Origin of the sequence: Micrococcus sp. H39-S4, from assembly GCF_027158145.1 — a bacterium.
Classification (GTDB): Bacteria; Actinomycetota; Actinomycetes; order Actinomycetales; family Micrococcaceae; genus Micrococcus; species Micrococcus luteus.
Genome location: NZ_JAPVLT010000002.1, coordinates 1 through 111,675 on the forward strand (window position 1 = coordinate 1; position 111,675 = coordinate 111,675).

General features: G+C 72.7%; 115 protein-coding genes, 4 tRNA genes and 2 pseudogenes (1 of these 121 only partly in view). 32 read left to right on the forward strand and 89 right to left on the reverse strand.

The window, feature by feature from the left end; genetic code table 11:
* Positions 1-225 precede the first annotated feature (225 nt).
* The 48 genes and pseudogenes from O3T09_RS01945 to O3T09_RS02180 form a co-directional block, all read right to left on the reverse strand.
* A pseudogene (locus tag O3T09_RS01945) lies at positions 226-781 on the reverse strand (polyphosphate kinase 2 family protein); the annotation flags it as partial.
* A gap of 200 nt (positions 782-981) precedes the next feature.
* The gene (gene rpsI, locus O3T09_RS01950) at positions 982-1,470 is read right to left on the reverse strand and encodes a 30S ribosomal protein S9 (protein WP_036317791.1); all 489 of its coding nucleotides are present in this window, start codon (positions 1,468-1,470) and stop codon (positions 982-984) included.
* Positions 1,471-1,511: 41 nt separating this feature from the next.
* Positions 1,512-1,955 carry a 50S ribosomal protein L13 gene (gene rplM, locus O3T09_RS01955; protein ID WP_002857519.1) on the reverse strand — a complete coding sequence of 148 codons (444 nt, stop codon included), beginning with the start codon at positions 1,953-1,955 and terminating at the stop codon, positions 1,512-1,514.
* A 277-nt stretch (positions 1,956-2,232) separates the two neighbouring features.
* A complete protein-coding gene (gene truA, locus O3T09_RS01960) occupies positions 2,233-3,126 on the reverse strand; it encodes a tRNA pseudouridine(38-40) synthase TruA (RefSeq protein ID WP_095353619.1) in 894 nt (297 codons plus the stop codon).
* A 113-nt stretch (positions 3,127-3,239) separates the two neighbouring features.
* Positions 3,240-3,968, reverse strand: a complete 729-nt coding sequence (rplQ, locus tag O3T09_RS01965) for a 50S ribosomal protein L17, sunset domain variant (RefSeq protein ID WP_041103274.1) — start codon at positions 3,966-3,968, stop codon at positions 3,240-3,242.
* A gap of 75 nt (positions 3,969-4,043) precedes the next feature.
* Positions 4,044-5,042: a DNA-directed RNA polymerase subunit alpha gene (locus tag O3T09_RS01970; protein WP_036317801.1), complete on the reverse strand. Its 999-nt coding sequence runs from the start codon at positions 5,040-5,042 to the stop codon at positions 4,044-4,046.
* 131 nt (positions 5,043-5,173) lie between these two features.
* On the reverse strand, positions 5,174-5,578 hold the full coding sequence (rpsK, locus tag O3T09_RS01975) for a 30S ribosomal protein S11 (RefSeq protein WP_002857513.1): 405 nt from the start codon (positions 5,576-5,578) through the stop codon (positions 5,174-5,176).
* Between the two features lie 83 nt (positions 5,579-5,661).
* On the reverse strand, positions 5,662-6,030 hold the full coding sequence (rpsM, locus tag O3T09_RS01980) for a 30S ribosomal protein S13 (protein WP_017487821.1): 369 nt from the start codon (positions 6,028-6,030) through the stop codon (positions 5,662-5,664).
* A gap of 274 nt (positions 6,031-6,304) precedes the next feature.
* Positions 6,305-6,418, reverse strand: a complete 114-nt coding sequence (gene rpmJ / locus O3T09_RS01985) for a 50S ribosomal protein L36 (protein WP_002857509.1) — start codon at positions 6,416-6,418, stop codon at positions 6,305-6,307.
* A gap of 35 nt (positions 6,419-6,453) precedes the next feature.
* Entirely contained in the window at positions 6,454-6,675 is a 222-nt protein-coding gene (gene infA / locus O3T09_RS01990; RefSeq protein ID WP_010080397.1) for a translation initiation factor IF-1, read from the reverse strand.
* Between the two features lie 204 nt (positions 6,676-6,879).
* Positions 6,880-7,722, reverse strand: coding sequence for a type I methionyl aminopeptidase (gene map / locus O3T09_RS01995; protein WP_036317782.1), 843 nt, complete (start codon positions 7,720-7,722; stop codon positions 6,880-6,882).
* A 4-nt stretch (positions 7,723-7,726) separates the two neighbouring features.
* On the reverse strand, positions 7,727-8,344 hold the full coding sequence (locus O3T09_RS02000) for an adenylate kinase (protein WP_036317780.1): 618 nt from the start codon (positions 8,342-8,344) through the stop codon (positions 7,727-7,729).
* Between the two features lie 51 nt (positions 8,345-8,395).
* Entirely contained in the window at positions 8,396-9,703 is a 1,308-nt protein-coding gene (secY, locus tag O3T09_RS02005; protein ID WP_036317778.1) for a preprotein translocase subunit SecY, read from the reverse strand.
* A 165-nt stretch (positions 9,704-9,868) separates the two neighbouring features.
* Positions 9,869-10,321, reverse strand: coding sequence for a 50S ribosomal protein L15 (gene rplO, locus O3T09_RS02010; protein WP_036317776.1), 453 nt, complete (start codon positions 10,319-10,321; stop codon positions 9,869-9,871).
* A complete protein-coding gene (gene rpmD, locus O3T09_RS02015; protein WP_002857502.1) occupies positions 10,314-10,538 on the reverse strand; it encodes a 50S ribosomal protein L30 in 225 nt (74 codons plus the stop codon). The genes rplO and rpmD overlap by 8 nt, the downstream gene beginning before the upstream one ends.
* Positions 10,539-10,541: 3 nt before the next feature.
* Positions 10,542-11,291, reverse strand: coding sequence for a 30S ribosomal protein S5 (gene rpsE, locus O3T09_RS02020; protein ID WP_002857500.1), 750 nt, complete (start codon positions 11,289-11,291; stop codon positions 10,542-10,544).
* A complete protein-coding gene (gene rplR / locus O3T09_RS02025; RefSeq protein WP_002857498.1) occupies positions 11,288-11,662 on the reverse strand; it encodes a 50S ribosomal protein L18 in 375 nt (124 codons plus the stop codon). The genes rpsE and rplR overlap by 4 nt, the downstream gene beginning before the upstream one ends.
* The gene (gene rplF, locus O3T09_RS02030; protein WP_036317775.1) at positions 11,662-12,195 is read right to left on the reverse strand and encodes a 50S ribosomal protein L6; all 534 of its coding nucleotides are present in this window, start codon (positions 12,193-12,195) and stop codon (positions 11,662-11,664) included. Before rplF ends, rplR begins: the two co-directional genes overlap by 1 nt.
* A 30-nt stretch (positions 12,196-12,225) precedes the next feature.
* Complete coding sequence (gene rpsH / locus O3T09_RS02035) at positions 12,226-12,624, reverse strand: 30S ribosomal protein S8 (protein WP_002857494.1); 399 nt, start codon at positions 12,622-12,624, stop codon at positions 12,226-12,228.
* 73 nt (positions 12,625-12,697) lie between these two features.
* A complete protein-coding gene (gene rplE, locus O3T09_RS02040; RefSeq protein ID WP_036317773.1) occupies positions 12,698-13,273 on the reverse strand; it encodes a 50S ribosomal protein L5 in 576 nt (191 codons plus the stop codon).
* Positions 13,273-13,614 carry a 50S ribosomal protein L24 gene (gene rplX / locus O3T09_RS02045; protein WP_036317770.1) on the reverse strand — a complete coding sequence of 114 codons (342 nt, stop codon included), beginning with the start codon at positions 13,612-13,614 and terminating at the stop codon, positions 13,273-13,275. The genes rplE and rplX overlap by 1 nt, the downstream gene beginning before the upstream one ends.
* 4 nt (positions 13,615-13,618) lie before the next feature.
* Positions 13,619-13,987: a 50S ribosomal protein L14 gene (gene rplN / locus O3T09_RS02050; protein WP_002857487.1), complete on the reverse strand. Its 369-nt coding sequence runs from the start codon at positions 13,985-13,987 to the stop codon at positions 13,619-13,621.
* A 342-nt stretch (positions 13,988-14,329) separates the two neighbouring features.
* Positions 14,330-14,611, reverse strand: a complete 282-nt coding sequence (gene rpsQ, locus O3T09_RS02055) for a 30S ribosomal protein S17 (RefSeq protein ID WP_036317768.1) — start codon at positions 14,609-14,611, stop codon at positions 14,330-14,332.
* A complete protein-coding gene (rpmC, locus tag O3T09_RS02060) occupies positions 14,608-14,877 on the reverse strand; it encodes a 50S ribosomal protein L29 (RefSeq protein ID WP_036317766.1) in 270 nt (89 codons plus the stop codon). Before rpmC ends, rpsQ begins: the two co-directional genes overlap by 4 nt.
* A gap of 4 nt (positions 14,878-14,881) precedes the next feature.
* Complete coding sequence (gene rplP / locus O3T09_RS02065; protein ID WP_036317764.1) at positions 14,882-15,298, reverse strand: 50S ribosomal protein L16; 417 nt, start codon at positions 15,296-15,298, stop codon at positions 14,882-14,884.
* A complete protein-coding gene (rpsC, locus tag O3T09_RS02070) occupies positions 15,298-16,116 on the reverse strand; it encodes a 30S ribosomal protein S3 (RefSeq protein ID WP_002857479.1) in 819 nt (272 codons plus the stop codon). The genes rplP and rpsC overlap by 1 nt, the downstream gene beginning before the upstream one ends.
* 2 nt (positions 16,117-16,118) lie before the next feature.
* On the reverse strand, positions 16,119-16,484 hold the full coding sequence (gene rplV / locus O3T09_RS02075) for a 50S ribosomal protein L22 (RefSeq protein WP_017487837.1): 366 nt from the start codon (positions 16,482-16,484) through the stop codon (positions 16,119-16,121).
* 51 nt (positions 16,485-16,535) lie between these two features.
* Complete coding sequence (rpsS, locus tag O3T09_RS02080) at positions 16,536-16,817, reverse strand: 30S ribosomal protein S19 (RefSeq protein WP_002857475.1); 282 nt, start codon at positions 16,815-16,817, stop codon at positions 16,536-16,538.
* 15 nt (positions 16,818-16,832) lie between these two features.
* Positions 16,833-17,672 (reverse strand): 50S ribosomal protein L2, encoded by an 840-nt coding sequence (rplB, locus tag O3T09_RS02085; protein ID WP_010080386.1) that lies wholly within the window; start codon positions 17,670-17,672, stop codon positions 16,833-16,835.
* Between the two features lie 37 nt (positions 17,673-17,709).
* Positions 17,710-18,015: a 50S ribosomal protein L23 gene (gene rplW, locus O3T09_RS02090; protein WP_002857471.1), complete on the reverse strand. Its 306-nt coding sequence runs from the start codon at positions 18,013-18,015 to the stop codon at positions 17,710-17,712.
* Positions 18,012-18,647, reverse strand: coding sequence for a 50S ribosomal protein L4 (rplD, locus tag O3T09_RS02095; protein WP_036381542.1), 636 nt, complete (start codon positions 18,645-18,647; stop codon positions 18,012-18,014). The genes rplW and rplD overlap by 4 nt, the downstream gene beginning before the upstream one ends.
* A gap of 4 nt (positions 18,648-18,651) precedes the next feature.
* Positions 18,652-19,302, reverse strand: a complete 651-nt coding sequence (gene rplC, locus O3T09_RS02100) for a 50S ribosomal protein L3 (RefSeq protein ID WP_036317759.1) — start codon at positions 19,300-19,302, stop codon at positions 18,652-18,654.
* 20 nt (positions 19,303-19,322) lie between these two features.
* Complete coding sequence (gene rpsJ / locus O3T09_RS02105) at positions 19,323-19,631, reverse strand: 30S ribosomal protein S10 (RefSeq protein ID WP_002857463.1); 309 nt, start codon at positions 19,629-19,631, stop codon at positions 19,323-19,325.
* A gap of 326 nt (positions 19,632-19,957) precedes the next feature.
* Entirely contained in the window at positions 19,958-20,425 is a 468-nt protein-coding gene (locus tag O3T09_RS02110) for a DUF3817 domain-containing protein (protein WP_036317755.1), read from the reverse strand.
* Entirely contained in the window at positions 20,422-20,562 is a 141-nt protein-coding gene (locus O3T09_RS02115) for a hypothetical protein (RefSeq protein ID WP_162833779.1), read from the reverse strand. Before O3T09_RS02115 ends, O3T09_RS02110 begins: the two co-directional genes overlap by 4 nt.
* 128 nt (positions 20,563-20,690) lie before the next feature.
* A complete protein-coding gene (tuf, locus tag O3T09_RS02120; protein WP_036317754.1) occupies positions 20,691-21,881 on the reverse strand; it encodes an elongation factor Tu in 1,191 nt (396 codons plus the stop codon).
* A 281-nt stretch (positions 21,882-22,162) separates the two neighbouring features.
* On the reverse strand, positions 22,163-24,277 hold the full coding sequence (fusA, locus tag O3T09_RS02125) for an elongation factor G (protein WP_036317752.1): 2,115 nt from the start codon (positions 24,275-24,277) through the stop codon (positions 22,163-22,165).
* A 118-nt stretch (positions 24,278-24,395) separates the two neighbouring features.
* On the reverse strand, positions 24,396-24,866 hold the full coding sequence (gene rpsG, locus O3T09_RS02130; RefSeq protein ID WP_010080379.1) for a 30S ribosomal protein S7: 471 nt from the start codon (positions 24,864-24,866) through the stop codon (positions 24,396-24,398).
* Positions 24,866-25,240: a 30S ribosomal protein S12 gene (rpsL, locus tag O3T09_RS02135; protein WP_002854787.1), complete on the reverse strand. Its 375-nt coding sequence runs from the start codon at positions 25,238-25,240 to the stop codon at positions 24,866-24,868. The genes rpsG and rpsL overlap by 1 nt, the downstream gene beginning before the upstream one ends.
* Positions 25,241-25,550: 310 nt before the next feature.
* Complete coding sequence (locus tag O3T09_RS02140) at positions 25,551-29,447, reverse strand: DNA-directed RNA polymerase subunit beta' (RefSeq protein ID WP_144786271.1); 3,897 nt, start codon at positions 29,445-29,447, stop codon at positions 25,551-25,553.
* An 83-nt stretch (positions 29,448-29,530) separates the two neighbouring features.
* The gene (gene rpoB, locus O3T09_RS02145) at positions 29,531-33,037 is read right to left on the reverse strand and encodes a DNA-directed RNA polymerase subunit beta (protein WP_036317750.1); all 3,507 of its coding nucleotides are present in this window, start codon (positions 33,035-33,037) and stop codon (positions 29,531-29,533) included.
* Positions 33,038-33,322: 285 nt separating this feature from the next.
* Complete coding sequence (rplL, locus tag O3T09_RS02150) at positions 33,323-33,712, reverse strand: 50S ribosomal protein L7/L12 (protein ID WP_036317747.1); 390 nt, start codon at positions 33,710-33,712, stop codon at positions 33,323-33,325.
* A 69-nt stretch (positions 33,713-33,781) separates the two neighbouring features.
* Positions 33,782-34,303: a 50S ribosomal protein L10 gene (gene rplJ, locus O3T09_RS02155; protein ID WP_070708780.1), complete on the reverse strand. Its 522-nt coding sequence runs from the start codon at positions 34,301-34,303 to the stop codon at positions 33,782-33,784.
* Between the two features lie 344 nt (positions 34,304-34,647).
* Positions 34,648-35,355 carry a 50S ribosomal protein L1 gene (gene rplA / locus O3T09_RS02160; protein ID WP_036317746.1) on the reverse strand — a complete coding sequence of 236 codons (708 nt, stop codon included), beginning with the start codon at positions 35,353-35,355 and terminating at the stop codon, positions 34,648-34,650.
* Between the two features lie 77 nt (positions 35,356-35,432).
* On the reverse strand, positions 35,433-35,864 hold the full coding sequence (gene rplK / locus O3T09_RS02165; RefSeq protein WP_010080374.1) for a 50S ribosomal protein L11: 432 nt from the start codon (positions 35,862-35,864) through the stop codon (positions 35,433-35,435).
* Positions 35,865-35,996: 132 nt separating this feature from the next.
* Positions 35,997-36,881 carry a transcription termination/antitermination protein NusG gene (nusG, locus tag O3T09_RS02170; RefSeq protein WP_036317744.1) on the reverse strand — a complete coding sequence of 295 codons (885 nt, stop codon included), beginning with the start codon at positions 36,879-36,881 and terminating at the stop codon, positions 35,997-35,999.
* Positions 36,882-36,985: 104 nt separating this feature from the next.
* A complete protein-coding gene (gene secE, locus O3T09_RS02175) occupies positions 36,986-37,237 on the reverse strand; it encodes a preprotein translocase subunit SecE (protein WP_036317743.1) in 252 nt (83 codons plus the stop codon).
* An 80-nt stretch (positions 37,238-37,317) separates the two neighbouring features.
* Positions 37,318-37,390, reverse strand: a tRNA-Trp gene (locus O3T09_RS02180).
* Between the two features lie 173 nt (positions 37,391-37,563).
* Here O3T09_RS02180 and O3T09_RS02185 point away from each other — a divergent pair.
* A complete protein-coding gene (locus O3T09_RS02185; RefSeq protein WP_070709277.1) occupies positions 37,564-38,772 on the forward strand; it encodes a pyridoxal phosphate-dependent aminotransferase in 1,209 nt (402 codons plus the stop codon).
* A gap of 47 nt (positions 38,773-38,819) precedes the next feature.
* Here the strand turns inward: O3T09_RS02185 and O3T09_RS02190 are convergent, their stop codons facing one another.
* On the reverse strand, positions 38,820-39,518 hold the full coding sequence (locus O3T09_RS02190; RefSeq protein ID WP_269295308.1) for a LuxR C-terminal-related transcriptional regulator: 699 nt from the start codon (positions 39,516-39,518) through the stop codon (positions 38,820-38,822).
* A complete protein-coding gene (locus O3T09_RS02195) occupies positions 39,515-40,774 on the reverse strand; it encodes an ATP-binding protein (RefSeq protein WP_102708515.1) in 1,260 nt (419 codons plus the stop codon). Before O3T09_RS02195 ends, O3T09_RS02190 begins: the two co-directional genes overlap by 4 nt.
* 96 nt (positions 40,775-40,870) lie before the next feature.
* Between O3T09_RS02195 and O3T09_RS02200 the strand changes: the two genes are divergently transcribed.
* From O3T09_RS02200 to O3T09_RS02210, 3 genes are all read left to right on the forward strand, one after another.
* Positions 40,871-41,935 carry a PspC domain-containing protein gene (locus O3T09_RS02200; protein ID WP_102708516.1) on the forward strand — a complete coding sequence of 355 codons (1,065 nt, stop codon included), beginning with the start codon at positions 40,871-40,873 and terminating at the stop codon, positions 41,933-41,935.
* An 89-nt stretch (positions 41,936-42,024) separates the two neighbouring features.
* Positions 42,025-43,056, forward strand: a complete 1,032-nt coding sequence (locus tag O3T09_RS02205) for a 6-phosphofructokinase (protein ID WP_036317733.1) — start codon at positions 42,025-42,027, stop codon at positions 43,054-43,056.
* Positions 43,053-43,805 (forward strand): hypothetical protein, encoded by a 753-nt coding sequence (locus O3T09_RS02210; protein ID WP_102708517.1) that lies wholly within the window; start codon positions 43,053-43,055, stop codon positions 43,803-43,805. Before O3T09_RS02205 ends, O3T09_RS02210 begins: the two co-directional genes overlap by 4 nt.
* Before the next feature lie 13 nt (positions 43,806-43,818).
* Here the strand turns inward: O3T09_RS02210 and ygfZ are convergent, their stop codons facing one another.
* The 3 genes from ygfZ to O3T09_RS02225 all read right to left on the reverse strand — a co-directional run bounded on the left by ygfZ (position 43,819) and on the right by O3T09_RS02225 (position 46,674).
* Positions 43,819-45,015 carry a CAF17-like 4Fe-4S cluster assembly/insertion protein YgfZ gene (gene ygfZ, locus O3T09_RS02215; RefSeq protein ID WP_269295309.1) on the reverse strand — a complete coding sequence of 399 codons (1,197 nt, stop codon included), beginning with the start codon at positions 45,013-45,015 and terminating at the stop codon, positions 43,819-43,821.
* A complete protein-coding gene (locus tag O3T09_RS02220; RefSeq protein WP_269295310.1) occupies positions 45,012-45,680 on the reverse strand; it encodes an FABP family protein in 669 nt (222 codons plus the stop codon). The genes ygfZ and O3T09_RS02220 overlap by 4 nt, the downstream gene beginning before the upstream one ends.
* A 187-nt stretch (positions 45,681-45,867) precedes the next feature.
* Entirely contained in the window at positions 45,868-46,674 is an 807-nt protein-coding gene (locus O3T09_RS02225; RefSeq protein WP_228070389.1) for a hypothetical protein, read from the reverse strand.
* Positions 46,675-46,775: 101 nt separating this feature from the next.
* Between O3T09_RS02225 and mshD the strand changes: the two genes are divergently transcribed.
* The 7 genes from mshD (at position 46,776) to asd (ending at position 52,221) form a co-directional block, all read left to right on the forward strand.
* Positions 46,776-47,729 (forward strand): mycothiol synthase, encoded by a 954-nt coding sequence (gene mshD, locus O3T09_RS02230; protein WP_135019256.1) that lies wholly within the window; start codon positions 46,776-46,778, stop codon positions 47,727-47,729.
* A 138-nt stretch (positions 47,730-47,867) separates the two neighbouring features.
* Positions 47,868-48,878 carry an NUDIX hydrolase gene (locus O3T09_RS02235; RefSeq protein ID WP_113913807.1) on the forward strand — a complete coding sequence of 337 codons (1,011 nt, stop codon included), beginning with the start codon at positions 47,868-47,870 and terminating at the stop codon, positions 48,876-48,878.
* 75 nt (positions 48,879-48,953) lie between these two features.
* The gene (locus O3T09_RS02240) at positions 48,954-49,310 is read left to right on the forward strand and encodes a GNAT family N-acetyltransferase (RefSeq protein WP_041103569.1); all 357 of its coding nucleotides are present in this window, start codon (positions 48,954-48,956) and stop codon (positions 49,308-49,310) included.
* 82 nt (positions 49,311-49,392) lie between these two features.
* Positions 49,393-50,223, forward strand: coding sequence for a thymidylate synthase (locus tag O3T09_RS02245; RefSeq protein ID WP_036317717.1), 831 nt, complete (start codon positions 49,393-49,395; stop codon positions 50,221-50,223).
* A gap of 22 nt (positions 50,224-50,245) precedes the next feature.
* The gene (locus O3T09_RS02250; protein WP_044659551.1) at positions 50,246-50,806 is read left to right on the forward strand and encodes a dihydrofolate reductase; all 561 of its coding nucleotides are present in this window, start codon (positions 50,246-50,248) and stop codon (positions 50,804-50,806) included.
* 1 nt (position 50,807) lies between these two features.
* The gene (locus tag O3T09_RS02255) at positions 50,808-51,038 is read left to right on the forward strand and encodes an NF038396 family protein (RefSeq protein ID WP_070708542.1); all 231 of its coding nucleotides are present in this window, start codon (positions 50,808-50,810) and stop codon (positions 51,036-51,038) included.
* A 10-nt stretch (positions 51,039-51,048) separates the two neighbouring features.
* Positions 51,049-52,221, forward strand: a complete 1,173-nt coding sequence (asd, locus tag O3T09_RS02260) for an aspartate-semialdehyde dehydrogenase (protein WP_049146263.1) — start codon at positions 51,049-51,051, stop codon at positions 52,219-52,221.
* Between the two features lie 186 nt (positions 52,222-52,407).
* Here asd and O3T09_RS02265 read toward each other — a convergent pair whose 3' ends face one another.
* The 7 genes from O3T09_RS02265 to O3T09_RS02295 form a co-directional block, all read right to left on the reverse strand.
* Entirely contained in the window at positions 52,408-53,607 is a 1,200-nt protein-coding gene (locus O3T09_RS02265; RefSeq protein WP_069941243.1) for a UDP-N-acetylmuramate dehydrogenase, read from the reverse strand.
* Positions 53,604-54,095: a MaoC/PaaZ C-terminal domain-containing protein gene (locus O3T09_RS02270; protein ID WP_069941244.1), complete on the reverse strand. Its 492-nt coding sequence runs from the start codon at positions 54,093-54,095 to the stop codon at positions 53,604-53,606. The genes O3T09_RS02265 and O3T09_RS02270 overlap by 4 nt, the downstream gene beginning before the upstream one ends.
* A complete protein-coding gene (locus tag O3T09_RS02275) occupies positions 54,095-54,544 on the reverse strand; it encodes an FAS1-like dehydratase domain-containing protein (RefSeq protein ID WP_069941245.1) in 450 nt (149 codons plus the stop codon). Before O3T09_RS02275 ends, O3T09_RS02270 begins: the two co-directional genes overlap by 1 nt.
* Before the next feature lie 40 nt (positions 54,545-54,584).
* Positions 54,585-54,878, reverse strand: coding sequence for a hypothetical protein (locus O3T09_RS02280; protein ID WP_069941246.1), 294 nt, complete (start codon positions 54,876-54,878; stop codon positions 54,585-54,587).
* A gap of 89 nt (positions 54,879-54,967) precedes the next feature.
* Positions 54,968-55,041, reverse strand: a tRNA-Met gene (locus O3T09_RS02285).
* Between the two features lie 60 nt (positions 55,042-55,101).
* Positions 55,102-55,173, reverse strand: a tRNA-Thr gene (locus O3T09_RS02290).
* A gap of 87 nt (positions 55,174-55,260) precedes the next feature.
* The gene (locus O3T09_RS02295) at positions 55,261-57,435 is read right to left on the reverse strand and encodes a DEAD/DEAH box helicase (protein WP_041103578.1); all 2,175 of its coding nucleotides are present in this window, start codon (positions 57,433-57,435) and stop codon (positions 55,261-55,263) included.
* 309 nt (positions 57,436-57,744) lie between these two features.
* On the opposite strand from O3T09_RS02295, the gene O3T09_RS02300 reads away from it, so the two are divergent.
* Complete coding sequence (locus O3T09_RS02300) at positions 57,745-58,374, forward strand: hypothetical protein (protein ID WP_041103579.1); 630 nt, start codon at positions 57,745-57,747, stop codon at positions 58,372-58,374.
* 40 nt (positions 58,375-58,414) lie between these two features.
* Here O3T09_RS02300 and O3T09_RS02305 read toward each other — a convergent pair whose 3' ends face one another.
* From O3T09_RS02305 to O3T09_RS02315, 3 genes are all read right to left on the reverse strand, one after another.
* Entirely contained in the window at positions 58,415-59,623 is a 1,209-nt protein-coding gene (locus tag O3T09_RS02305) for an amidohydrolase (RefSeq protein ID WP_070709897.1), read from the reverse strand.
* 66 nt (positions 59,624-59,689) lie between these two features.
* Complete coding sequence (locus tag O3T09_RS02310) at positions 59,690-60,949, reverse strand: cystathionine gamma-synthase (protein ID WP_083325348.1); 1,260 nt, start codon at positions 60,947-60,949, stop codon at positions 59,690-59,692.
* Between the two features lie 61 nt (positions 60,950-61,010).
* A complete protein-coding gene (locus tag O3T09_RS02315; RefSeq protein ID WP_036317690.1) occupies positions 61,011-62,576 on the reverse strand; it encodes a pyridoxal-phosphate dependent enzyme in 1,566 nt (521 codons plus the stop codon).
* Positions 62,577-62,738: 162 nt separating this feature from the next.
* Here O3T09_RS02315 and O3T09_RS02320 point away from each other — a divergent pair, with 162 nt between their 5' ends.
* Together O3T09_RS02320 and O3T09_RS02325 are read left to right on the forward strand one after the other, a co-directional pair.
* A complete protein-coding gene (locus O3T09_RS02320; RefSeq protein ID WP_102708520.1) occupies positions 62,739-63,767 on the forward strand; it encodes a DNA-3-methyladenine glycosylase family protein in 1,029 nt (342 codons plus the stop codon).
* 205 nt (positions 63,768-63,972) lie between these two features.
* A complete protein-coding gene (locus tag O3T09_RS02325) occupies positions 63,973-64,437 on the forward strand; it encodes a hypothetical protein (RefSeq protein ID WP_041103583.1) in 465 nt (154 codons plus the stop codon).
* Positions 64,438-64,452: 15 nt separating this feature from the next.
* Here the strand turns inward: O3T09_RS02325 and O3T09_RS02330 are convergent, their stop codons facing one another.
* Positions 64,453-66,213, reverse strand: a complete 1,761-nt coding sequence (locus O3T09_RS02330; protein WP_069941249.1) for an AMP-binding protein — start codon at positions 66,211-66,213, stop codon at positions 64,453-64,455.
* Between the two features lie 220 nt (positions 66,214-66,433).
* Positions 66,434-66,515, reverse strand: a tRNA-Tyr gene (locus O3T09_RS02335).
* Positions 66,516-66,724: 209 nt separating this feature from the next.
* Here O3T09_RS02335 and O3T09_RS02340 point away from each other — a divergent pair.
* Positions 66,725-67,213 (forward strand): YajQ family cyclic di-GMP-binding protein, encoded by a 489-nt coding sequence (locus O3T09_RS02340; RefSeq protein ID WP_036317682.1) that lies wholly within the window; start codon positions 66,725-66,727, stop codon positions 67,211-67,213.
* Positions 67,214-67,253: 40 nt separating this feature from the next.
* Complete coding sequence (locus tag O3T09_RS02345; protein WP_036317679.1) at positions 67,254-67,757, forward strand: hypothetical protein; 504 nt, start codon at positions 67,254-67,256, stop codon at positions 67,755-67,757.
* A 187-nt stretch (positions 67,758-67,944) separates the two neighbouring features.
* Here the strand turns inward: O3T09_RS02345 and O3T09_RS02350 are convergent, their stop codons facing one another.
* Both O3T09_RS02350 and O3T09_RS02355 read right to left on the reverse strand, forming a co-directional pair.
* A complete protein-coding gene (locus tag O3T09_RS02350) occupies positions 67,945-69,240 on the reverse strand; it encodes an MFS transporter (protein ID WP_070709429.1) in 1,296 nt (431 codons plus the stop codon).
* Positions 69,241-69,281: 41 nt separating this feature from the next.
* Positions 69,282-70,700, reverse strand: a complete 1,419-nt coding sequence (locus O3T09_RS02355) for an FAD-dependent oxidoreductase (protein ID WP_036317798.1) — start codon at positions 70,698-70,700, stop codon at positions 69,282-69,284.
* Between the two features lie 142 nt (positions 70,701-70,842).
* Here O3T09_RS02355 and rarD point away from each other — a divergent pair, with 142 nt between their 5' ends.
* The 3 genes from rarD to O3T09_RS02370 are packed head-to-tail and all read left to right on the forward strand — an operon-like array spanning position 70,843 to position 72,860.
* Positions 70,843-71,862: an EamA family transporter RarD gene (rarD, locus tag O3T09_RS02360; RefSeq protein ID WP_044659539.1), complete on the forward strand. Its 1,020-nt coding sequence runs from the start codon at positions 70,843-70,845 to the stop codon at positions 71,860-71,862.
* Between the two features lie 9 nt (positions 71,863-71,871).
* Positions 71,872-72,366, forward strand: a complete 495-nt coding sequence (locus tag O3T09_RS02365) for a hypothetical protein (protein ID WP_063189755.1) — start codon at positions 71,872-71,874, stop codon at positions 72,364-72,366.
* On the forward strand, positions 72,363-72,860 hold the full coding sequence (locus tag O3T09_RS02370; RefSeq protein ID WP_070709449.1) for an HIT family protein: 498 nt from the start codon (positions 72,363-72,365) through the stop codon (positions 72,858-72,860). The genes O3T09_RS02365 and O3T09_RS02370 overlap by 4 nt, the downstream gene beginning before the upstream one ends.
* Before the next feature lie 43 nt (positions 72,861-72,903).
* On the opposite strand, the gene O3T09_RS02375 is transcribed toward O3T09_RS02370, so the two are convergent.
* From O3T09_RS02375 to O3T09_RS02400, 6 genes are all read right to left on the reverse strand, one after another.
* A complete protein-coding gene (locus O3T09_RS02375) occupies positions 72,904-73,968 on the reverse strand; it encodes a polyprenyl synthetase family protein (protein ID WP_063189759.1) in 1,065 nt (354 codons plus the stop codon).
* On the reverse strand, positions 73,965-75,365 hold the full coding sequence (locus tag O3T09_RS02380) for a geranylgeranyl reductase family protein (RefSeq protein WP_082836653.1): 1,401 nt from the start codon (positions 75,363-75,365) through the stop codon (positions 73,965-73,967). Before O3T09_RS02380 ends, O3T09_RS02375 begins: the two co-directional genes overlap by 4 nt.
* Complete coding sequence (gene menD / locus O3T09_RS02385; protein ID WP_041104939.1) at positions 75,362-77,299, reverse strand: 2-succinyl-5-enolpyruvyl-6-hydroxy-3-cyclohexene-1-carboxylic-acid synthase; 1,938 nt, start codon at positions 77,297-77,299, stop codon at positions 75,362-75,364. Before menD ends, O3T09_RS02380 begins: the two co-directional genes overlap by 4 nt.
* A gap of 116 nt (positions 77,300-77,415) precedes the next feature.
* On the reverse strand, positions 77,416-79,560 hold the full coding sequence (locus tag O3T09_RS02390; RefSeq protein ID WP_269295312.1) for a PhoX family protein: 2,145 nt from the start codon (positions 79,558-79,560) through the stop codon (positions 77,416-77,418).
* Between the two features lie 227 nt (positions 79,561-79,787).
* A complete protein-coding gene (locus tag O3T09_RS02395) occupies positions 79,788-80,861 on the reverse strand; it encodes an o-succinylbenzoate synthase (protein WP_036318002.1) in 1,074 nt (357 codons plus the stop codon).
* 79 nt (positions 80,862-80,940) lie between these two features.
* On the reverse strand, positions 80,941-81,627 hold the full coding sequence (locus tag O3T09_RS02400) for a hypothetical protein (protein WP_098094529.1): 687 nt from the start codon (positions 81,625-81,627) through the stop codon (positions 80,941-80,943).
* 110 nt (positions 81,628-81,737) lie between these two features.
* Between O3T09_RS02400 and O3T09_RS02405 the strand changes: the two genes are divergently transcribed.
* Positions 81,738-82,598, forward strand: a complete 861-nt coding sequence (locus O3T09_RS02405; protein ID WP_098094526.1) for a phosphatase PAP2 family protein — start codon at positions 81,738-81,740, stop codon at positions 82,596-82,598.
* A 126-nt stretch (positions 82,599-82,724) separates the two neighbouring features.
* Here the strand turns inward: O3T09_RS02405 and O3T09_RS02410 are convergent, their stop codons facing one another.
* Genes O3T09_RS02410 through O3T09_RS02420 form a run of 3 tightly spaced genes read right to left on the reverse strand, consistent with a single transcriptional unit; the run spans position 82,725 to position 86,496 of the window.
* Positions 82,725-84,215 carry a dihydrolipoamide acetyltransferase family protein gene (locus O3T09_RS02410; protein ID WP_269295313.1) on the reverse strand — a complete coding sequence of 497 codons (1,491 nt, stop codon included), beginning with the start codon at positions 84,213-84,215 and terminating at the stop codon, positions 82,725-82,727.
* Entirely contained in the window at positions 84,212-85,291 is a 1,080-nt protein-coding gene (locus O3T09_RS02415; RefSeq protein ID WP_269295314.1) for an alpha-ketoacid dehydrogenase subunit beta, read from the reverse strand. Before O3T09_RS02415 ends, O3T09_RS02410 begins: the two co-directional genes overlap by 4 nt.
* Positions 85,292-85,293: 2 nt before the next feature.
* The gene (locus tag O3T09_RS02420; RefSeq protein ID WP_144861952.1) at positions 85,294-86,496 is read right to left on the reverse strand and encodes a thiamine pyrophosphate-dependent enzyme; all 1,203 of its coding nucleotides are present in this window, start codon (positions 86,494-86,496) and stop codon (positions 85,294-85,296) included.
* A gap of 189 nt (positions 86,497-86,685) precedes the next feature.
* Between O3T09_RS02420 and O3T09_RS02425 the strand changes: the two genes are divergently transcribed.
* Complete coding sequence (locus O3T09_RS02425; RefSeq protein WP_060974097.1) at positions 86,686-87,159, forward strand: Lrp/AsnC family transcriptional regulator; 474 nt, start codon at positions 86,686-86,688, stop codon at positions 87,157-87,159.
* Positions 87,160-87,485: 326 nt separating this feature from the next.
* Here O3T09_RS02425 and O3T09_RS02430 read toward each other — a convergent pair.
* Positions 87,486-88,478 (reverse strand): annotated as a pseudogene (locus tag O3T09_RS02430) (MFS transporter); the annotation flags it as partial.
* Positions 88,479-88,543: 65 nt separating this feature from the next.
* Here O3T09_RS02430 and O3T09_RS02435 point away from each other — a divergent pair.
* From O3T09_RS02435 to O3T09_RS02465, 7 genes are all read left to right on the forward strand, one after another.
* A complete protein-coding gene (locus O3T09_RS02435; RefSeq protein ID WP_049147937.1) occupies positions 88,544-90,034 on the forward strand; it encodes an NCS2 family permease in 1,491 nt (496 codons plus the stop codon).
* A 102-nt stretch (positions 90,035-90,136) separates the two neighbouring features.
* Positions 90,137-92,383 carry a S9 family peptidase gene (locus O3T09_RS02440; RefSeq protein WP_123244330.1) on the forward strand — a complete coding sequence of 749 codons (2,247 nt, stop codon included), beginning with the start codon at positions 90,137-90,139 and terminating at the stop codon, positions 92,381-92,383.
* A gap of 255 nt (positions 92,384-92,638) precedes the next feature.
* On the forward strand, positions 92,639-93,259 hold the full coding sequence (locus O3T09_RS02445; protein ID WP_134377259.1) for a hypothetical protein: 621 nt from the start codon (positions 92,639-92,641) through the stop codon (positions 93,257-93,259).
* A 409-nt stretch (positions 93,260-93,668) separates the two neighbouring features.
* Positions 93,669-94,646 (forward strand): 1,4-dihydroxy-2-naphthoyl-CoA synthase, encoded by a 978-nt coding sequence (locus O3T09_RS02450; protein ID WP_049159047.1) that lies wholly within the window; start codon positions 93,669-93,671, stop codon positions 94,644-94,646.
* Positions 94,647-94,677: 31 nt separating this feature from the next.
* Positions 94,678-96,243, forward strand: coding sequence for an aspartate:alanine exchanger family transporter (locus O3T09_RS02455; RefSeq protein WP_060973683.1), 1,566 nt, complete (start codon positions 94,678-94,680; stop codon positions 96,241-96,243).
* Between the two features lie 66 nt (positions 96,244-96,309).
* On the forward strand, positions 96,310-97,491 hold the full coding sequence (locus O3T09_RS02460) for an AMP-binding protein (RefSeq protein WP_020627261.1): 1,182 nt from the start codon (positions 96,310-96,312) through the stop codon (positions 97,489-97,491).
* A gap of 127 nt (positions 97,492-97,618) precedes the next feature.
* Positions 97,619-98,491, forward strand: coding sequence for a 1,4-dihydroxy-2-naphthoate polyprenyltransferase (locus O3T09_RS02465; protein WP_020627262.1), 873 nt, complete (start codon positions 97,619-97,621; stop codon positions 98,489-98,491).
* Positions 98,492-98,551: 60 nt separating this feature from the next.
* Here O3T09_RS02465 and O3T09_RS02470 read toward each other — a convergent pair whose 3' ends face one another.
* Positions 98,552-98,827, reverse strand: a complete 276-nt coding sequence (locus tag O3T09_RS02470; RefSeq protein ID WP_010080315.1) for a DUF4229 domain-containing protein — start codon at positions 98,825-98,827, stop codon at positions 98,552-98,554.
* Positions 98,828-98,892: 65 nt separating this feature from the next.
* Here O3T09_RS02470 and O3T09_RS02475 point away from each other — a divergent pair, with 65 nt between their 5' ends.
* Positions 98,893-99,297, forward strand: a complete 405-nt coding sequence (locus tag O3T09_RS02475; protein ID WP_020627263.1) for a PLDc N-terminal domain-containing protein — start codon at positions 98,893-98,895, stop codon at positions 99,295-99,297.
* A gap of 15 nt (positions 99,298-99,312) precedes the next feature.
* Here the strand turns inward: O3T09_RS02475 and ccsB are convergent, their stop codons facing one another.
* The 5 genes from ccsB to O3T09_RS02500 all read right to left on the reverse strand — a co-directional run bounded on the left by ccsB (position 99,313) and on the right by O3T09_RS02500 (position 104,327).
* On the reverse strand, positions 99,313-100,413 hold the full coding sequence (gene ccsB, locus O3T09_RS02480; protein WP_060973988.1) for a c-type cytochrome biogenesis protein CcsB: 1,101 nt from the start codon (positions 100,411-100,413) through the stop codon (positions 99,313-99,315).
* Between the two features lie 2 nt (positions 100,414-100,415).
* Positions 100,416-102,113 carry a cytochrome c biogenesis protein ResB gene (resB, locus tag O3T09_RS02485; protein ID WP_269295315.1) on the reverse strand — a complete coding sequence of 566 codons (1,698 nt, stop codon included), beginning with the start codon at positions 102,111-102,113 and terminating at the stop codon, positions 100,416-100,418.
* Positions 102,110-102,865: a cytochrome c biogenesis CcdA family protein gene (locus O3T09_RS02490; protein WP_041104065.1), complete on the reverse strand. Its 756-nt coding sequence runs from the start codon at positions 102,863-102,865 to the stop codon at positions 102,110-102,112. The genes resB and O3T09_RS02490 overlap by 4 nt, the downstream gene beginning before the upstream one ends.
* Positions 102,866-102,880: 15 nt before the next feature.
* Positions 102,881-103,498 (reverse strand): TlpA family protein disulfide reductase, encoded by a 618-nt coding sequence (locus O3T09_RS02495; protein ID WP_036317264.1) that lies wholly within the window; start codon positions 103,496-103,498, stop codon positions 102,881-102,883.
* A gap of 154 nt (positions 103,499-103,652) precedes the next feature.
* On the reverse strand, positions 103,653-104,327 hold the full coding sequence (locus tag O3T09_RS02500; RefSeq protein ID WP_041104030.1) for a histidine phosphatase family protein: 675 nt from the start codon (positions 104,325-104,327) through the stop codon (positions 103,653-103,655).
* Between the two features lie 125 nt (positions 104,328-104,452).
* Here O3T09_RS02500 and O3T09_RS02505 point away from each other — a divergent pair, with 125 nt between their 5' ends.
* Positions 104,453-105,178, forward strand: coding sequence for a hypothetical protein (locus tag O3T09_RS02505; protein ID WP_070709878.1), 726 nt, complete (start codon positions 104,453-104,455; stop codon positions 105,176-105,178).
* A 6-nt stretch (positions 105,179-105,184) separates the two neighbouring features.
* On the opposite strand, the gene O3T09_RS02510 is transcribed toward O3T09_RS02505, so the two are convergent.
* From O3T09_RS02510 to O3T09_RS02520, 3 genes are all read right to left on the reverse strand, one after another.
* On the reverse strand, positions 105,185-105,454 hold the full coding sequence (locus O3T09_RS02510) for a glutaredoxin family protein (protein ID WP_070709880.1): 270 nt from the start codon (positions 105,452-105,454) through the stop codon (positions 105,185-105,187).
* A gap of 95 nt (positions 105,455-105,549) precedes the next feature.
* The gene (locus O3T09_RS02515) at positions 105,550-105,648 is read right to left on the reverse strand and encodes a 30S ribosomal protein bS22 (protein ID WP_005504750.1); all 99 of its coding nucleotides are present in this window, start codon (positions 105,646-105,648) and stop codon (positions 105,550-105,552) included.
* Positions 105,649-105,811: 163 nt separating this feature from the next.
* Entirely contained in the window at positions 105,812-107,065 is a 1,254-nt protein-coding gene (locus tag O3T09_RS02520) for an acetoin utilization protein AcuC (RefSeq protein WP_269295316.1), read from the reverse strand.
* A gap of 137 nt (positions 107,066-107,202) precedes the next feature.
* Between O3T09_RS02520 and O3T09_RS02525 the strand changes: the two genes are divergently transcribed.
* Both O3T09_RS02525 and O3T09_RS02530 read left to right on the forward strand, forming a co-directional pair.
* A complete protein-coding gene (locus tag O3T09_RS02525) occupies positions 107,203-108,678 on the forward strand; it encodes a TrkH family potassium uptake protein (RefSeq protein ID WP_145950855.1) in 1,476 nt (491 codons plus the stop codon).
* Complete coding sequence (locus O3T09_RS02530; RefSeq protein WP_145950854.1) at positions 108,671-109,348, forward strand: potassium channel family protein; 678 nt, start codon at positions 108,671-108,673, stop codon at positions 109,346-109,348. Before O3T09_RS02525 ends, O3T09_RS02530 begins: the two co-directional genes overlap by 8 nt.
* A gap of 15 nt (positions 109,349-109,363) precedes the next feature.
* On the opposite strand, the gene proC is transcribed toward O3T09_RS02530, so the two are convergent.
* The 3 genes in view from proC to O3T09_RS02545 are tightly spaced (at most 2 nt apart) and all read right to left on the reverse strand, a layout consistent with a single transcriptional unit that may run on beyond the window.
* Positions 109,364-110,194 carry a pyrroline-5-carboxylate reductase gene (gene proC, locus O3T09_RS02535; protein ID WP_145950853.1) on the reverse strand — a complete coding sequence of 277 codons (831 nt, stop codon included), beginning with the start codon at positions 110,192-110,194 and terminating at the stop codon, positions 109,364-109,366.
* Positions 110,191-111,075, reverse strand: a complete 885-nt coding sequence (locus tag O3T09_RS02540; RefSeq protein ID WP_049147923.1) for a sugar phosphate isomerase/epimerase family protein — start codon at positions 111,073-111,075, stop codon at positions 110,191-110,193. Before O3T09_RS02540 ends, proC begins: the two co-directional genes overlap by 4 nt.
* Before the next feature lie 2 nt (positions 111,076-111,077).
* Positions 111,078-111,675: the 3' portion of a Ppx/GppA phosphatase family protein gene (locus O3T09_RS02545; protein WP_036341216.1), read on the reverse strand. 425 nt of this gene lie beyond the right edge of the window; 598 of the gene's 1,023 nt are visible here — the last part of the coding sequence; the start codon falls outside the window, past its right edge; the stop codon is at positions 111,078-111,080.

Consider the following 111,675-nt stretch of genomic DNA (forward strand, 5'->3'; position numbering starts at 1 on the left):
GGCATCCTTCATTCAGGGCCTCTTCCTCGCTGGATTCGATTCGACACCGATATCCAACCCGGGGAGGAGGCCCCCGCCGGCTCACGACGCGGCGGGCAACGAGCAACGCGGGCAAACCAGATGGCCAGCACCGGGCAGTTCCCGTGGCCATCACTGGGCAGTCCTCATGGCCGTCAGCGGGTCATTCCCTGGCCACCTATGGGCAGCTTTTCATGGCCGCTTACACTCACGCTGGGACACGGAGAACCAGAACTTGATGATGTGCACGCCGGAGTTGACGAGCATGCGCTCCAGCTCAGGGGTCTCGCGCATGAACTCGAGGTGCTGGATGTAGCACTGGAAGTACCACTGCGAGGCCTCCTCCTCCGTGGGCTTCGCCAGGGCCACGGTCCGGGCGCCGCGGGGGTTGAGGTGCTCGTTGAAGCGCTTGATGGCGCCGCCCTTGTCGGCGGCGTCGCGGCCCTCGAAGATGATCAGGACCTTCTGGCCGGTCTCCTTGACCCAGAGCTGCATCTTCAGCAGCTCGATCTGCAGCTCGCGCTTGCGTCGTTCGTAGCTCTTGCGGCTGAGCTTGGTCTTGTACGGGTAGCCCTCACGCCAGGCCTGCGGGTCCGGGGTGGGGGGTCTTCTTCTCCCCGCCGAGCTTGCGGCCCAGCTCCCGGATCTCGTCCACCTCGGCGGCGTAGTCACGGGTCACGGCGAAGGGGGCCTGCGCGGCGTGCTCCGTGCCGTGCTCGCCACGGGTGCGGGGGTCGGGCGTGGGACTCGTGTTCTCGGCCACGGCGGCTCCCGAGGGTGTCTCCGATCGGACCGCGCACCGGACGGGCGAGCGGCCCGTCATGGCGTCGTCGCCATGCGCCTTCATATTACCCCTGGGTCAGGTGCCGCCGGCCCACGGAGACGGCGGACGCCCCGCCCCGCTCGTGAGGAGCGGGACGGGGCGTCGGCGGGGGCACGGTGGGGACACCGTGCGGCGCAGGATCAGCGCTTCGAGAACTGCGAGGCCTTGCGGGCCTTCTTGAGGCCGGCCTTCTTGCGCTCGATGACGCGGGCGTCGCGGGTCAGGAAGCCGGCCTTCTTGAGCGCCGGGCGGTTGTGCTCGCGGTCGATCTCGTTGAGGGCGCGGGAGATGCCCAGGCGCAGCGCACCGGCCTGGCCGGAGGGGCCGCCGCCGTGGATGCGGGCGATCACGTCGTAGGCGCCGGTCAGCTCCAGCAGCGTGAAGGGGTCGGAGACCTCCTGCTGGTGCAGCTTGTTCGGAAAGTAGTTCTCCAGGGCGCGACCGTTGATGGTCCACTGGCCGGAGCCGGGGACGAGGCGCACGCGGGCCACGGCCTCCTTGCGGCGGCCGACGGCGGAGCCGGGCACGGTCAGGGCCGGGCGCTCGGAGGCGACGGGGGCCTCGGCGGCGGCGGTGGACTCAGAGGTGTAGCTCGTCAGCTCCACGTCGTCGTTCTCGTTGATGCTCATGGTTCTCCTCAGGGAAGGTCTGCGTCAGTGGCCCGCCGGGGTCACTGGGCGACCTGGCCGATCTCGAAGGTCTGGGGCTGCTGGGCGGTGTGCGGGTGCTCGGCGCCCTTGTACACCTTCAGCTTGGAGAGCTGCTGGGCGGCCAGCGAGTTCTTCGGGAGCATGCCCTTGACGGCCTTCTCCACGGCGCGGACCGGGTTGGTCTCGAGCAGCTCGGCGTAGGACTGCGACTTCAGGCCGCCCGGGTAGCCCGAGTGGCGGTAGGCGCGCTTCTTCTCGAGCTTGGCGCCGGTGAGGGCGACCTTCTCGGCGTTCACGATGATGACGTAGTCGCCCATGTCCATGTGGGGGGCGAACGTCGGCTTGTGCTTGCCGCGCAGGAGGGTGGCGGTGTGGGAGGCCAGGCGGCCGAGGACGACGTCGGTGGCATCGATGATGTGCCACTGACGGTCGGCGTCGCCAGGCTTGGGAGAGTACGTACGCACGTTGTCTGCCTTCAGGGTCGGTGGTGGTCCACAGCACCTGCCCGCCGGGTCGTGATTCCGGCGCGCTCGCGCTGTCAGTTCTCCGTGCGCGCCGGTCCCCCAGGTGAGGGCTGGAAGGCGTCCGGGCCCGATGCCCCGGGGGTGCGGCGCGAGCTGAAGGCCATGCAACTGAGCCACTCGCGGCACGACGCATCCGGGTGCGGGCATGCGCAACGTCCACCCATCCTACCGAACGCGGGCCCCGGAGCCAAAAGCCGCCGCCGCGGGCGACCCCGGCTCACAGGGTCCGCTTCGCCCGGGTGCCCTCGGCGCGCCGGCGCAGCTCCTCCGCCTCGTCGGGATAGCCGACGGCGAGCAGCGTCAGCCCCCCGGGCGGGGCGAGGCGCACCTCGGAGTCGCGGGCCGGCCTCGCCACCCGGTGCGCGAGCCAGCCGGGCTCGCGGGCCCCCTCCCCCACCTGCAGCAGCGCCCCGACGATCGCCCGGACCATGTTGTGGCAGAACGCGTCGGCCCGGATCCGGACGCGCACGACGCCGTCCTCATCGCGTCGCACCTCCAGGTGCTGGACCTCGCGGATGGTCGTGGCGCCCGCGCGGGGCCGGCAGAAGGACAGGAAGTCGTGCAGTCCGAGGACGGCGTCGGCCTCCAGCGCCATGAGGCGATCGTCCAGGGCGGCGCCGTGCCAGTGGGTGAAGCCCCGCGTGCGCGGATCACGCGCGGCGGGTGCGTCGTCGATCCGGTACTCGTACTCGCGCCACAGCGCGCTGAACCGCGCGTCGAAGCCCGCGGGGGCCCGCCGCGCCCCGTGCACGACGACGGCCCCGCCCCACCCGGAGAGCACCCCGCCGAGGCGGCGGGTGAGGGAGGTGGCCGGCTCCAGGCCGGGCCGGCCGCGGGTCAGGCCCGCCCACTCCGTCTCGGTCAGGTCGAGGTGGACGACCTGGCCGCGCGCGTGCACCCCCGCGTCGGTGCGGCCGGCGACCACCGTGCGCACGGGCCGGCGCAGGATCCGCTCGAGCCCGTCCTCCAGCGCACCCTGGACCGAGTCGAGACCGGGCTGGCGGGCCCAGCCGTGGAAGGTGCCGCCGTCGTAGGCCAGGTCCAGGCGGACTCGCACGGATGCGGGATCCCCGGGTGCCGGCGGGACGTCCGGGCGGTGCTGCTCGCTCATGCTGCTCCTCTCAGCGGGGCGGGGCCGGGGACGGCGAAGGGCCGCCCACCGGGTGGTGGATGGCCCTCGCCGGGGCGTCGTCACGGGGACGGACGCGGACTCCCGCGATGGCGTCAGGCCATCTTCTGGGCGGCCTCGCCACCGGCGGGCTCGAAGCCCGCGGCCTTGGCCTCCTCGACGGTGGAGAACCAGACCTCGGCGGTGGTCTGGTCGTACCAGCGCGAGCCGGGGACGTGGTACTTCTTCGAGCTGGCGTTGCCCTTGATGGTGGCCTCGGCCGGAGCCGAGCCGTCCTCGTTGGTGGGCACGGCGCCGTCGATCTCGGCGGCGGCCTCCTGCGACTCGGCCACGGTGACCTCCTCGGTGGCGGCCGGGTCGACGGCCTCCACCGGGGTGGACTCGGCCGGCGCGGCCGGCGCGGACGCGGCGGCCTGCTCGGCCTCACGCACCACGGCCTGCTTGCCGGAGATCGGGTCCATGATCAGCTCGATCACGGCCATGGGCGCGTTGTCGCCCTGGCGGTTGCCGATCTTGGTGATGCGGGTGTAGCCGCCGTTGCGCTCGGCCATCGCCGGGCCGATCACGGTGAACAGCTCGTGCACGACCGCCTTGTTGGTGCGGTTCTTGGCGGCGATGAGACCCTGCACCTTGCGGCGGGCCGGCAGATCGCCCTTCTTGGCGAAGGTGATCAGGCGCTCGGCGTACGGGCGCAGGCGCTTGGCGCGGGTGAGCGTCGTGGTGATCGACTTGTGCTCGAACAGCTGGGCGGACATGTTCGCCAGCATGATGCGCTCGTGGGCCGGGCTGCCGCCCAGACGCGGACCCTTGGTGGGGGTAGGCATGGTGTTTCTCCTCGGGTGGGACCCTTCAGCCGGCTGCGGCGTCGGGTCGAAGATGTCAGGTGGTGCGGAATCGGCTCAGAAGTCCGAGAACGGGTCGTCGTCCATCTGGCGCGCGTGCGCCTGCGGGTCGTAGCCGGCCGGCGAGTCCTTGAGGGACAGGCCCAGCTCCTGGAGCTTCTCCTTGACCTCGTCGATGGACTTCGCGCCGAAGTTGCGGATGTCCATCAGGTCGGCCTCGGAACGGCCCACGAGCTCGCCCACGGTGTGGATGCCCTCGCGCTTGAGGCAGTTGTACGAGCGCACGGTGAGCTCGAGCTCCTCGATCGGCTGGGCCAGGTCGGCGGAGCCCTCGACGACCTCGGGCTCGTCGCCCAGGTCGATGCCCTCGGCCTCGACGTTGAGCGAGCGGGCCAGGCCGAACAGCTCGACCAGGGTGGAGCCGGCAGAGGCCACCGCGTCACGCGGCAGCATGTTCTCCTTGGTCTCCACGTCCAGGATCAGACGGTCGAAGTCGGTGCGCTGCTCCACACGGGTGGCCTCGACCTTGAAGGTCACCTTGAGGACCGGGGAGTAGATGGAGTCGACCGGGATGCGGCCGATCTCCGCGTCCGCGGACTTGTTCTGGGCGGCGGTCACGTAGCCGCGACCGCGCTCGATGGTCAGCTCCATGTCGAACTTGCCCTTCGCGTTCAGGGTCGCGATGTGCAGGTCCGAGTTGTGGATCTCGACGCCGGCCGGCGCGGTGATGTCCGCGGCGGTGACGACGCCGGCCCCCTGCTTGCGCAGGTAGGCCACCACGGGCTCGTCGTTCTCCGAGGAGACGGAGAGCTTCTTGATGTTGAGGATGATCTCGGTGACATCCTCCTTGACTCCGTTGACGGTGCTGAACTCGTGCAGCACGCCGTCCACGCGGATGCTGGTCACGGCAGCACCGGGGATCGACGAGAGCAGAGTGCGGCGCAGGGAGTTGCCGAGGGTGTAGCCGAAGCCGGGCTCCAGGGGCTCGATGACGAACCGGGAACGACGGTCGGAGACGACCTCTTCGGTCAGCGTGGGGCGCTGTGCAATGAGCACGGACATTTCCTTTCGGCGAGCGTCCGCCATATGACGCACGCGGTGGGTGGAAACGAGGACGGGGTGGGGGCAGGTCCGCAGACCTGTCCGCGTCCGCCCCGGGCGGGGCGGACGCGGACACAGCGCTCAGGTCAGACGCGGCGGCGCTTCGCCGGGCGAGCGCCGTTGTGGGCCATGGGGGTGACGTCCTGGATGGACCCCACCTCGAGGCCGGCGGCCTGCAGGGAGCGGATGGCGGTCTCGCGGCCCGAGCCCGGACCCTTCACGAAGACGTCCACCTTCTTCATGCCGTGCTCCTGCGCACGCTTGGCGGCCTGCTCGGCGGCCATCTGCGCGGCGTACGGGGTCGACTTGCGCGACCCCTTGAAGCCGACCTCGCCGGACGAGGCCCAGGAGATGACGGCACCCGTGGTGTCCGTGATGGACACGATGGTGTTGTTGAACGTGCTCTTGATGTGGGCCTGGCCCACGGTGATGTTCTTGTTGGCCTTGCGACGCGGCTTGCGGGCAGCCGATGCGCGAGTCTTGGGGGGCATGTGATTCTCCTCCGGGAAAGCTGCTGGTGCTGATGCTGCGGGCGGGGCGTCCGGACGTGGACGCGGTCACCGCCGGTGCAGGATCACTTCTTCTTGCCGGCGACCGTCTTCTTGGGGCCCTTGCGGGTACGGGCGTTGGTCTTCGTGCGCTGGCCGCGCACCGGCAGGCCGCGGCGGTGGCGCAGGCCCTCGTAGGAGCCGATCTCCACCTTGCGACGGATGTCGGCGGCCACCTCGCGGCGGAGGTCGCCCTCCACCTTGTAGCTGCCCTCGATGTGGTCGCGCAGCTGCACCAGCTGCTCGTCGGAGAGGTCCTTCACGCGGATGTTCGGGTCGATGCCCGTGGCGGCGAGGGTCTCCTCAGCGCGGGTCTTGCCCACACCGTAGATGTACGTGAGTGCGATGATCACGCGCTTCTCGCGCGGAATGTCAACGCCTGCAAGACGAGCCATGTGGCCGTCCTCCTGTTCTTCTGCAGCAGGGGTCTGCACCAGGGACGTCCCGCACGACGCGGCACTGGGCCTCGCGGACCCGTCGTCGCGGCGCCGGGGAAGATCCGGCGTGCTCCGCGGCGGGCGTCCGCCGTCGTCGGTCTCCGGCCCCTGCGGCCGGAGGTGGGGGCCCTCCCCTCACGGGGTGGACCGCTGTCCCTGCTGTTCGGCCCGATGGCCGGTGGGTGGTGTGGTCAACGCGACGGCGTCGCTCCCCGGGCTCCCGGGGAGGCGATCAGCCCTGGCGCTGCTTGTGGCGCGGGTTCGAGCAGATCACCAGCACGCGGCCCTTACGGCGCACGACCTGGCACTTGTCACAAATCCGCTTCACGCTCGGCTGAACCTTCACGGCTCTTCCTCCTGCGCTCGCTTGGACGGGGGTTCTTACTTGTATCGGTACACGATCCGACCCCGGTTGAGGTCGTACGGGCTAAGCTCCACCACGACGCGATCCTCGGGGAGGATGCGGATGTAGTGCTGACGCATCTTTCCGGAGATCGTGGCGAGCACGACGTGCTCGTTCTGCAGACGGACCCGGAACATCGCGTTCGGCAATGCCTCCGACACCGTGCCCTCGACCTCGATGACACCTTCCTTCTTAGCCATGTCCTCCACAATCGTCATGCCCCGGGCACGGCCGCGGAGGGCCGGGTGACGGGGCGGGAACGGGTCTGCTCGCCGGCGCACACGAGTGCGCGCACACGAACAACGTTCGATGATACCGCATTCTCGGTCTGAGAACCAGCACAGACGACGACGGCCGCCCGGTCCGCCGGACGGGCGGGACGGACGGCCGACAGCTCGGGCCGCTCACTCCCCCGGCGGGACCGGGACCACGCCGAACCGGGCGAGCTCGGAGGCGCCGCCGTCGGGCGCGGTGAGCACCCACACACCGCCGTCGTGCCGGCAGACCGAGTGCTCCCACTGGCTGGCGCGGGCGCCGTCGAGGGTCACCACGGTCCAGTCGTCCGCGAGCACCTTCGTGTCGATGGAGCCACGCACCAGCATCGGCTCGATGGCGAGCGCCAGACCGGGGCGGATCTTGGGGCCCCGGTGGCCGGTGCGGTAGTTGAACACGTCCGGGGGCAGGTGCATGGCCGAGCCGATGCCGTGCCCCACGTACTCCTCGAGGATGCCGAGCTCCTCGCCCGGCTGCGCCGAGACGAAGTCGTCGATGGCGTCCCCGATGTCCCCGACATGGGTGGCGGACGCGAAGGCCGCGATGCCGACCCAGAGCGCCTCCCGCGTGATCGCCGAGAGGCGCTCGTCGGCCGGGTCCGCGGTGCCGGCCGCGGAGGAGCCCAGGATCACCGTGCGGGCCGAGTCGGCGTGCCAGCCGTCCACGATCGCGCCCCCGTCGACCTTCAGCACGTCGCCGGTCTGCAGGACCCGGTCCCCGGGGATGCCGTGCACGACCTCGTCGTTGACCGAGGTGCAGATCGAGGCCGGGAAGTCGTAGTAGCCCAGGAAGTTGGAGGTCGCACCGCGCTCGGCCAGGACGCCCGCGAACACGGCGTCCAGCTCCGCGGTGGTGACGCCCGGCGCGGCCGCGGTCAGCGTGGCGTCCAGGGCCTCGGACAGGACCACCCCCGCGCGCTGCATGGCCTGCAGCTGGGGGGCGGTCTTGAGCTCGAGCGAGCGGCGGCCGATCACGGGGTCAGGACTCCGCGCCCGGCTGGATCACGGGCAGGGAGCCCGTGGCTGCGCGCACGGAGTACACGGCCTGCAGCAGGCGCTCGGTGACGTCGTCGATCTGCCCGGTGCCGTCCACGCGGGCGACGATGCCGCGCTCCACGTACTCCTGGATGACGGACTCGGTCTCGCGGTGGTACAGGTCCAGGCGGTGCTCGATGACCTCCTGGGTGTCGTCCGCGCGGCCCTCGATCTCGGCACGCTTGAGCAGACGCTCCACGAGCTCCTCGTCGGGCACCTCCAGCTCGACGACGGCGGACAGCGACTGGCCGGACTCGGCGAGCATGGCGTCCAGCGCCTCGACCTGGCCCTTCGTGCGCGGGTAGCCGTCCAGCAGGAAGCCGTGCTCCGCGTCGGCCTGGGCGATGCGGTCCGCGACCATGCGGTTCGTGACCTCATCGGGGACGAAGTCGCCGTTGTCGATGTACTTCTTGGCCTCGACGCCGAGCGGCGTCATCGACTTCACGTTGTGGCGGAAGATGTCACCGGTGGAGATCGGGACGATCCCCAGCTTGTCGGCGATCCGGGCGGCCTGGGTGCCCTTGCCGGAACCGGGAGGGCCCATGAGCAGCATGCGGGTCATCGTGTGTTCCTCACTGTCGATACGGACGGCGTTGCGGGATCGGGTCGGGGCTCAGCGCAGCAGGCCCTCGTAGTGGCGCTGCTCCATCTGTGCGCTGACCTGCTTCACGGTCTGGAGGCCGACGCCCACCATGATGAGGATGGACGTGCCGCCGAGCGGGAAGTTCTGGCTGGTGCCGATCACCGCGAAGGCGATCAGCGGGATCATGGCCACGATACCCAGGTAGAGGGCGCCCACGAGCGTGATGCGGCTGATGACGTACTGCAGGTAACGCTCGGTGGGCCGGCCGGCGCGGACGCCGGGGATGAAGCCGCCGTAGCGCTTCATGTTGTCCGAGATCTCCACCGGGTTGAACGTGATGGACACGTAGAAGTACGTGAAGCCGATGATGAGCAGGAAGTACAGGGCCATGTACACCGGGTGGTCGCCGGGGCCGAAGTACCGGCTCAGCCACGTGATCCACGGGGCCGGCGCACTGCCGTCCTGCGGCGTGTTGAACTGGATGAGGATGCTCGGGAGCATCAGCACGGAGGAGGCGAAGATGACCGGGATGACGTTGGCCATGTTCACCTTGACCGGGATGTAGGTGCTCGACCCGCCCACGGTCCGCGAGCCGATCTGCCGCTTGGCGTACTGGACCGGGATCCGGCGCTGCGACTCCTCCACGAAGACGATGGCCAGCATGGTGAGCAGGCCGATCCCCATGACGATCGCGAACACGCGCCAGCCCTGCGTCTGGACCACCTGGCCGAGGCCGGCCGGAAAGCCCGCCGCGATGGAGGTGAAGATCAGCAGGGACATGCCGTTGCCCACGCCGTTCTCGGTGATCCGCTCGCCGAACCACATGACGATGAGACAGCCGGTGGTCAGGGCGATGACCACGAGCAGCACCGTGAGGATGGAGCCGTCGCGCAGCAGCGGCAGGCTGCATCCGAGCAGGGCCCCGGTGCGGGCCAGCGAGGCCATCGTGGTCGCCTGCAGCAGGGCGAGGGCGAGGGTCAGGTAGCGGGTGTACTGCGTCAGCGTCGCCTGGCCCTGCGGGCCCTCCTGGTGGAGCTGCTCGAAGCGCGGGATCACCACGCGCAGCAGCTGCACGATGATCGACGCCGTGATGTAGGGCATGATGCCGAGCGCGAAGACGGACACCTGCAGGAGCGCCCCGCCCGAGAACATGTTCACGAAGGAGTACAGGCCGCCCTGGGCGTTGCCCGCCGCGAGACACTGCTGCACCGCCGGGTAGTCCACCCCGGGGGCCGGCACGAAGGCGCCCATCCGGTAGACGGCGATGAGCGCGAGCGTGAAGGCGATCTTCCGCAACAGGTCAGGCGTCCGGACGATCCGGGCGATGGCCTTGAGCACGAGTCCTCCTGCGGTGGTCCTGTGGGGCGCGCGCCGGCCGCGGGGCGGGGCACGAGACGGCGGCCACACCGGGGCGGCCGCTGTGCGAGTCTACACGGATGGACCGAGGGCCCTGGTCCGGAGCGGCTGCTCCGGGCCAGGGCCCTCGGTGGATGGGTCGGCGTGTCAGAGGGTCTCGGTGGACCCGCCGGCGGCCTGGATCTTCTCCACGGCGGACGAGGAGAAGGCGTTCGCCTTCACCTGCACGGCCGAGGTGATCTCCCCCGTGCCCAGCACCTTGACGGGCTGACCGCGACGGACGAGGCCCTTGGACACGAGCGCGTCCACGGTGACCTCACCGCCCTCGGGGAAGTGCGCGGAGAGCTTGTCCAGGTTCACGACCTGGTACTCCGTGCGGAACGGGTTCTTGAAGCCGCGGAGCTTCGGCAGACGCATCTGCAGGGGCAGCTGGCCGCCCTCGAAGCCCGCACGGACCTGGTAACGGGCTTTGGTGCCCTTGGTGCCGCGACCGGCGGTCTTGCCCTTCGACGCCTCACCGCGACCCACACGGGTCTTGGCGGTCTTGGCACCGGGGGCCGGACGCAGGTCGTGGACCTTGATGGCGTCGTTGTCAGCCATTGTTGACCTCCTCCACGGACACCAGGTGCGGCACGGTGTTGACCATGCCGACCGTCACCGCGTCGGCCTTGCGGGTGACCTGGTGGCCGATCCGCTTCAGGCCCAGCGAGCGCAGGGTGTCCCGATGGTTCTGCTTGGAGCCCGTGACGCCGCGGGTCTGGGTGATGACCAGGGTGGCGTCCGAGGGCTGGATGTTCTTGCGGGTGGGCTCAAACACGGCTCACGCACCTGCCTTCGCGCTCTTCTGGGCGCGATCGTTCTCCATGGTGCGCAGCATCGCATGGGGGGCGATCTCGTCCAGGGCCTTGCCGCGGCGGGCGGCGACGGCCTGGGGCTCTTCCAGCTTCTTGAGGGCGTCCACGGTGCCGCGCACGATGTTGATCGCGTTCACGGAGCCCATGGACTTGGACAGCACGTCGTGGATGCCGGCGCACTCGAGCACGGCGCGCACCGGACCGCCGGCGATCACGCCGGTACCCGGGGAGGCCGGGCGGAGCAGCACGACGCCGGCGGCGTCCTCACCCTGCACCAGGTGCGGGATGGTGGAGCCGACGCGGGGGACGCGGAAGAAGGACTTCTTGGCCTCCTCCACGGCCTTCTGGATCGCGGCGGGGACCTCCTTCGCCTTGCCGTAGCCGACGCCGACGGTGCCGTCGCCGTCACCCACCACCACGAGGGCGGTGAAGGAGAAGCGGCGGCCGCCCTTGACGACCTTGGAGACGCGGTTGATGCCCACGACGCGCTCGAGGAACTGGTCCTTCTCGTCGTCCTGGGCGCCACGACGGTTGCGGTCGTCGCGACGGCCGCCACGACGATCGCCGTCACGGCCACCGCGGCCGCCGTCGCGACCGCCGCGGCCACCGGTGGCGCGCTCGGTGGTCTGGCTCGCCGAGCCCGACCCGGTCTCGGAGACGGTGGTCTCGGTGCTCTCGGTCACCTGAGTGTCCTTCTGGTTGATGTTCTCGGTCACAGCTGCAGCCCACCCTCTCGCGCACCGTCGGCCACGGCCGCGACGCGCCCGTGGTACTTGTTGCCGCCGCGGTCGAAGACCACGGCCTCGATGCCGGCCGCCTTGGCACGCTCGGCGACGAGCTCGCCCACGCGCTTGGCCTTGGCCGTCTTGTCGCCCTCGAGCGCACGCACGTCGGCCTCCATGGTGGAGGCGTACGCGAGCGTGCGGCTCTGCGTGTCGTCCACGACCTGCACGAACATGTGCCGTGCAGAGCGGTTGACGACGAGGCGGGGACGGACGGTGGTGCCGGAGATCCGCTTGCGCACCCGGAGGTGGCGGCGGGTGCGGGCGTTGAACTTGCCCTTGCCCTTCACCTTCAGAGTAGACATCACTTACCTGCCTTTCCGGCCTTGCGGCGGATCTGCTCGCCCGCGTAGCGCACGCCCTTGCCCTTGTACGGGTCGGGGCGGCGCAGCTTGCGGATGTTGGCGGCGGTCTCGCCGACCTGCTGCTTGTCGATACCGGCGACGGTGACCTTGTTGCCCTCCACCGTGAAGGTGATGCCCTGGGGCGCCTTCACCGGGACGGGGTGGGAGTAGCCCAGGGCGAACTCGAGGTCCTGGCCCTTGGCCTGCACGCGGTAGCCGGTGCCGACGACCTCGAGCTGCTTGGAGAAGCCGTTGGTCACGCCCTCGACCATGTTGCTGATGAGGGTGCGGGTCAGACCGTGCAGGGAACGGGACTCACGCTCGTCGTCGGGGCGGGCCACGGTGACCTGCCCCTCCTCGAGGGTGACCGTGATGGGCGTGGGCAGCGAGTGCTCGAGCTGGCCCTTGGGGCCCTTCACGGAGACGCGGTCGCCGTCGATGGTCACATCGACGCCGGCGGGGATGGTGATCGGGAGACGTCCGATTCGAGACATGTCAGTTCAGCCTTTCTTCCGTCTTGCCCGTCACCAGACGTAGGCGAGGACTTCTCCGCCCACGCCCTTCTTGGCGGCCTGCTGGTTCGTGAGGAGACCAGAGGAGGTGGACAGGATGGCGATGCCGAGGCCGCCCAGCACGTGGGGCAGGTTCGTGGACTTCGCGTACACGCGCAGGCCCGGCTTGGAGATGCGGCGCAGGCCGGCGATCGCACGCTCACGCTGCGGGCCGAACTTCAGGTCGATGGTCAGCTTCTTGCCGACCTCGGCCTCCTCCTCGCGCCAGTCCTGGATGTAGCCCTCGGCCTTGAGGATCTCGGCGACGCGAGTCTTCAGCTTCGAGGACGGCATGGACACGGTGTCGTGGTAGGCCGAGTTTGCGTTGCGCAGACGGGTCAGCATGTCTGCGACGGGATCGGTCATGGTCATGTGGGCTTCACGCCCTTTCTCGCCGTGGTTTCCGCCACCGGTTCACCGGTGGAGGACCTGTGGCGTGGAGGTCTTACTGGTCGGTCTTGAACGGGAAGCCCAGCGCCTTGAGCAGCGCGCGGCCCTCGTCGTCGTTCTTGGCGGTCGTCACCACGGTGATGTCCATGCCGCGCACGCGGTCGATCTTGTCCTGATCGATCTCGTGGAACACGGTCTGCTCGGACAGGCCGAAGGTGTAGTTGCCGTTGCCGTCGAACTGGCGGTCGGACAGGCCGCGGAAGTCACGGATGCGCGGCAGCGCGAGCGTGACCAGGCGGTCCAGGAACTCCCACATGCGGTCGCCACGGAGCGTGGCGTGCGTGCCGATGGGCATGCCCTCACGCAGCTTGAACTGCGCGATGGACTTGCGGGCCTTGGTGATCATCGGCTTCTGGCCGGTGATGGCGGTGAGGTCGGCGACCGCGCCGTCGATGATCTTGGAGTCCTTGGCGGCCTCGCCGACGCCCATGTTGACGACGACCTTCACGAGACCCGGCACCTGCATGACGTTCCCGTACTGGAACTGCTCCTGCAGGGCGCCGCGGATCTCGTCGCGGTACTTGGTCTTCAGACGCGGGGTGACCTTCTCGGTCTGCTGCACCTCGGTCATCACAGCTCCTTCCCCGAGGCCTTGGCGAAGCGGACCTTCACGGTCTTGCTCACGCCGTCCTTCTCGACGGTCTCGAAGCGGTAGCCCACACGGGTCGGCTTCTTGGTCTCCGGGTCCACCACGGCCACGTTCGAGATGTGGATCGGGGCCTCGACGACCTGCAGGCCGCCCTCGGTGGAACCGTTGTTGTCCTGGCCGGCGCGCAGGTGCTTGGTCACGCGGTTCACGCCCTCGACGAGCACGCGCTCATCCGCCGGGAACACGCGCAGGACCTTGCCCTGCTTGCCCTTGTCCTTGCCACTGATGACCTGGACGAGGTCGTCCTTCTTGATCTTGGCCATGAGGTCAGATCACCTCCGGGGCGAGCGACACGATCTTCATGAACTTCTTGTCACGCAGCTCGCGACCCACGGGGCCGAAGATGCGCGTGCCACGGGGCTCGCCGTCGGTCTTCAGGATGACCGCCGCGTTCTCGTCGAACTTGATGTACGAGCCGTCGGGACGGCGGGACTGCTTGCGGGTGCGGACCACCACGGCCTTGACGACGTCGCCCTTCTTGACGTTGCCGCCGGGGATGGCGTCCTTCACGGTGGCGACGATGGTGTCGCCGATGCCTGCGTAGCGGCGTCCGGAACCGCCGAGAACACGGATGGTCAGGATTTCCTTCGCACCGGTGTTGTCGGCGACCTTGAGCCGCGACTCCTGCTGGATCACTTGTCTCTCCTAGCGTCGCGCCGGTTCTCCCCCACGATGGGCGAGCCTTGCGGAACGGTTGAACGGGCATCCCGGGACGCTTACCCCTCCCCCGAGGCGGGCCGCCCGCCGTCGTCCCCCGGCGACGCGTGTTCAGACAGCGTCGGGGAGGTCGAGAGCGGAGGGGCGCGCAGGGCAGGGCCGAGGCGGATCCGGGATCGGCGTGCGCGGCCCTCGGCACACAGGATGGATGGTCCTGCCAACGAGAGGGCGCACGAATATCAGAGTCTAACGCACAAGGCCGCCCCGTGCCAGTGCACGGGGCGGCCCTCTGCGTCGCCGGCCCTCAGGGGGCCGGGTCGATCACTTGGCGCGCTCGACGATCTCCACCAGACGCCACCGCTTGGAGGCGGACAGCGGGCGGGTCTCGGCGAGGCGGACGCGGTCGCCCACGCCGGCGGTGTTGTCCTCGTCGTGCGCCTTCACGCGCTTCGAGGTCTTCAGCACCTTGCCGTAGAGCGAGTGCTTCTTGCGGTCCTCGACCTCGACGACGATGGTCTTGTCCATCTTGTCGGAGACGACGATGCCACGGAGGGCCTTGCGGTAGCCGCGCTCCTCGGAGACGGCCGGGGTCTGCTCGGTCACTTGGCAGCCTCCTCGTTCTTCTCGGCCTGCGCCTCGGCGGCGACATCGCCGCGGATGCCCAGCTCGCGCTCGCGCAGGATCGTGTAGATGCGCGCGATGTCACGCTTGACGGCCTTCAGCCGGCTGGCGTTGTCCAGCTGACCGGTGGCGGCCTGGAAGCGCAGGTTGAACAGCTCCTCCTTGGAGGACTTCAGGGCCTCCAGCAGGCGGGCGTTGTCCATCCCGTCCAGGGACTCGACGTTCAGATCCTTGGTGCCGATCGCCATGGGATCACTCACCACCCTCTCGACGGATGATACGGGCCTTCAGCGGCAGCTTGTGGATGGCCAGGCGGAGCGCCTCGCGGGCGACGTCCTCCGTGACACCCGACAGCTCGAAGAGCACGCGTCCGGGCTTGACGTTGGCGACCCACCACTCCGGCGAGCCCTTGCCGGAGCCCATGCGGGTCTCGGCGGGCTTCTTGGTGAGCGGACGGTCCGGGTAGATGTTGATCCAGACCTTGCCGCCACGCTTGATGTAGCGGGTCATGGCGATACGGGCGGCCTCGATCTGACGGTTGGTCACATAGGCCGGCGTGAGCGCCTGGATGCCCCACTCGCCGAACGTCACGGTGGTGCCGCCCTTGGCGGCGCCGGAACGCTTGGGGTGGTGCTGCTTGCGGTGCTTGACGCGACGGGGGATCAGCATCAGGCGTTGCCTCCTTCAGCGGGAGCGGCGGCCGGGGTCTCGGCGCCGGCGCCGGCGTTCTCCTGGCGGGGAGCACGCTCGGCGCGATCGTTGCGACGACGACGCTCACCGCCGCCACGGCGCTCGCCGCCACGGCCACGGCCGGAGGGCTGCGCGGCCTCCTTGGCCGCGAGCTCCTTGGCGGTCAGGTCGCCCTTGTAGATCCAGACCTTCACGCCGATGCGGCCGAAGGTGGTCTTGGCCTCGAACTTGCCGAAGTCGATGTTCGCGCGGAGGGTGTGCAGCGGCACGCGACCCTCGCGGTAGAACTCCGAGCGGCTCATCTCGGCGCCGCCGAGGCGGCCGGAGCACTGGATGCGGATGCCCTGCGCGCCGGCGCGCATGGCGGACTGGATCGCCTTCTTCATCGCGCGGCGGAACGCCACGCGCGAGGCGAGCTGCTCGGCCACACCCTGCGCCACCAGCTGGGCATCGGTCTCGGGGTTCTTGACCTCGAGGATGTTCAGCTGGATCTGCTTGCCGGTGAGCTTCTCGAGCTCACCGCGGATGCGGTCGGCCTCGGCGCCGCGGCGGCCGATCACGATGCCCGGACGCGCGGTGTGGATGTCCACGCGCACGCGGTCACGGGTGCGCTCGATCTCCACCTTGGAGATGCCGGCGCGCTCCATGCCGGTGGTCATCAGCTCGCGGATCTTGACGTCCTCCTTGAGGAAGTCAGCGTAGCGCTGGCCCTCCTTGTGGGAGTCCGCGAACCAGTGCGAGACGTGGTCGGTGGTGATGCCGAGGCGGAACCCGTTGGGGTTGATCTTTTGGCCCATTGTCAGTTCCCACCCTTCTCGTCCTTGGACGCGACGACCACGGTCACGTGGCTCGTGCGCTTGTTGATGCGGTACGCGCGGCCCTGAGCACGGGGCTGGAACCGCTTCATGGTCGGGCCCTCGTCCACGAAGGCCTCGGTGATGTAGAGGGCGTCCTCGTCGAAGGCCTGGCCCTCGCGGTCCGCCTTGACGCGGGCGTTCGCCACCGCGGAGGCCACCAGCTTGTACACCGGCTCCGAAGCGCCCTGCTGGGCGAACTTCAGGATGGCCAGTGCTTCGGTGGCCTGCTTGCCACGGACCAGGTCGACGACGCGCCGGGCCTTCATCGGCGTCACGCGCAGGTGGCGCGCAATTGCCTTGGCTTCCATTGCTTCTCTCTTTCGATTCTCGAGAAGGTCAAGCGTGCTGTGCCCTCAGGCTCAGCGGCGCTTGCCCTTCTTGTCGTCCTTCACGTGGCCGCGGTAGGTCCGGGTCGGGGCGAACTCGCCCAGCTTGTGACCCACCATGGACTCGGTGACGAACACCGGGACGTGCTTGCGTCCGTCGTGGACCGCGATGGTGTGACCCAGCATGTCCGGGATGATCATCGACCGGCGGGACCAGGTCTTGATGACGTTCTTGCTGCCCTTCTCGTTCTCGGCCAGAACCTTCAGGTAGAGGTGCTGATCGACGAAGGGGCCCTTCTTCAGGCTGCGAGGCATGTCTTCCCTGCTCCCTTATCGCTTGTTCTTGCCGGTACGACGGCGACGCACGATGAGCTTGTCGCTTTCCTTGTTCGGACGACGCGTGCGGCCCTCGGGCTTGCCGTTCCGGTTGACGGGGTGACGACCGCCGGAGGTCTTGCCCTCGCCACCGCCGTGCGGGTGGTCGACCGGGTTCATGACGACGCCGCGGACGGTCGGGCGGACGCCCTTCCAGCGCATGCGGCCGGCCTTGCCCCAGTTGATGTTCGACTGCTCGGCGTTGCCGACCTCGCCGATCGTGGCGCGGCAGCGCACGTCGACGTTGCGGATCTCACCGGAGGGCAGGCGCAGCTGGGCGTACTTGCCCTCGCGGGCGACCAGCTGCACGGACGCGCCGGCGGAGCGGGCCATCTTGGCGCCGCCGCCGGGGCGCAGCTCCACCGCGTGGATGGTGGTGCCCACGGGGATGTTGCGCATCGGCAGGTTGTTGCCGGGCTTGATGTCGGCGTTCGGGCCGGCCTCGACCACGTCGCCCTGCTTCAGCTTGGCCGGGGCCAGGATGTAGCGCTTGGCGCCGTCCGCGTAGTGCAGCAGCGCGATGCGGGCGGTGCGGTTCGGGTCGTACTCGATGTGCGCGACGGTGGCGGGCACGCCGTCCTTGTCGTGGCGACGGAAGTCGACCAGGCGGTACTGGCGCTTGTGGCCGCCGCCCTTGTGACGGGTGGTGATGCGACCGGTGTTGTTGCGGCCGCCGGTCTTGTGCAGCGGACGGAGAAGGGACTTCTCCGGCGTGGACCGGGTGATCTCTGCGAAGTCGGCCACGGACGAGCCACGCAGGCCCGGGGTGGTCGGCTTGTACTTACGGATAGCCATGTGTCAGTTCCTCGATTAAGTGGTCTCCGCACGCCGATCAGGCGAGCGGACCTCCGAAGATGTCGATGGTCCCGTCCTTGAGCGTGACGATGGCACGCTTGGTGGACTTGCGCTGGCCCCACCCGAAGCGGGTGCGACGGCGCTTGCCGGAACGGTTCAGGGTGTTGACCGAGGCCACGTCGACGTTGAAGATGCGCTCCACCGCCTGCTTGATCTCGGACTTGTTGGAGCGCGGGTCGACCAGGAAGGTGTACTTGCCCTCGTCGATCAGACCGTAGCTCTTCTCCGACACGACGGGAGCGATGATCACGTCGCGGGGATCCTTGTTGATGGAGCCGCTCACTGGGCATCCTCCTTCTTGGCGCCGGAAGCCTGGGCCACGTACGCCTCGTAGGCCGCCTGGGTGAACACGACGTCGTCGGAGACGAGCACGTCGTAGGTGTTCAGCTGGTCGGCGTACAGGGTGTGGACCGCGGGCAGGTTGCGGGCGGACAGGGCGGCGACGTCGTCGGCCCGGTCGATCACCAGCAGCACGTTCTTGCGGCCGGTGTTCAGGGACGCGAGGCCCGCCTTGGCGGCCTTGGTGGACGGGGTGGTCCCGGACACGAGGGCCTCGATGACGTGGACGCGGCCGTTGCGGGCGCGGTCCGACAGGGCACCGCGCAGGGCGGCGGCCTTCATCTTCTTGGGGGTGCGCTGCGAGTAGTCACGCGGGGTCGGGCCGTGGACGATGCCGCCGCCGGTCATGTGCGGGGCGCGGATGGAGCCCTGACGGGCGCGGCCGGTGCCCTTCTGCTTGAACGGCTTGCGACCGGCGCCGGACACCTCGCCGCGGCGCTTCGTCTTGTGCGTGCCCTGGCGGGCGGCGGCGAGCTGGGCGACGACGACCTGGTGCATGAGCGGCACGTTGGACTGCACGTCGAAGAGCTCGGCGGGCAGATCGACCTGGACGGTCTTCACGGAGTTCTCAGCCATGGTCTCAGGCTCCCTTCACGGCGCTGCGGACGAGCACGACCTGGCCCTTGGAGCCGGGCACCGCGCCCTTGATCAGCAGGAGGTTGTTCTCCACGTCGATGCCGTGGAGGGTCAGGTTCATGGTGGTCTGGCGCACGGCGCCCATGCGACCGGGCATGCGCTGGCCCTTGAACACGCGGCCGGGGGTGGACGCGCCGCCCACGGAGCCGGGCTTGCGGTGGTTCTTGTGCTGGCCGTGCGAGGCGCCCACACCGGCGAAGCCGTGGCGCTTCATGGCGCCGGCGAAGCCCTTGCCCTTGGTGGTGCCCACGACGTCGACCTTCTGGCCGGCCTCGAAGACCTCCACGGTCACGTCCTGGCCGAGGGAGTACTCGGCGGCGTCGGCGGTGCGCAGCTCGACGAGGTGGCGACGCGGGGTCACGCCGGCCTTCTCGAAGTGACCGGCCAGGGGCTTGGTCACGCGGCGGGGATCGATCTGGCCGTAGGCGATCTGCACGGCGGTGTAGCCGTCGGTCTCCTCGGAGCGCAGCTGGGTGACGACGTTCGGGTCTGCCTTGACCACGGTCACAGGGATGAGCTTGTTGTCCTCATCCCAGACCTGGGTCATGCCGAGCTTCGTGCCCAGCAGGCCCTTGATGTTCTGGGTGTTGGTCATAGTCTCTCAGCACCTCCCTCTCAGAGCTTGATCTCGATGTTGACGTCCGCGGGCAGGTCCAGTCGCATGAGCGAGTCGACGGCCTTCGGGGTCGGGTCGATGATGTCGATGAGCCGCTTGTGGGTGCGCATCTCGAAATGCTCGCGGCTGTCCTTGTACTTGTGGGGAGAACGGATAACGCAGTACACGTTCTTCTCCGTCGGCAGCGGCACGGGGCCGACCACCGTCGCGCCTGCGCGCGTGACCGTGTCAACGATCTTGCGGGCCGAGACGTCGATGACCTCGTGGTCGTACGACTTCAGCCGGATGCGGATCTTCTGTCCCGCCATGGCGTCACGCCTCTCTCGTCGGGTGTGCTGTTCCTGTCCCTGTGCGGCGGATCGTGCCCGCCTTCTTGTCCTCCACCCGCGCGGGGCGAATCCGGTCGGACCGGGTTCCTCGCCGCCGCCGGACTCCGGTCCACGCGGTCGGGCGTGTCGCATTCCTGGGAGGGCACGCGCCTGTGGCGGGTCGGAGTGGTGACGTCACATCTGGGCCGAGCTGCCGCCGCGAGACACACGACGACAGCGCAATGGCGCTTGAGCAACCGAATCAGTATAGACAGAACCGGGCCCGGTCCGCCAATCGGCGGGCCGGGCCCGACGGCCCCCCGGGCTCAGCGGCCCCACTCGGTGGGCGGGCCGGCGTTGAGCAGCAGGGTGAAGACGACGGCGACCACGGCGACCGCCAGGAGCGCGCTGACCACCGGATGGCGCAGCACCACGACGAGAAGCCGTTCGAGGGGCCCCCGCTCCCCCGGCGCGCGGTCCACGACCTGCCACCGCGACGCCGGCTCGCCGCGCCGCCGCTGGGCCCGCTCGAACGGGACCGTCATGAACGGGACGATCGTCGAACCGAGGCCGAGGAGTCCGCGGGCCACGGGCCACCGCCCGTCGATCCACACGGCGACCGTCACCACGAGGTAGCAGAGGAACACGAAGCCGTGGACGCCGCCGGCGATCGGCACCACCCGCTCCGTGACTCCGCCGTACTTGAGGCCCATGGCGATCAGCAGACCGGCCCAGGTGAACATCTCGGCCATCGCCGTGACGGCGAAGAGGCGGCGCGGGCCGGGCAGGCTCATCGCTCCAGCTCCCCGCCGCGGTTCGCGCGCCGGATGCGCCGGGCACGGTCGATCTCGGGACGGAAGGTCCGCAGCGCCCAGCGCACGGCCACGACGGCCACGGCGAGCACCACGATGAGGATGAGCAGTTCAGGCATGCTCCCCAGCCTAGCCGCCGCCGCCGCGCCGTCGTCGGACACGGCGACGCCCCCGCCTCCGGGGGACCCGGAGACGGGGGCGTCGCGCGTCAGCGGCTCAACGGAGCCACGAGACGGGATGCGTCAGATCACTTGGTGATCTTGGTGACGCGGCCGGAGCCCACGGTGCGGCCACCCTCGCGGATGGCAAAGCCGAGGCCCTCCTCCATGGCGATCGGCTGGATGAGCTCGACCGACATCTCGGTGGTGTCGCCGGGCATGACCATCTCGGTGCCCTCGGGCAGCGTGATGACGCCGGTGACGTCGGTGGTGCGGAAGTAGAACTGCGGGCGGTAGTTCGAGTAGAACGGGTTGTGACGGCCACCCTCGTCCTTGGACAGGATGTAGACGTTCGCCTCGAAGTTGGTGTGCGGGGTGATGGAGCCCGGCTCCACCACAACCTGGCCGCGCTCCACGTCGTCGCGCTTCAGGCCGCGCAGCAGCAGACCGCAGTTCTCGCCGGCCCAGGCCTCGTCGAGCTGCTTGTGGAACATCTCGATGCCGGTGACGGTGGTCTTCTGCACGTCGCGGATGCCGACGATCTCGACCTCGGAGTTGATCTTCAGGGTGCCGCGCTCGGCGCGACCGGTCACCACGGTGCCACGACCGGTGATGGTGAAGACGTCCTCGATCGGCATCAGGAACGGCTTGTCCTTGTCGCGGACCGGGTCCGGGATGAACTCGTCCACGGCCTCCATGAGGTCCTCGACGGACTTGACCCACTGGGGGTCGCCCTCGAGGGCCTTCAGACCGGAGGTGCGGATGACCGGGGCCTCGTCGCCGTCGAAGTCCTGGGAGGACAGCAGCTCGCGGACCTCCATCTCGACGAGCTCGAGGAGCTCCTCGTCCTCGACCATGTCCGACTTGTTCAGGGCCACGAGCAGGGCCGGCACGCCGACCTGGCGGGCCAGGAGCACGTGCTCACGGGTCTGGGCCATCGGGCCGTCGGTGGCGGCGACCACGAGGATCGCGCCGTCCATCTGAGCGGCGCCGGTGATCATGTTCTTGATGTAGTCGGCGTGACCGGGGGCGTCCACGTGGGCGTAGTGACGCTTCTCGGTCTGGTACTCCACGTGGGAGATGTTGATGGTGATGCCGCGCTGACGCTCCTCGGGGGCGGAGTCGATCGTCGCGAAGTCACGGGCCTCGTTCAGGTCCGGGTACTTGTCGTACAGGACCTTCGAGATGGCGGCGGTCAGCGTGGTCTTGCCGTGGTCAACGTGGCCGATGGTGCCGATGTTGACGTGCGGCTTCGTCCGCTCGAACTTTGCCTTTGCCACTAGTTCCTCCTAAGAACTGGTTCATCGTCAAGAAGACTGCTCAGCCGCCTGCGACGTGCTGACAACTTGACTGAGTCTACTCGGATGGTGCGGGGTTGGGGAAATCCCGGCCTCACGAGGGCCAGTCCGGTTCCAGGCCGTCGGGACCGCCGGAAGCGGACCGGACCTGACCCGTCCTGATCGCGGACCGCCGCGCCGGGAAGGGCGGTCCGGTCGCCCCGGGCCGGCCGCGGCTGCGGCGGCCGACCCGGGGCAGGTCGTTCAGAGCAGGTGACCTGCGGTCACTCGCCCTGGGACTTCTGGATGATCTCGTCCGCCACGGCCTTGGGGACCTCGGCGTAGGAGTGGAAGGTCATCGAGTACACCGCGCGGCCCTGCGTCTTGGAGCGCAGGTCGCCGATGTAGCCGAACATCTCCGACAGCGGCACGAGGGCGTTGACCACCTTCACGCCGGTGGCGTCCTCCATGGACTGGATCTGGCCGCGGCGGGAGTTCAGGTCGCCGATGACGTCGCCCATGAACTCCTCGGGGGTGCGGACCTCCACGGCCATCAGCGGCTCGAGGATGATCGGGTTGGCCTTGCGGACACCCTCCTTGAAGGCCTGGGAGCCGGCGATCTTGAACGCCATCTCCGAGGAGTCGACGTCGTGGTACGCGCCGTCGAGCAGGGTGGCCTTCACGCCGACCATCGGGTAGCCGGCCAGCACGCCGAACTGCATGGCGTCCTGGATGCCCGCGTCCACCGAGGGGATGTACTCGCGGGGCACGCGACCGCCGGTGACGGCGTTCTCGAACTCGTAGACCTCGCCCTCGGCGGTGTCCAGGGGCTCGAAGGACAGCTGCACCTTGGCGAACTGGCCGGAGCCGCCGGTCTGCTTCTTGTGCGTGTAGTCGACCTTGTCGACCTTGCGCTTGATGGTCTCGCGGTACGCGACCTGGGGCTTGCCCACGTTGGCCTCGACCTTGAACTCGCGCTTCATACGGTCCACGAACACGTCCAGGTGGAGCTCGCCCATGCCGCCGATCTCGGTCTGGCCGGTCTCCTCGTTGAGGTTCACGCGGAACGTGGGGTCCTCGGCGACGAGCTTCTGGATGGCGGTGGAGAGCTTCTCCTGGTCACCCTTGGTCTTCGGCTCGATGGCCACGGAGATCACGGGCTCCGGGAAGGTGATCGACTCGAGGATGATCGGGTTCGCGGGATCGCACAGGGTGTCGCCCGTGGTGGTGTCCTTGAGGCCGATCACGGCGTAGATGTGGCCGGCGACCACCTCGTCCACCGGGTTCTCCTTGTTGGCGTGCATCTGGAACAGCTTGCCGATGCGCTCCTTCTTGCCCTTGGTGGCGTTGAGGATCTGCGCACCGGACTCCAGGCGGCCGGAGTACACGCGGATGAAGGTCAGCGTGCCGAAGAAGGGGTGCGTGGCGATCTTGAAGGCGAGCGCCGAGAACGGGGCCTCCTTCGACGCCTCGCGCTCCAGCACCTCCTCCTCGTCGTTCACGGCGTGGCCCTTGACGGAGCCGGCGTCCAGCGGGTTCGGCAGGTAGGCGACCACGGCGTCCAGCATCGGCTGCACGCCACGGTTCTTGAACGCGGAGCCGCAGAACACCGGGTAGGCCTCGGCGTTCACGGTCAGCTGGCGCACGCCGGCCTGGATCTCCTCGACGGTGAGCTCCTCGCCCTCGAGGTACTTCTCCATGAGCTCCTCGGAGGTCTCGGCGACGGCCTCGACGAGCTCGTTGCGGTACTCCTCGGCCTTCTCCTGGAGCTCGGCGGGGATCTCGCGAGTCTCATAGGAGGCGCCCATGGTGACGTCGCCCTTGGCGTCGCCCGGCCACACGAAGGCCTTCATGGAGAGCAGGTCGACGACGCCCACGAAGTCGTTCTCGGCGCCGATCGGCAGCTGCATCACGAGCGGACGCGCGCCGAGGCGCTTCACGATGGTGTCGACGGTGAAGTAGAAGTCCGCACCCAGCTTGTCCATCTTGTTGACGAAGCAGATGCGCGGGACGTTGTACTTGTCCGCCTGGCGCCACACGGTCTCCGACTGGGGCTCCACGCCCTCCTTGCCGTCGAACACGGCGACGGCGCCGTCGAGCACGCGCAGCGAGCGCTCCACCTCGACCGTGAAGTCCACGTGGCCGGGGGTGTCGATGATGTTGATCTGGTGGTCGTTCCAGAAGCAGGTCACCGCGGCGGAGGTGATGGTGATGCCGCGCTCCTTCTCCTGCTCCATCCAGTCCGTCGTCGCGCCGCCGTCGTGGGTCTCGCCCAGCTTGTGGTTGACACCCGTGTAGAACAGGATGCGCTCGGTGGTGGTGGTCTTGCCGGCATCGATGTGGGCCATGATGCCGATGTTGCGGACCTTGTGCAGGTCGGTCAGCACGTCCTGTGCCACGGTGTCTCCCTTGGTCGGGTGGAATGGGGGGGCTCGTGAGGTGGATGCGGTGGGTGGCCCGTCCGAGAGGACGCACCTGCGGCCCGAGGCGCGGATCGCGCGCCCCGGGCCACACGGATCACCAGCGGTAGTGGGCGAAGGCCTTGTTGGCCTCGGCCATCTTGTGGGTGTCCTCGCGACGCTTCACGGCGCCGCCCAGGCCGTTCGAGGCGTCCAGGATCTCGTTCATCAGGCGCTCGGTCATGGTCTTCTCACGGCGGGCCTTGGAGAAGCCGACCAGCCAGCGCAGGGCCAGGGCCGTGGAGCGGCCCGGCTTGACCTCGACGGGCACCTGGTAGGTGGCGCCGCCGACGCGGCGGGAGCGCACCTCGAGGGCCGGCTTGATGTTGTCCATGGCCTTCTTGAGGGTGGCCACGGGATCGGCGCCGTTCTTGGCACGGGCGCCCTCGAGCGCGCCGTACACGATGCGCTCGGCGGTGGACTTCTTGCCGTCGACGAGCACCTTGTTGATCAGCTGCGTGACCAGCGGGGAGCCGTAGACGGGATCGACGACGAGGGGGCGCTTCGGCGCAGGACCCTTACGAGGCATTACTTCTTCTCCTTCTTGGCGCCGTAGCGGGAGCGGGCCTGGCCGCGGTTCTTCACGCCCTGGGTGTCGAGGGCGCCGCGCACGATCTTGTAGCGCACGCCGGGCAGGTCCTTCACACGACCGCCGCGGACGAGCACGATCGAGTGCTCCTGCAGGTTGTGGCCCTCGCCGGGGATGTAGGCGGTGACCTCGATGCCGCCGTTCAGGCGCACACGGGCGACCTTGCGCAGCGCCGAGTTCGGCTTCTTGGGCGTGGTGGTGTACACACGGGTGCACACGCCACGACGCATGGGGTTCCCCTGCAGGGCAGGGGCCTTCGTATTGACGACCTTGGGTGAGCGGCCCTTGCGGACCAGCTGCTGAATCGTAGGCACTCTTCAGCCTTCCTGTGTTTCGGTGATCGCTGACGTGATCGACCGGCGCCCGGGGCGCCGGCTGCTCGTTCCTCTGCTCTGCCTCTCCCTGTGGGGGCTCGCAACGAGCAGACGTCCGCAGGCGTGCAAAAGTGTGGCATCTGCCGCGCAATGACCCCGCGACCCGGACAGCGTCCAATTTGCCACACGAAAAACAATCCTTGACAGCATAGCACGCCCCGGCGCCGTCGACGAGCCGGCCCCGCACGCCAAGGGGCCCGCCGCTCCCCCGCGTGAGCGGCGGAACGGCGGGCCCCCTGGGGGACGGGGATCAGGCGCGGAAGTCGCCCCCGCGGTCGTAGTCGTCCAACGAGACGGCGTGGAAGTCGTTCTCGCCGAGCGACTGGTCCAGGCCCGGGTAGTCGAAGTCCGCGAAGCCGGCCGGCGAGGCGAACAGGTTGGCCTTCGCCTCCTCCGTCGGCTCCACGACGGTCTTCGTGTAGCGGTCCAGGCCCGTGCCGGCCGGGATCAGCTTGCCGATGATCACGTTCTCCTTCAGGCCCAGCAGCGGGTCGGACTTGCCCTCCATGGCCGCCTGCGTCAGGACGCGGGTCGTCTCCTGGAAGGACGCGGCCGACAGCCACGAGTCCGTGGCCAGCGAGGCCTTCGTGATGCCCATCAGCTCGTCGCGGCCGGAGGCCGGCTGGCGGCCCTCAGCGACGGCGGCGCGGTTGGCGGCCACGAAGCGCGCCCGGTCCGTGAGCTCGCCCGGCAGCAGGTCGGTGTCACCGGACTCGATGACGGTGATGCGACGCAGCATCTGCCGGACGATGACCTCCACGTGCTTGTCGTGGATGCCCACGCCCTGGGACTGGTACACGTTCTGCACCTCGTCCACGAGGAACCGCTGCGCGGCCCGCGGGCCGAGCACGCGCAGAACCTGCTTCGGGTCCACGGCGCCGGCCACGAGCTGCGTGCCCACCGGCACGTGCTCGCCGTCGGCCACGAGGATGCGCGCACGGCGCAGCACCGGGTAGGCGATCTCCTCGGAGCCGTCGTCCGGCGTGAGCAGCAGGCGCACGGACGCCTCGGTGTCCTCGATGGTCACGCGGCCGGCGACCTCGGAGATCGGGGCCACGCCCTTCGGGGTGCGGGCCTCGAAGAGCTCCTGGATGCGGGGCAGACCCTGCGTGATGTCGTCGGCCGAGGCCACACCGCCGGTGTGGAACGTGCGCATGGTGAGCTGGGTGCCCGGCTCACCGATCGACTGGGCCGCGATGATGCCGACGGCCTCGCCGATGTCCACCAGCTGGCCGGTGGCCATGGAGCGGCCGTAGCACTTCGCGCAGGTGCCCACGGCGGACTCACAGGTCAGGACCGAGCGGACCTTGATCTCCGTGATGCCGGCGGCCACCAGCTCGCCGATCAGCACGTCGCCCACGTCCGCACCGGCCGAGGCCAGCACCGTGCCGTCCTCGCCCGTGACGTCCTGGGCCAGCGTGCGGGCGAAGGCCGAGTTCTCGACCTGCTCGTGGGCCACCAGCTCGCCGTCGGCGTTCGGCGCGGCGATCGTCACGGACAGGCCGCGCTCGGTGCCGCAGTCGTCCTCGCGGACGATGACGTCCTGGGACACATCGACGAGACGACGGGTCAGGTAGCCCGAGTTCGCGGTCTTCAGCGCGGTGTCCGCGAGGCCCTTGCGGGCGCCGTGGGTGGCGGAGAAGTACTCGAGCACGGACAGGCCCTCGCGGTACGAGGACTTGATCGGACGCGGGATGATCTCACCCTTCGGGTTGGCCACGAGGCCGCGGATGCCCGCGATCTGGCGCACCTGGAGCCAGTTGCCTCGCGCACCGGAGGACACCATGCGGTTGATGGTGTTGAGCTCCGGCAGGCCGTCCTTCATGGCCGCGGCGACCTCGTCGGTGGCCTTGTTCCAGATGTCGATCAGCTCGGAGCGACGCTCGTCGTCCGCGATCAGGCCCTTGTCGTACTGCTGCTGCACGCGCTGGGCCTGCTCCTCGTAGCCCTCCATGATGGCGGCCTTGTCGAAGTCGGAGGTGATGTCCGAGATCGCCACGGTCACACCCGACCAGGTGCCCCAGTGGAAGCCGGCGTCCTTGAGGTTGTCCAGCGTCTGCGCGGTGACGACCATCGGGTAGCGCTCGGCCAGGTCGTTGACCAGCTGGCCGAGGGTGCCCTTGGTCGCCTGCTTGTCCAGCCACGGGTAGTCGTCCGGCAGCAGCTCGTTGAACAGCACCTTGCCCAGGGTGGTCTCGATGAGGGCGATCTCGCCCTCGGACCAGCCCTCGGGTGCCGGCACGGCCGCCGACGGCACGAAGCCCTCGACGCCGATCCGCGCGGGCGCGTTCAGGTGCAGGTCGCCGCCGTCGAACGCCATGATGGCCTCGCCGACGGTCGCGTACAGGTTGCCCGCGCCGACCTCGTCCGGACGCACCGTGGTGAGGTGGTTCAGGCCGATGATCATGTCCTGGGCCGGCACGGCGACCGCGCGGCCGTCCGAGGGCTTCAGGATGTTGTGGCTCGAGAGCATGAGCAGGCGCGCCTCGGCCTGGGCCTCCGGCGACAGGGGCAGGTGGACCGCCATCTGGTCGCCGTCGAAGTCCGCGTTGAACGCGGAGCAGACCAGCGGGTGCAGCTGCAGGGCCTTGCCCTCCACGAGCTGCGGCTCGAAGGCCTGGATGCCCAGACGGTGCAGGGTGGGGGCGCGGTTCAGCAGGACCGGGTGCTCGGTGATGACCTCCTCGAGCACGTCCCAGACCTGCGGACGGAAGCGCTCCACCATGCGCTTGGCGGACTTGATGTTCTGCGCGTGGTTCAGGTCCACGAGACGCTTCATCACGAACGGCTTGAACAGCTCCAGCGCCATCTGCTTGGGCAGGCCGCACTGGTGCAGCTTGAGCTGGGGACCCACCACGATGACCGAGCGGCCCGAGTAGTCCACGCGCTTGCCGAGCAGGTTCTGACGGAACCGGCCCTGCTTGCCCTTGAGCATGTCGGAGAGCGACTTGAGCGGGCGGTTGCCCGGGCCGGTCACCGGCCGGCCGCGGCGGCCGTTGTCGAACAGCGAGTCCACGGCCTCCTGCAGCATGCGCTTCTCGTTGTTGACGATGATCTCGGGCGCGCCGAGGTCGAGCAGCCGCTTCAGGCGGTTGTTGCGGTTGATCACGCGACGGTACAGGTCGTTGAGGTCGGAGGTCGCGAAGCGGCCGCCGTCCAGCTGCACCATCGGACGCAGCTCCGGCGGGATCACCGGGACGGCGTCCAGGACCATGCCCTCGGGCGAGTTGTCCGTGGTCAGGAACGCGTTGACGACCTTCAGGCGCTTCAGGGCGCGGGTCTTGCGCTGGCCCTTGCCCGTCTTGATGGTCTCGCGCAGCATCTCGGACTCGGCCTCGAGGTCGAAGGTCTGCAGGCGACGCTGGATCGCCTCCGCGCCCATCGAGCCCTCGAAGTACTGGCCGTACTTGTCCCGCATGGCGCGGTACAGGCCCTCGTCGCCCTCGAGGTCGGCGACCTTGAGGTTCTTGAAGCGGTCCCAGACCTGCTCCTTGCGGTCCAGCTCCGCGTCCGCGCGCTTGCGGATCTGCGCCATGGTCTTGTCCGCGGCGTCGCGGGCCTTCTTCTTCTCGGCGGCCTTGGCGCCCTCGGACTCCAGCTTGGCCAGGTCCTTCTCGAGGTCGGCGGCCACCGCGGCGATGTCGGAGTCGCGCTGGTCGGCCAGGACACGGGTCTCCTGGTCGTACTCGGCCTGGAGGTTGGCCAGGTCACGGTGCCGGGCCTCCTCGTCCACCGAGGTGATCATGTAGGCCGCGAAGTAGATGACCTTCTCGAGGTCCTTCGGCGCCAGGTCCAGCAGGTAGCCCAGGCGCGAGGGCACGCCCTTGAAGTACCAGATGTGGGTGACCGGCGCGGCCAGCTCGATGTGGCCCATGCGGTCGCGGCGCACCTTCGAGCGGGTCACCTCGACGCCGCAGCGCTCGCAGATGATGCCCTTGAAGCGCACGCGCTTGTACTTGCCGCACGCGCACTCCCAGTCACGGGTGGGGCCGAAGATCTTCTCGCAGAAGAGTCCGTCCTTCTCCGGCTTCAGGGTGCGGTAGTTGATGGTCTCCGGCTTCTTGACCTCGCCGTAGGACCAGCGGCGGATGTCCTCCGCCGTGGCCAGGCCGATGCGCATCAGGCCGAAAGAGTTGTCAGTGGACATGCTGTTCACGCTCATGCTCCGGTGAACTCCCTTGGTTCAGTGGTTCTCAGGTGACGTCTTGTGGATGCGGGATCGGGCCCGGCTCAGACTTCCTCCACCGAGCTGGGCTCGGCGTGGGAGAGGTCGATGCCCAGCTCCTCGGCGGCGCGGTAGACCTCGTCCTCCGCGTCGCGCATCTCGATGGCCTGGCCGTCGGCGGAGAGGACCTCCACGTTCAGGCAGAGGGACTGCATCTCCTTGATGAGCACCTTGAAGGACTCGGGAACACCCGGCTCCGGGATGTTCTCGCCCTTGACGATGGCCTCGTAGACCTTCACGCGGCCGTGGATGTCGTCCGACTTGATGGTCAGCAGCTCCTGGAGGGTGAACGCCGCGCCGTACGCCTCGAGCGCCCACACCTCCATCTCGCCGAAGCGCTGGCCGCCGAACTGGGCCTTACCGCCCAGCGGCTGCTGCGTGATCATCGAGTACGGGCCCGTGGAACGGGCGTGGATCTTGTCGTCCACCAGGTGGTGCAACTTGAGCATGTACATGTAGCCCACGGACACCGGGTCCGGGAACGGCTCGCCGGTGCGGCCGTCGAACAGCTGCGCCTTGCCGCTGTCGCTCATGAGACGGTCGCCGTCGCGGGTCACGTTCACGTGGCCGAGCAGGCCCGTGATCTCGTACGCCTCGGCGCCGTCGAACACCGGGGTGGCCACGTTGACCGGACCGGACTGCCGCGGGAAGTTCGGCAGGTCCTTGATCCACTCCGGCTCGCCCTGGATGTCCCAGCCGCGCGAGGCGGCCCAGCCCAGGTGCAGCTCCATGACCTGGCCGAGGTTCATGCGGCCGGGGACGCCGAGCGGGTTCAGCACGATGTCCACCGGGGTGCCGTCCGCCAGGAACGGCATGTCCTCGAGCGGCAGGATCTTCGAGATGACGCCCTTGTTGCCGTGGCGGCCGGCCATCTTGTCGCCGTCGGTGATCTTGCGCTTCTGCGCCACGTAGACGCGCACCAGCTGGTTCACGCCCGGGGGCAGGTCGTCGTCCTCGTCGCGGTCGAAGATGCGCACGCCGATGACGGTGCCGGACTCGCCGTGCGGCACCTTCAGGGACGTGTCGCGGACCTCGCGGGACTTCTCGCCGAAGATCGCGCGCAGCAGGCGCTCCTCCGGGGTCAGCTCGGTCTCGCCCTTCGGGGTCACGCGGCCGACCAGGATGTCACCGGCCTCCACCTCGGCGCCGATGTGGATGATGCCGCGCTCGTCGAGCTGCGACAGCACCTCCTCGGACACGTTGGGGATGTCGCGCGTGATCTCCTCGGCGCCCAGCTTGGTGTCGCGGGCGTCGACCTCGTGCTCCTCGATGTGGATCGAGGTGAGGACGTCCTCCGAGACCATGCGCTGGGACAGGATGATCGCGTCCTCGTAGTTCAGGCCCTCCCAGGGCATGAACGCGACGAGGAGGTTCTTGCCGAGCGCGAGCTCGCCGTTGTCCGTGGCGGGACCGTCGGCGATGATGCTCAGCGGCTCCACCCGCTCGCCCTCGGACACGCGCACGCGCTGGTTGTAGGCGTTGCCCTGGTTCGAGCGGGCGAACTTCATGATCGGGTAGTGCGTGGTGGTGCCGTCGTCGTTCATGACGGTCACCAGGTCCGCGGCCACCTCGGTCACGACGCCGCCCTGGGTGGCCGTCACGGAGTCGCCCGCGTCCACGGCCACGTACTTCTCCATGCCGGTGCCCACGTAGGGGGCCTCGGAGCGGAGCAGCGGCACGGCCTGACGCTGCATGTTCGCGCCCATGAGCGCGCGGTTGGCGTCGTCGTGCTCGAGGAACGGGATCAGGGCGGTGGCCGCCGACACCATCTGGCGCGGGGACACGTCCATGTAGTCGATCTCGTCCACGGTCGAGAGCACGGGCTCGCCGTCGCCGCCGCGCTGGCGGCAGAGCACGAACTCCTCCTCGAACCGGCCGTCCTCATCCACCGGGGCGTTCGCCTGGGCGATCTGGAAGGCCAGCTCGTCGTCGGCGGTCAGGTAGTCCACGGTGTCCGTGACCCGGCCGTCGACCACGCGGCGGTACGGGGTCTCGATGAAGCCGAAGGAGTTGATCCGGCCGAAGGTCGCCAGCGAGCCGATGAGGCCGATGTTCGGGCCTTCCGGGGTCTCGATGGGGCACATGCGGCCGTAGTGCGACGGGTGGACGTCACGGACCTCCATGCCGGCACGGTCGCGGGACAGGCCGCCCGGGCCGAGCGCGGACAGGCGACGCTTGTGCGTCAGGCCGGCCAGCGGGTTGTTCTGGTCCATGAACTGGGACAGCTGCGAGGTGCCGAAGAACTCCTTGATCGCCGCCACCACGGGGCGGATGTTGATCAGGGTCTGCGGGGTGATCGCCTCGACGTCCTGGGTGGTCATGCGCTCGCGCACGACGCGCTCCATGCGGGACAGGCCGGTGCGGATCTGGTTCTCGATCAGCTCGCCCACCGCACGGATGCGACGGTTGCCGAAGTGGTCGATGTCGTCGATCTCCACGCGCACATCCACCGGCTCGCCGTCGCGCGTGCCCTTGATGACGGTCTCGCCGGCGTGCAGCGCGGCGATGAAGTGCACCATCTGGACGATGTCGTCCTCGGTGAGCACAGACGCGTTGGGGTCGCCGAGGTGCACGTCCACGCCGAGCTTGCGGTTGAGCTTGTAGCGGCCCACCTTGGCGAGGTCGTAGCGCTTCGGGGTGAAGTACAGGTTGTTCAGCAGCGTCTGCGCGGCGTCGACGGCGGCCGGCTCGCCCGGGCGCAGCTTGCGGTAGATGTCGAGCAGGGCCTCGTCCTGGTCCGCGGTGCCGTCCTTCTCGAGGGTGGCGCGGATGGAGTCGTAGTGGCCGAACTCCTCCAGGATGCGGGACTCGGTCCAGCCCATGGCCTTGAGCAGCACCGTCACGGGCTGCTTGCGCTTGCGGTCGAGGCGGACGCCGACCTGGTCACGCTTGTCCACCTCGAGCTCGAACCAGGCGCCGCGCGAGGGGATGATCTTCGCGGAGAAGATCTCCTTGTCCGAGGTCTTGTCCGGGGTGCGCTCGAAGTAGGCGCCCGGGGAGCGGACCAGCTGGGAGACGACGACGCGCTCGGTGCCGTTGATGATGAACGTGCCGTTGCGGGTCATCAGCGGGAAGTCGCCCATGAAGACGGTCTGCTGCTTGATCTCGCCGGTCGTGTTGTTCATGAACTCGGCCTTGACGTACAGCGGGGCGGAGAAGGTCGCGTCGCGATCCTTGCACTCCTCCTCCGTCATCTTGGCGTCGGCGAACTCCGGCTCGGCGAAGGACAGGGACATGGTGCCCTGGAAGTCCTCGATCGGGGAGATCTCCTCGAAGATGTCCGTCAGTCCCGAGGTGACGGGCACGGAGTGGTCGTCGGCGGCCAGGGCGGCGTCCACGCGCGCAGCCCACCGCTCATTGCCGATCAGGCGGTCGAACGACTCGGTCTGCAGCGCCAGCAGGTCCGGCACGTCCAGCGGCTCGGAGATCTTGGCGAAGGAGACGCGTCCGGCGGAGGCGCCGGATCGCGGGGAGACGGTAGCGGTTTCGTTGGAGGTGCTCGAGGCGACCACGTAGGATCCTTCCACAGGCCTTCTGGGTTCCGTTCGCTCCCCTGCCGCGAGACGGCGGCGCCGGCCCACCGCTATATGAAGGCCGTGCGGAACCGTGCGGGCCACGGCGGGACGCGGGGTCCTGCGGGCGGCACGGAACAGGGGAGATGCAAAGATCCATCCTATCCCCGCCCGTCTCCCCTGTCCAGCCGCGGGTGCGTGACCTGGGACGCCACGAGGCCCCCGGTCCGCAGTGCGGATCCGGGGGCCTCGTGAGGAAGCGTGATGCGGCTCAGGCCGCGATCATCACTTGAGGGTGACGGTGGCGCCGGCGCCCTCGAGCTGCTCCTTGGCCTTCTCGGCGGTCTCCTTGTTGACGCCCTCGAGGATGGGCTTGGGAGCGCCGTCCACCAGGTCCTTGGCCTCCTTCAGGCCGAGGGAGGTGAGGGCGCGCACCTCCTTGATGACGCCGATCTTCTTGTCGCCGGCGGCCTCGAGGACGACGTCGAACTCGTCCTTCTCCTCGGCGGCGGCGGCCTCGGCACCACCGGCGGCACCGCCGGCGGCGGCCACGGCCACGGGGGCGGCGGCGGTGACGTCGAACTTCTCCTCGAACGCCTTGATGAACTCGGACAGCTCGATGAGGGTCAGCTCCTCGAACGCGGCGAGCAGCTCTTCGGTGGTCAGCTTGGCCATGATGGCTCCTTTACGGGTACGTCTTGACTACGTGTGAAGTGGTGGGCCGTGCAGCCCGGGGCGGACTGCTCAGGCAGCCTCGCCCTGCGCGGCGCGCAGCGCCTCGACCGTGCGGACGGTCTTGGACAGCGGCGCCTGGAACAGGGCGGCAGCCTTGGACATGCTGCCCTTCATCGCGCCGGCGAACTTGGCCAGCAGCACCTCGCGGGACTCGAGGTCCGCGAGCTTCTTGATGCCGGCCTCGTCCAGGGGCTGGCCATCCATGTAGCCGCCCTTGAGCACGAGCTCCTCGTGATCCTTGGCAAAGTCACGCAGGGCCTTCGCGACGTTGACCGGGTCTCCGGTCACGAACGCGATCGCGGTGGGCCCGGACAGGTGAGCCTCGAGGCCCTCCAGACCGGCGTCCTTGGCCGCGATCTCGGCCAGCGTGTTCTTCGCCACGGCGTAGGTCGCGTCCTGACGGATGGAGTCACGCAGCTGCTTGAGCTCCGTCACCGTCAGGCCACGGTATTCCGTCAGAACAGCGGCGCTGGACTCACGGAACAGGTCCGTGAGCTCAGCCACCGCCGACTCCTTCGCGGACGTCGCCATGGCACTCCTCTCGATGATGCGTGGGAACCGCCACCCCGAGACGAGAAAACGCCCCGTGCAGATGCACGGGGCGCAGCAGGAGCATCGACGCGGCCGGACCCGGAGGGTCGACGTGCGGATGCGAGCGTGGCTCACGTTCACCTGCGCGGGCCGTCTCCGTCAGGGAGATCCTTCGGTGGGCTCTGCCCGGAGGCAGGGCACCACGACCGGCGGTCTTCGGTAGGCACCAGCGTACACGTCCGGGGCGGGCCCGCAAAATCGACCCGGGACGACGCCGGCCGGTCGTCCCCGCTGCGGGGACGACCGGCCGACGTCGTGGGCCCCGATCACCGGGGCCGCGTGGCTCAGAGCTCGGAGGAGTCCACCGAGGTCACGTTCGGGTCCATGGGCACGCCCGGGCCGAAGGTGGTGGCCACGGTGGCCTTGGAGATGTAGCGGCCCTTGGAGGAGGACGGCTTCAGACGCAGGACCTCCTCGAGGGCTGCGGCGTAGTTCTCCACCAGGGCCTTGGCCTCGAAGGAGGTCTTGCCGATGATGAAGTGCAGGTTGGAGTGCTTGTCGACGCGGAAGTCGATCTTGCCGCCCTTGATGTCGGCCACGGCCTTGGCCACGTCCGGGGTCACGGTGCCGGTCTTGGGGTTCGGCATCAGGTTGCGGGGGCCGAGCACCTTGCCCAGACGGCCGACCTTGCCCATGAGCTCCGGGGAGGCCACGGCGGCGTCGAAGTCCACCCAGCCCTCGGAGATCCGGGCGATCAGGTCGTCGTCGCCCACGACGTCCGCGCCGGCGGCGCGGGCGGCCTCGGCGCGGTCACCGGTGGCGAACACGACGACGCGGGCGGTCTTGCCGGTGCCGTGGGGCAGGCTCACGGAGCCGCGGACCATCTGGTCGGCCTTGCGGGGGTCGACCGAGAGGCGGAGGGCCACCTCCACGGTGGCGTCGGTCTTGGAGGGGTTGGTCTCCTTGGCGAGGCGGATCGCCTCCACCGGCGAGTACAGATCCTCGCCGATCGCGGCCTTGGCCGCCTTGTATGCCTTGCTGCGCTGTGCCATCTGCGTTCTTCTCCTTGTGCAGTCGTGGTCTGCGGACCGCGCTCGGCCCTGCCACTGGAAGGGGGTGGGGGTGGGCGTCAGCCCTCGACGGTGATGCCCATCGAGCGGGCGGTGCCCGCGATGATCTTGGCGGCGGCCTGCACGTCGTTGGCGTTCAGGTCCTCCATCTTGGTCTGGGCGATCTCCTCGCACTGGGCCTGGGTCAGCGTGCCGACCTTGGCCGTGTGCGGGGTGGCGGAGCCCTTGGCGACGCCGGCGGCCTTCTTGATGAGCTCGGCGGCCGGCGGGGTCTTGGTCACGAAGGTGAACGAGCGGTCCTCGTACACGGTGATCTCGACCGGGACCACGTTGCCGCGCTGCGACTCGGTGGCGGCGTTGTACGCCTTGCAGAACTCCATGATGTTCACGCCGTGCTGGCCCAGGGCGGGGCCGATGGGCGGGGCCGGGTTGGCGGCGCCGGCCTGGATCTGAAGCTTGATCAGACCGGTGACCTTCTTCTTGGGAGCCATGAGTGGATCCTTCTCTCACTGGGGGACCCTCGGCGCAGGAGCGCACCGGGGGCGGTGGCCGCCGTGGCGCGGCGGCCGGTGCCGCGTCCGGGCCGGCAGGCGGCCGGCCCGGTGCGGAAGCGTCGGGTGTCCTCAGATGGCCTTGGTCACCTGGTTGAAGGACAGCGTCACGGGGGTCTCGCGCTCGAAGATCGAGACGAGCACCACGAGCTGCTGGGCCTCCGGCTTGATCTCGGAGATCGTGGCCGGGAGGGTCTCGAACGGGCCGTCGTTGACGGTGACCGACTCGCCGACCTCGAAGTCCACGTGGATCGCGGGGGCGGCGGGCGCACCGGACTCGGCCGCGGCGGGGACGGCCAGACCGGCCTTCTCGGCGGCGCGGGCGGCCTCCTGGATCACGGACGGGGCGAGCATGTCGTACACCTCGTCCAGGCTGAGCGGCTGCGGGTGGTGGGCGTCGTTGCCCACGAAGCCCGTGACGCCCGGGGTGTGCCGCACGACGCCCCACGAGGCGTCGTCGAGGTCCATGCGGACGAGCACGTAGCCCGGGATGCGCACGCGCGAGACGATCTTGCGCGTGGTGTTCTTGATCTCCACGACCTCCTCCATGGGGACCTCGATCTCGTAGATCGAGTCCTCCATGTCCTGGGTCAGGATGCGGGCCTCGAGGTTCGTCTTCACGCGCTTCTCGTAGCCGGCGTAGGTGTGGACGACGTACCAGTCGCCGGGCTGGCGGCGCAGGCGGGTGCGCAGCTCCTCGGCGGGGTCCACGGCGGGCTCGTCGTCGGACTGCTCCTCGACGGGGGTCGGTGCGTCCTCGCCCTCGGCGACGGCCAGGTCGGCCTCCTGCACGGTGGCCTCGGCGGTCTCGTCACCGCTGCCGGCGACCTCGTCCAGGGCGTCCTCGACGGGCGTGCCGGCGTCCTGCGCGGTCTCGGCGGTCTCCTCGGCCACGGCGTCCTCCGACATCGGGACGGACTCCTCGGCGGGCTGACGATCCAGTTCCTGCTCGGACACGGTTCCTGCTTTCTGCTGACGGACGGCGGGCCCTGCCGTCGGGGAGGGCCCTCACGGGCGTGCGGGGGACGCGTCCTGCGACGTCGGGACCGTCCGCGCCGGGCTCAGAGGCCGCCGGCGCCGAACAGGAGACCCGCCACGGTGCCGAACACCCAGTCCAGCCCCATGACCAGCAGGATCATGAACGCCACGAAGGCGAGCACCACTCCGGTCGTGCGCAGCAGCTCCTCGCTCGTGGGGGTGACGACCTTGCGGAGCTCGTCCACCACCTGGCGCAGGAACAGCGCGATCCGCGCGAACAGCCCGCGACGCTGCCTGCTCGGCGTGGGGGCGGGCCCCCCGCCGTTCGCCGCCATCTCAGTCACGTGGCCTCACTCGTCGGATCGCCGAATCGCTTTCTACACGTCCGATGCCGAGCACGAGGCCCGGCATCGAGCAGGGCAGACAGGACTCGAACCTGCAACCTGCGGTTTTGGAGACCGCTGCGCTACCAATTGCGCCACTACCCTTCGGACCGACGGAGCCGGCCGAACCCTCGCGGGATCGACCGTGATCGCGGTACCGGAGATCCAGGATACGCCATCGGGCGGCGGGAGTCGAACGGGCCCCGGGCAGTCAGTACCCTGGCAGGACGGAGCCCCGCTCCGCCCCGCCCTCCCCGTCGAGCTCGAAGAAGGTCCCCATGGCCGCGCCCGCCCGCCGCGTCTCCGCCCGTCTGTCCGCCATCGCGCCCTCCGCCACCCTCGCCGTCGACGCCCGCGCCAAGGAGCTCAAGGCCGCCGGGCGCCCGGTGATCGGCTTCGGCGCCGGCGAGCCCGACTTCCCCACCCCGGACTACATCGTGGAGGCCGCCGTCGCCGCGGCCCGGGACCCGAAGAACCACCGCTACTCCCCCGCCGCCGGCCTGCCCGAGCTGCGCGAGGCGATCGCGGCCAAGACGCTGCGCGACTCCGGCGTGTCCCTCGAGGCCGCCCAGGTGCTCGTGACCAACGGCGGGAAGCAGGCCGTGTACAACGCCTTCGCCGCCCTGCTGGACCCGCAGGACGAGGTGCTCGTCCCCGCCCCCTACTGGACCACCTACCCGGAGGCGATCCGCCTGGCCGGCGGCGTGCCGGTCGAGGTGTTCGCCGGCCCCGAGCAGGGCTACAAGGTCACCGTGGACCAGCTCGACGAGGCCGTCACGGACCGCACCAAGGTGCTCCTGTTCGTCTCCCCCTCCAACCCCACCGGCGCCGTGTACTCCCCCGAGGAGACGGCGGCGATCGGCCGGTGGGCACGGGAGCGGGGGCTGTGGGTGGTCACCGACGAGATCTACGAGCACCTGACCTACGACGGCATGCCGTTCACCTCGATCGTCCGCGCCGTGCCCGAGCTGGCGGAGCAGTCCGTGATCCTCAACGGCGTCGCCAAGACCTACGCCATGACGGGCTGGCGCGTCGGGTGGATGGCCGGCCCGCTGGACGTGGTCAAGGCCGCCACGAACCTGCAGTCCCACGCCACCTCGAACGTGGCCAACGTGTCGCAGCGGGCCGCGCTGGCCGCCATCGCCGGCCCGTTGGACGCCGTGGCGGAGATGAAGACGGCGTTCGACCGCCGGCGCCGGGCCATGGTCGAAGCCATGGACGCCGTGCCGGGCTTCCACTGCCCCACCCCGCAGGGCGCGTTCTACGCGTACGTGGACGTGCGGGAGGCGCTCGCGAAGACCTACCGCGGCGGCGTCACCCCCGCGACGTCGGCCGAGCTGGCCGCCTTCATCCTCGACGAGGCGGAGGTCGCCGTGGTCCCGGGCGAGGCGTTCGGCCCGTCCGGCTATCTGCGACTGTCCTACGCGCTGGGCGATGCGGACCTCGCCGAGGGCGTCGAGCGCATCCGCGCCCTGCTCAGCGCCTGAGCCGCACACCCCACCCCTGAGCCCCGCGACGCCGCGTGCCGCGGGGCTCAGGCGTATCCGCGGCGCGCGGCCCAGCGGGTCAGCTCGTGGCGGTTGGAGAGCTGGAGCTTGCGCAGCACGGAGGACACGTGGGTCTCGACCGTGCGGTCCGAGATGAACAGCTCCGCCCCGGCCTCCCGGTAGGTGTAGCCGCGGGCGATCAGCCGCATGACCTCCCGCTCCCGTGCCGAGAGCCGGTCGAGGTCCTCGTCGGGGGCCGCAGCCCCGCTCGTCGCCGCGGCGGGGACGAGCGGGGGCGCGGGCGCCGTGCCGCGGAAGGCGTCGAGGACGAACCCGGCCAGCCGGGACGAGAACACCGCGTCGCCGTCGGCCACGCGGACCGCCGCGTCCGCCACCTCCGCGCCGGAGGCCGTCTTGGTGATGTAGCCGCGGGCCCCCGCACGGATCACGGCGACGACGTCCTCGGCCGCGTCCGAGACGGACAGGGCCAGGAACCGCTGCGCGGGTCGGCGCGCGAGGACACGCTCGGCCACCTCCGCTCCCCCGCCGCCGGCCCCGCCGGGCAGGTGCACGTCCAGCAGCACCACATCCGGCGCCAGGTCCAGCACGGCGCGGACGGCCTCGTCCACGTCCCCGGCCTCGCCGAGAATGGCCAGTCGGTCCGGGTCCAGGTCGGCGCGCAGGCCGGAGCGGAAGATCGCGTGGTCGTCCACGATGACGGCCGTGCGCGGGGCGGGGTCGGTCATGGGTGCTCCTGTCCGGTGCGCGCTCGCGCACCCTCGGGCTCGGCCAGCGTCAGGTGGACCTCGGTGCCGCCCGGGCCGGACCGGATGCGGGCGGTCCCGCCGGCACGGCCCATGCGGCCGAGGATCGACTCCCGCACGCCGAGCCGGTCGGCCGGGACCGTGGGCAGGTCGAAGCCGGGGCCGCGGTCCCGGACGAACACCTCCGCGACGGTGCGGCCGCGGTCGTCCTCACCGGCCTCCGCGAAGACCTGCGCGTCGCCGGCGTGCCGGGCCGCGTTCTGCATGGCCTCGCGTGCCGCGGCCGCGAGCGGCTCGAGCCACGCCCCCGCGGCCCGCCCCACGGCCACGACCTCCACCCGGGCCCCGTGGGCGTCCTCGACGGCGGCGGCGTGCTGGTCGAGCGCCTCCGCCAGGGAGTGCGGGCCGCCGCGGGAGTCCAGGGCGAGGAACTGACGCAGCTCACGCTCCTGGGCGCGGGCCACCCGGGCCACCACGTCCGCGTCCTGGGCGCGCCGCTGGATGAGGGCGAGGGACTGCAGCACCGAGTCGTGCAGGTGCGCCGCGATCTCGGCGCGCTGGGCCTGCACCGCGAACGCGGTCCGCTCCGCGTCGCGTCGGCGCAGCCAGGCCAGGGCGTAGGGCATGGCCACCAGCGCCGCGCCGGCGAGCATCGCGACGGCGGCCAGCAGAGCCCGCCACAGCTCGCCCGAGCTCACGGCGCCCAGGACGATGGCCAGCACCGCCAGCAGCACGAGGGCCGTGCCGAGCACGAGGCGGACCAGTCGTCCGCTCCGCCCGGCCCGGGGCCCGCCCGCCAGGTCGAGCTGCATCCAGGCCAGGCCGAGGCCGATCACGAGGACGGCCACCGGGCCCACGAGCGCCCAGTCGACGGTGAGGCCGAGGCCGTCCGCGACGGTCAGCACGCCCACGCCGAGCACCACGGCGGCCAGCAGCACCGGCCAGCCGCCCTCGCGCACCCGCTCGAGCACCTCGGGGGCGCGACCACGCAGGGTGGGGGCGTCGGCGGCGGGGGCGCCGTCCGGACCCTCCTCCGGCATGAGCAGCCAGAGCCACACGTACAGGGCCAGGCCCGCGCCGCCCAGCAGGCTCAGCAGCGCCAGGGCCGCGCGGACGCGGCCGGCGGGCATCCCGAGGTGCCGGGCGAGCCCCGCGGCGACGCCGGACACCGGACGGTCGGCCCCGTGCCGCATCAACGGCGGACGCGGGGCCGGCGCGGGCGCGGACGGGGTGGGCATGCCCCCATCCTGCCGTGTCGGACGGGGCGGCACATCCGGGGAGGATTCCGGGAGTTCCCGGATGGGCGGGGGCCGCAGGCGGACGAGGATGGAGACATGACGAGCACACACGACCCGTTCACCGGCCCCGGCCCCCACGTCGCCCCCGACGGAGCCGCCTCGGGCGAGACCGGCCCCGACGGACTGGACGCCCTGCCGGGCTGGCTGCGCCGCGCCGTCCTGAGCTGGGGCGTGCGCCGCTCGCCGGCCTCGTGGGTCGGCGGGGTGCTCGGCGGGGTGGCCGAGCGCTACCGCATCGACCCGCTGCTCGCCCGCGGCGTGTTCGTCGCCGTGTGCATGGTCTCCGCGGGCCTGGGCCTGCTGGCCTACGCGGCCGCCTGGGCCGTGCTCCCCGACGCCGACGGACGCGTGCAGTTCGGCCGCCTGCGCCGCAGGGAGTGGCAGGACGCCACCGTGGCCATCGGCGTGATCGGGGCGATCGGCGCCCTCAACCTGCTGCTCGGCGCCGGGTTCACCCTCATCGCCCCGGCCGTGGGCGGCCCCGGCTCCCTCCTGGGCCTGGGCGCGCTGGCCGTGCTCGTCTGGTGGCTCGTGACCCGCTGGGACGGCCGGGCGCAGGCCCGCGTGGCCCCGGGCCGGGCCCCCGACGCCGACCAGCCCAGCCACGCCGTGCCGCGCCCGGCCTGGTACGTCGGCGGAGGTCCGCGCGAGCGGGCGGCCGAGGTCACCGACCCGCACGGCTTCCACCCCGAATGGATCGACCCCGCGACCGGCACCTGGCGCGACCACGTCCACTCCCGCGAGCGGCGAGCCGCGGCGCGCCTGGCCGAGGAGGCCCCCCGGGCAGCCACCGCCCCGACCGGCTCGGGGTCCGCAGCCACGGCCGCGAAGCCGCGCCTCGGGCCGATCGCGCAGGCCGCCACCTACGCCGGGGCCGTCCTCGCCGCGCTCGCCGCCCTCGGGATCAGCCTGCTGCTCGGTGTCGGTCCGACCCCCACGCTGCTGGCGGTGCCGATGCTCGTGGCCGCGCTCGCGGTGATCGCCCCCGTCCTGCTGGGCGCTCTGCTCAGCGGCCGTCGTCCCGGCACCCTCGGCCCGGCGAGCGGCATCCTCGTGGGTGCGACGGCCCTCCAGGTCGCCGTCCTCGTGGCCCTCGGCTGACCCGCCGCCCGTCGCCCGTCCCCTGACGCGACGCGGCGGGCACGCCTAGGGTGGTGCCGACCCCCACGAGAACGCCCGAGAGGACCCCCATGCGCGTCGGAATGCTCACCTCCGGAGGCGACTGCCCCGGCCTCAACGCCGTCATCCGCTCCGCCGTCCTGCACGGCATCAAGTCGTACGACATGGAGATGGTGGGCATCCGCAACGGGTGGTCCGGCCTGATCGAGAAGGACGTCGAGGACCTGCCCCGCTCCCGCGTGCGCGGCCTGGCCCGCACCGGCGGCACCATCCTCGGCACCTCCCGCACGCACCCCTACAACGCGGAGGGCGGCGGCCCGGAGAACATGCTCCGCAACCTGCGCGAGCTGGACATCGACGCCGTCATCGCGATCGGCGGCGAGGGCACCCTGGCCGGCGCGAACCGCCTGGCCGCGGACGGGCTGCCGATCGTGGGCGTGCCCAAGACGATCGACAACGACCTGCAGGGCACCGACTACACGTTCGGCTTCGACACGGCCGTGCAGATCGCCACGGACGCCATGGACCGGCTGCGCACCACGGGCGAGTCCCACCACCGCTGCATGGTCGCCGAGGTCATGGGCCGCCACGTCGGCTGGATCGCCCTGCACTCGGGCATGGCCGCCGGCGCCCACGCGATCCTCATCCCCGAGGTCCGCACCCCGATGTCCCAGGTCGCCGAGTGGGTGCAGCAGGTCCACGACCGCGGTCGCTCCCCGCTGGTCGTGGTGGCGGAGGGCTTCGTCCCCGAGGGCCACGACGATCCGCTGGCCGAGGCCGGGGTCGAGGCGTCCGGCCGGCCGCGTCTGGGCGGCATCGGCGAGTGGGTGACCCGCGAGATCGAGGAGATGACGGGCATCGAGACGCGCAGCACCATCCTGGGCCACATCCAGCGCGGCGGCGCCCCCACCGCCACGGACCGCGTGCTCTCCACGCGCTTCGGCATGGGCGCCGTCGACCTCGTCGCCCAGCGCCGCTGGGGACAGATGGTGGCGGCCAACGGCACGGAGATCATCTCCATCCCCATGAGCGCCGCCCTCAAGGGCCTCAAGAAGGTGCCGGTCTCGCGCTACGACGAGGCGAAGATCCTGTTCGGCCGGTGAGACCCGACCACCCCGCCGTCGGCGTGCTGGCCCTCGGGCTGGCGCGTCGGCTCGGCCTGCCCGACACCGCGCTCCTGCCCGGCGACGCCCCGGCGGCGGGCGCCGAGCCGCGCCGCATCGAGGTGGCCCGGCAGGGCGTCGCCGAGGCGGAGGTGCTGGCCCTGCCCTGGGCCACCGTCGTGGCGGGGCCGGCGTGGTTCACGCGTGCCTGCCGCGGCGTGCCCGCCGAGGCGCTGGGCGTGGAGTCGGCCCTGCTGCGGACGGCGGTGCGCGCCGCCGCCGGGGAGGCCGTGCGCTCCCGCGGCGAGTTCACGCTCTACGCCGCCGAGGAACCGCCGCCGGTCGACCCCTCGCGCACCGTCAACGTGTCCGACGACCCCGCCCACGTCCACGCCGTGGTCGCGCAGGCCCCCGCAGACGACGTGGCCGAGGCGGGTGTCCCCTCCTGGGAGTCCTCGGTCGCGCTCGTTCCCGACGACGGCGCGGGACGGGCGATCGAAGCCGCGGTGGCGGCGGCGGGGCATCGCGTGACGGGCGGCGTGCTGGCCTCGCTGGGCACCCTCACCCCACCGCGGCTGCGCGGTCGTGGGCTCGGCCGCTACGCGGTGGCCGTGGCGATGGACCGGGCGGCGCTGGAGGGGCTGCTGCCGTTCGCCGAGGTGCCGGCGGGCCACACGGCCGCGCACCACGTGGCGATCGCCGTCGGGCTGGAGGCGGCGGGCACGCGGACCGTCCTCGCGCTGGACTGAGCCGGCGAGTCGGTCAGCGCAGGCGGCCCACGCCGCGCGGTCGGCCGACGACCTGCCCGGCGTCCGGGGACACGAGCGGCTCCTGGCTCGCGGCGATCCAGCCGCCCTCGGCGGCACCGTCCTCGCCGGGAGCGTCCTCGCGGACCAGCAGCTCGGCGTCCACGGGCACCGTGCGCTTGAGCAGCGCCAGGGCGACGGCGCCCGCCTCATGGTGCTGGGCCGCGGCGGTGACCGTCCCCACCGGACGGGCGGCGGCGCGGGCCTCGGGCGTGTCCTCGGCCGGCCGGAGGATCACGGGGGCACCGTGCTCGGGGAGCGCGTGGACGGAGCCGTCCAGGAGCAGGCGGGTGAGGCGGCGGGGCGGGCGGCCCAGGTTGTGCACGCGCGCCACGGTCTCCTGACCGCGGTAGCAGCCCTTCTCGAGGTGCACGGCGGTGCGCAGCAGGTCCAGCTCGTGCGGGATCGCGCGGTCGTCCACGTCGAGGGCCCGGCGGGGGCGGCCGGCCTCGATGCGCAGCGCCTCGGCCGCCGTCGTGCCCGCCAGGGACCAGCCCGCGAGCACGCCCGTGCCGAGCGCGCGGACGGTGGCCTCGAGGTCGGCCCGGGTGACGAGGTACTCGCGCCAGGACCAGTCCGCACCCGGGTGGGTCGCCGGATCCGGATCGGCCGTGTAGGCCCAGCCGCCCGCCCCGACGCGCGGCCACGGGTCCAGCCACACGGTGCGGTCCTCCCAGCCGGGCACGGGCGCGGTGGCGCCCACGACGGCGACCGCCCCGGTGTGGTCCCGCAGCGTGACGTCGTGGGAGAAGCGCATCGAGGTGAGCCACGCGGCGAGGCCCGGGCCGTCCTCGCGGTCCGTGACGAGCCAGGCCGCGGCGCCGTCCTCGAGCAGGTGGGCGGCGTGCTCGATCCGCCCCTGCACGTCGAGGAAGAGGATCTCGGTGCTCGTGCCGGGGGGCAGCGTCTCGACGTGCTGCGTGCCGAGCGTGTGCAGCCAGCTCAGCCGGTCCGGGCCGGACACGGAGAGCACGGCCCGGTGGGAGAGGTCCACCAGGGCGCGGCCCCGGGCGAGGGCGCGCTGCTCGGGCAGGGGGCGACCGTAGTGCGCGGCGACGCCGGCGTCCGGGCCGAGGCCCTCGACGACGCCGCCGGCCGGCCCCTGCGGCTCGGCCACGGCCAGGTCCAACAGCGGGCTGCGGGAGGCTGTCACGACTGCTCCCCGCGAGCCCCGCGAGGACGCTCGGCCCCCGGGGCGAGCCGACCCTCGGCCGCGCTCGGCATGCGGTCCAGGATGGCGGAGGCGTGCGCCTCGAGCTCGGCGCCCGCGGCGTCCGCGACGTCCCAGCGCCAGAACAGCTGCCCGTTCACGAGACCGGCCATGCGGGTGGCCCGGTGGTACGGGCCGGCGGCGGAGCCACTCAGGACCGCGTCCGTGGCCAGCTGCAGCTGCGGGCCCTTGATGCGGCCGTAGTACAGCTCGGACAGCGAGCCCGGATGCGTGATGGTGGCGGTCAGGCCGAAGCCCTCGTCGCCGGCGCGCAGCCGCTCGACGTCCTCGGCGGAGCGGAACGCGGGGACGATGTCCGCCGGGCGCATGCCGGGGCCGACGTCGCCGTCGCGCCGCGCCCGGTCCACCTGCCAGAAGCCGGACTCCACGGTCAGCGAACGCAGCAGCGTGCCGTCCGCCTCGCACAGCCACGACTCCGCGCGGTACTCGACGAACGGCAGACCATGCTCGGTGAAGTCCACCCGCTGGTAGAAGATCTCGGTGCCGGCGGAGCCGTCGCCGAGGCGGCCCTGGCCCTCCCAGCTGCCGATGAGCCAGGACAGGGGCGCGAGCTCGGGGGTGAGGTCGTACGGGAGTTCAGTCGCCATGGCAGATCACGGCGCGGCCCGACAGCGGGCCGCGCGTCCTCAGCGCTGGCCCTTGAAGAGGCCGCTGATGACGACCGCGGCGACGGCGGCCATGCCCAGGCCGGCCAGGACCACGAGGGCCAGGAAGAAGATCTCGAGCGCAAGAAGGGTATCCATGCGGGACATCCTACCGAGCGGGCCCGACCTGTCAGGCCAGGAAGCCCACCATGACGTGCGCCACGACGCCGGCCGCGCCCACGGGCGCCAACGCGAGGGCATAGCCCGCCCGGCGCGGGCGCAGGGTGGTGCCCACCGGCCGGTCCTCGGGCCGGGGTCGCGACGACGGCGCCGTGGCGGCGGTCAGGGACACGAGCACGGCCACCGCGAGCGCCGCGGCCGTGACGGCCGGCCGGTCCCGGGTGCCCACGCCGGCCAGCGCCGAGACGGGCCACGCGAGCACCGTGCCGAGGGGGATGACGACGAGCGCCAGGACCCCCGGCCGGCCCTGCATCCACGGGGTGAGGCCGACGAGGCAGACCGCGGCCACCGTGACCGCCAGCGTGATGACCAGCCCGGCGACCGCGGGGGTGTCGGTCCAACGTGAGACGGCCACCCAGCACGCCGTCACGACGGCCATGAACGCCCCGCCCATCGTGGCGACGGTGGACTCGAGGCGCAGCGGCCGGCCGGTCCCGCGCACCAGCTGGACGACGAACGAGGCCATGGTGCTCCAGGCGACGACGACGGCGAGCGGCTCGAAGAGCGTCCAGGCCCCGCTGCGCCCGTCCTCGAGCGGCGGCCACAGCAGCATGAGCAGCACCGCGACGGCCCCGGCGACGGCCAGGGTGACGCTGAGCGAGAGGCGCGCGGGCGCCCCCATCTGCCGCGGCCAGCCCCAGGCGATGACCAGGATCACGACGGCGGCGGCGAGGGCGGCGGGGACCGGGCCCAGCAGCGCGGCACCGCCCAGGACGAGGGCGGCGACGGCCGCACTCAGGGCCATGGACAAGCGCATCACCTGCCCCATCCTGCCAGGTGCGCACCGGCTCGGCCCTGGGCGGGCGACGGCGGGGCGCACCTCGCGGGCCACCGTCCTCCTTCCGTAGGGTGGCCGGCATGGCCGAACACCCCACCCCCACGACCTCCGACGCTGACGGCATGCCGCGCGTCGTCACCCCGCGCCCGGAGGAGGCGAGCGCCGTCCTGGACCTGGCCGACCGCGCCGGGGCGGCGGACGGTCATCCCCCGCTGTCGGACCAGACGCGCGTGCTGCTCGCCCGCGGCGGGCAGCTCTGGTGGGGGGCCACCCGGGGCCCGGACGGCGCGATCGACGGGGCGGCCGTGCTCGTGCCCGAGGGCGCGGCGGCGGTGCTCGAGCTCGTCGTCGACCCGGCCGCACGCCGCACCGGCCGGGGGTCGGCCCTGGCCGAGGCCGCGGCCGCCGCGGTCCGGGACCTGGCGCGGGAGGAGACCACGAGCGTCTGGGCCCACGGCATGCTCCCGGGGGCGGTCCGGCTCGCCCGGCGGCACGGCCTCGAGCCCGTCCGCGAGCTGCGCCGGATGCGCCTGTCGCACGCGGCGCTCGCGGCCCTGCCGGAGGTGCGGCTCGCCGACGGGGTGGCCCTGCGCGGCTTCGTCCCCGGCCAGGACGAGCAGGCCTGGCTGGACGTGAACGCCGCCGCCTTCGCGGACCACCCCGAACAGGGCAGCCTGACCCGCGCCGACCTCGACGACCGCATGGCGGAGGACTGGTTCGACGCCGACGGCCTCCTGCTCGCCGCCCGCGAGGCGGACGGGCGGCTGCTCGGCTTCCACTGGACGAAGGTGGAGCCGGATGCCGGAGCCGACGGCCCGCGCGTCGGGGAGGTGTACGCCGTGGGCGTCTCCCCCGACGCCCAGGGCCTCGGCCTCGGTCGGGCCCTGACGCTGGCGGGGCTGCACCGGATGGCGGAACAGGGAGTCGACGTCGTGGACCTGTACGTGGACGCGGACAACACGGCCGCCGTCGCGCTCTACGCGTCCCTCGGCTTCGAGCTGTTCGCCGCCGACGCCCAGTACCGCCGCCCCTGAGACCCTCGGGCGGGGGCCGGCCGGGCACATCCCGGCGGCCTCGTATCCTGGTGAGGCCGGCCCCCGTGGGGTCGGCCACGCCCCGTGCCCTGCCCCAGCAGTCGTCGCGGCCGCCGCACCCCGAGAGGAACCCGCCCCATGCCCTCGTCCCACGCCGACCGCGTCGCCCGCTGGTCCACGGAGGACCGCGCCTCGGAAGGCCCCCGCGCCGAGGTGCTGGCCGCCGGCATGCTGCCGTGGCGCCGCGTGCCCGGCGGCCTCGAGGTGATGGTGATCCACCGGCCCCGCTACGACGACTGGTCGTGGCCCAAGGGCAAGCTCGATCCGGGTGAGACGCTGCCGGAGTGCGCGGTCCGCGAGCTGCGCGAGGAGGTCGGCCTGGAGCTGCGGCCGGGCATCCCGCTGTGCGTGACCGCGTACGAGGTGCCCGGCAAGCGGGGCGTACGTCAGAGCAAGGAGGTCTGGTACTGGGCCGCCGAGGTCGACGGCCAGCGCGCCCTCCCCGACGGCGACGAGGTGGACGAGGTCCGCTGGGTCGGGCCGGACGAGGCCCGGCGGCTGCTGACGAACGACTCGGATCACGAACCGCTCGACCTGCTGCTGCGTGCCGCCTCCCGGGGGCGCCTGCGGACCGTGCCGCTGCTGGTGCTGCGCCACGCCAAGGCCAAGCCCCGCTCCTCGTGGTCCCGCGCCGAGCAGGAGCGCCCGCTGGCGGCGACGGGCCGGCGGCAGGCGCTCGCCGTCGAGGGCCTCGTGTCGGCCTGGCGGCCGGAGCGGCTGGTCTCCTCCCCGTGGCGCCGCTGCGTGGAGACGCTGGCCCCGCTCGTGAAGTCCAGCCGGCTGCCGCTGAAGACCAAGGGCGCGTTCACGGAGACCACGGCCCGGGAGAAGCCCAAGAAGACCCGCAAGGTGATGGCCGAGCTCATGGGCCGCTCCCGGCCGCTGGTCGTGTGCACGCACCGGCCGGTGCTGCCGACCCTGTTCGAGGTGGTCGAGGACGCGGCCGCCGGCCAGGCGGACCGCGTGCTGCGGGCCCTGCCGACCGAGGATCCGTGGCTGCGGCCCGGCGCTGTGCTGGTGGCGCACCGCGCGCTCGACCTCGACGGCGACGTGGTGGCCGTCGAGGTCTACGACCCCTGGGACGACTGAGCCGCCCGCGCCGGCCTCGGCCCGCACGACCGGGCCACCGTTGAGCGGGCCCGCCCCCGGCCCTAGGCTCGGGTCATGGAGAACACCGCCGCCCAGAGCCAGCCCGAGAAGATCGTCCACGAGCGCCTCACGGTGACCCGGGACCCGGACCGTCAGCGCTTCGAGCTGCGCCAGGACGGGACCTTCATCGGGTTCCTCGGCTACGACCAGGAGACCGTGCGCGGCGCGGACGGCGAGGACACCGTGGTCCTGCGCCTGCAGCACACCATCATCGACGAGCAGTTTGGCCGCCGCGGTTATGCCCGCGCCCTCGTGACCATGGTCCTGGACCGGCTGCGCGCGGAGGGTGACCGGATCGTGCCCGAGTGCTCCTACGTGGAGGACTACCTGCGCCGCTACCCCGAGTACCAGGACATGGTCTTCCACGGCTGACCGGGGGCGGGGCCCTGCCCTGCCGGTACCCGCCTCCGCCGGGCCGTCGACGACGCTCAGCGCGTCCGCTCGGATCGCTAGAGTGGACCGGGTGAGCATCCCCACCCCCTACGAGGACCTCCTCGCCGACGTGATGGCCCACGGGGCCGTCAAGACGGACCGGACCGGCACGGGCACGCGCAGCGTGTTCGGCCGCCAGCTGCGCTTCGACCTGGCCGAGTCCTTCCCGCTGATCACGACCAAGCGCGTGCACTTCAAGTCGGTCGCGCTCGAGCTGCTGTGGTTCCTGCGCGGGGACTCGAACGTGCGGTGGCTCCAGGAGCGCGGCGTGCGGATCTGGAACGAGTGGGCGGACGAGGACGGCGAGCTCGGCCCCGTCTACGGCGTGCAGTGGCGCTCGTGGCCCACCCCGGACGGGGGCCACATCGACCAGATCGCCAAGGTCGTGGAGCAGATCCGGACGAACCCCGACTCGCGCCGGCACATCGTCACCGCGTGGAACCCCGCCGAGGTGGACGAGATGGCGTTGCCGCCGTGCCACGCGCTGTTCCAGTTCTACGTCTCCCCCGGTCAGGACGGCGCCCCCGGGCGGCTCTCATGCCAGCTCTACCAGCGCTCGGCGGACCTGTTCCTCGGCGTGCCGTTCAACATCGCCTCGTACGCGCTGCTCACGGTGATGGTCGCGCAGCAGACCGGGTTGACGCCCGGCGAGTTCGTGTGGACCGGCGGGGACGTGCACATCTACGCGAACCACGAGGAGCAGGTGCGCGAGCAGCTCTCCCGCGAGCCGTACCCGTACCCGCGGCTGCGGCTGCGGCGCACCCCCGCGTCGATCTTCGACTACGACTACGACGACTTCGAGGTCCTCGACTACCGTCACCACCCCACCATCACGGCGCCGATCGCCGTCTGAGCCGAGGATGCGCAGCGACCCCATGAGCCGGGCCACCCGTCCCACCGAGCCCGTGATCGCCATGATCTGGGCCCAGACCCCCGAGCGCGTCATCGGCCGCGACGGCACCATGCCGTGGCACGTCCCCGAGGACCTCGCCCACTTCCGGGCCCACACGCACGGCCACCCCGTGATCATGGGCCGGCGCACGTGGGAGTCGTTCCCGGCGCGCTTCCGCCCGCTGCCCGGGCGCACGAACATCGTGGTCTCCCGCACCCTGACGGCCACCGAGGAGGCCGGCGCGGAGCTGCGGGCCGCGGGCGCCGTCGTCGTGCCTGACTTCGGGGCGGCCCTGGCCGCCGCGGCCGAGGCCGACGGCTGTGACACCGTGTGGGTGATCGGCGGGGCGACGCTCTACGAGCAGGCCCTCGACGTGGCCTCGCGCGCCGAGGTGACCGTGATCGACGCCGACGTCGACGGCGACACGCACGCCCCGCTGCTCGACGCCCGCTGGCGGCGCACCGCCGTCGAGCCCGCCCCCGACGCGTGGCTGGACTCCGCCTCCGGCCCGCGCCACCGCTTCGAACGATGGGAACGCGACTGACATGGCCCCGACCGACTCCGACCAGCGTCTGCTCTCCCCGCAGGCGGTCTCGTTCCTCGCGCTCGTCGTCCTGCCCGTGCTGGCGTTCGTGTGCGCCGTGTTCGGGCTGATCCTCGTGCTGCAGGGCAAGACCATCGCCGGGCTGGTGTTCCTGCTCGTGCTGACCCAGGTGTTCGCCGTGGGCGGTCTCATCGCGTGGAACAAGCGGAAGCGCGCGCAGCAGGGCCGCTAGCCTGGAGGGCATGACTTCCGCTGCCCCCGCATCTGTGAACGCCCCCGACGCGGCCGCCGTGCCCACCGTGGGCCTGGTCGGCTGGCGCGGCATGGTGGGGTCCGTCCTCCTGCAGCGCATGGCCGAGGAGGGCGACTTCGCCCGTATCCATCCCGTCTTCTTCTCCACGTCCAACGCCGGCGGTCCCGCGCCCGTGCTCGAGGGCATGGCCGGTGACCCGGGCGTGCTCCAGGACGCGTACGACGTGGACGCGCTCAAGGCCCTGCCCGTGATCCTCACCGCGCAGGGCGGGGACTACACGCAGGCCGTGTACCCGAAGCTGCGCGCCGCCGGCTGGGACGGCATCTGGATCGACGCCGCCTCCACCCTGCGCATGGCGGACACCTCCGTGATCGCACTGGATCCCGTGAACCGCGGCGTGATCGACGCCGCCCTGGCGAACGGGACGAAGGACTTCATCGGCGGCAACTGCACCGTCTCCTGCATGCTCATGGGCCTCGGTGGCCTGTTCAAGGCGGGCCTGGTCGAGTGGGGCACCGCCATGACCTACCAGGCGGCCTCCGGCGGCGGTGCCCGGCACATGCGCGAGCTGCTCACCCAGTACGCCGAGCTGGGCGGCGCGGTGCGGGCCGAGCTGGCCGATCCGGCGTCGGCGATCCTCGAGATCGACCGCAAGGTGATCGAGCTGCAGCGCGACGGCCTGGACTCGACGCAGTTCGGCGTGCCGCTGGGCGGCTCGCTGATCCCCTGGATCGACTCCGACCTGGGCGACGGCGTCTCCCGCGAGGAGCGCAAGGCCTACGACGAGACCAACAAGGTGCTCGGACTGACCGGGGCGGACCGGATCCCGTTCGACTCGCTGTGCGTGCGGATCGGCGCGATGCGCTCCCACTCGCAGGCCCTCACCCTCAAGCTCACCCGGGACGTGCCGCTGGACGAGGTCGAGCAGATCATCGCCGCGGACAACGAGTGGGTGCAGGTGGTGCCGAACACCAAGGAGGCCACGGTCACCGACCTGACCCCGATCGCCGCGACCGGCACCCTGCAGATCCCCGTCGGCCGGCTGCGCAAGCTCAACATGGGTCCCGAGTACCTCTCGGCGTTCACCGTCGGCGACCAGCTGCTGTGGGGTGCGGCCGAGCCCGTGCGTCGCATGCTGATGATCGCCACCGGCAACCTCTGAGCCGCGACGCCGGCGCCGCGGCGCGCGCGGGGACCCGGCCCCGCACCGGACCCCGGACCCCGGCCCCCGTTTTCGTTCGGGAAACGGCGGGTGTTCGCGCGTTGTCGTTCGGGCCGCCTCGGGGCGCCGTTTCCCGAACGAAAGCACTCCTGGGGGCGCCGTTTCCCGAACGAAAGTGGAGGGGGGTCAGAGGCTGGTGCCGATGATCATCGGCTCGGGGTGCAGCTCGACGCCGAAGCGTTCGCGCACACCGTCGCGCACGGTGCGCGCGATCGTCAGGACGTCCTCGGTGCTCGCGTCGCCGCGGTTGGTCATGGCGAGGGTGTGCTTCGTGGACACCGACGCGCGGCCCCCGGCCAGGCCGGTGCCGTCGACTCCGCGGCCGTCCGGACCGCCCTCGCGGGGCCCGACCTCGGGCAGCCCGAAGCCCTTCGCGAAGCCCGCGCGATCGATCAGCCAGGCCGCCGAGAGCTTCACGAGCGGCGTCCCGTCCTCGGCCTCCCCGGCGGCGAACGCCGGGGCGCCCTCGGGCAGGGAGGCCCGCACGGACGCGGGCACGATCGGGTTCGTGAAGTAGCTGCCCGTGGACCACGTGTCCGGGTCCGCCGGGTCGGACACCATCCCCTTGGCGGCCCGCAGGGCCAGCACCTCGCGGCGGACCACCGCGAGCGGGGCATGGGCGCCCTCCTCGACGTCGAGCGCGGCCGCCAGCTGCCCGTAGCGGACCGGCGCCGTCGGCTCGGCGTCGGAGGAGGCGCGACGCAGCCGCAGGTCGATCGAGAGCACGATCCACCGGGGACTCGGCGCGCCGGTCTCCAGCATGGAGCGCTTGATCACGGAGTCGCGGTAGCCGAGGCGCAAATCCGCGGGCGTCAGCTCGACGACGTCCCCCGCCTCCCGGTCCCACGCGCGCAGGGCGACGAGCACCTGCGAGACGTCCGCACCGTACGCGCCGACGTTCTGCACGGGCGTCGCGCCGGCCGAGCCCGGGATGCCCGAGAGCGCCTCGATCCCGCCGAGCCCGTGCGCCACGGTCCATGCGACGGCGTCGTCCCACGGATGGCCCGCCGCGACCCGCACGACGACGGCCTCCCCCTCGTGGCCCGCGAGCCGGGCCCCGTCGCCGACGGGCGGCGCCTCACCCTCGCCGGGCACCGGCCCGTCCAGCACCCCGATGCCCTCGAAGGCCAGCCGCACGACGGTGCCGGGGAAGCCGGAGTCCGCCATGAGGGTGTTGGAACCGCCGCCGAGGACGAACAGGGGCTCGCCCGCCGCGTCGGCGGCGCGCACGGCCTCGATCGCCTCAGCCTCGGTGCGCGCGGTGACCCACGCGCGCGCAGGCCCGCCGACGCGGGTGGTGGTGTGGTCCGCCAGCCGCTCGCTCACGCGCTCTCCCCCACGGGGTCGGCCAGACGGACCACGGCCTGCGCCTTGGTCAGCACGCGCGGCTTCGCCGCGTCCGGGTTGGTGACGTTCAGGTCGATCCGCACGGTCCCGGCGGCCTCGTCCACGGCGCCGACCGTGCCGACGACCTCGAGCGTGGCGCCGGGGACGGGCGCGCCGTCGTCGTCCGTGCGGACCGTGGTGTCCGCGACGGGCACCATGCCGGTGAAGCGGGTCTGGTAGTCGACGACGGCGCCCGGGTCGCCCGCCCAGTCCGAGACGAGCTGCACGGCCGCGCCCATGGTGAGCATCCCGTGGGCGATGACGCCGGGCAGGCCGACGTGCTCGGCGAACGTCGGGGACCAGTGGATCGGGTTGCGGTCGCCGGAGGCACCCGCGTAGGCGACGAGGTCGGCGCGGGTGAACGTGACGGTGCGCGTGCCGACCACCTCGCCCCGGGCGAGGTCGGACAGGCGGGGGGCGGTGCTCATCAGGACTCCTCTCCCCGGACCAGCAGGGTGGACATGACGGTGGAGACGGCCGCGCCGTCCAGATCCGCGATCTCGGTGACGGTGGTGACCATGCGGTTGCCGCCGAGGGCCTTCACGGCCTCGACCCGCACGGTCGCCACGACCTCGTCCCCGGCCACCAGCGGGCGGTGGTGGACGAAGCGCTCGTCCGCGTGGACCACGCGCGAGAAGTCGATGCCCAGCTCGGGATCGGCGACGACGGCGGCCTCGGCGCGCTGGGCGATGACGACGGCGAAGGTCGGGGGGGCGACCAGGTCGGCGTACCCCAGGGCCCGGGCGGCCGCGACGTCGTGGTGCGCGGGATGCTGGGCCTGCACGGCCTCGGCGAAGGCGCGGACCGCCTCCCGGCCGACCTGGAAGGGGGGCGCGGGCGGATAGCTCCGCCCGGCGACGTCGGGGTTCACGCTCAACTCGGGCCTCCTGCGGGACGGTTCTCGGCTGCCGTCCAGCCTAACGGCCGGGGCGCCGCTCCCCCTGCCGGCGGGCGGCCTGGCGGAAGCGCACGAGCTGGGCGGACAGGTGCACGGCGACGCCCGCGCCGAGCACGCCCAGGGCCGCCCCGGAGACGGCGAGGCGCCCGCTGGTGCCGCCGACGACGGCCAGCACGATGCCGACGAGGAACAGCGCGGAGCCGGTCAGCACGAGGGTCCGGTACAGCCGGGAGCCGTGCTCCCACGGGGAGACGAAGCCGCGGGGCGCGGTGGTGCCGCGGGCGGGCTGGCGGGCGGGGCGACGCGTGGACATGCCCGCCAGGCTACCGGGGCGACGGACGGGCCCCGGAACGCGAAAGGACCCGGCCCCTCCGAGGAGGTGACCGGGTCCGTCCGATTCCGTAGCGGCGGGGGGACTCGATCCCCCGACCTCACGATTATGAGTCGTGCGCTCTAACCAGCTGAGCTACGCCGCCACGACACGAGAACGCCCGCACTCACGGTTTTCACGCCGCGAGGGCGGGCTCTCATGTCAGAGCCCCGACCGGGAATCGATCCCGGGACCTCCATCTTACCAAGATGGCGCTCTACCACTGAGCTATCGGGGCAACGAGGTGAGACTCTACCAGGGCCCCGGGGCCGATGCAAAATCGGCCCCGGTCACGGCCTCCGGCGGGGTCGGCACCCCGGCCGGATCAGCGGCGGGCGCCCCGATCCGAGCGCTCCTGGGCGCCCCAGCGGGGCTTGCGGCCGCCGGGGCGTCCCCCGCGGTCGCCGCGGAAGCCGCGGTCGTCCCGGTCCTTGCGGAAGCCGCCACGATCCTCGCGGGAGCCGCGGTCGTCCCGGTCCTTGCGGTACCCGCCGCGCTGGCCGCCGTCGCGGTCCCCGCGGAAGCCGCCGCGCTCGCCGCGCTCGCCGCGGTCCTTGCAGAAGCCGCCGCGGCGCTCACCGCGGTCCTCGCCGTCGCGCTCGGCGCGGGTCGGGCGGCCGGTGTCCTTGCGCAGGCCGAGGCGACGGCCGTTGATCTCGGCGTTGGCCGCGGCCTCGAGCTGGGCCGAGGTCAGGTCTGCCGGCAGCTCGACGAGCGAGTGGTTGCCACGCAGGTCGATCGCGCCGATGGCCGAGGCGGGCAGGCCCACCTCGTTCGCCAGCGCGCCCACGATGTTGCCCGGCCGCACACGGTCCTGGTGGCCGACGGCGATCCAGTACGTCGCGTTGCCGGCCGCGGGCTCCCGGGCCGGGCCACGCGAGCCGCGGCCGTCGCTCGCGCCGCGCTCACGGCCGCCGTCGCGCCCACCCTCGCGACCGCCGTCGCGGTCCTTGCGGCCCCGGCCGCCGCCGGACGGGATCTCCTGTTCGCGGGCCAGCAGCGGGCGGCCGCCCTGGGCCATCATGCCCAGCGCGGCGGCCACACGCGCCGGCTCGACCTCGTGCTCGTCGACGTACGCGGCGACGATCTCACCGAACACCGCCAGCTCCTCCTCCGAGGCGCGCTCGAGGGTGCGGGTGATGCCGTCGGCGAAGCGGCGCTTGCGGGCCGCGTTGACGTCGGCGACGGAGGGCACGGCCATCTCCTCGACCTGCTGGCGGGTGGTCCGCTCGATCTGCTTGAGCAGGAAGCGCTCGCGCGGGGTCATGAAGAGCACGGCGTCGCCCTGCCGGCCGGCGCGGCCGGTGCGGCCGATGCGGTGCACGTAGGACTCCGCGTCCTGCGGAATGTCGTAGTTGACCACGAGCGAGATGCGCTCGACGTCGAGGCCGCGGGCGGCGACGTCGGTGGCCACGAGGATGTCCACGCGGCCGGCCTTCAGGTCCTCGACGGTCTTCTCGCGCTGCTTCTGGGCGATGTCACCGGAGATGGCGACGGCCTTGAACCCGGCGCGCGTGAGCTTCTGGGCGAGCTCCTCGGTGCCGGCACGGGTGCGCACGAAGGCGATCACGCCCTCGTGGTCCTCGGTCTCGAGGATGCGGGTCATGGCCTCGAGCTTGTACTGGTGGCCCACCTGCAGGTAGCGCTGGCGGATGGTGGCGGACGTCGTGGACTGGCGGGACACGGCCACCTCCTCCGGGGAGTTCAGGTACTGCGCGGAGATGCGGCGGATGGCCGGCGGCATGGTGGCCGAGAACAGCGCGGTCTGCTTCGTGTCCGGGGTGGAGGCGAGGATGCGGTCCACCTCCTCCGCGAAGCCCATGCGCAGCATCTCGTCCGCCTCGTCCAGCACGAGGGTCTGCAGGTCGGAGAGGTCCAGCGAGCCGCGCTCGAGGTGGTCGATCACGCGGCCCGGCGTGCCGACGACGACCTGCGCGCCCCGCCGCAGTCCGGCCAGCTGCGGGCCGTACGGGGAGCCGCCGTAGACCGCGAGCACGGAGACGTCGTCGAGATGCTTGGCGTAGCTGTCGAAGGCGTCGGCCACCTGGAGGGCGAGCTCGCGGGTCGGGGCGAGCGCGAGCACCTGCGGGGTGTCCGCGCGCCCGGTCACGTCCGTGGTCTCGGCGAGGCGGGACAGGGCCGGCAGCGCGAACGCGCCGGTCTTGCCGGTGCCGGTCTGGGCCAGGCCCACGACGTCGCGGCCGTCCAGCAGCAGCGGGATGGTCGCCTCCTGGATCGGCGAGGGGCGGGTGTAGCCCAGGTCCTCGACGGCGGCCAGCACGCGGGCGTCCAGGCCGAGGTCCAGGAAGGTGGGGCCGGCGGGCTCGGCCGGGGCCTCGGGGGCGGCGGGCTCGGCGGCGTCGACCTGCGGGACGGTCCCGGTGGCCTCCAGCTCCGCCCCGGCGAGCTCGGGGGCGACGGTCTCGGCCTCGGGGGCGGTCTCCACGGGCGCGGCGGTCGGGGCCTCGGCGGTGGTCTGGGGATCGAGGATGTCGGACATGGGTCCTCCTGTGGGGATGCGCGGGCGCACGCCGGAGGACGTCGGTCGCGGGTCGACGTCGTGGGGCGCAGGGGCCAGCTGGGTCAGATGATTCCGTCCACCCGGCAGCCCCCGAGGGCCACGACGTTCGTGGCCCGCACACACATCTGCACAGACATCTGCAGTCCGGCGTGGCACACGCGTCCACGCTCACTCATCACAGGGGGAGAGACCGGATCCGGTCCGCCCAGTCTACGCCACCGGACCCCGGGCCGGGCTGTGCCCTCGGACACCCCGGTCGCTCACCGGCCGGGACGATAGGCTCGGCACGTGCCCCAGAACAGCGAAGACCGCCCCCTCGCCCGCGGACTCGGCCGGGCCGCCGGCCGCGCCGCCCAGTCCTTCCGGGAGAGTCAGCGGGCCGACGACGCACGGCTGCGCGCCGTGCGCGCCCGCCTCACCGCCGAGGACGAGGAGCGCCTGGAACGGCGCCGCGCGGACCGCGAGCGCGACCTGGCCGAGCGGGACGCGGCCGAGTCCGACGCCGGCCTCGTCCACCCGCTCCTGAAGGTCGCGCGCATCTACTGGCTCGCGGTCACCGTGGTGCTGGTCGGCATCGCGGGCGCGTTCATCTGGAACGGGGCCCGCGCACAGGACAGCGGCGAGCCCGTCATCGATCCGCTCACCGGCATGGAGTCGGTGGGCGTGCTGGGCGGCGCGACGGGGCAGTTCACGATGGGCACCGCCGTCGGCCTGCTGGCCGCGGCGTCCCTGTGGGGCTGGATCGGTCTGCTGCGCCGCCGTCGCTCGGCGATCGGGACCCTGACGTTCATCGCCGTCCTGCTGGCCGCCCCCGCGTTCCTGCGGGCCAACGGCCTGCTGATCATCCTCGCCGTCGTGATGCTCCTGGGCGCCGCGCTCGTCTGGCTGCCACCCGTGCGCTCGCGCCTGCGGCGCTGAACCCGCGCGTCCCGCCCACGCCGCCGGGCGGCGGCGCCGCTCAGTCCTCCGCGGGACGGGCGGAGGCGACGACGGGCCGGGCCGTGGCGAGGTCGTACTCCATGACCTGACGGCCGCCGATCCACACGCTCAGGGCCCGCTGCATGACATCGAGCGGGTCGCCGGACCAGAGCACGAGGTCGGCGTCCTTGCCCACCTCGAGGGAGCCGATGCGGTCGTCCAACCCCAGCACGCGCGCGGGATGGAGGGTGATGGCGCGCAGAGCGGTCTCCCGGTCCAGGCCCTCCTTCACCGACAGCGCGGCCTGGTAGACGAGGAAGTCGATGGGCACCACCGGGTGGTCGGTGATGATGCTGATCTCGACGCCGGCCCGCGCCAGACGCCCCGGGTTGCGCATCGAGCGACCCCGCAGCTCCGGCTTGGACTTGGTGGTGAACAGCGGGCCGATCAGCACCGGCACGCCGCGGGCCGCGAGCTGGTCGGCCAGCGGGTGCGCCTCGGTGCCGTGGTCCAGGACGAGGTCGTAGCCGAACTCGTCGGCCAGGCGCAGGGCGGTGGCGACGTCGTCGGTGCGGTGGCAGTGCTGGCGCCAGGGGATCGTGCGCTCCAGGACGAGGGCGAGGGCGTCGAGGTGGGGGTCGCGGGTGAAGGGCTTGTCCTCGCGTTCGGCCTCCGCGCGGCGGGCCATGTAGCCCTGCGCCCGCAGGAACGCCTCGCGGATCACGAGGGCGGTGCCCAGCCGCGTGGACGGGGTGCGGCCCTTCTCCTTGTAGACGTTCTTGGGGTTCTCGCCGAGGGCGGACTTCACGCCCGAGGGACTGCGCAGCACCATCTCGTCCACGGTGCGTCCGTGGGTGTGCAGCGCCACCGCCTGGCCGCCGATCGGGTTGCCCGAGCCGGGGTTGACGTTCACGGTGGTCACCCCGCCGGCCAGGGCGTCCTTCCAGCCCGGCTCGTTCGGGTCGACGGCGTCGATCGCCCGCACCCCGGCCATCACCGGGTCCGTCATCTCGTTGACGTCCGCGGTCGCCCCGACCTCGCCCTCGGCGTGCATGCCGAGGTGGACGTGGGCATCCACGAAGCCGGGCAGCAGCCAGCGGCCCTCGCAGTCCACGACGTCGGCGCCGTCGGGTGCCTGGACGTCGGGGCCGAGCGCGGTGATCCGGCCGTCCTCGACGAGCAGGGCGCCGTCGAACGGCTCGGCGGCGACGGGGACGACGTGGGCGTTGACGAAGGCGGTGAGGGTCATGCCCGTCACACTACGCCGCCCCGTGCTCCCCACCCGTGCGCTAGACCTCTGGCGGACGTCGGCGGGTCAGAGGCTGCCCAGAGCCCGCTCCAGGTCCGCCACGAGGTCCTCGGCGTCCTCGATGCCCACCGACAGGCGCAGCAGGTCGTCCGGCACGGCCAGCTCCGTGCCGGCCACGGACGCGTGGGTCATCTCCGCCGGGTAGTTCATCAGCGACTCGATGCCGCCCAGGGACTCGGCGAGCTGGAACAGGCGGGTCGACTCGGCCACGCGGCGGGCCGCCGCGGCGCCGCCGGACAGGCGCAGCGAGACCATGCCGCCGAAACCGCGCATCTGCCGCTGTGCGAGCTCATGGCCGGGGTGGTCCGGCAGCCCCGGGTACAGCACCTGGGAGACCTCGGCGCGGCCGGTGAGCCACTCGGCGACGGCCTGGGCGTTGGCCTGGTGGCGGTCCATGCGCACCCCGAGCGTCTTGAGGCCGCGCGTGGTCAGGTACGCGTCCATGGGCCCGTTCACGGCCCCCGCCGCGAACTGCTGGAACTTCACCTGTTCGGCGAGTGCGGCGTCCGGGATCACGAGCGCCCCGCCGATCACGTCCGAGTGGCCGCCGATGTACTTCGTGGTGGAGTGCACCACCACGTCCGCGCCGAGGGCGATCGGGGACTGCAGGTACGGCGTCGCGAAGGTGTTGTCCACCACGAGCAGGGCGCCGTGCGCGTGGGCCGCCTCCGCGACCGCGGCGACGTCGGAGATCTTCATCATCGGGTTGGACGGGGTCTCCAGCCACACCATGACCGGCCCCGTGGCGGCGGCGCGCTCGACGGCGGCGGCGACCTGCTCGGCGTCCCCCATGTCCACGACGACGTGCTCCACGCCCCACGGGGCGAGCACGCGGGAGATGAGGCGGTAGGAGCCGCCGTACACGTCGTTGCCGAGCACGATCGTCATGCCCGGCCGGCCCGCGCCCATGATCAGCGCGGTCTCCGCGGCCAGGCCGGAGGCGAACGTGAGGCCGGTGGCCCGGGGGGCGCCGGACTCGTCGACGCCGGCCTCGAGCGCGGCCAGCTGCTCCTGCAGCGCGTCCCGGGTGGGGTTGGTGCCGCGGCCGTAGTCGTAGCCGCGCCGCAGCTCGCCGACGGCCGTGGGCGCGTAGGTGCTCGAGAGGTGGATCGGCGGGACGACGGCGCCGAACACCTCGTCCAGGTGCTGGCCCGCGTGCACGGCGCGCGTGCCGAAGCCTCCCCCCTGGGGGTGGGCGGCGGCGTCTTCGGCGCCGGTGTCGGGGGTGGTGGCGTGCGGGTCCTCGTGGACGTTCTGCTCGGTCATCTCGGGAGCCTCCTCGGAGAGATCGGGTCGGGTGGGGCGGGCGCGGCCGGTGCGGCCGGCCTCAGGCGGTGACGTGGGCGAGGACGTCGTGCAGGGTGACGACGCCCTGGACGCGGCCGGCCTCGAGCACCAGCAGCACGGGGTCCTGGGCGAGGCGCCGGGCCACGGCGCGCAGCGGGGTGCGCGCCCCCAGGCAGGGCAGCACGGGGCCCATGACGTCGGCCACGGGGGTCTGCGCGGTGGCCCGCCCCTCAGCGAGGGCGTCCGCGAGCGCGGCGGAGGAGACGGTGCCGCGGACCTCGCCGATCCGCAGGTCGTGCCGGGGCTCGAGGATCACGGGCAGGGCGTCGACGCCGTACCGGTTCATGGTCGCCACGGCGTCCGCCACCGAGGTGGTCGGGGCCGCGGTGACGAGGGTGGGCACGGAGCCCGGGAACAGGTCGGCCTTCTCGGTCAGCAGCTCCCCCGCCGTCGCGGACCAGCGGTCGGCCTCGGCGGGGGCGCCCGCGCGGGTCGCCGGCTCGGCGTCGGCGTGCTCGAGCACCTCGACGGGCGTGCCGGCCCCGCCGGCGGCCCCCGTGGCGCCGTCGTCGTCCATCTGCGGGACCGCCGAGCGGGTGCGCCCGCGCGCCCACGCCGGCAGCACGGTCTCGCGGACGTCGTAGTCGAAGCCGCGCTCGTCCATCCACGGGTCGTTGAAGATCTTGGCGAGGTAGCCGCGGCCCGAGTCGGGCAGCACGATCACCATGACGTCCTCCGGGCCGAGCTCGCGGGCGGCGCGCAGGCCGGCGACGACGGCCAGACCGGAGGAGCCGCCCACGAGCAGGCCCTCCTCGGCGGCGAGGCGGCGGGTCATGGCCAGGGCCTCGGCGTCCTCGACGGCGATGACCTCGTCCGGGACCGCGGGGTCGTAGTTGTCCACCCACATGTCCTCGCCGACACCCTCGACGAAGTAGGGCCGGCCGGCGCCGCCGGAGTACACCGAGCCGCTGGGGTCCGCGCCGATCACGCGGACCGGACCGGACGGGCGGTCCGCCGAGACCTCCTTGAGGTAGCGGCCGGTGCCCGTGATGGTGCCGCCCGTGCCGGCGCCCATCACGACGTGGGTGACGCGGCCGGCCGTGTCCTCCCAGATCTCGGGGCCGGTGGTCTCGTAGTGGGAGGCCGGGGCGGCGGGGTTGAAGAACTGGTTGGGCTGATAGGCCCCGGGGATCTCCCGCACGAGGCGGTCGGCGACCCCGTAGTAGGACTCCTCGGACGTCGGGTCCACGGCGGTGGGCGTGACGACGAGCTCGGCGCCGTACGCGCTGAGCACGTCCCGCTTCTCCTGACCCACCTTGTCCGGGGTGACGAACACGGTGCGGTAGCCCTTGAGCTGTGAGACCAGGGCCAGCCCCACGCCCGTGTTGCCCGAGGTGGGCTCCACGACGGTGCCGCCCGGGCCGAGCAGGCCCTCGCGCTCGGCCTCCTCGATCATCTTCAGCGCGATGCGGTCCTTCACGGAGCCGCCGGGGTTCAGGTACTCGACCTTCACCAGGACGGTGGCCTCGATGCCCTCCGTCACGGAGTGCAGCTTCACGAGCGGGGTGTGCCCGATCAGCTCGAGGACGTTCTCGGCGTACTGCATGGGCTGCGCAGGGGTGGGCGCGGGGGTCTTTTCACTCACGCACCCCACGCTACGCCAGGGGCCGGACGCCGAAGGAGGGCTCCGGACACGCGGGGCAACGCCCGGCGTGCGCGCCGTCACGGCCGACGTCGTCCTGTCCGGGCCCGGGTGTACGGTGCGGGCATGACCGCCCCGGACGCCGAGCGCCGCGTGCGCGTGCCCGTCCCCGTGGACGTCGCGCTCACCCTGCGCCCCCTGCAGCGCGGTGCGGCCGACCCCACGGTCCGCGCCACACCGCAGGGCGTCTGGCTCACTCTGCGCTCCCCCGCCCCGGACGTGGCGTCGGACGGCCCGGGCCGGCCGACGTCGTTGCTGGTCTCCGGCGTCCGGGAGGCCGCAGGGGGCGGCACCGCGGTGACGGCCCGCGCGTGGGGCGCGGGCGCGAGCGCCGCCGTCGCCGGCGTGGAACGCCTGCTCGGCCTGCACGACGACGGCTGGGAAGCCTTCGACGCCCTGCTGCGGCCGGACTCCGGCGCGCCCGCGCTGCCGCCGCACGTGCGCGAGGCGCGGCGGATGCGGGCCGGGCTGCGGCTGCCGGCGGCGGGCGCGCTGTCCCGGCAGCTGCTCACCGCCGTGCTCGAGCAGAAGGTCACCCACGACCAGGCGCGGCACGGCTGGCGCACCCTCGTGCGGCTGGCCGCCCGGATCGACGACGACGGGCCCGCCCCCGGCCCGGTGCCGCCGGGGATGCTGCCGCCGCCGACCCCGGCCGCCGTCCTGCGGATCCCCTCGTGGGACTGGCATGCGCGGGCCTGGGTGCAGCCCTCCCAGTCGCGGACCATGCTGGAGGTCGCCCGGCGGGCCGCGAGCATCGACCGGCTCGGCGACGCGGTCGCCCCCGGGGACACGGCCGGGGTGGCCGCGCTGGCCCGGCGCCTGGAGTCGGTGCCCGGGATCGGGCCGTGGACCACGGCCGAGGCGCTGCAGCGCAGCCACGGGGCGGCGGACCTCGTCTCCGTGGGCGACTACCACCTGGCGCAGTACGTGGGGCAGGTCCTCACGGGACGCCGGACCGACGACGCCGGGATGCTCCGCCTGCTCGCGCCATGGGCCGGGCACCGGCAGCGGGTGGTGCGGATGATCGGGCTCTCCGGAGAGCGCAAGCAGGCGTTCGGGCCCAAGCTCGCCCCGGCCGACCACCGCGCCCACTGACGCGACGCCGGGCCGGCCGAGGCCGTGCCGGCGCGTCCGCGCGACCCCTCCGCTCCTGCACAGGCCGCTGCTCCCGGCGTGTCCTCCCCAGCCCCGGCCGGGTCCGGCCGGCCGCCCGCCCCGGGTTCCTAGCGTGGGCGATGCCGCTCCGACCGGTGCGGCGCCGCCGGGACCCTGATGAGTCCCCACCCGGGAGGAGACCGCCATGACCACCGCCTTCGAGCCCCGCCCGCACACCGCCGCCGCCCCGCGCGAACCCGACCCGCACGGCCCCGGCACGCCCGGCTCCCTGCGTCCGGGCGAGCGCGGCTCCGTGCTCATCGTGACCCGCCACCCCGACCCGGACGAGGCCATGCGGCACGCGATGGCCTGGATCACTGCCTTCGAGGAGGACTGCGGCCTCGTGCTGGACACGGACGAGACCGCGCTCTACGCCGTCGGCCGAGCGGGCGACCTGGGTGAAGCCCTGCGTCGCGGCCCCCTGGTCCACGAGGACGGCAGCCCCGCCGACACCTCCGCGTTCGTGGACGCGGTGCTCGCGGACGGCACGTGGCGCCTGCGCGACGCCGACCCGCGGGCGTGGTCGACCACGTACCGTGCCACGATCCTGGGCGCCGCCCCCGAGGCGGTCTGCACCATCTGGGACGTGTTCCCGCTGCCCGCCGCCTGAGGGTGACGGTCGTCGTCAGCCCGCACCCTGGGCGTGGGCCTGGGCCTGGGCCTGGACGACCTTCGCGCCCTCTTCGCGCAGCTCGACCTTGCGGACCTTGCCGGAGACGGTCATGGGGAAGGCGTCGAGCACGCGGACGTAGGCCGGGATCTTGAAGTGCGCGATCCGGCCCGTGGCGAACTCGCGGACGGCGTCCACGGTGAGCGGCTCGACGCCGTCCTTCATGATCACGCAGGCCATGAGCTGCTCGCCGTACTTCTCGTCCGGCACGCCCACCACCTGGACGTCCTGGATGTCCGGGTGGGTGTAGAGGAACTCCTCCACCTCGCGCGGGGAGATGTTCTCGCCGCCGCGGATGACGAGGTCCTTGATGCGGCCCTCGATGCGCACGGAGCCGTCCTCGTCCATGGAGGCGAGGTCGCCGGAGTGCATCCAGCCGTCGGCGTCCAGCACCTCGGCGGTCTTCTCGGGGGCGTCCCAGTAGCCGAGCATCACGGAGTAGCCGCGAGTGCACAGCTCGCCCGTGGCCCCGCGCGGGACGACGTCACCGGTGGCGGGGTCCACGATCTTCGTCTCCACGTGGGGCATGGTCCGGCCGACGGTCTGGGTGCGCACCTGTAGGGAGTCGTCGCGGCGGGTCATGGTGGACACGGGCGCGGTCTCCGTCATGCCGTAGCAGATGGCGACCTCGGACATGTGGAACCGGTCGATGACCTTCTTCATCACCTCGACAGGGCACGTCGAGCCGGCCATCACGCCGGTGCGCAGCGTGGACAGGTCCAGCGCGTCCGCCTCGGGCCGGGCGAGCATGGCGATGAACATCGCCGGCACGCCGTACAGGCTCGTCGCGCCGGTGGCGGCCACGGCCCGCAGCGCCGAGACCGGCTCGAAGCTGCGCGCCGGGATGACGGCGAGCGAGCCATGGGAGACGGTGGCGATCACGCCGATCACCATGCCGAAGCAGTGGAAGAACGGCACCGGGATCACCACGGTGTCCTCCTCCGTGTAGCCCAGCAGCTCGCCGATGTGGAAGCCGTTGTTCAGCACGTTGCGATGCGTCAGCGTGACGCCCTTGGGGAAGCCGGTGGTGCCCGAGGTGTACTGCAGGTTCACGGGGTCCGCCGGCCGGGTGGCGGCCTCGCGCGCGGCCAGGTCCTCGTCCGAGACCCGCGCGGCCCCGGCCAGGAAGGCGGCCCACGTGCCCTCGGCCACGGGATCGGCGGCGTGCCGGCCGGCCACGTCACCGTCCTGCACGTGGGCGTAGGCGTCCTCGCCGCTCCCGGCCGGCAGCATGATCAGCTGCCGCAGGTGCGGCGCCGACTCACGGGCCACGGCCCGCGCGGTGGCGGGCGGGTCCATGCGTGCGTCCGCGCAGGCCACCACCAGCCCGCGCATGTCGCACTGCTCGACCACGTACGTCAGCTCGTGGGCGCGGTACGCCGGGTTGAGGTTCACGAGGATGACGCCGGCGCGTGCCGCGCCGTAGAGCAGCGAGACCCACTCGGCGACGTTGGGGCTCCACATCCCGATCCGGTCCCCCGCCTCGTAGCCCGCAGCCATGAGCGCCTTGGCCACCGTCACGGACTCCTCCCGCAGCTGCCCGTAGGTCCAGGTGCGTCCGGTGGCAGGGTCCCCGTCCGGTCCACACTCCAGGAGGGCGGCGCGGTCGGCGAACCGGCGGGCGGTGTCGTCGAGGTTCTGGGCCAGGGTCTGCTCGAGCAGCTCGACGTCGGTCGGTCCCTGGGTGAAGGACTCGGGGGCGGTGGACTCGGTCATCGGGCGCTCCTCGCGGACGGTCGGGCGACGCCGCACGGCGTCACGATGCACGGCCGTGCCGCCGCCGGACCGCGGAGGGCATCGGGTGTGACACGGACCACAGGCAGGCTACGTCGCCTGGCGGGAGGCCGCCACCTCCCGGGGCGGGGACGCGGGGTGTGCCACGGCCCCGGACGGCAGAAGACCCCGGGACCGTACGGTCCCGGGGTCTTCGTTCCGGTGGCAGATACTGGATTCGAACCAGTGAAGGCAGTGCCAGCTGATTTACAGTCAGCCCCCTTTGGCCGCTCGGGAAATCTGCCGTGCCACCCGGCGGCTGCTGGGCGTCTCGAGGACGACCGCACCGGTCGGGCGAGAGTCGACTGTACAGCATCTCCGCGCCACGCCGCCAATCGGCCCGGGACCGCGTCCGTCGTCCCCGGTAGGCTGGCCCGCAGAGCGCTCCGCGCGGCCCTGCAGTGGCCGTCGACGACGGGCGCACCCCGTCCGCAGACCCTGAAGGAGAGCACCCGTGGCCAGCGATTCCACGTTCGACATCGTCAGCAAGGTGGACAGCCAGGAGGTGTCCAACGCCCTGAACCAGGCGCAGAAGGAGATCGCCCAGCGCTACGACTTCAAGGGCGTCGGCGCCGAGATCGACTTCTCCGGCGAGAAGATCCTCATGAAGGCCTCCTCCGAGGAGCGCGTCAAGGCCGTCAAGGACGTGTTCGAGTCCAAGCTCGTCAAGCGCGGCATCTCCCTCAAGTCCCTCGACGCCGGCGCCCCGTTCGCCTCCGGCAAGGAGTACCGCATCGAGGCGACCATGAAGGAGGGCATCGACCAGCCCACCGCGAAGAAGATCACCAAGCTGATCCGCGACGAGGGCCCCAAGTCCGTCAAGGCCCAGATCCAGGGGGACGAGCTGCGCGTGTCCTCCAAGTCCCGCGACGACCTGCAGTCGGTCATCGCGATGCTCAAGGACTTCGAGGACGCGGACCTGCAGTTCGTGAACTTCCGCTGATCCGCACGCCGTCTCCCCTCCGAGCCCACCAGGAGTCCCCATGCTGTACCTGATCGACCCTCGCGGGGCCGTGTGGTCCGCCGACACCACGATCGGCCGGGCGCGGGCCCGGGCCCGCGTGGACGGCCGCCCGGTCGACGACCTGAAGTTCACCAAGGCCGCCATGCTCCTGACCTTCGAGGACCATGTGGACCTCGCGCTGCGTCACGGCATCGCCGCCCCGCGCGGCCTCCTCCTCGACCACGGGTTCGTGGCCCAGGTGCTCGCCCCCGCGAACCTGAAGGCCCAGCGCGCCAACCAGGACGCGATCGCCGAGCAGCTCGCGGTGGTGGAGCGTCGCACGGAGGACGTCGGATCGCTGCGCTCCCACCGGCACGCGGCCGCCTACGAGGGCGCGGACCAGGATCTGGAGCGCCGCATCAAGAAGGCGGAGGAGGCGGCCCGCGAGACGCTCCAGGCGGCCCCGGACGAGGACCTCGTCCGCCACTGGACGCGCCTGGGCGGCGCGGTGCCGGCCACGCTCCAGGCCGACCGCGACCGCTGACCCGCCGGCCGCCGTCGTCGTGGTGGCTCCCGTGGACGGCGGCTCAGGCTGCCGCGAGCCAGACGTTTCGGCGGTTTCGCGGCCCGATCTGCAGCAGAATCATCTGGCTCACGGGCAGAAACGTCTGGCTCGGCGCTCCTCGGCGGTCGCGGGCTCGCAGCCTCCCGCCACGGAACCCCGCGCCCGCTCAGGGTGTGGGGTTCCGCGCGTCGTAGCGCAGGAAGCCGGGCTGCCACCGCATCAGCGCGGTCACGCCGAGCATGCACAGCACACCGCCGGCCAGCAGGGTCGGCCCCTCCCCCAGGCCCACGGAGGCGCCGCCGGTGAGCAGCTCGCCCAGGCGCGGCCCGCCCGCCACCACGACGACGAACACGCCCTGCAGCCGGCCGCGCAGGTGGTCCGGGGTCGCGGACTGCAGGATCGAGCCGCGGAAGACGCCGGAGAGCGAATCCGCGGCCCCGCCCACCGCCATGCACAGCGCGGCGAGGGCGAACGCGAGCGTGAGGCGGGGATCGCCGTCGGGCAGGGACTGCGCCCACCACACCACGCCGCCGAACGCGGCCACCGCCGCGCCCCACACGAGGATCGAGACGTACACGCCCCAGCCCTGCGCATGCAGGCGTGTGAACGGCGCGGAGAACAGCCCCGCGAGGAACGCGCCCGCCGCCATCGCGGCCAGCAGCACCCCGACGGCGGCCTCACCGCCGCCGAGCACCACGGCGCCGATGGCGGGCAGCAGGGCGCGCGGGAACGCCGTCGTCATAGCCACGATGTCCGCCAGGAAGGTCATCCGCAGGTTCGGTCGCGAGCCGAGGAAGCGCAGGCCCTCGACCACCGAGGCCAGGCCCCAGCGCGTCCCCGAGGCGGTCGCGGTCTCGGCCCGCTGCGGCGGCAGGGACGGCAGCCGCCACACGGCGTACAGGGCGGCGAGGAAGGTGACGACGTCGATCGAGTAGGTCCACGCGTAGCCGACCGCCGCCACGAGCACGCCGCCCAGCACGGGGCCGACCATCAGGGCCACGGAGAACGTCATCATGTTCAGCGCGTTCGCCGCCGGCACGAGCGGCAGGCCCACGAGCGCGGGGATGATCGCGCCGCGGGTGGGCTGGTTGATGCCGGACGCGCCGGAGTGCAGGGCCACGAGGGCGTACAGCACCGGCACCGACTCGAACCCGGCCCAGGCCTGCGCGGCGATGCCGACCGTGGTCAGCCACATGACGGCCGACGAGGTCAGTGCGACGCGGCGGCGGTCGTGCCGGTCCGCGATCGCGCCGCCGTACAGGCCCGCGACCACGAGGGGCACGAGCGCGGCGAGGCCGAGCAGGCCCACCGCGAACGAGGAGCCGGTCAGGGCGAACACCTCGAGGGACACCGCCACGAGCGTGAGCTGCGTGCCCACGTACGCGAGCGTGTTGCCGAGCCACAGCCGCCGGTAGGCGGGTGAGACCCGCAGCGGGGTGATGTCGACGAGGAGGCGGGCCACCCCGGAAGCCTAGCGCCGGGGCGGCCAGGGCCCGCCCCGGATCAGGCGGTCGGGACGGAGGCCCCGTCGCGGGAGATGCGGGTCATCTCCTCCCGGTCCACGACCTTCACCCGCTCCCGCGCCACCGGACCGGCCTCCGTGGCCTGCGCACCCAGGGACTTCTCATGCTCATCCAGAGCATGCCAACCGGCCCACGTGGTGTACGGGACCTCACGGGACTCGAGCAGCTCGATCACCGACTCCTCGGAGGGCTCCTGGGCCGTCCACAGCCCCGGCTCGTCCTCGATCAGATGCTTGATCGTCTCCAGGGAGTCACCCTTGGTGTGCCCGATCAACCCCACCGGGCCCCGCTTGATCCACCCCGAGGCATACAGACCCGGCACCGGGGCGCCGTCCGCATCCAGCACACGACCCTCCGCGTTCGGGATCACCCCGCGCACCTCATCGAACTCCACCCCCTCCACGGGCGAACCGAAATACCCCACGGCCCGGTAGATCGCCTGCACCGGATAGTCCACGGTCTCCCCCGTCGGACGGACCCCACCGGAACCGTCCAACTCCATCCGGCGCATCCGCAGACCGTCCACCCGGCCGTCCCCGTCCTCGTCCAGGAACTCCTCCGGGGCCTGCAGGAAATGCAGGTGCAGCCGACGCGAGGCGCTCTGCTGACGGTCCTCCTGCTCCATGAGCCAGTTCGTCAACGTCCCCACCATCGTGCGGACCTGGTTGTTCTCCTCGATCGCCTTCTCCGAGGCCTCATCGAAGTCGAAGTCCTCCTCGTACAACACGATGTCCACATCCCGGGAATGCGCCAGCTCCCGCAGCTCCAACGGGGTGAACTTCACCTGCGCCGGCCCACGCCGACCGAACACGTGCACATCCGTGACCGGGGAAGCGGCCAGGTCCCGGTACACGTTGTCCGGGATCTCGGTGGGCAACAGATCCTCGGCATGCTTGGACAGGATCCGGGCCACATCCAGGGCCACGTTCCCGTTGCCGATCACCGCCACCTGCGTGGCCTCCAACGGCCAGTGCCGCGGCACATCCGGGTGCCCGTCATACCAGGACGCGAAATCCGCGCCACCGAACGAGCCGGCCAACTCCACCCCCGGCACGTCCAGGACCGCGTCCCGCACAGCCCCGGTGGAGAACACGATCGCATCGTAATGCCGACGCAGATCCGCCAGGCTCAGGTCCGTGCCGTAGTCCACGTTCCCCAGGAAACGGATGTCCCCGCGGTCCATGACCTTGTGCAGCGCGGTCACGATGCCCTTGATGCGCGGATGGTCCGGAGCCACCCCGTAGCGGATCAGACCGAACGGGGCCGGGTACCGGTCGAACAGGTCGATGCTGACACGGAAGTCCCGTTCCTCCTTGGTCAGGATGTCCGCCGTGTACACCCCGGCGGGTCCGGCACCGATGATGGCGATGCGCAACGGGCGGTCAGGGCGAACGGTCACGGTGGGTGGGTCCTTTTCGACGACGGCGGGGCACGCCGGCGGAGCGCGGGGCAAGGCCCGGCACCGGCGCGCGGGATCGACCCCCCAGTCTACCGCCGTGACCGGGAGGAACCTGGGTGAGAGTGCTCACCCGGACCGTACAGTGGTCCGCGTGAGCCCCTCCTCCCCCGCTGTCCGGCCCGGCGTGACCCCCGACGGCGCCGCCCCCGACACCGGCGCCCTGCCCACCGTCTCCCCCGCCCCGGCCGATGACCCGCGTGGGCTGGCCCTCGGCTTCACCGCCTACTTCGTGTGGGGCCTGCTGCCGCTCTACATGGCGGTGCTCGCGCCCGCCGGGGCCCTGGAGATCGTGGTGGTGCGCATCGGCTTCGCCCTGATCTTCTGCCTGCTGCTGCTGACCGTGATGCGCCGCCTGCGCGAGCTGGGGACGGCGCTGGCCACGCCCGGCCGCTGGGGCACCACGGGTCTGGCCGCCGGGATCATCGCGGTGAACTGGCTGCTGTACGCGGTCTCGGTCACCACGGGCAACGTGCTCCAGGCGTCGCTGGGCTACTTCATGAACCCGCTGGTGAATGTCCTGCTCGGCGTGCTCTTCCTCGGGGAGCGGCTGCGGCGGGGCCAGTGGGTGGCCGTCGGGATCGCGGTGGCCGCCGTCGTCGTGATGTCCGCGGCGATGGGGCAGGTGCCGTGGATCGCGCTCGGGCTGGCCACCTCGTTCGGGCTCTACGGCTTCGTGAAGAAGCGCTTCCCCTCCCCCGTGCACGCGGTGACCGCGATGACCGCCGAGACCGTGGTGCTGATCCCCGTGTTCGTGGTGGGCAGCGTGCTGCTGGCGCAGGCCGGGCTGCTCACCACCGTCACCGAGGGGCCCGGCCACTTCTGGCTCATGGCCGGGCTCGGCGTGCTCACCGCCGTTCCGCTCATCCTGTTCTCGGCGGCGGCCCGCTCCCTGACGCTGACCACGCTCGGGATGCTGCAGTACACGGCGCCCATCCTGCAGTTCCTCGTGGCGGTCACGGTCCTCGGCGAGCAGATGCCCGCGGCCCGCTGGGCGGGCTTCGGGCTCATCTGGCTCTCGCTGGCGGTCTTCACCCTCGACCAGCTGAACGCCTCCCGCCTGCAGCGTCGGGCGGTCCGGGCCGGGCAGGGCGCGCACGCCTAGACTGGCGGCATGCCCGCCAAGCCCCCCGCCCCCGTGTACCTCCCGGCCTTCCAGCGGCTCGTCCCGGACCTGCTGGGCGACGCCTGGGCCGAGGACGACGGCCTCGCCCCCGCCGACGTCGACGCCCGGCTGGCCCAGTCCCCCGCGGCGGAGCAGCTCGGCGCCGGGCTCATGATCCCGGCTGCTCTCCGCGAGTTCTACCTCGCCCTGGGCAACTGCGGCGACCTCATGGAGACGGACCACTACGTGTGGGACCCCGAGGACCTCGAGGTGCGGGACGGCTTCCTCATGTTCCTGGAGGACGCGGACGAGACGGTCGTGTGGGGCCTGCCGGTGGACAACCTGGCGCTGCCGGACCCGCTGGTGTGGCGGCGCTCCGCCGGCGCCGACGCGCCCGAGGGCGAGTGGCAGGACGAGGGCGGCACCTTCAGCGAGTTCCTGACGGACCTGCTCGCGTGGACCTTCGAGGACCCCGAGGACGACGGCGAGGGGCTGGACCGGTGACCGCGCCCGCCCCGGTCTCCCACGCCCCGGACGACTACGTCTGCCCGTTCTGCGGGCTCGTGGCCAGCGACGTCTCCGACCCGGGCAACCGCTGCGAGCTCGGGGACACCGTCTACCAGGACGAGGACCTGCTCGTGCTGATCGCCGTGGACGGGTTCGGCGACCACGAGGGCCACGCCATGGTCTGCCCGGCCGAGCACTACGAGAACCTCTACGACCTGCCCCCGCGCGTACTGCAGCGCATCGCCCTGATGGCCCAGCAGGTGGCGCTGGCCATGAAGCGCGCGTGGGCCCCGGACGGGGTCTCCACGCGCCAGCACAACGAGCCCGCCGGCAACCAGCACGTGTGGCACTACCACCTGCACGTGTTCCCCCGCTTCGAGGGGGACATGCTCTACCGGCAGCTGCGCCACCCGGTGGCCCCGGAGGTCCGCGCCGGCAAGGCGCGGGAGCTCGCGGCCGCGCTGGACCCCGCCCCGACCCGCCTGGACTGAGCGGCCTCCCCGGATCGAGGCGGCGACGCCGCCGACCGCGGCGTCAGGCCGAGCGCCCGACCACGTAGTCGGCGAACGCCTCGAGCGCCGCCTTCACGGCGGAGTCCGGCAACGGGTCGAGCGCCTGCTTGGCCTGCTCCGCCCAGCCGCGGGTGATCGCCCACGCCTCGTCGATGGCGGGGTGGCCCGTGAGCGCGGCGACGGCGGCGGCCAGCTGCTCGTCGGTGTCGAGCGGCCCGTCCACGAGCGCGCGCACCCGGCGGGCGTCCTCGGCCTCCGGCCCCTCGCCCTGCGCGGCGCGGGCCAGCAGCAGCGTGGTCAGGGTGGGCACGCGCTCGCGCAGGTCCGTGCCGGGGACCTTGCCGATCCGCTCGGCGTCGCCGGTGAGGTCGATCAGGTCGTCGGCGAGCTGGAAGGCCAGGCCCACCTTCTCGCCGTATGCGCGCATCACCTGGACGGCGGCCTCGTCGGCTCCGCCCAGCAGCGCGCCGAGCATGCCGGCCGCGGCGATCAGCGAGCCGGTCTTGCCGGAGAGCACCGCGTAGTAGTGCTCGATCGGGTCCGCGCCCTCGGCCGGGCCGCGAGTCTCCCACAGCTGGCCCTGCACGAGGCGTTCGAAGGTGTCCGCCTGGATCTGCACGGGCCGCGGGCCCAGCTCGGCCATGAGCTGGGAGGCGCGGGCGAAGATCAGGTCGCCGGCCAGGATCGCCGCCGAGTTGCCCCACAGCCGGTGGGCGGCGGGAGCGCCGCGGCGCACGGGGGCCTCGTCCATCACGTCGTCGTGGTACAGCGTGGCCAGGTGCGTCAGCTCCATCACGACGGCGGCCTGGCGGGCGGGCGCGTCCACGTCGGCGACCTCGCCGGAGGCCAGGGCGGGGTCGCCCAGGAGGGAGGCGAGCACCGTCAGGACCGGACGGACCCGCTTGCCGCCGGCGGCCAGCAGGTGGTGGGCGGCGGTGTCGGAGAACAGGTCGTCGAAGCCGAGGGCAGTGTCCAGCTGCTCCTCGACCTGCTCGAGCGCGGTCAGCACGACCTCCAGGACACGGCCGTGCTCGGCGAGGGGTTCGAAGCCGGAGGGCAGGGCGAAGCCGGGGTCTGCGGTGGTCACCGGGCAAGCCTACCCAACGGCGCGCCGCCCGCGGTCGTCAGCGCGGGGGTGAGCGCCTCGAGCACGCGGACGGCCCGGTCGACGGCGTCGCCGCCCCGCGCGTCCACCGTGTTGCCCATGACCTTCACCGCGGCCCGCAGCAGCGGGGGTGCGGCCATCCCGGCGCCCAGCGCCGCCTTCATCACCCGCGGATCGCCGATCAGGCGGGCGAACCGGGCGCCGAGGGCGAAGTGGCGGCCCCACAGGTGCTGGGTGATCACCGGGTAACGGGACAGGATCGCGTCCGCGGCGCCGTCGGTCCCGGCCGCGTGCGCCTGCACGGCCAGGTCCGCGGCGAGGCGGGCCGCCTCCATCGCGAACCCGATGCCCTCGCCGTTGAACGGGGAGACCATGCCGGCCGCGTCGCCCACCAGGAGCATGCCCGGCACGTGCTGCGGGGTGCGGTTGAACGCCATCGGCAGGGCCGCGCCGAGGATCCGCGAGGTGCGCGTCTGCTCGGCGATCCCCCAGTCCGCGGTGAGCGCCCCGGTCCAGGACTTCAGCAGCCCGCGGTAGTCCAGCTTCCCGAACTGCGGGGAGGTGTCCAGGATGCCCAGGCCCACGTTCACGGTGCCGTCCGCGAGCGGGAACAGCCAGCCGTAGCCGGGCAGCGGGTTGCCCTCGGCATCCGGCAGGCGCAGCCAGGACTCCATCCACTCCCCCCGGTCGCCGGGCGGGGCGGGGATCGCCCCGTCGACGGCGGCGCCGGCGGTGTAATAGGCCCGCACGGCCACGCCCATGGGCCGGTCCTCGCGGCGGTGCAGGCCCGCGGAGACGGCGGCACGGGCGGAGACGCCGTCGCACGCGAGCACGATCGGCGCGGTGAAGCGGGCGGTCTCCCCGGTCTTGCGGCCGTTCGGCGCGATCAGCTCCGCGTCCAGCCCGACCACGCGTCCGGCCTCGTCCCGCACGACGCCGGTGACGGCGTGCCGCTCGCGGACCTCGGCGCCGCGGGTGCGCGCCAGGTCCGCCAGGAGGGCGTCGAAATCGCGTCGGGTGCGCGTGAGCGCGTAGTCCGGCCACGTCTGGGTGGGCGCCCACGGCACGTCCACGCTGCGCTCGCCCGCGCGCAGCCGCAGGCCGCGGATGACGCGCCAGCCGCCGTCGTCGCCGGGCTCACCCCGGTGGGGCACGCCGAGCAGCTGCAGCTCCCGGACCGCCTGCGGGGTCAGGCCGTCGCCGCAGACCTTCTCACGCGGGTGCGCGGTCTTCTCGAGCACCACCACGTCCAGCCCCGCCGCGGCGAGGTGGGCGGCGGCGGTGGCGCCGGCGGGGCCGCAGCCGGAGATCAGCACGTCGGCACGGCGCACGACGGCGGGGGTCGAGGCGGGCGCGGGCGACGTCGGCGTGCCGGTCACTGGGGGGCCTCCTCGGCGGCGAGCTCGGCGGTGGGCGGGGCGGGGGCCGGGCCGGCGTCCGGCGCGGGGTCCGGGACGGGGCACGCGGGCGGGAACGTGGCGCGCACCGCCGCGGCCAGGGCGGCGGCGACGCGCGGGCGGTCGGCGCGGTCGCAGCGGACCTCGAGCAGACGCCGGCCGCGCACCGGGTCGGACAGGGCCCGGACGAGGTCGACGCGGTCGGTGACCCGCGTGTGCGGGAGGCCGTACGCGGCGGCCAGGGCGGCCAGGTCCACGCCGTGCGGGGTGCCGAAGAGCCGTTCGACGGGGTCCGCCATGCCGGGCGCCTCGGCCACGGCCCCGTGTTCGAGGCTCGCGAAGATCGCCCCGCCGTCGTCGTTGACGACCACGAGGTCGAGGTCCGGCTCGGTCTCGGTGGGGCCCACGAGCAGGCCGCCCGCCTCGTGCAGGGCGGTGAGGTCGCCGAGCAGGGCCACGGTCCGCCGTCCGCGCGCCAGTGCGACGCCCGCGGCCGTGGAGACGGTCCCGTCGATCCCGGCGAGCCCGCGGTTGGCGTACACCTCCGCGTCCGGCGCCGAGGGGGGCCGCCAGGTCAGGTCCACGTCCCGGATCACCGAGGACGAGCCCAGCACGAGCGGACCCCGGACCATGGCGGCGCTCACGTGCGCCACCGTCTGCGGGCTGAGCCGGTCGCCGGCGTCGGTGGTGACGAGCGCGTCCTCCACGGCGGCCTGGGCGCGCATCGAGGCGTGCTGCCACGCGGCGAGCCAGCCGGGCTCGCCCTGCCCGGCGAAGGCGGCGAGCTCCTCGAGGGTCTCCACGGGCGTCTCCCGGCGCCGGCCCGGCTCGAACCATGGTGCGGGCTCGGGGGCGTGCAGGGCCGTGGCGACGTCGGGGCGGGCCAGCAGGGCGTTGACCGTCCGGGTGAGCGTGGGCCGGCCGAACAGCACGACCCGTTCGATGCGGGCGGCAAGGGGGTGTGCGTCCGCGTCGCGCCCGCCGGCCGCGCCCAGCAGGAGCGGATAGGCGGCGATGGCGTTGGCGGAGAACCGCGCGTTCGACGACGGCTCGGCCAGCAGGGGCAGGCCCAGGGACAGCGCGAAGGCCGCGGCCACGGGGCCGGCGCCGTGGCAGGCCAGCACGACGGTGCGCCGCTGGTCCAGGCGGGCGACGTCCAGCTCGGGCAGCCCCGAGAGCACCGCCCCGGGCGCCCGGTAGGCCGACGCGGCGGCGGCCGGGCTCGCGCCGGTCGGGGCGACGGCCGGAGCAGGGGTGTGCGGCGCCGCGGCGGCGCCCATGGCGGCCGCCTCCTCAGGACTCGGCACGAGCGGGTCGCGGAAGTGCAGGTTCAGGTGGACCGGCCCGGCCGGGGCCTCTGCCATCGTCACCGGACCGGGCGCGCCGTCGTCGGAACCGGCCTCGGCGACGACCCCCTCGGCCGCCAGCAGGGCCCGGCGCACGGTGGCCCGCACGTGGCGCAGATGCTGCTCGGCATCCACGCCGTCGGCGGCGTCGCAGCCGAGGGAGGCGGCATGGCGGACGTGCGTGCCGAACACGCCCCTCTGGTCCGTGGTCTGGTTCGCGCCGGTGCCGTGCAGCTCGGGCGGACGATCCGCGGTCAGCGCGATCACGCGCGTGCCGGCGTGGATGGACTCCATCAGGGCGGGCAGCAGGTTCCCGACGGCGGTGCCCGAGGTGGTCAGCACGCCCACCGGGCGCCCCGAGGCCAGCGAGAGCCCGTGGGCGAGGAAGCCGGCCGAGCGCTCGTCCACCCGCACGTGCAGGCGGACCTCGCCGGCGCGCTCGAGGGCCGCGAGCGCGTAAGCCAGCGGGGCGGAGCGGGAGCCGGGGCAGACCACCGCGTCCCGCATGCCGGCGTCGATCAGGGCGGTGGCGACGGCGCGCGCCACGGAGAGGGAGTCGACGGAGGTCATGGTGGCCACCAGTCTAGGCCCGGGCGCGGACGGGCCCCGGACGCGGCGAGGCCGCCACGGTGACGCGGTGGCGCCGGCCGTGACGGCCTCGTCGAGGGTCCTCGCGGAGGCGGGGGTCAGCCCTTCGGGCCCTTGCCGTTGCCGTTGCCCTTGCCGTTGCCGTTGCCGTTGCCCTTGCCCTTGTTGCCCTTCTCCTTGCCGGCGCCCTTGCCGATGCCGTTGTTCCCGGTGGCGTTGAACACCTGGACGACGCTCGGACGCGGGGCCGCGACCTTGTCGCCCACCTGGACCGGGCCGGTCGGGCTCAGGAAGTCCGGGAAGGAGGAGGTGTGCGCGCCCCAGGTGCCGTCCTCGCCCGGGTGCTGGACGTTGACGAACACGGAGTTGTCGCGGTCGTGGATCACGGGGCCGCAGGTCTCGGCGTCGCGGGGGACGGCGAGGAACTGCTGGACGCGGCCGCGCTCGGCGCCGTCGAGGGTGACCTTGTGCAGCGCGTCGGCGTAGCCGATGGTGCCGGGCTGGCCGTCGGTGGAGATCCAGAGGTTGCCCTCCGAGTCGAACGCCAGGTTGTCCGGGCAGGAGATCGGGGAGACCTTCTCCTTCGGGTAGCCGGCGAAGTAGGCCGAGGAGGAGACCGCCGGGTCGCCGGCGAGCAGCAGGATGACCCAGGTGAAGGTGGTGGAGGTGTGATCCCCGCCCCGCTCGGTGATCTCGATGACGTGGCCGTCGCGGTTGCCGATGACCGGGTTGGCCTCGTCCACGGCGGTGCGCTTGGTGTTGTTGGTCAGGGCCGCGTAGACCTTGCCGGTGACCGGGTTGGTCTCGACGTCCTCCGGGCGGTCCATCTTGGTGGCGCCCATCTTGTCTGCCGCGAGGCGGGTGTAGACGAGGACCTCGGCCAGGGACATGCCCGGGACGAAGGACGTCTTCTCGTCGGCCAGGGCGATCCACTCGCCGGAGCCGTCGAAGGCGCCGTCCGAGGGCAGGGTGCCCCTGCCGTCGATCTGGGCGGCCGGGGAGTCGCCGGAGAACTTGGCCACGTAGAGGGTGCCCTTGTCCATCAGGCGCATGTTGTGCTTCTTGTCGCCCTCGCGGACCTTCTCGGCGGAGACGAACTTGTACAGGTAGTCGTGGCGCTCGTCGTCGCCGGAGTAGACCACGGCGTGGCCGGACGGGGAGATCACGGCGGTGCCGGCCTCGTGCTTGAAGCGGCCCAGGAGGGTGTGCTTCACGGGCGTGGAGGTCGGGTCCTCGGGGTCGATCTCGACGACCCAGCCGAAGCGGTTGGCCTCGTTCTCGTAGCCGCGCTTGGTCAGGTCGAAGCGGTCGTGGACCTTCTCCCAGCCGCGGCTGGTGGCGGCGGCGGAGATGCCGTAGCGCTTCTCCTCGGCCGTGCCGCGGCCCTTGAAGTACTGGTTGAAGTTCTCCTCGCCGGAGAGCACGGTGCCCCACGGGGTGGTGCCGCCGGCGCAGTTGTTCAGGGTGCCCAGCACGCGGGTGCCGGTCGGGTCCTCGACGGTCGTGAGCAGCGCGTGGCCGGCGGCCGGGCCGCGGACCTCGAACTCGGTGGTGCCGGTGATGCGGCGGTTGCGGCGGCCGCCGCGGACGTACTCCCACGGGGCGCCGCGCTTGGCGCGCTTGAGGTCCACGATGGACAGGCCGTGGGCCTGGAGGCCGACGTTGACGACGTCCTCGAAGTTCGAGGCGATGTACTCCGGGGAGAACATGATGTTCTCGTTGGTGTACTCGTGGTTGGAGACGAGGTAGCCGGAGCGGTCGTTGCCGCCGTCGGTGATGATGTTCAGGTAGTCGTTGTTGTAGCCGAACTGGGCGGCCTGCGACGCACCGGTCTGGTGCTCGATGTCGAACTCCGGGGAGTCGGCGAACAGCGGGTCGCCCCAGCGGATCACGGTGCCCCAGTCGTAGCCCTCCGGCACGGTCATGGTGTCCACGGTGCGGCTCACCGGCGCGATGGGCTCGAAGGGGAGCTTGCCGCCGCCGGTCGGGCGCCGGCCGTTGTCCGCGAGCGCCTCGGGGGCCTGGGCCACCTGGGAGCCGATGACGACGGCGGCGGCGAGACCGGTGCCGCCGACCAGGGCGGAGCGGCGCGAGATGGCGGTCTCCGCGATCTGCTGGAAGGTCGGGTTCGCCGAGGTGTTGGGCACCGGGTGGGCGCACGCGTTGCCGCACTTGAGCTCGCACGTGACGGCGGAGCGGTTGCCACGGGTGTGGCCGGCCATGGGGAGGAGGCGCTTCAGCATGACGGGGTCCTTCGCGTCGTGGGGATGGTCCGGGGTCCGGTGCCGGGCCGGAGACGACCCCGGGGTGAGACCGGCCGGGGCCGCCATCACCTTGGCCCCTCGCTCCGAGCGGCGAGCCACGCCCAGGTGGCCGCGAGTTGAACTCTTCCCGGCCGCCGGATTTCGCCCCGTCGACATGCTGTAATCCGGCTCACATGCCCCGCGTCGACGGGGACCGGGCGGGCTCGTCAGCCCTGCGCGGCCAGCACCGCGTGGGCCGCGCGCAGGCGGTCGGCCCACCACGCCTGCCGCGTCCCGTCCGCCCGGATGCGGTCGAGCAGCTCCGGGTCGGGGGCGGGTGCCCGCTCCCCCGGTGCCGGGAGGGCCCCCGCGCGCGGGCGCCAGGCCGGGGCGACGACGTCGTGCTCGAAGAGGGCCGCGGTGCCGAGCCCGCACGCGTGCGGCAGGGACGGCAGGCAGGCGGCGAGCGCGGCGCCGCCGGCGATGCCCACGGAGGTGTCCAGCGCGGAGGAGACCACCGCGGGCAGCCCCGCGGCCGCCACGATCGCCGCGGCGCGGCGCACGCCCCCGAGCGGCTGGACCTTCACCACGATCAGGTCCGCGGCCCCGGCGGCCGCGACGGCGAGCGGGTCCTCGGCCTTGCGGACCGCCTCGTCCGCGGCGATCGGGGTGGGGACGCCCCGGGCGCGCAGCTCCGCGCGGACCTCCGCGAGGGCGGTGATGCCGGGCACGGGCTGCTCCGCGTACTCGAGGCCGACGTCGGCCAGCGCGGTGAGCACGTCGACGGCCTCGGCGGGCGTCCAGCCGGCGTTGGCGTCGACGCGGACCTGCGCGTGGGGCAGCAGCGCGCGCACCCGCCGCACGCGGGCCAGGTCGGCCTCGCGGCCGCCGGGGACGAGACCGCCCTCGGGTCCGTGCTCGGCCACCTTGACCTTGACCGCGGTGATGCCGTCGCCGTAGCGGGCCAGGACGGCCTCGACGTCGTCCGCGGCCACCGCGGGCACGGTGGCGTTGACGGGGACGGTCTGGCGGACCGGGCCGGGCCAGCCCTGCCAGCCGGCCTCGATCGCGGCGGCCAGCCACGCGGCGCACTCGTGCGGACCGTACTCCGGGAACGGGGAGAACTCGGCCCAGCCCGCCGGGCCGCGCAGCAGCAGGGCGTGACGGAGGTCCGTGCCGCGGAACCGCACGCGCATCGGCAGGGCGACCGCGACGGCGTCGGCCAGCAGCTCCTCGACGCTCGGCAGGGCGGGACCGCCCGGCGCGCCGGGCAGCGGGGGCAGGGCGGGGGCGGTGCTCATGCGGCCAGTGTAGGAAGGGCGCTCGGCTCCCGTTCCGACGGGCGCCGGCAGCGTGGGGCGCCCGGGACGGCGCCGAGGCTCAGACGGCGCGGAGGTAGCCGAGGGCGCGGGCCAGGTCCACGGCGCGGTCGTGGGCGCCGAGCACCCCCTCCAGGCCGGCGACGACGGCGGCCGTCACCTCCTCGGTGAGATGCCAGTCGGCGGTGAACGGGTCGTCGAAGCGCGCCCACGCCGTGCCCACGGCCGCGAGCGCGCGGGTCATCTCGGTGAGGTCCCGGAAGACCGGTCGCGGCTCGTCCAGGCGGTCCTCCCAGCCCTCGTCTCCCGGGGCCATGAGCACCTGACCGGTGGAGGCCGCGTGGATGAACGGGTCGGCGCCCTGCTTGGCCACCACGGTCCAGTCGTCGTTCCAGTCCACCAGCAGCGCACCGGTGCGGTGGTTCCACCGGTAGCCGGCCTGCTCGTCCCACAGGCGGTCCAGCGGGAAGAACATCACGGGCAGGCCGAGGGTGTCGATCTCCAGCCACTCCGGCCCCACGTAGCGGTAGAAGTCGGCCAGGTCCGGGGCGAGGGGCTCCTCGGCGGCCCACTCGATGGGCTCCTGCCGGCTCAGCCGGCCGAACGGGGCCAGGGCGTCCCGGGCGGCCAGCAGGTCCTCGGCCGAGAGACGGGGCCGGGCGCCCGGTTCGACGCCCGGGCCGGGCGCCGAGCCGGTGGAGTCGCGGAGGGCCGGGCGATGTCCGTGGGCGGGGGGCACGCGGGTCATGGCCCCAGGCTAGGCAGGCGGCTCCGGGGCGCGGAGGACGGGACGGCGACGGGGGCGTGACCGTCCGATGAAGCCTGCATGACGGCTGCGCGTCCGACACAATGGAACCCATGCCCCCCACCGCCCGCGCCCCGCGCCGCCTCCCCTCGTGGACGTGGTGGCTGGCGCTGGCCGCGTGCGTGGCCGGCGTCGTGCTGGTCTACGCCGCCCTGGTGTGGTCCTCCGCCGGCCAGGTGCTCGAGTACCAGGTGTTCCGCGCCGTCGAGGAGCGCTACGGGGACACCGTGCCGGACGTGGCCTCCCAGGTGGTGCGGATCCTGCCGCTCGGGCTGGCGGTCGGCATGGCGCTGGCCTCGCTCGGCGCGCTCGCCGTGGCCCGGTGGCGGCGGCGGGGGCTGCTCGCCCTCCTCGTGCTGGTCGGGTCCAACCTCACCACGCAGCTGCTCAAGGCGGCGCTTCCGCGGCCCGAGCACGCCGACGGGGTCCCGTGGTCCGGCGGCAACTCACTGCCCTCGGGCCACATGACGCTCGCGACGGGCGCCGCGGTGGCCGCGCTGCTGCTCGTGCCCGCCCGGTGGCGACCGCTCACCACCGTCCTCGGCGCCGTGGTCAGCGCCTGCACCGGCGCCGTCGCCTACACGGAGGCCTGGCACCGGCCGTCGGACATGGCCGCCGCGGCGCTCGTGTCCACCGCCTGGGGGCTGCTCGCCGTGCCGTTCGCCCGGTACGACGGCGCACCGCGGCCCGCACCACGCGGCGCCCGCGGCGTGGAGGCCACGCTCTGGTCCCTGGGCGTCGCGGGCCTGGCGGCCGGGTTGACGCTGCTGGCCCTCACCCTCGACACCCCCGCGACCAGCGGCGCCGGCCCCCACCCGGCGGCCGAGCCGGCCGGGATCCTGCTCAGCGCCTCCCCCGCGGTCCTGCTGTGGGGCGCGCTCGGCACGGCCTTCCGCCGCGGCCGCGCGGACTGACCCCTCCCCGCACGCTCACCGCACCCCCGCCAGACGACGAGCCCTGCGATGTGGCGGCCATCCGCGAGGAATGGCCGCCACATCGCAGGGCTCGTCAGGGGTCGGGGCGGGCCGGGCCCGTCCGGATCAGATCCGGGCGAGGGCCGCCGTCGGATCGTGGAGGCAGTCCGCCACGAACGTGAGGAACGCGCTCGCGGTGGCGCCGTCGGTGACGCGGTGGTCGAAGGTCACGGTCATCTCGGTGACCTTGCGGACCACGATCTCCCCGTCCACGACCCACGGGCGGTCGATGATCCGGCCGATGCCGAGCATCCCGACCTCGGGCACGTTGATGATCGGCGTGGCGCCGTCCGTGCCCAGCGGGCCGTAGTTGTTCAGCGTGAACGTGCCGCGGGTGAGCTCGGCCGGGGCGGCCCGGCCCGCGCGGGCGCGGCTGACGGTGTCGTTGATCGCGGCGGTGAGCTCGTCCGCGGACAGCTTCTCCGCGTGCTCGACGGACGGCACCATGAGGCCGCGGTCGGTCTGCACGGCCAGGCCGAGGTGGACGCCGTCGACCTCCACGATCTCGTCCTTGCCGTCCGCCCCCGCCTCGATGCGCGCGTTCATCACCGGGTACCGGCGCAGGCCGGCCAGGGTGAAGCGGGCGATCAGGCCGAGCAGCGAGGGCGCGTTCTCCGAGTCCTTCGCCTTGAGCGAGGCCCGCAGCTCGAGCAGGGCGGTGACGTCCACGTCCAGCCACGCCGTGACCTCCGGGACCTCGCGGCGCGAGCGGGAGAGCTGGTCCGCGATCACCTTGCGCACCCCCGAGATCGGGGTGCGGGCGACGACGGCCAGGCCGGTCCGCCCGTCCACGGCGCCCGGCTGCGCGGCGGCCTCGGCCGCCGGGACGGCTGCGACCAACGGGGCCTGGGCCGGGGCGGCCTGCAGGGCGGAGCCCTCGGCCGCGGTGAGCACGTCGGCGCGGGTGATCAGGCCGTCCGGGCCCGTGCCGGTCAGCGCGGCCACGTCCACGCCCTTCTCGCGGGCGAGCTTGCGGACGATCGGGGAGGTCACGCGCGGGGCGCCGGCCTCGGCCGTGGGGGCCGGCGTCGGGCGGGTGGCGCCGTGGCCGCGCTTGGACGGACGACTGCGGGAGGTGGCCCTGTGGCCGGAGGTGCCGTAGCCGATGAGCACGGCGCCGGAGGCCTCGTCGTCGGAGCCGGCGACGTCGCCGTCGCCGCCGCGGGCCTTGTCCGGCTTCGGCTGGACGCCGGCCATCTCCTCCTCGCGGTAGCTCAGCGCGCCCGGGCGGGCGGCCTCGGCCGCCGCCGCACCGGTCGACGGCGGGACGGCGAGGGTCTCGGTGCCGGCGACGGGCGCGGAGCCCTCACCGGACTCGCCGGCCGCGCCGATGGTGATCAGCGGGCTGCCGACGTCCATGGTCTCGCCCTCGGCGCCGTGCAGGGTCAGCACGGTGCCGGCGTACGGGCTCGGCACCTCGACGAGGGCCTTGGCGGTCTCGACCTCGACCATGGGCTGGTCGACGGCCACGGTGTCGCCCTCGGCGACGAGCCAGCGGACGATGTCGGCCTCGGTCAGGCCCTCGCCCAGGTCGGGCAGCAGGAAGGTGTTGCTCATGCGCGGGCCTCCTCGGCGTCCAGGTCCCAGTTCAGGTCGTCGATCGCGTCCAGGTCCCAGTTCAGGTCGTCGATCGCGTCCAGGATGCGGTCGATGTTCGGCAGGTGGTGCTCCTCGAGCTTCGGCGCGGGGAACGGGATGTCGAAGCCGGTCACGCGGCCCACGGGCGCCGCCAGCGAGTGGAAGCAGCGCTGCTGGATCCGGGCCACCAGCTCGGAGGCCACGGACGCGAAGCCCTGCGGCTCGGCGACGACGACGGCGCGGCCGGTCTTGGCGACCGAGGCGGCCATCGTGTCCTCGTCCAGCGGGTTCACGGTGCGCAGGTCCACGACCTCCACCGAGAGCCCCTCCTCCGCGGCCGCGTGGGCGGCGGCGAGGCAGGTGGGGACGGAGGGGCCGTAGGAGACGAGGGTGACGTCCGTGCCCTCGCGGACGACGGCGGCGCGCGCCCAGGCCTCGCCGTGCTCCTTCTTGTCCTCGACGCGGGCCCAGCCCTCCTCGAACTCGGCGCGCAGCTGATCGAGGTCGAGCTCGGCCTTGGTCCAGTACATCTTCTTGGGCTCCATGAAGACCACCGGGTCGTCCAGGCGGATGGCCGAGCGCAGCATCATGTACGCGTCCTTCACCGAGGCCGGGGTGTACACCTTCAGGCCCGGGGTGTGCGCGTAGTAGGACTCGGAGGAGTCGCAGTGGTGCTCCACGCCGCCGATGCCGCCGCCGTAGGGGATGCGGATGGTGATCGGCATGGGCGTGGCGCCCTTGGTGCGGTTGCGCATCTTGGCCACGTGCGAGGCGATCTGCTCGAAGGCCGGGTACGCGAACGCGTCGAACTGCATCTCGATCACGGGGCGGGCGCCGCCGAGGGCCATGCCCACGGCCATGCCCGCGATGCCGGACTCGGCCAGCGGGGTGTCGAAGCAGCGCTCCTCGCCGAAGCGCGCGGTCAGCCCGTCCGTGATGCGGAAGACGCCGCCGAGGGTGCCGACGTCCTCGCCGAACACCACCACCATGTCGTCGGCGGCCATCTCGTCGGCCAGCGCCGCGTTGAGCGCGGCGGCGAAGGTCAGGGTCGCCATGCTCAGGCCTCCTGGTTCTCGGAACGGGACAGCTCCTCGGCCAGCTGCGCGCGCTGGGCGGCGAGCTGCGGGGTCTGCACGGAGTAGACGTGGTCGAACAGCTCGAGCGGATCGAGCTCCGTCTCGGCGTTCATGGCGTCACGCAGCTGCTGCGCGACGTCCTCGGCGTCGCGGGCGATCTGGGCCGAGACCTCCTCGGTGAGGGCACCGGTGGACTCGAGGTAGGCGGTCATGCGGCGCAGCGGGTCGCGCGCCTCCCACTCCTTCACCTCGGCCTCGTCGCGGTAGCGCGAGGGGTCGTCCGTGTTGGTGTGCGCCTGCATGCGGTAGGTGTCCGCCTCCACGAGGAAGGGGCCCTGGCCCTGCCGGCACAGCTCCACGGCGCGGCCCAGCACGGCCAGCAGGGCGCCGAGGTCGTTGCCGTCCACGCGCTCGCCGGCCAGGCCGTAGCCCACGGCCTTGTGGGCCAGGGACGGGGCGGCCGACTGCTTGGCGAACGGCACGGAGATGGCGAACTTGTTGTTCTGCACGAAGAAGATCACCGGCAGCTTGAACACGGCCGCGAAGTTCAGCGCCTCGTGGAAGTCGCCCTCGGAGGTGCCGCCGTCGCCGACCATGGCCAGGCACACGACCTCCTCGCCGCGCAGGCGGGCGGCCTTGGCCATCCCGACGGCGTGCAGCATCTGGGTGGTCAGGGGCGTGGACTGGATGGAGACGTGGTGCTTCTGGGGGTCGTAGCCCTGATGCCAGGTGCCCTGGTAGGCCACCATCACCTCGAGCGGCGGGACGCCGCGGGCGATCACGGCCACGGTGTCGCGGTAGGTCGGGAACAGCCAGTCGTCCTCGCCCAGGCAGACGGCGGCGGCGACCTCGGAGGCCTCCTGGCCATGCGAGGACGGATAGACGGCCATGCGACCCTGGCGCACCAGGGCGTAGGCCTGGTCGTTGACGCGGCGGCCGATGACGAGGTGGCGGTAGGCGGCCAGCAGCTCCTCGTCGGAGGGCAGGGGATACTCGTGGCCGGGCTCGGTGCCCTGCTCCTCCGGGGCCAGCAGAGTGCCGTCCTCGCCGATCAGCTGGATGCGGCGGGCGGCGGGGAGCAGGTACTCCTCGAGGGAGATGCCGAAGGCGGCGCCGGCGTTCGGGCGGGTCTCGGCCTCGTCGGTCCGGACGGCCCCGGGCACGGCGGGGGTGGGGTCACTCATGGCGGGTCCTCTCGATCTGTGGCCTTCAGTGTGCCCAAGAGGATCAATGTGTCGCGCGCTCGCCCGTGATCACGAGACAATCGGGTGCAAACCAGGCACTCCATCGGACGAACTGCTATGGTGACTCGTGCCACGTAGACGGTCCGCCGCCGCGTGGCCGACCCCGTCCGCCCCGCCCCAGGAGGAGCCATGGCCGCCGAGCCGCTGGACCGCGTGGACCGCGCGATCGTCCGCGAACTGACGCAGGACGGGCGGATGTCCGTCGCGGCCCTGGCCGAGCGCGTGCACATCTCCCGCGCGCACTGCTACTCGCGTCTGAACCGCCTGCAGGACGCGGGCGTGATCACAGGCTTCACCGTGCGGGTCGACCCCGTCAAGGTCGGCTTCGGGGCCTCCGCCCACGTGACCATGAAGCTGCGTCAGCACGACTGGCGAGAGCTGCGCGCCACGCTTCTGGCCATCCCCGAGGTCTCCCACGTCTCCCTCGTGGGCGGGAACATGGACGTGATCCTGCTGGTCCGCGCGCGGGACCCCGCCGACCTGCGCCGTGTGATCTTCGACGAGCTGCAGACCCTGCCGAGCGTCGTCGACACGCAGACGTACATGGTCTTCGACGACCAGGCCTCCGGGCAGACCATCCCCCCGGACGAGACCGCCGACTGAGCCGACGGTCCGGCGCCCCGGTCAGCGCGAGCGCACGACGACGGGCGGCGGGTCCGCCACAGCCCCCGGCCCGCGCGGCAGCACCGCGGCGAACACGACCGCTCCGACACCGCAGACGACCGCGAGGGAGCCGACGCCGACGGCCAGCCCGGCCGCGGCGGTCGCCCCGGAGAGCAGCAGCGGCCCGGCGAGCATCCCCGCGTCGGACATCGAGCGCCACAGACCGAGGAACGGGGCGCGCGCGTTCGGCGGCGAGTGGTCCGCCCGAGGGTCATCACGATCCCCGCGCCGAAGCCGTTGCCGATGCCCAGCAGCACCGCCGCCGCCGCGAACGCCGTCGGCTCCCGGGTGAGGCTGATCGCCAGGAACCCCGCCCCCAGCAGGGTCAGGCACGGCACCGCCACGGCGCGCCGGCCGAAGCGGTCCATGAGCCGGCCCGAGGGGTAGAAGAGCAGCAGGTCCGCCGCGCCGGCCAGGCCGAAGACGAGCGACGCCGTCGCCGCGTCCAGGCCCAGGTGCGTGGCCCACAGCGGGATGACGGCGTTGCGCGCCGCGCGGGCGGCGGAGACGGCCACGACACCGAAGCCGGCCGTGAGCAACGCCCCGCGCCGGGCGCGCGCCACGTCCCGCAGCCGGGGTCGACCGGCCGGGCCGGGCTCCTCCCCCGCCGCCGGATCGGACGCCGGCACCGGCAGATCCCGGATCCGCAGGCACAGCAGGGCGCCGACGGCCATGGCCGCGGCGGCCGCGGCGAACGCGCCGTCCAGCCCGAGCGGGGCCTGCGCGGCGGCACCCAGGAACGGGCCCAGGAACGTCCCGATCCGCACGGTCCCGCCGAGCGTGGACATCGCGCGGGCCCGGTGCGTGGCCGGCACCGCCACCGCCAGGTACGCCTGGCGGGCCAGGTTGAACCCGGCCCCGGCCATGCCCACGGCGAGCACCGCGGCCAGGAACAGCGCCAGCCGCCCCGGTTCGGCCACCCCCGCCGCCGACGGCCCGGAGGACACCCCGGCCGTCGTCGCCCAGGCCAGACCCGCGCCGACCGTGCCGAGCCCGGCGGAGACGACCATGGTGACCCGCTCCCCCGCCCGGGCCGCGAGCGCCGAGGCCGGCCCGTTGGCCACGAGCGAGCCGAGCCCCACCAGCAGCACGACGGCAGCCGCCCGCGCCGCGTCCAGGCCGAGGGCCAGCGCCGCCACCGCGAGCGCGGGCGTCATGGCGCCCAGGCCGACGGCGTAGACGGTGGAGGGGGCGTAGATCTGCACGGCGTCGCGCAGCGCCTCCCGGGTGCGGGCGGCGGAGGCGGAGCGGGGACGCATGCCCGCGAGCGTAGCGGGACGGCACGCGCGCGATCGTCGTGGGACCGGGTCACTACGCTGGTGCCATGGCCTCCCGCACCGCCTCTCCACCGCCCTCGCCCGCCCCGTCCCCCGCCGCTGCCCGCGGCGCCCTGGACCGGTACTTCCGCATCACCGAGCGCGGCTCGTCGGTGGGCCAGGAGTTCCGCGGCGGCCTCGCCACGTTCCTGGCGATGAGCTACATCGTGGTGCTGAACCCGCTGATCCTGTCCGGGCCCGACTCGGCCGGGAACACCCTGGGCATCCCCGCCGTGGCCGCCGTCACCGCGCTCGTGGCGGGCGTCATGACCATCGTCATGGGCGTGTGGGCGCGGCACCCGTTCGCGGTGGCCGCGGGCCTGGGCGTCTCCGCGTTCGTCTCCATCACCATCGCCACGACGCCGGGGCTCACCTGGCCCCAGCTGATGGGCCTCGTCACCCTCGCCGGTCTCGTGATGCTGCTGCTCGTGGTGACCGGCTTCCGCCGTGCCGTGTTCGACGCGGTCCCGGAGGCGCTGAAGTCCGGCATCGTGGTGGGCATCGGCCTGTTCATCGCACTGATCGGCCTCGTCAACGCCGGGTTCGTGCGGCGGCTGCCGGACGCCGCCGACACCACGGTCCCGGTGGGCCTGGGCACGGGCGGCGAGCTCGAGGGCTGGCCCGTGCTGGTCTTCGTCGTCGGGCTGCTGCTGACCGCGGTCCTCGTGATCCGCAAGGTGCGCGGCGCCATCCTGATCGGCATCGTCGCGGCGACGATCCTCGCCAACGTGCTGGAGGCCGTGTTCCACATCGGCCCCTCCGTGGACGCCGACGGGAACGCCGTGCCCACCGGCTGGTCCCTGATCGCCCCCTCCCTGCCCGAGTGGACCGCCCCGGACCTGCACCTGCTCGGCAGCGTGGACCTGTTCGGCGCCTTCACCTCCGTGGGCGGGCTGATGGCCTCCCTGCTCGTGTTCGCGATCCTGCTCTCCGTGTTCTTCGACGCGATGGGCGTCTCCGTGGGCCTGGCCCGCGAGGCCGGCACCGTGAACCCGGACGGCTCCATCCCCGACCTGAACCGGGTGCTCGCCGCGGACGCGCTCGCGGTCACGGTGGGCGGTGGCGCCTCCGGCTCGGCGCACCAGATCTTCGTGGAGTCCGGCACCGGCATCGGCGAGGGCGCCCGGACCGGCCTGGCCTCCGTGTTCACCGGCCTGTTCTTCCTCGCGGCCGTGTTCCTCTCCCCGCTCATCCACCTCGTGCCGTTCGAGGCCGTGGCCCCCGCGCTCGTGGTGGTCGGGTTCATGATGTGCCAGCACGTGGTGCAGATCGACTGGTCCGACCCGGGCGCGGCCTTCCCGGCGTTCCTCACGTTCATCCTCATGCCGTTCACCTACTCGATCGTCAACGGCATCGGCGCCGGCGTGGTGGCCTACGCGGTGATCCGCACGGGCCAGGGCCGCGGCCGCGAGGTGCACCCGCTGCTGTGGTTCGTGGCGCTCGCGTTCGTCGCGTACTTCGGGCTCGGCGTGGTCCGGGCGGCGCTCGGCCTGAACTGACCCGCCACCCCCGACGGCGGCGCACCGGACCGGTGCGCCGCCGTCGTCGTGTGCGGCGCGGGGTGTCGGCCCCGCCCCGCGCGGCGTGATGGGATGGGCCGCATGCCCCAGACCACGTCGCACGCCCCCGTCCCGCCGTCCGCCTGCGCCGAGCCCGTGACCCGCCGCCACCACGGCCACACGTTCCAGGACGACTTCGAGTGGCTGCGCGGCAAGGCGGAGCCCCGCGTGCTCGAGCACCTGGCCGCCGAGAACGCGTACACCGAGGCCGTGACCGCGGACCAGGCGCCGCTGCGCGAGGCGATCGTCGGCGAGATCAAGGCCCGCACGGTGGAGACGGACCGCTCCGTGCCCGCCCGCCGGGACGGGTGGTGGTACTTCGTGCGCACCCGCGAGGGCGCCGAGTACCCGATCCACTGCCGCGTGCCCGCACGCGACACCGGCGACCTCGAGGCCGACTGGACCCCGCCCGTCATCACCCCGGACGCCGCCCTGCCGGGCGAGCAGGTGATCCTGGACGGCAACGCCGAGGCCGAGGGCCACCCGTTCTTCGCGCTCGGCGGCCTGCACATCAGCCCGGACGCCACCCGGGTGGCCTACGCCGTGGACCACACCGGCGACGAGCGCTTCACCCTGCGCGTGCGCGAGATCGCCACGGGCGAGGACCTGCCGGACGCGGTCGAGAACGTGGCCCACGGCGTCCGCTTCGACCGCTCGGGCACCCGCGTGTTCTACACCGTGTGGGACGACTCGTGGCGGCCGTACCAGGTCAAGGCCCACGTGCTCGGCACCGACCCGGCCGAGGACGTGATCCTGCACGAGGAGGCCGACCCGGGCATGTGGACCGGCTTCGAGGGCGTGGCCGACCGCACCCAGCTGCTGATCGGCGTCGGCAACTCGGAGGTCTCCGAGACCCTCGTGGTCGACCTGCCGGAGGACCCCGCCGCGCCCCTGCCGGCCCCGCGCGTGCTGATCCCCCGCGCGTGGCGGATGCTCGCCGACGTCGAGCCCGTCACCGACGCCGACGGCGTCCGCCGGCTGCTCGTGGTCCACGACCGCGCCCTGGACGACGACGGCGCCCCCGTCGCCGCGCCCAACGGGATGCTCTCGGTGGTCGCCGAGGCGGACGTCGCCGACCGCGGCGCCTGGCGCACCGTCGTGCCGCACCGCGAGGACGTGAAGGTCGACGGTGTCATGGTCACCCTGACCCACGCCGCCCTGGCCGTGCGCCGGGAGACGACCCCGCGCGTCGTCGTCGCCGAGCTGGACGCGGTGCTGGCCGGGCGGGCCGCGCACTGGCGCGAGCCCGCGTTCGACGAGGAGCTCTACGCGTGCCATCTGTCCGCGACGGCGGCCGAGTCCCCGTTCCTGCGGCTGGCCTACACGTCCTGGATCACGCCCGCGCGCGTGCTGGACGTCTCGGCGGCGACCGGCGAGGTGCACCTGCGCCGCGAGACCGAGGTGCCCGGCTACGACCCGGCCGACTACGTGGCCGAGCGCGTGTGGGCGCCGGCGTCCGAGCCGTCGTCGGTGACCGGGGAGGACGTGCGGATCCCCGTCACCGTGATCCGGCGCCGCGACGTGGCCGCGGACGGGACGGCCCCGTGCGTGGTGTACGGCTACGGCTCCTACGAGATGTCCATGGACCCCGTGCTGGGTGTGGCCCGGCTGTCCCTGCTGGACCGGGGCGTGGTGTTCGCGGTCGCGCACGTGCGCGGCGGCGGCGAACTGGGCCGGCGCTGGTACGAGGACGGCAAGAAGCTGGCCAAGCGGCATTCCTTCACGGACTTCGTGGACGCCACCCGGCACCTCGTGGACCTCGGCTGGGCGGACCCGGCGCGCGTGGCCTGCATGGGCGGCTCGGCCGGCGGCCTGCTCATGGGCGCGGTGCTGAACCTCGCGCCGGAGCTGTACCGGGCGTGCCTGGCGGTGGTGCCGTTCGTGGACGCGCTCACCACCATCCTCGACCCGGAGCTGCCGCTGTCCGCGCTCGAGTGGGAGGAGTGGGGCAACCCGATCGAGGACGCGGCCGTGTACGAGGCCATTCGTGCCTACACCCCGTATGAGAACGTGCGGGCGGTGGACTACCCGGCCATCGCCGCGGTGACCTCACTGAACGACACCCGCGTGCACTACGTCGAGCCGGCGAAGTGGGTGGCCCAGCTGCGGCGGACGGTGACGAGCGACCAGACCACGCCCCTGGCCGAGGGCGGCGCCCCGATCCTGCTGCGCACCGAGATGGACGGCGGCCACGGCGGCGCGTCCGGCCGGTACCAGGGCTGGGAGGACACCGCGTGGGAGTACGCGTTCCTGCTGACGGCACTGGGGGCCACGGAGCGGGTGGACTGACCGGCCCGCCCGGCGATCCGGCCCCTCTCTCCGGGGAGCTGCAACCCTCACCGATTATCGAGGATGCCAGCGATACCCCTATGCTTTGAAGCACCGTGAATCGAACGCTGCGCTGACGCTGGGCAACCTGCCCGCCGGGCGGCTCCCCTACCATCGGAGAAACCCATGTCCTTCACGGACCCTCAGTCACCCGCCTCGCCCCCTTCCCTGTCCCGCCGTACCGTGGCCCACGGACTGGCCTGGACTGTTCCGGCCGTGGCAGCCGCCGCCGCAGCCCCGGCTTTCGCCGTCTCATGCGCGAACCCGGCCGCGTTCACGGGCAGGTTCACCCAGGCCAACGTTTATGGGACGCCCCCGTCCACCTACACGTGGTCAGCCGCAGGCCGCACTCCCATCACCCTGTCCCTGAACACCGTCGCCGACAGCGGCAAGTCTCTGACGCCCAACAACCTCACCTCGGCCGGCGGCATCAACCAGGGCTACAACGGACTCGGAGACCTGAGGGCGGACGGTCTGCTGCTCCAGCAGTCCGGCTCTGGCGGGCAGAGACTCACGATCACGTTCAGCCGCCCCGTGACCAACCTCCAGTTCACGATTGCCGACGTCGACTGGCTGGACAAGGGGTACCGTGACGCCATCGTGCTCGACCCCGAACCCACCAGCGTGACCAACGGCCCCCCCCTGCAGGGCAACGGGACGACCGGATCGCCCGTGAGGGCCGTGTCAGCCGGTGAGGTCAGGTCCGACACCGAGGCGAACCGGTCCGTGGTCACCTACGCCGGCCCGATCAACTCCTTCACTCTGTACTTCGCGTCCACCGATGGAACGACGGCCCAGCAGATCTTCCTCACCGGCCTGACCTTTTTTGCCTGCTGAGGTCGTCCGATTCAGGGAGGAGACCCCAGCCGCCCTCGCGCCTCTGGTACACAAGCTGGCCGATTGCCTGTTGCCACACGAGCACTTGGCCGGCTTCGCGCACCCGGGCGCTTAGTCAATTTCCCCTCGAGCCCCGATTCTATTTGGGAACTGGGAATTTCCCAGAACACTTTCATTCGGGAAACGGGTGCTTTAAAGGGCAGGTTGAAGTGGTGGATGCGACAGGATTTGATGGAATAATCTGGAAAAGCATGCTGCGTTTCTCTCCTGAGTTCGCCCAGACGTTTTGAGCGAGGAGCCCACGGCGGCGCCCGCCCGCGTCCGGGCACCGTCGCCGGCCCCCGTCCCCCACGGTGACACACATCACCTCGAGCGGTGGGGGTCCGGGGGGACACCTAGACTCGATGCCATGACCCCGCACAGCCCCGAGCACCCGGACCGCGACCGGCTTCCGGACAAGGTCTCCGACATCTTCGACCCCACGCGCTGGCGCGTGGTCGAGGGCTTCGACTTCGAGGACCTGACCTACCACCGCCAGGTGGAGCGCGACGCCGACGGCCGCTGGGTGCGCGACCTGCCCACGGTGCGCATCGCCTTCGACCGCCCCGAGGTCCGCAACGCGTTCCGCCCCGGCACCGTGGACGAGCTCTACCGCGCCCTCGACCACGCCCGCATGACCCCGGACGTCGGCACGGTGCTGCTCACCGGCAACGGCCCCTCCCCCAAGGACGGCGGCCACGCGTTCTGCTCCGGCGGGGACCAGCGCATCCGCGGCCGCGACGGCTACCGCTACGCCGAGGGGGAGACGGCCGAGACCATCGACCCGGCCCGCGCTGGACGCCTCCACATCCTCGAGGTCCAGCGCCTGATGCGCACCTCGCCCAAGGCGATCATCGCCGTCGTGAACGGCTGGGCGGCAGGCGGCGGCCACTCGCTCCACGTGGTCGCGGACCTGACCCTGGCCTCCCGCGAGCACGGGAAGTTCAAGCAGACGGACGCCACCGTGGGCTCCTTCGACGCCGGCTACGGCTCGGCCCTGCTCGCCCGGCAGGTGGGCCAGAAGCGCGCCCGGGAGATCTTCTTCACGGCGCGCGAGTACTCGGCCGAGGAGATGGTGGCCATGGGCGCGGTGAACGAGGCCGTGGACCACGAGCGCCTCGAGGAGGTCGCCCTCGAGTACGCCGCGGACATCAACCGTCAGTCCCCGCAGGCCCTGCGCATGCTCAAGTTCGCGTTCAACCTTCCCGACGACGGCATGGCCGGCCAGCAGGTCTTCGCCGGCGAGGCCACGCGCATGGCCTACATGACGGACGAGGCCGTGGAGGGCCGGGACGCGTTCCTGCAGAAGCGCGACCCGGACTGGTCCGCCTTCCCGTACCACTTCTGACCGACCACCACGGCAGGACGGAGACCCGCCCATGCTCGCACTGCTCAACGACCAGCCCATCCTCGTCCTCATGGCCACGGTCGCCCTGGGCGCCGCCGTCGGCACCATCCCCCTGGGCAAGATCCGCCTCGGCGCTTCGGGAGCACTGTTCGTGGGCCTGCTCGTCGGGGCGGTGCTGCCCGACGTCGGCGACCGGCTGGCCCTGTTCCAGAGCTTCGGCCTGGCCCTGTTCGCCTACCTGATCGGGCTCGGCGCCGGCAAGGTGTTCTTCCGGGACCTGCGCCGCAACCTGCCCCTGATGCTGGCCGCCGTCGTCGTGGTGATCCTCACCGCCTTCACGGTGCACCCCCTGGCCGCGCTGCTGCACATGGACCTGCCGACGGCGATCGGCGTGTGGACGGGCTCGCTCACCGCGACGCCGGCGATGGCGCTGGCGAACCAGCTCACCGGCGGGCAGGCCCCGGCCGTGGGCTACGGGCTGTCCTACCTGGTGGGCGTGGTCGGCACCATCATCGCGATCACCCTGCTCGCCGCCCGCCCGTGGAACAGCTCCCCGCGCGATCCGGCGCCGGTGACCGACGGCAAGCTGCGCTTCACCGCCGCGGCCGCCACCTCCGCCCTCGCCGTGCGGGAGATCCCCGGGATCTCCGACGGGCTGGTGCGCGTGGTGGCGCTGCGCCACGGCGGCGTGGCCCGGATCGCCGGCTCCGCCGACCGGATCGAACCCGGGGACGAGGTCGTCCTGGACGGCACGGAGAAGAACATCGACGCGGCCGTGCAGGCCTTCGGCCGCCGCACCGACGCCGACCCGGCGCAGGTGATGAACCCGCTGCAGACCTCCATGGTCATCGTCACGGCCCGCCCCCTGGCCGATCGCCGCCTGGGCACGCTGTCCCTGCGCGAGCGCTTCGGCACCGACGTCGCCCGGCTGCGGCGCGACGACGTCGAGTCGCTGGCCACCCCGCAGACCGAGCTCAAGGTCGGCGACCGGGTGCTCATCGTGACCACCGCGCCGCGGATGGAGGCGGTGCGCGACTTCTTCGGCAACTCGACCCGGGGGCTCTCGAACCTGGACTGGATCTCCCTGGGCACGGGCATGGCGCTGGGCTACCTGCTGGGCATGGTGACGATCCCGCTTCCGGGCGGGGCCTCCTTCTCCCTCGGCCCGGCGGCCGGGTGCATCCTCGTCGGCCTCGCCCTCGGTGCGATCGGCCGAACGGGACCCACGGTGTGGGAGCCGTCCACGGAGATCGCGCTGACGCTGCGGCAGTTCGGCCTCATGCTCTTCCTGGGCGTGGTGGGCCTGGCCGCCGGCCCGGCGTTCATCGAGACGGTGTTCACCCGGGTCGGCGGGCTGGCCATCCTGATGTCCGCCGTGCTCACCGCGCTGACCGCCGCCCTGCTCATCGCCGCGGCACGGCTGCTGGGGCAGTCCGTGGATCGCACGTTCGGGGCGCTGGCGGGCATCACGGGCCAGCCGGCGATCCTGGACTACGCGCTCTCCCGGTCCACCGACGCCCGCGTGACCGAGGGGTACGCCCAGCTGTTCGCGCTGATCATGGTGGTCAAGATCGCCACCGTGCCGTTCCTGCTCTGACCGGCCGGGCGGATCAGGCCCACCGGGCGGGTCCGTCCGACCGCCGGGCCTCCTACACTCGGGGCCATGCCCGCCACCGCCGACGCCCTCGCCCGCGCCACGGACGCCCTCGCCGCGGCCTTCGACGGCGGCGCCCCCGTCGAGCTGACCGCCGACGGCGCCGCGCGCCCCCGGCCCGAGGCCCGCGACCCGCGCCGCTGCGGGGACCCGGACGCCGTCGCCGTGGTGCGCACCTCCGGGTCCACGGGCACGCCGAAGCAGATCGTCCTGACCGGCACGGCCCTGCGCGCCTCGGCCGCGGCCACGGCCCGGCGGCTCGGCGGCGAGGGGGCGTGGCTGCTGGCCCTCGGCGTGCACTACGTGGCCGGGCTCGCCGTGCTCTCCCGCTCGATCGCGGCCGGGACCGCACCCGTGGCCCTGCCACCGGGCCCCTTCACCCCCGCGGCGTTCGCCACCGGGGCGGCCGCCCTGCCCGACGACGCCGGCCCCCGACTCGTCTCGCTCGTCCCCACCCAGCTCGCCCGCCTCCTCGCGGCCGACGCCGACCCGGCCGGACGGGCGGCCCTGCGCTCCTTCGACCGCGTGCTCGTGGGCGGCGCCCGGCTCGATCCCGCGCTGCGGGCCGCGGCCGAGGCGGCGGGGGTGCGTCTCACCGCCACCTACGGCATGGCCGAGACGTGCGGCGGCTGCGTCTACGACGGCGTGCCGCTGCCCGGCGTCGCCGTCGCGGTGGCCCCGGACGACCCCGACGCCCCGCCGCACGTGCGCCTGGCCGGGCCCATGGTGGCGGCCGGCTACCTCGACGACCCCGCCCGCACCGCCGCCCACTTCGTCCCCGCCGCGGACGGCGCCCGCGCCTTCCTGACCGAGGACACGGGCATGCTCTCCCCCACCGACGACGGCGGCGTGCGGCTGGCCGTGACCGGCCGCCTGGACGACGTCGTCATCACGGGCGGGGTGAAGGTGTCCGCGGCGGCGGTGACCGCGGTGCTCGAGGCGCACCCGGGCGTCGCGGCGGCCCACGTGGCCGGCGTGCCGGATCCCGAGTGGGGCGCCCGGCTGTGCGCCGCCGTCGTGCCCGCCCACCCGGCCGCGGCCCCCGACGAGGCCGTCCTGCGCGCCCACGTGCGCGAGGCGCTGGGTGCGGCCGCGGTGCCCAAGACGTGGCTCGCCCTCGACGCCCTGCCGTTGCTCTCCACCGGCAAGACCGACCGGCAGGCCCTGGCCGCCCGGTTCACCGCCGGCTGAGCGTCACCCCGCCCGCGTGGGAGAATGACCCGGGCCCGGCCGACGTCGGGCCCCGGCCGCGCTCCGCCGTCGACCCGGCCCGCCGCGCGCCGATCCCCACCCCGCTCCCCAGGAGGAACCCCCGCCCATGGCCGCCACGCTCTCCCAGTGGGTCGCCGCCGCGCGCCTACGCACGCTGCCCATGGCGATCGCCCCCGTGATCGTCGGTTCGGCCGCCGCCGCGGAGCTCGGCTCCTTCCACCTCGGCGCGGCGCTGCTGGCCCTCGTGGTGTCGCTCGCCCTGCAGATCGGCGTGAACTACGCCAACGACTACTCGGACGGGATCCGCGGCACCGACGACGACCGCGTCGGCCCCTTCCGGCTCACCGTCTCCGGGCTCGTGCCCGCGGCCCAGGTGAAGCAGGCGGCCTTCGCGTTCTTCGGCCTCGCCGGGCTGGCCGGCCTGGGGCTCATCCTGCTCTCGGGGCACTGGTGGTTCCTGCTGGTCGGCGTCGCCTGCGTGCTGGCCGCGTGGTTCTACACCGGCGGGAAGCGGCCGTACGGGTACCTCGGCCTCGGTGAGGTGTTCGTGTTCGTGTTCTTCGGGCTCGTGGCCGTCCTCGGCACCACGTACACCCAGGCCGACACCGTGAGCGGCCTGGCCTGGGCCGGCGCGATCGGCTGCGGGCTGATCTCCACGGCCCTGCTCATGGTCAACAACATCCGGGACATCCCCACGGACCGCGAGGTCGGGAAGATGACGCTGGCCGCCCGCCTGGGCGACGGGCCGGCGCGGGCGTCCTACGGCGTCATGCTGGCCGTCGCCCTGCTGCTGCCGCTGTTCTGGGTGGCGGCGCACCCGGGGCTGCTGCTCGTGCCGATCGGCGGCCTGCTCGCGATCCGGCCGATCCGCACGGTGCTGCGCGCCGACGACCGCCGGGCGCTGATCCCGGTGCTGCGCGCGACCGGCGTGATCGGGATCGTCTACGCGATCACGTTCACCCTCGGCGCGCTGCTCTGAGCCGCACGGGATGACGGCGGCGTCGGCGGCGGCGGCATCCGCCCCGTCGCCCCGCGGGGCTCACTCGCGGAACCGGCCCTCGGTGTAGGCGTCCTCGGCGTCCGCATCGGCGGTCTCGGTGCGGCCCCGGCGGCCCGGGCGGCCCTCCCACGCGGCGGACAGGTCCTCGGTGGCCCCCGTGCGCAGGCGACCGAGGAAGAGGTAGCTGACCGCGAACGTCAGGATCGTGGCCGCGATCACCCCGAAGATCATCCCGAGGTCCATCACGTAGTAGAACAGCGCCCACAGGGCGACGAAGACGACCACGCGGACCAGACCGTAGAAGAAGATGCGCACCGGTCCATCCTACGAGGACGGACGGCCCGTCCGCCGACCCCACAGCCCGCGCCTAGACTGGCGGGATGGGCCGCTTCATCATCCCCGCCGCGATCATCCTCGCCGGACTGACCCTCTACGCGCTGTTCGAGGCGCTGCTGACCCCCGCCCGCGAGGTGCGCAGCCTGCCGAAGACGGCGTGGGTGGCGGTCATCGTGCTCGTGCCGCTCGTGGGGCCGCTGCTGTGGCTGCTGCTCGGGCGCGCCCGCCCGGCCGGCGCGGGCGGACGGGCCGCACCCCGGCCCTCCGGAGCCCCGGACGACGACGAGGCGTTCCTGCGCAGCCTGCGCGTGCAGCGCCGCCAGGACGCCCGTGAGCAGGACCTGGACCGCCGCGAGGCCGAGCTGCGCGCCCGCGAGGAGGAGCTGCGCCGTCGTCGGGAGCAGGGCGACGACGACGCCGACCCGGAGGGCGACGGGCCGCGCGCCTGAGGGGCCCCGCCGGACTCAGCCGGGCAGACCCGCGTACGAGTGCAGGCCCGGGAAGTACGTGTTGACGATCGTGTAGTTGAACACGATGCACAGGAAGCCCACGATGCTCAGCCAGGCCGCGCGGGCACCGGTCCAGCCGCGGGTGGCCCGGGCGTGCAGGTACGCCGCGTAGACCACCCAGATCACGAAGGACCAGACCTCCTTGGTGTCCCAGTTCCAGTAGCGGCCCCACGCGGCCTCGGCCCAGATGGCGCCGGCGATCACGGTGAACGTCCACATCACGAAGGCGATCGCGTTGAGGCGGTAGGACCAGTTCTCGAGCCCCTGCGCGGCCGGCACGAGGCGCAGGAACGCCCACGAGCGCTCGCCCGCCGCAGCGCGCTTCTCCGCGCGGTCCTGCAGCAGCTGCAGCACGGACATCGCGGCGGTCAGCGCGAACAGCGAGCTGGCAAGCACGGCGATGGATACGTGGATGACGAGCCACGGCGTCTGCAGCGGCGGCTGGAGGTGGCCCACCGGCGTCGGGAAGCCCATGGTGGCCGCGCACATCATCGCCACGACGATGCCGGTGACGAACGTGCCCACGAAGCGCAGATCCTTGCGCAAGAGGAACAGCAGGTAGACGGTCGTGATCACGAGCGCGCCCGTGGTCATGAACTCGTACAGGTTGCCCCACGGCACGCGGGAGGCGGCGAGGCCGCGGGCGACGACGGCGAACGCGTGCAGCGCCCAGCCGACGGCCAGCACGGCCACCGCCACGTTGGCGACCGGGCGGCGGCCGCCGCCCGTGTAGTCCATGTCCTCGTCCACGAGGGCGCCGTCCGCGTCGACGCCGCGCTCGGCGGCGCCGGTCGGACGGGCCGCGTCGGAGGCGCTCGCGCCGACCGCCGTGGACCCGCCGACGGCGACCCCCACGGTCTCGCGGGCCGGAGCGGTGCGCACCTGCCCGCGCTGGGCCGCGAGGTCGGCCTCGAGGCGGCGGATGGTGGCCGAGGCGGTGGCCATGTCGATGGTGAACAGGATGAACGCCGCCGCGTACACGAGCGCGGCGATGAGCATGAAGAGGTCGCTGTACAGCGCCAGCTGCTCGTTCACGGGGGCCGTGGGGTTGAACACTGTCAGTCTCCTGATCGGGCGTCGGCGGGGCCGGCGGGGGTCTCGGGGGCGGTGGGGGTGGACTGGGGGGCGGCACCGGCCGCGGCGTCGTCGGCCGTCTCGGTGGCGGCGACGATGGGCCACCACTTCTCCATGGCGGCGCGCAGGGCCACGTGCTCCTCGTGGAGACCGAACTCCTCGCCGCGGGCGAGCAGCGCGTACTCCACGCGGGTGCGGCCGTCGTCGTCGGTGCGGGCACGCACCCACACGCGGCGACGGCGGACGAACAGACTGATCGCCAGGCCGAGCAGGGCGGTGCCGGCGAACACGCCGACGCCCCACTTGCCCGGGTCGTAGTGGATGTCCAGGCCGACGTAGCGGCGGACGCCGTCGAAGCTGATGGAGCCCTTGCCCTCGGGCAGCTCATACGTCTGGCCCGGGCTGAGCACGATGCCGCCGTTCTCGTTGGTGCGGCTGTTGAGCTCGGTGAGGGATGCGGTGTCCAGCACGTACACGTTCTGCGGGCGGCCGGTGTCCAGGCCGAGGTCCCCGTAGTACGAGTTCAGCTGCAGCTCCGGGTTGAGCAGCTCGGGGTCGGCCGAGAAGGCGGCGCCCTTCTCGTCCTCCACCGCCGTGGGCAGGAAGAAGCCGACGAAGCCCAGCTGGTCCGGCCGCGCGTCGGGGACCTTGATGGTGGCCTGCGAGCCGTAGTTCTGGTCGAACACGCGGGTGACCACGGGGCCCTGGAAGGCCACGTCCCCGGCGCCGTCGCGGATGGTCACCACGGGCGCGTAGCCGTTGCCCACGAGGTAGACGCGCACGCCGTCGATGTCCAGCGGCTGGTTGACCTTGAGGATCTGGCGCTGGAGCTCGGCCTCGCTGCCCTCGCGGACCTCCATCACGGCGGTGTAGTCCAGCGGCTGGCCGTAGTGGGTCTCGGACTCGCGGTCGAACACGGCGTCGAAGGAGTCGAGGGTGAGGGAGAACGGCTGGAGGTCGTCCGCGCTGAAGTAGGTGCCGGGGGTGAAGGAGTCGTAGGCCACGAGGTTGTTGGCGAAGCCCTCGCCCTCCACGATGATCTTCTGCCCGCCGTACTTGGTCATGCCGCCGTAGGCCATGAACACGAGCACGCCGATCAGCGAGACGTGGAACAGGATGTTGCCGATCTCGCGCAGGTATCCGCGCTCGGCGCCCACGGACGCGCCGCCGGCCTCGGGGCGGTGCTCCACGCGGTAGCGGCGCTTGCGCAGCCACGCCTGGGCTCTGGCCACGGCCTCCTCGGGGCTCGGGCCGCCCTCCTCGAGGACGACGACGCCGGAGGCCGGCAGGCGCGTCAGGTTGCGGGGGGTGCGGGCCGGGGGCTGGCGCAGGGCCTTGGCGTGCTGGATGGCGCGCGGCCACACGCAGCCCACGAGGGAGACGAACAGCAGCAGGTAGATGGCCGAGAACCAGACGGAGTTGTAGACGTCGAAGAACTGCAGGGCGTCCAGGACGGGGCCCCAGAAGGGGTGGTCCGCGATCCACTGGTCCACGATCTCGGGGCCGGCGCGGCGCTGGGGCACGAGGGAGCCGGGCACGGCGGCGACGGCGAGCAGGAGCAGCAGCATGAGCGCGGTGCTCATGCTGGTCAGCTGGGTCCAGATCCAGCGCAGGGTCCCGGTGAGGCCCAGCTGAGGGAGGGCGACGTCCTCCGAGCGGGCGCGGTCGGCCTTCGAGCTCACAGGGGCATCCTCCATTCGTTGGCGAACCAGAACTGCAGCTGCGTGGTCCAGTGCGTCCACACGCCGGTGACCATGAGCAGGCCGAGCAGCACCAGCAGGGCGCCGCCGAGCCGCATGATCAGCACGCGGTGCCGCGTGAAGAACCCGACCGCCCGCATGCCGCGCTCCATGCCGACGGCGATGAGCACGAACGGCACGCCGAGGCCCAGGCAGTACAGGAACGCCAGGAGCGCCCCGCGCCCGAGCGAGCCGGAGCCCGCAGTGGACATGGCGAGCACGGCCGCCATGGTCGGGCCGATGCACGGGGCCCACCCGAGGCCGAAGGTCATGCCGAGCAGCGGCGCCCCGGCCAGGCCGGCGGCGGGCTTGAGGTGGAGGCGGCGCTCCTGCTGGAGACGTCCGCCACCGCCCATGAACACCAGACCCATGAGCGCCACGAGCACGCCGAGCACGCGGGTGACCCACTGGCCGTCGCGCTGCAGCCACACCATGGCCTGCGTGAAGACCACGCTGATCGCCACGAACACCACGGCGAAGCCGAGCACGAACAGCACGGCGCCGAGCACGAGGCGGCCGCGGCGCCGGGTGGTGAGGACGTCACCGCCCAGGCCGGTGACGTAGCCGAGCCAGCCGGGCACGAGCGGCAGGACGCACGGCGAGAGGAAGGAGATGAGCCCGGCGAGCAGGGCGATCGGGGCCGCGAGCAGCAGTGAGCCGTCCAGCGCGATATCGGCGAAGGGATTGTTCTGCATGGACACGGCGGCCACTCAGGCCGCGGCCTCGTCCACCACGGTGGTCAGCAGCGCGCGCAGGGTGGACTCCTCCACGGCGCCGAGCACCCGCGCGGCCACGCGGCCCTCGACGTCCAGGACGAGGGTGGAGGGCACGGCCTGCGGGGGCACGTAGTCGGTCATGTTCAGGAGCACGTCCCCGCGGGCGTCCTCGATGGACGGGTAGGGGATCTCGAAGGTGCGCTCGAAGGCCTGCGCGGTGGTGACGGTGTCCCGGACGTTCACGCCGAGGAACCGCACCCCCTGCGGGGCGAACTGCTCGTGCAGGGAGACGAGGTGGGGGGCCTCGACGCGGCACGGCGCGCAGGCGGCGTACCAGAAGTTCAGCAGGGCGGGGGTGCCGCGCAGGCTCGCGCCGGTCACGGGGGTGCCGTCGAAGAGCTCGGCGGCGAACTCCACGGGGGCGCCGCGCTCGGCGGGGGCGATCTCCAGGACGGAGCCGTCGCCGGCGATGTAGTTCTTGCCGTCCGCGTTGCCCGCCTGCCGCGCGAGCGAGTCGTCACCGCCCGAGCAGGCCGCGAGCGCCGGCGCCAGGCTGGCGAGGGCGAGGCCGGTCAGCAGGGTGCGGCGGGACGGACGGGGCGGGGTGTGCATGGCGTGACTGCCCTCCAGGGGATGCGCGGCGCTGGATTCCGGGGACCTGGGGAGTCTACTGTCCGCCCCGCATTCTGACTGAACCCTGGACGTCACACCCCCACCCCGTGGGAGGCCGCGGCCGGCGTCGTCGACGCCGGCCGCCGTCGGGGCCTCAGGCGCCCGGCAGGGAGGAGGCGTCCTTGAGCAGGGCCTGGTTCGGTTCGTGGTACTCGACGCGCGGCACCCTGCGCCCTTCCTCGTACACGAGCGAGGTCACGGAGGTCAGCGAGCACTCACGCCGGCGCGGGTCGTGCCACAGCGGACGGCCCTCGACGGCCAGGCGCGTCACCCAGATCGGCAGCTGGTGCGAGACGAGCACGGACTCGGCGCCGGGCCCCTCGGCGGCCACGGCCTCGCCGCGGAGCCGGTCGACGACGGCCAGCATCCGGGCGGCCTGCGCGCGGTACGGCTCGCCCCAGGACGGGCGCAGGGGATTGCGCAGCCGGGGCCACAGCCGCGGGTTCCGCTTCAGCGACGCCGCCACCTGGGACATGCCCTCGAAGGCGTTCTCCGCCTCGATCAGGTCCGGCTCGGTGACCAGCGGCAGGTCGAACGCGGCCGCGATGGGCGCGGCGGTCTGCTGCGCGCGGGTCAGCGGGGAGGCGGCGACGACGGCGGGCGCCCGGCCGGTCTGCGCGGCGCGCTCCGCGAACCACGCGGCCACGCCCCGGGCCATCTCGTGGCCGAGCTCCGAGAGCCCGAACTCCGGCAGGCGGCCGTAGAGGACACGATCGGGGTTGTGGACTTCTCCGTGGCGGACCAGGTGGACGGTGGCGAGCGTCTGCATGGGGCCAGTCTGGCAGAGGCGGACCGGTGGCCCCGGCGGTAGCGTGGGGCACAGCTCGGCGCGACCGCGCCGCCACCCCCGTCCGCACCGAGGCGCCGCGAGCGTCGGCGTCGCTAGGAGGCCCCATGTCCGGCACCTCGCCCACCGATCCCCACGGCAGCCAGAACCCGTACGGCACCGCCCCGCAGGGGCCGACCCCGGGCTCCCCTGACCCGGCGGGCGCGAGCCCGTACGGCCAGAACCCCTACGGCGCACCGCCGGCGACTCCGTACGGCGCCCCGGGCCAGACGGGGATGTCCCAGGCCCCCTCCCCCCACGGCCCGGCCGGCTGGCAGCCTCCCGGCCCGGTCGAGCTGCCCCCGCGGCCGCGTTCCCTGACGGCCGCGTTCTGGCTGATCGTCTCGGGCGGCCTCCTGCTGCTGGCGACGACCCTGCTGGCGGCCTTCGCCCTCACCCAGCCGGAAGGCCAGGCCGCGATCCAGCAGGAGCTGGACCGGTCCGTCGAGCAGATGGATCTGCCCGCCGACCAGGCGGAGCAGATGCGCGCCATGATGGACGGGATGCTCCCGACCCTCGCCACGACGGCGGCCGTGTTCGGCGTGCTCGCGTTCCTCGTCTACCTGTGGGTGGCGTTCGCGATCCGCGGCGGCTCGCGCGCCGCGCGCATCGTCGGAACGGTGCTGGCGGCCCTGTCCGTGCTGGTGCTGGTCTCCAACGCCGTGATGGGGGCGTTCAGCCCGCTGGACCTGGTGTGGGTGGGCCTCGGCGTCGCCGGCATCGTGCTCGCCTACCGCCCGGACGCCACGGAGTACATGCGGCTGAAGGCCTGGCAGCGCTTCGCGCGCCGCTGAGCCCGCTCAGACCCGCGGGGCGTCCAGGAGACGGCCCAGGCGGGCCGGGTCCACGCGCCAGAAGTCGCGCTGGACGCCGTCGACGAACAGCACGGGCACCTCGTCCGCGAACCGCTCGAGCAGGGCCGGGTGCGCGGCGCCGTCGACGGCCTCCCAGGCCTCGCCCCGCGCGTCGCACACCTGCGCCACCGTGGCCTCGGCCTCGGCGCACAGGTGACAGCCGGGCTTCACGAGCAGCTGGACGCGGGCGGTGGCGGCGGGCAGGTCGGCGGTCATGGCCCCACTCTACGGATCGCCGTCCACGACGAAGCCGCCGTCCCCCCGGAAGGGGACGGCGGCTTCGTCTCGTCAGCGCCCGGAGGGCGCGGGCGTCACTTCTTGTTGCGACGCTGGTGACGGGTCTTGCGAAGCAGCTTGCGGTGCTTCTTCTTCGACATGCGCTTGCGGCGCTTCTTGATCACAGATCCCATGGGGACTCCTTGAATCGGGGCGAGGGTCGGCGGTCGTGGGACCGCAGGCATCCGGGGCGCCGGACACGCCGACCCGCATTCCACCGGATGTGGAACGCCTGGAAACGTTCTCGGCCACAATACCGGCCGCACGGGCCGCGGTCGAACCGGGACGCGGGCCGGCTCAGTCGAACCAGGAGTCCAGCCCGTGCAGCGGGAACACCTCGCGGCGCGTGGCCATGATCGACTGGTCCACCGGGTCGGCCGGGTCGTAGCCCACCTCCCACGAGCGCCACCACACGTCCGCGTCCTCGCCCATCACGGTGGGGATCCGCTCGGCGTCGTCCCCCACGTGCACGGACATGTCCCCGGTCAGCTCGTCCGCGGTGAGGGCCCGGACGTGCTCGATCCAGGCGGCGGGGATCTCGCTCTTCACCGGGATCGGGGTCTGCAGGACGGCGGCGGTCAGGTGGGCCCACGCGCGCGGCACCACCCGCAGCGGGTTGTAGCCGCCGCCCCCGGTGGCCAGCCACCGGCCGTGCGCGAACCGGTCGGCCCAGTCGCCGACGTCGAACGCGAGCTGGCGCTGGCCGTCCACGGTCAGCCGCAGGTCGGCGAGCGGGTCCGTGAGGTGGCCGTCGCAGCCGTGCTGGCTGACCAGCACGTCCGGGGCGAACGCCTGCAGCAGCGGCGGGACCACGGCGTGGGCGGCGCGCAGGAAGCCGGCGTCGCCGGTGCGCGGGGGCAGCGCGACGTTCACCGCCGTGCCCTGGGCGGCCGCGCCGCCGATCTCATTGGCGAAGCCCGTGCCCGGGAACAGGCTGATGCCCGTCTCGTGCAGGGAGATGGTGAGCACGCGGGGGTCGTCGTAGAAGATCGACTGCGTGCCGTCGCCGTGGTGCGCGTCCACGTCGACGTAGGCCACGCGCTCCGCGCCGAGGTCCAGCAGGCGCTGGATGGCCACGGCGCAGTCGTTGTAGATGCAGAACCCGGACGCCGAGGACCGGGCGGCGTGGTGCATGCCGCCCGCGAAGTTCACGGCGCGGTCCACCTCGCCGGACCAGATCGCCTCCGCGGCCACGAGGGAGCCGCCCGCGATCCGGGCGGCGGACTCGTGCAGGTCCGGGAACACGGGACAGTCCTCGGTGCCCAGGCCGAAGCGGCCGTCCTCGGCCGACGACGTCGCCGCGGCCCGGCGGACGGCGGCGACGTACTCGGGGTCGTGGACGAGGGCGAGCTGCTCGTCCGTGGCCACGGGCGGCTCCACGATCCGCACGTGGGGCGCGTCCAACAGGCCGAACGCCTCCACGAGCCGGTGCGTGAGGTCCAGCCGCAGGGGCGCCATCGGGTGCTCCGCGCTGAACCGGTAGCGGAGCAGGCTGGAGTCCCACACCACAGCGGCGGGGGTGGGAGCGGGAGGGGCGGACGTGGTGCTCATCACGGTCCAGCCTAGGGCTCCGGGCGGCACGGTGGCGACGATCGCCTCGGATGTCTCGCCCGCGTGACGCGCGGGCCACGGGGCGCGCGATACTGGGAGCCGGTCCGTTCCCCGTCCCCCCGCGCAGGAGGTGCCCCGTGGCAGGTCCCCGTCCGACTCCGCACGCCCGCCGACACGGCGGGGTGCGCCGGCCCGGCGGCCTCCCCCGGCCCGGCCAGGCCTCCACGCTGGAGTCCTCGACCGACCTGCGCACGGTGCTGCGGCGCTCGGGCCGCGCCGTCAGCTCGGTGGTGGGCGGCTCCCCGGCCCGCGCCGCCCTCTCCGCCTTCGCCCTCATGGCCCTGGTGTTCACCGGGCTCCTCGCCCTGCCGTGGGCCGCGGCGGACGGCCACGCCACCCCCCTGCACGACGCCATGTTCACCGCGGTCTCCGCCTTCTCCGTGACCGGTCTGACCACCGTCAACACGGCCGCGCACTGGTCCCCCGCGGGCCAGGTGATCATCCTCGTGGCCATCCAGATCGGCGGCCTGGGCATCCTCTCGATTGCCTCGCTGCTCACGCTGGCCGTCTCCCGGCATCTGGGCCTGAGGTCGAAGCTGGCGACGCAGCAGGCGGGCATGACCTCCGGCAGTCTCGGCGAGGTCGGCCAGCTGCTGCGCGTCGTCGTCGTGACGGTGCTGACCGCCGAGGCCGCGCTGGCGCTCGTCCTCGTGCCGCGGTTCGCGGCCATCTCCGGCTCGTGGCTCACCGGCCTGTGGCACGGGGTCTTCTACTCGGTCAGCGCCTTCAACAACGCGGGGTTCACCCTGCACGTGGACGGCCTGCCGGAGATCATGCACGACCCGGTGATCATCACGGTGCTCGGCGTCGGTGTGTTCCTCGGCGCGCTCGGCTTCCCCGTGGTCATGGTGCTGCTGGAGAAGGGGTGGCGATTCCGGGAGTGGAACCTGCACACCAAGCTCACGGTCGAGGTGACGCTGGCGCTGCTGGTGCTCGGCGCCGTCGCCCTCTTCTTCTTCGAGGCGGGCAACCCGGCGACCCAGGCCGGGATGGGCTTCTGGCAGCGGGTCGGGCACTCGCTCTTCGGTTCCGTGATGACCCGCTCCGGCGGCTTCGCGATCGACGACACGAACGCGCACCGGCCCGAGTCCCTGCTGCTCATGGACGCGCTGATGTTCGTGGGCGGCGGGTCCGCCTCCACCGCGGGCGGCATCAAGGTGACCACGCTGGCGATCATGTTCCTCGCGATCGTGGCGGAGGCGCGCGGCGACCGCGAGGTGACGGCGCACGGCCGCACGATCGCCCCCGAGTCCCTGCGCGTGGCCATCGCGGTGCTCGCCCTCGGTGCCACCCTCGTGCTCGTGGCCACTCTGGCGCTGGTGCACATCACCGACGAGTCCCTCCAGCGGCCCCTGTTCGAGGTGATCTCCGCGTTCGGCACGTGCGGGCTCTCCGTGGGCGTCTCCGCGGAGAGCCCACCGACCGGCAAGTACGTCCTGACGGCCATGATGTTCGCGGGCCGCGTTGGTACGATCACGTTCGCCGCCGCCCTGGCCCTGCGCCAGCGGCGCGTGCTCTACCGCTTCCCCGTCGAGAGGCCGATCATTGGCTGACGCCCCGCAGCGCACCGATCCCAACGCCCCCGTGCTCGTCGTGGGGCTGGGCCGCTTCGGCGCCGCCACGGCCGAGGAGCTCGTCGCCCAGGGCCGCGAGGTGCTCGCCGTCGAGCGGGACCCCGTCCTCGTGCAGCGCTTCGCCCCCTCGCTCACCCACGTGGTGGAGGCGGACGCCACCGACCCCGAGGCCCTGCGCCAGCTTGGCGCGCAGGACTTCGCGACGGCGGTGGTCGGCGTGGGCACCTCCATCGAGGCATCGGTGCTGATCACCGTGAACCTCGTGGACCTGGAGATCCCCCACATCTGGGTGAAGGCGATCAGCGAGGCGCACGGCACGATCCTCAAGCGGATCGGGGCGAACCACGTGATCTTCCCCGAGCACGACGCCGGCGTGCGCGCCGCCCACCTCGTGAACGGGCGCATGCTCGACTTCATCGAGTTCGACGACGACTTCGCGATCGTGAAGATGTACCCGCCGGCCGAGTGCGTGGGCTTCACGCTCGCCGAGTCCCACGTGCGATCCAAGTACGGCGTGACCGTGGTGGGCGTGAAGACCCCGGGCGAGGACTTCACCTACGCCCAGCCGGACACCCGGGTGGGCCCGCGCGACACCCTCATCGTCTCGGGCCACACCGACCTCATCGACCGGTTCGCGGCCCGGCCCTGAGGCACGCCGGAACCGTCAGGCCCCGAACTCCTCGGCCATTTCCTTGTCGCGCTGCGCGGCCGCGTCCATGGCACGGTTCACGAGGTCGTCCATGCCGCCGTCCAGGAACGCCTCCACGGCCTTCTCGGTGGTGCCGTTCGGGCTCATCACGGCCTTGCGCAGAGCCTCGGCCCTGGCCCCCTCCTGCTGGAGCATGATACCGGCGCCCTTGACGGTGGCCGCGGCCATGGCCTCGGCGGAGGCGGCGTCCAGTCCCATCTCGGCGCCGTGGGCGGCGATCAGCTCGGCCAGCAGGAACACGTAGGCCGGGGCGGAGCCGGCGGTGGCCACCACGGCGGAGAGCTGCTCCTCGGCCACCGGCACCACCAGGCCGGAGCCCTCGAAGAGGGCGCGCACGGCGGCGGTCTGCTCCTCGGTGACGCCCGGCCCGGGGGCCATGCCGACGACGCCGGAGCCCACCGTCAGGGGCGTGTTCGGCATGGTCCGCACGATCGGCTGCCCCGCCGGCAGCACGGCGGCCATGGTGGCGGAGGTGACGCCGGCTGCCACGGACACCACCACGGTCTCGGGGCGCAGCGACGGCGCCAGGTCCGTGAGGGTGGCGACCATGTCCTTCGGCTTCACGCCCACCAGGACGATGTCCGCCTCGGCGACCGCGGCATGGTTGGCGCGTTCGTCCCGCTCCTGGGAGGTCACGGTGACGCCGTGCTGCGCGGCGGCCTTCTCGGCGGAGGCGGCGGAGCGGGTGGTGGCGGTGACGTCCTCGGCGCGCACGGCGCCGGCGTCGAGGGCTCCGGCGAGGATGGCCCCGGTCATGGTGCCCAGGCCCAGGATGGTCAGCTTCATGGTCGGTCCGTCTCCTTCGTGGTCGGGCGCGGGGCGTCGTCGTGGTGGTGGTCGGTCCCGCCGGCGGCCAGGTGATCGCGCGCGAAGGCGAGCGAGGCGGCGAGCATCTCCTCCCGCTGGCCCGCGTACTCCACGCCGCGCGTGCCCACCTCCACGCACACCGTGCCGGCCAGGCCCGCGGTCGCCAGGTGGCGCAGGGTCTCGGCCACGCGCTGCGTGCCCTCGCCGGGGGCCAGGTGGTCGTCCTTGCCGGAGTCGTTGCCGTCGGTGAGGTGGACGTGCCGCAGCCGCGGGCCGAGCTCGCGGACGGCCGCCAGGGAGTCCGCCCGCGCGATGGCCGCGTGGGAGAAGTCCCAGCAGATGTGCTCGTACGGCTCGGGCAGCGGGTTCCAGTGCGGCAGGTACATCTTGGCCTCGCGGCCGTAGGCCCGCCACGGGTACATGTTCTCCACGGCGATCACGACGCCGGTCTCCGCCATGAGCTCGTGGATGCCCTCGGCGAAGCGCACCGCGTACGTGCCCTGCCAGCGGAACGGCGGATGGGCCACCACGGTGGCCGCGCCCACGGCCTGCGCCAGCTCCACGGAGCGGCGGATCTTGGACCACGCGGAGCCCCAGACCTGCTGCGTGAACAGCAGGGTGGGCGCGTGGATGGAGTCGATGGGCATCCCGTGCCGCTCGGACAGCCGCGTCAGCCGCCGCGCGTCCTGGCTCCACGCGTTGTGCGTGACCATGACCTCCACGCCGTCGTAGCCGAGGTCCTCGGCGGTGGCGAACACGTCCTGGGTGCCCAGGGGGAACACGGACGAGGAGGACAGGGTCACGGGGATGTCCGCTCCGAAGCGCGCCGCGGGGGCCAGGTGCGCGGTGGAGTCCGGCATGGTCAGCGCACCCCCAGGCTCAGTCCCGGCAGGAGGGTGTCCGGGTTGAGGTTCACGTGGCCGACGCCGGGCCGGCCGTCCCGGGTGAGGTGGCCCTCGAGCATGAGCGCGTCGAGGCGGTTGAGGATCAGGCCCTCGCGCAGCGCCCACGGGCAGATCTCGAGCTGGGCGATGCCGAACGTGCGCATGGCCGTCAGCGCGACGATCGCCCCCGCGAACACCTGGTGCGCGCGCACGTCCGAGACGCCGGGCAGCTCCGCCCGCTCCGCGACGGTCATCGCCGCGAGGCGGTTCACCCACAGGTGCAGGTCGTCCGCGCGCAGGTGCCGCTTCACGAAGGGGCCCGCCGCCGACGGCGCCGCCCCGGTGATCCGGGCGAGGGAGCGGAACGTCTTCGAGGTGGCGGTGACCACCACGGGCGACTCGATGCGCGGGAAGGCCGTATACGCCTCCTCGAGTCGCTTCTCCACGTGCTTGCGGAGCTTCTTCACCGCCTTGGGGCTGGGCGGGTCCTCGAGCACCCAGTCGCGGGTGAGGCGGCCGGCGCCCAGCGGCAGGGACAGGGCGTGCGAGGGCAGCTCGTCCTGGCCGTAGGCGATC

Bases quoted from the DNA above. Each gene is read 5' to 3' on its own strand.
- rpsI (WP_036317791.1), bottom strand. From the start codon at position 1,470: ATGAGCATCAACGAGAACGACGACGTGGAGCTGACGAGCTACACCTCT.
- truA (WP_095353619.1), bottom strand. From the start codon at position 3,126: ATGAGCGAGCAGCACCGCCCGGACGTCCCGCCGGCACCCGGGGATCCC.
- rplQ (WP_041103274.1), bottom strand. From the start codon at position 3,968: ATGCCTACCCCCACCAAGGGTCCGCGTCTGGGCGGCAGCCCGGCCCAC.
- rpsK (WP_002857513.1), bottom strand. From the start codon at position 5,578: ATGCCCCCCAAGACTCGCGCATCGGCTGCCCGCAAGCCGCGTCGCAAG.
- rpsM (WP_017487821.1), bottom strand. From the start codon at position 6,030: ATGGCTCGTCTTGCAGGCGTTGACATTCCGCGCGAGAAGCGCGTGATC.
- infA (WP_010080397.1), bottom strand. From the start codon at position 6,675: ATGGCTAAGAAGGAAGGTGTCATCGAGGTCGAGGGCACGGTGTCGGAG.
- O3T09_RS02000 (WP_036317780.1), bottom strand. From the start codon at position 8,344: ATGACCCGCATGCTGCTCATGGGCCCTCCCGGTTCCGGCAAGGGCACC.
- rplO (WP_036317776.1), bottom strand. From the start codon at position 10,321: ATGGCTGACAACGACGCCATCAAGGTCCACGACCTGCGTCCGGCCCCC.
- rplR (WP_002857498.1), bottom strand. From the start codon at position 11,662: ATGTCTACTCTGAAGGTGAAGGGCAAGGGCAAGTTCAACGCCCGCACC.
- rplF (WP_036317775.1), bottom strand. From the start codon at position 12,195: ATGTCTCGAATCGGACGTCTCCCGATCACCATCCCCGCCGGCGTCGAT.
- rpsH (WP_002857494.1), bottom strand. From the start codon at position 12,624: ATGACCATGACCGATCCCGTCGCAGACATGCTGACCCGTCTGCGCAAC.
- rplE (WP_036317773.1), bottom strand. From the start codon at position 13,273: ATGACCGAGGTGCAGCAGACCGAGAAGGTCACCCCGCGTCTGAAGACC.
- rplX (WP_036317770.1), bottom strand. From the start codon at position 13,614: ATGGCCAAGATCAAGAAGGACGACCTCGTCCAGGTCATCAGTGGCAAG.
- rpmC (WP_036317766.1), bottom strand. From the start codon at position 14,877: ATGGCGATCGGCACCAAGGATCTGAACGTCGAGTCCCTGGACGGGATG.
- rplP (WP_036317764.1), bottom strand. From the start codon at position 15,298: ATGCTGATCCCCCGTCGCGTCAAGCACCGCAAGCAGCACCACCCCAAG.
- rpsC (WP_002857479.1), bottom strand. From the start codon at position 16,116: ATGGGCCAAAAGATCAACCCCAACGGGTTCCGCCTCGGCATCACCACC.
- rplV (WP_017487837.1), bottom strand. From the start codon at position 16,484: ATGGAAGCCAAGGCAATTGCGCGCCACCTGCGCGTGACGCCGATGAAG.
- rpsS (WP_002857475.1), bottom strand. From the start codon at position 16,817: ATGCCTCGCAGCCTGAAGAAGGGCCCCTTCGTCGATCAGCACCTCTAC.
- rplB (WP_010080386.1), bottom strand. From the start codon at position 17,672: ATGGCTATCCGTAAGTACAAGCCGACCACCCCGGGCCTGCGTGGCTCG.
- rplD (WP_036381542.1), bottom strand. From the start codon at position 18,647: ATGGCTGAGAACTCCGTGAAGACCGTCCAGGTCGATCTGCCCGCCGAG.
- rplC (WP_036317759.1), bottom strand. From the start codon at position 19,302: ATGACCAACACCCAGAACATCAAGGGCCTGCTGGGCACGAAGCTCGGC.
- rpsJ (WP_002857463.1), bottom strand. From the start codon at position 19,631: ATGGCGGGACAGAAGATCCGCATCCGGCTGAAGTCGTACGACCACGAG.
- O3T09_RS02110 (WP_036317755.1), bottom strand. From the start codon at position 20,425: ATGAGCCTGCCCGGCCCGCGCCGCCTCTTCGCCGTCACGGCGATGGCC.
- O3T09_RS02115 (WP_162833779.1), bottom strand. From the start codon at position 20,562: ATGCCTGAACTGCTCATCCTCATCGTGGTGCTCGCCGTGGCCGTCGTG.
- rpsG (WP_010080379.1), bottom strand. From the start codon at position 24,866: ATGCCTCGTAAGGGTCCTGCGCCGAAGCGCCCCCTCGTCGTCGATCCC.
- O3T09_RS02140 (WP_144786271.1), bottom strand. From the start codon at position 29,447: ATGTCCACTGACAACTCTTTCGGCCTGATGCGCATCGGCCTGGCCACG.
- rplL (WP_036317747.1), bottom strand. From the start codon at position 33,712: ATGGCCAAGCTGACCACCGAAGAGCTGCTCGCCGCGTTCGAGGAGCTG.
- rplJ (WP_070708780.1), bottom strand. From the start codon at position 34,303: ATGGCGACGTCCGCGAAGGAGTCGGCGGTGGCTGAGCTCACGGACCTG.
- rplA (WP_036317746.1), bottom strand. From the start codon at position 35,355: ATGGCACAGCGCAGCAAGGCATACAAGGCGGCCAAGGCCGCGATCGGC.
- rplK (WP_010080374.1), bottom strand. From the start codon at position 35,864: ATGGCTCCCAAGAAGAAGGTCACCGGTCTGATCAAGCTTCAGATCCAG.
- secE (WP_036317743.1), bottom strand. From the start codon at position 37,237: ATGGCGGCGAACGGCGGGGGGCCCGCCCCCACGCCGAGCAGGCAGCGT.
- O3T09_RS02185 (WP_070709277.1), top strand. From the start codon at position 37,564: ATGGCCGCGCCCGCCCGCCGCGTCTCCGCCCGTCTGTCCGCCATCGCG.
- O3T09_RS02190 (WP_269295308.1), bottom strand. From the start codon at position 39,518: ATGACCGACCCCGCCCCGCGCACGGCCGTCATCGTGGACGACCACGCG.
- O3T09_RS02195 (WP_102708515.1), bottom strand. From the start codon at position 40,774: ATGCCCACCCCGTCCGCGCCCGCGCCGGCCCCGCGTCCGCCGTTGATG.
- O3T09_RS02200 (WP_102708516.1), top strand. From the start codon at position 40,871: ATGACGAGCACACACGACCCGTTCACCGGCCCCGGCCCCCACGTCGCC.
- O3T09_RS02205 (WP_036317733.1), top strand. From the start codon at position 42,025: ATGCGCGTCGGAATGCTCACCTCCGGAGGCGACTGCCCCGGCCTCAAC.
- O3T09_RS02220 (WP_269295310.1), bottom strand. From the start codon at position 45,680: ATGGCGACTGAACTCCCGTACGACCTCACCCCCGAGCTCGCGCCCCTG.
- O3T09_RS02225 (WP_228070389.1), bottom strand. From the start codon at position 46,674: ATGCGCTTGTCCATGGCCCTGAGTGCGGCCGTCGCCGCCCTCGTCCTG.
- mshD (WP_135019256.1), top strand. From the start codon at position 46,776: ATGGCCGAACACCCCACCCCCACGACCTCCGACGCTGACGGCATGCCG.
- O3T09_RS02235 (WP_113913807.1), top strand. From the start codon at position 47,868: ATGCCCTCGTCCCACGCCGACCGCGTCGCCCGCTGGTCCACGGAGGAC.
- O3T09_RS02240 (WP_041103569.1), top strand. From the start codon at position 48,954: ATGGAGAACACCGCCGCCCAGAGCCAGCCCGAGAAGATCGTCCACGAG.
- O3T09_RS02250 (WP_044659551.1), top strand. From the start codon at position 50,246: ATGAGCCGGGCCACCCGTCCCACCGAGCCCGTGATCGCCATGATCTGG.
- O3T09_RS02255 (WP_070708542.1), top strand. From the start codon at position 50,808: ATGGCCCCGACCGACTCCGACCAGCGTCTGCTCTCCCCGCAGGCGGTC.
- asd (WP_049146263.1), top strand. From the start codon at position 51,049: ATGACTTCCGCTGCCCCCGCATCTGTGAACGCCCCCGACGCGGCCGCC.
- O3T09_RS02270 (WP_069941244.1), bottom strand. From the start codon at position 54,095: ATGAGCACCGCCCCCCGCCTGTCCGACCTCGCCCGGGGCGAGGTGGTC.
- O3T09_RS02280 (WP_069941246.1), bottom strand. From the start codon at position 54,878: ATGTCCACGCGTCGCCCCGCCCGCCAGCCCGCCCGCGGCACCACCGCG.
- O3T09_RS02295 (WP_041103578.1), bottom strand. From the start codon at position 57,435: ATGTCCGACATCCTCGATCCCCAGACCACCGCCGAGGCCCCGACCGCC.
- O3T09_RS02305 (WP_070709897.1), bottom strand. From the start codon at position 59,623: ATGACCCTCACCGCCTTCGTCAACGCCCACGTCGTCCCCGTCGCCGCC.
- O3T09_RS02310 (WP_083325348.1), bottom strand. From the start codon at position 60,949: ATGACCGAGCAGAACGTCCACGAGGACCCGCACGCCACCACCCCCGAC.
- O3T09_RS02315 (WP_036317690.1), bottom strand. From the start codon at position 62,576: ATGCAGTACGCCGAGAACGTCCTCGAGCTGATCGGGCACACCCCGCTC.
- O3T09_RS02320 (WP_102708520.1), top strand. From the start codon at position 62,739: ATGACCGCCCCGGACGCCGAGCGCCGCGTGCGCGTGCCCGTCCCCGTG.
- O3T09_RS02325 (WP_041103583.1), top strand. From the start codon at position 63,973: ATGACCACCGCCTTCGAGCCCCGCCCGCACACCGCCGCCGCCCCGCGC.
- O3T09_RS02330 (WP_069941249.1), bottom strand. From the start codon at position 66,213: ATGACCGAGTCCACCGCCCCCGAGTCCTTCACCCAGGGACCGACCGAC.
- O3T09_RS02345 (WP_036317679.1), top strand. From the start codon at position 67,254: ATGCTGTACCTGATCGACCCTCGCGGGGCCGTGTGGTCCGCCGACACC.
- O3T09_RS02365 (WP_063189755.1), top strand. From the start codon at position 71,872: ATGCCCGCCAAGCCCCCCGCCCCCGTGTACCTCCCGGCCTTCCAGCGG.
- menD (WP_041104939.1), bottom strand. From the start codon at position 77,299: ATGACCTCCGTCGACTCCCTCTCCGTGGCGCGCGCCGTCGCCACCGCC.
- O3T09_RS02390 (WP_269295312.1), bottom strand. From the start codon at position 79,560: ATGCTGAAGCGCCTCCTCCCCATGGCCGGCCACACCCGTGGCAACCGC.
- O3T09_RS02395 (WP_036318002.1), bottom strand. From the start codon at position 80,861: ATGAGCACCGCCCCCGCCCTGCCCCCGCTGCCCGGCGCGCCGGGCGGT.
- O3T09_RS02400 (WP_098094529.1), bottom strand. From the start codon at position 81,627: ATGACCCGCGTGCCCCCCGCCCACGGACATCGCCCGGCCCTCCGCGAC.
- O3T09_RS02405 (WP_098094526.1), top strand. From the start codon at position 81,738: ATGCCCCCCACCGCCCGCGCCCCGCGCCGCCTCCCCTCGTGGACGTGG.
- O3T09_RS02410 (WP_269295313.1), bottom strand. From the start codon at position 84,215: ATGAGCAACACCTTCCTGCTGCCCGACCTGGGCGAGGGCCTGACCGAG.
- O3T09_RS02415 (WP_269295314.1), bottom strand. From the start codon at position 85,291: ATGGCGACCCTGACCTTCGCCGCCGCGCTCAACGCGGCGCTGGCCGAC.
- O3T09_RS02420 (WP_144861952.1), bottom strand. From the start codon at position 86,496: ATGAGTGACCCCACCCCCGCCGTGCCCGGGGCCGTCCGGACCGACGAG.
- O3T09_RS02425 (WP_060974097.1), top strand. From the start codon at position 86,686: ATGGCCGCCGAGCCGCTGGACCGCGTGGACCGCGCGATCGTCCGCGAA.
- O3T09_RS02435 (WP_049147937.1), top strand. From the start codon at position 88,544: ATGGCCTCCCGCACCGCCTCTCCACCGCCCTCGCCCGCCCCGTCCCCC.
- O3T09_RS02440 (WP_123244330.1), top strand. From the start codon at position 90,137: ATGCCCCAGACCACGTCGCACGCCCCCGTCCCGCCGTCCGCCTGCGCC.
- O3T09_RS02450 (WP_049159047.1), top strand. From the start codon at position 93,669: ATGACCCCGCACAGCCCCGAGCACCCGGACCGCGACCGGCTTCCGGAC.
- O3T09_RS02455 (WP_060973683.1), top strand. From the start codon at position 94,678: ATGCTCGCACTGCTCAACGACCAGCCCATCCTCGTCCTCATGGCCACG.
- O3T09_RS02460 (WP_020627261.1), top strand. From the start codon at position 96,310: ATGCCCGCCACCGCCGACGCCCTCGCCCGCGCCACGGACGCCCTCGCC.
- O3T09_RS02465 (WP_020627262.1), top strand. From the start codon at position 97,619: ATGGCCGCCACGCTCTCCCAGTGGGTCGCCGCCGCGCGCCTACGCACG.
- O3T09_RS02475 (WP_020627263.1), top strand. From the start codon at position 98,893: ATGGGCCGCTTCATCATCCCCGCCGCGATCATCCTCGCCGGACTGACC.
- O3T09_RS02490 (WP_041104065.1), bottom strand. From the start codon at position 102,865: ATGCAGAACAATCCCTTCGCCGATATCGCGCTGGACGGCTCACTGCTG.
- O3T09_RS02495 (WP_036317264.1), bottom strand. From the start codon at position 103,498: ATGCACACCCCGCCCCGTCCGTCCCGCCGCACCCTGCTGACCGGCCTC.
- O3T09_RS02500 (WP_041104030.1), bottom strand. From the start codon at position 104,327: ATGCAGACGCTCGCCACCGTCCACCTGGTCCGCCACGGAGAAGTCCAC.
- O3T09_RS02505 (WP_070709878.1), top strand. From the start codon at position 104,453: ATGTCCGGCACCTCGCCCACCGATCCCCACGGCAGCCAGAACCCGTAC.
- O3T09_RS02510 (WP_070709880.1), bottom strand. From the start codon at position 105,454: ATGACCGCCGACCTGCCCGCCGCCACCGCCCGCGTCCAGCTGCTCGTG.
- O3T09_RS02515 (WP_005504750.1), bottom strand. From the start codon at position 105,648: ATGGGATCTGTGATCAAGAAGCGCCGCAAGCGCATGTCGAAGAAGAAG.
- O3T09_RS02520 (WP_269295316.1), bottom strand. From the start codon at position 107,065: ATGAGCACCACGTCCGCCCCTCCCGCTCCCACCCCCGCCGCTGTGGTG.
- proC (WP_145950853.1), bottom strand. From the start codon at position 110,194: ATGAAGCTGACCATCCTGGGCCTGGGCACCATGACCGGGGCCATCCTC.
- O3T09_RS02540 (WP_049147923.1), bottom strand. From the start codon at position 111,075: ATGCCGGACTCCACCGCGCACCTGGCCCCCGCGGCGCGCTTCGGAGCG.